Annotated in this window: 105 protein-coding genes, 1 tRNA gene, 3 rRNA genes, 2 pseudogenes and 1 riboswitch (1 of these 112 only partly in view); of the genes and pseudogenes, 18 read left to right on the forward strand and 93 right to left on the reverse strand. The window is 75.0% G+C overall.

Annotated elements, in window-relative coordinates; translation table 11 throughout:
* Together BJ989_RS11430 and BJ989_RS11435 are read left to right on the forward strand one after the other, a co-directional pair.
* Nucleotides 1-770: the 3' portion of a DUF1800 domain-containing protein gene (locus BJ989_RS11430; protein WP_179518319.1), read on the forward strand. It extends 667 nt beyond the left edge of the window; only the last 770 of its 1,437 coding nucleotides appear in the window; its start codon lies beyond the left edge, outside the window; its stop codon occupies nt 768-770.
* A gap of 4 nt (nt 771-774) precedes the next feature.
* Nucleotides 775-2,076, forward strand: coding sequence for a DUF1501 domain-containing protein (locus BJ989_RS11435; RefSeq protein ID WP_179518320.1), 1,302 nt, complete (start codon nt 775-777; stop codon nt 2,074-2,076).
* A 24-nt stretch (nt 2,077-2,100) separates the two neighbouring features.
* Here BJ989_RS11435 and BJ989_RS11440 read toward each other — a convergent pair whose 3' ends face one another.
* The gene (locus BJ989_RS11440) at nt 2,101-2,643 is read right to left on the reverse strand and encodes a hypothetical protein (protein WP_179518321.1); all 543 of its coding nucleotides are present in this window, start codon (nt 2,641-2,643) and stop codon (nt 2,101-2,103) included.
* 228 nt (nt 2,644-2,871) lie between these two features.
* Between BJ989_RS11440 and BJ989_RS17740 the strand changes: the two genes are divergently transcribed.
* Nucleotides 2,872-3,627: a thioredoxin domain-containing protein gene (locus BJ989_RS17740; RefSeq protein WP_179518322.1), complete on the forward strand. Its 756-nt coding sequence runs from the start codon at nt 2,872-2,874 to the stop codon at nt 3,625-3,627.
* Nucleotides 3,624-4,229: a vitamin K epoxide reductase family protein gene (locus BJ989_RS11450; protein WP_218848800.1), complete on the forward strand. Its 606-nt coding sequence runs from the start codon at nt 3,624-3,626 to the stop codon at nt 4,227-4,229. The genes BJ989_RS17740 and BJ989_RS11450 overlap by 4 nt, the downstream gene beginning before the upstream one ends.
* A gap of 25 nt (nt 4,230-4,254) precedes the next feature.
* On the opposite strand, the gene BJ989_RS11455 is transcribed toward BJ989_RS11450, so the two are convergent.
* The 3 genes from BJ989_RS11455 to BJ989_RS11465 form a co-directional block, all read right to left on the reverse strand.
* On the reverse strand, nt 4,255-4,734 hold the full coding sequence (locus BJ989_RS11455) for a DUF4383 domain-containing protein (protein ID WP_179518323.1): 480 nt from the start codon (nt 4,732-4,734) through the stop codon (nt 4,255-4,257).
* A 157-nt stretch (nt 4,735-4,891) separates the two neighbouring features.
* Complete coding sequence (locus BJ989_RS11460; protein WP_343049292.1) at nt 4,892-5,704, reverse strand: spermidine synthase; 813 nt, start codon at nt 5,702-5,704, stop codon at nt 4,892-4,894.
* Nucleotides 5,701-6,600 (reverse strand): alpha/beta fold hydrolase, encoded by a 900-nt coding sequence (locus tag BJ989_RS11465; protein ID WP_343049293.1) that lies wholly within the window; start codon nt 6,598-6,600, stop codon nt 5,701-5,703. Before BJ989_RS11465 ends, BJ989_RS11460 begins: the two co-directional genes overlap by 4 nt.
* Before the next feature lie 49 nt (nt 6,601-6,649).
* Here BJ989_RS11465 and BJ989_RS11470 point away from each other — a divergent pair, with 49 nt between their 5' ends.
* Complete coding sequence (locus tag BJ989_RS11470) at nt 6,650-7,588, forward strand: oxidoreductase (RefSeq protein WP_179518325.1); 939 nt, start codon at nt 6,650-6,652, stop codon at nt 7,586-7,588.
* Between the two features lies 1 nt (nt 7,589).
* On the opposite strand, the gene BJ989_RS11475 is transcribed toward BJ989_RS11470, so the two are convergent.
* Nucleotides 7,590-8,594: an AraC family transcriptional regulator gene (locus tag BJ989_RS11475; RefSeq protein WP_179518326.1), complete on the reverse strand. Its 1,005-nt coding sequence runs from the start codon at nt 8,592-8,594 to the stop codon at nt 7,590-7,592.
* Nucleotides 8,595-8,664: 70 nt separating this feature from the next.
* On the opposite strand from BJ989_RS11475, the gene BJ989_RS11480 reads away from it, so the two are divergent.
* The 5 genes from BJ989_RS11480 (at nt 8,665) to BJ989_RS11500 (ending at nt 11,966) form a co-directional block, all read left to right on the forward strand.
* The gene (locus tag BJ989_RS11480; protein WP_179518327.1) at nt 8,665-10,179 is read left to right on the forward strand and encodes a flavin-containing monooxygenase; all 1,515 of its coding nucleotides are present in this window, start codon (nt 8,665-8,667) and stop codon (nt 10,177-10,179) included.
* Between the two features lie 65 nt (nt 10,180-10,244).
* Nucleotides 10,245-10,478, forward strand: coding sequence for a hypothetical protein (locus tag BJ989_RS11485; RefSeq protein WP_179518328.1), 234 nt, complete (start codon nt 10,245-10,247; stop codon nt 10,476-10,478).
* 292 nt (nt 10,479-10,770) lie between these two features.
* Nucleotides 10,771-10,917: a hypothetical protein gene (locus BJ989_RS11490; RefSeq protein ID WP_179518329.1), complete on the forward strand. Its 147-nt coding sequence runs from the start codon at nt 10,771-10,773 to the stop codon at nt 10,915-10,917.
* Between the two features lie 4 nt (nt 10,918-10,921).
* Entirely contained in the window at nt 10,922-11,209 is a 288-nt protein-coding gene (locus BJ989_RS11495) for a DUF1330 domain-containing protein (protein WP_179518330.1), read from the forward strand.
* A 100-nt stretch (nt 11,210-11,309) separates the two neighbouring features.
* Nucleotides 11,310-11,966, forward strand: a complete 657-nt coding sequence (locus tag BJ989_RS11500; protein WP_179518331.1) for a hypothetical protein — start codon at nt 11,310-11,312, stop codon at nt 11,964-11,966.
* Here BJ989_RS11500 and BJ989_RS11505 read toward each other — a convergent pair.
* A complete protein-coding gene (locus BJ989_RS11505) occupies nt 11,950-12,498 on the reverse strand; it encodes a hypothetical protein (protein WP_179518332.1) in 549 nt (182 codons plus the stop codon). The genes BJ989_RS11500 and BJ989_RS11505 overlap by 17 nt on opposite strands.
* Nucleotides 12,499-12,571: 73 nt before the next feature.
* On the opposite strand from BJ989_RS11505, the gene BJ989_RS11510 reads away from it, so the two are divergent.
* On the forward strand, nt 12,572-13,477 hold the full coding sequence (locus BJ989_RS11510; protein ID WP_179518333.1) for a hypothetical protein: 906 nt from the start codon (nt 12,572-12,574) through the stop codon (nt 13,475-13,477).
* Here BJ989_RS11510 and BJ989_RS11515 read toward each other — a convergent pair.
* On the reverse strand, nt 13,464-15,290 hold the full coding sequence (locus BJ989_RS11515) for a CapA family protein (RefSeq protein WP_179518334.1): 1,827 nt from the start codon (nt 15,288-15,290) through the stop codon (nt 13,464-13,466). The genes BJ989_RS11510 and BJ989_RS11515 overlap by 14 nt on opposite strands.
* A 122-nt stretch (nt 15,291-15,412) precedes the next feature.
* A complete protein-coding gene (locus BJ989_RS11520; RefSeq protein ID WP_343049294.1) occupies nt 15,413-17,455 on the reverse strand; it encodes a fatty acid desaturase in 2,043 nt (680 codons plus the stop codon).
* A gap of 152 nt (nt 17,456-17,607) precedes the next feature.
* Between BJ989_RS11520 and BJ989_RS11525 the strand changes: the two genes are divergently transcribed.
* Nucleotides 17,608-18,726, forward strand: a complete 1,119-nt coding sequence (locus BJ989_RS11525) for an alpha/beta hydrolase (protein ID WP_179518335.1) — start codon at nt 17,608-17,610, stop codon at nt 18,724-18,726.
* 325 nt (nt 18,727-19,051) lie between these two features.
* A complete protein-coding gene (locus BJ989_RS11530; protein ID WP_179518336.1) occupies nt 19,052-19,507 on the forward strand; it encodes a hypothetical protein in 456 nt (151 codons plus the stop codon).
* A gap of 126 nt (nt 19,508-19,633) precedes the next feature.
* On the opposite strand, the gene BJ989_RS11535 is transcribed toward BJ989_RS11530, so the two are convergent.
* The 28 genes and pseudogenes from BJ989_RS11535 to BJ989_RS11670 all read right to left on the reverse strand — a co-directional run bounded on the left by BJ989_RS11535 (nt 19,634) and on the right by BJ989_RS11670 (nt 49,511).
* Nucleotides 19,634-19,707: transfer RNA gene (locus tag BJ989_RS11535), tRNA-Pro, on the reverse strand.
* An 82-nt stretch (nt 19,708-19,789) separates the two neighbouring features.
* On the reverse strand, nt 19,790-23,230 hold the full coding sequence (locus BJ989_RS11540) for an error-prone DNA polymerase (protein ID WP_179518337.1): 3,441 nt from the start codon (nt 23,228-23,230) through the stop codon (nt 19,790-19,792).
* A gap of 42 nt (nt 23,231-23,272) precedes the next feature.
* Nucleotides 23,273-24,961 carry a Y-family DNA polymerase gene (locus BJ989_RS11545; protein WP_179518338.1) on the reverse strand — a complete coding sequence of 563 codons (1,689 nt, stop codon included), beginning with the start codon at nt 24,959-24,961 and terminating at the stop codon, nt 23,273-23,275.
* 8 nt (nt 24,962-24,969) lie between these two features.
* The gene (locus BJ989_RS11550) at nt 24,970-25,686 is read right to left on the reverse strand and encodes a hypothetical protein (RefSeq protein WP_179518339.1); all 717 of its coding nucleotides are present in this window, start codon (nt 25,684-25,686) and stop codon (nt 24,970-24,972) included.
* Nucleotides 25,687-25,753: 67 nt separating this feature from the next.
* A complete protein-coding gene (gene der, locus BJ989_RS11555) occupies nt 25,754-27,151 on the reverse strand; it encodes a ribosome biogenesis GTPase Der (protein ID WP_179518340.1) in 1,398 nt (465 codons plus the stop codon).
* Nucleotides 27,151-27,927: a lysophospholipid acyltransferase family protein gene (locus tag BJ989_RS11560; RefSeq protein WP_343049295.1), complete on the reverse strand. Its 777-nt coding sequence runs from the start codon at nt 27,925-27,927 to the stop codon at nt 27,151-27,153. Before BJ989_RS11560 ends, der begins: the two co-directional genes overlap by 1 nt.
* A complete protein-coding gene (gene cmk, locus BJ989_RS11565) occupies nt 27,924-28,703 on the reverse strand; it encodes a (d)CMP kinase (RefSeq protein ID WP_179518341.1) in 780 nt (259 codons plus the stop codon). Before cmk ends, BJ989_RS11560 begins: the two co-directional genes overlap by 4 nt.
* An 88-nt stretch (nt 28,704-28,791) precedes the next feature.
* A complete protein-coding gene (locus BJ989_RS11570; protein ID WP_179518342.1) occupies nt 28,792-29,892 on the reverse strand; it encodes a prephenate dehydrogenase in 1,101 nt (366 codons plus the stop codon).
* Nucleotides 29,885-30,280 (reverse strand): chorismate mutase, encoded by a 396-nt coding sequence (aroH, locus tag BJ989_RS11575; RefSeq protein WP_179518343.1) that lies wholly within the window; start codon nt 30,278-30,280, stop codon nt 29,885-29,887. The genes BJ989_RS11570 and aroH overlap by 8 nt, the downstream gene beginning before the upstream one ends.
* A gap of 63 nt (nt 30,281-30,343) precedes the next feature.
* Nucleotides 30,344-30,688, reverse strand: a complete 345-nt coding sequence (locus tag BJ989_RS11580; RefSeq protein WP_179518344.1) for a biopolymer transporter Tol — start codon at nt 30,686-30,688, stop codon at nt 30,344-30,346.
* Nucleotides 30,689-30,701: 13 nt separating this feature from the next.
* On the reverse strand, nt 30,702-31,457 hold the full coding sequence (locus tag BJ989_RS11585; RefSeq protein ID WP_179518345.1) for a pseudouridine synthase: 756 nt from the start codon (nt 31,455-31,457) through the stop codon (nt 30,702-30,704).
* A complete protein-coding gene (gene scpB / locus BJ989_RS11590; protein WP_343049296.1) occupies nt 31,454-32,182 on the reverse strand; it encodes an SMC-Scp complex subunit ScpB in 729 nt (242 codons plus the stop codon). Before scpB ends, BJ989_RS11585 begins: the two co-directional genes overlap by 4 nt.
* Nucleotides 32,179-33,057 (reverse strand): segregation and condensation protein A, encoded by an 879-nt coding sequence (locus BJ989_RS11595; RefSeq protein ID WP_179518346.1) that lies wholly within the window; start codon nt 33,055-33,057, stop codon nt 32,179-32,181. The genes scpB and BJ989_RS11595 overlap by 4 nt, the downstream gene beginning before the upstream one ends.
* A gap of 5 nt (nt 33,058-33,062) precedes the next feature.
* Nucleotides 33,063-33,440 carry a hypothetical protein gene (locus BJ989_RS11600; RefSeq protein ID WP_343049297.1) on the reverse strand — a complete coding sequence of 126 codons (378 nt, stop codon included), beginning with the start codon at nt 33,438-33,440 and terminating at the stop codon, nt 33,063-33,065.
* Entirely contained in the window at nt 33,421-34,344 is a 924-nt protein-coding gene (locus BJ989_RS11605; RefSeq protein WP_179518348.1) for a ParA family protein, read from the reverse strand. The genes BJ989_RS11600 and BJ989_RS11605 overlap by 20 nt, the downstream gene beginning before the upstream one ends.
* Nucleotides 34,345-34,565: 221 nt before the next feature.
* Nucleotides 34,566-34,889 carry a GNAT family N-acetyltransferase gene (locus BJ989_RS11610; protein WP_179518349.1) on the reverse strand — a complete coding sequence of 108 codons (324 nt, stop codon included), beginning with the start codon at nt 34,887-34,889 and terminating at the stop codon, nt 34,566-34,568.
* Between the two features lie 19 nt (nt 34,890-34,908).
* Nucleotides 34,909-37,557 carry a DUF3516 domain-containing protein gene (locus BJ989_RS11615; RefSeq protein WP_179518350.1) on the reverse strand — a complete coding sequence of 883 codons (2,649 nt, stop codon included), beginning with the start codon at nt 37,555-37,557 and terminating at the stop codon, nt 34,909-34,911.
* Nucleotides 37,554-38,477 carry a site-specific tyrosine recombinase XerD gene (locus tag BJ989_RS11620; RefSeq protein ID WP_425489992.1) on the reverse strand — a complete coding sequence of 308 codons (924 nt, stop codon included), beginning with the start codon at nt 38,475-38,477 and terminating at the stop codon, nt 37,554-37,556. The genes BJ989_RS11615 and BJ989_RS11620 overlap by 4 nt, the downstream gene beginning before the upstream one ends.
* Before the next feature lie 68 nt (nt 38,478-38,545).
* Nucleotides 38,546-39,661 carry an alanine dehydrogenase gene (gene ald, locus BJ989_RS11625; RefSeq protein ID WP_179518351.1) on the reverse strand — a complete coding sequence of 372 codons (1,116 nt, stop codon included), beginning with the start codon at nt 39,659-39,661 and terminating at the stop codon, nt 38,546-38,548.
* Between the two features lie 65 nt (nt 39,662-39,726).
* Nucleotides 39,727-40,353, reverse strand: coding sequence for an NUDIX domain-containing protein (locus BJ989_RS11630; RefSeq protein WP_343049298.1), 627 nt, complete (start codon nt 40,351-40,353; stop codon nt 39,727-39,729).
* 1 nt (nt 40,354) lies between these two features.
* Complete coding sequence (gene pyrG, locus BJ989_RS11635; RefSeq protein WP_343049299.1) at nt 40,355-42,124, reverse strand: CTP synthase; 1,770 nt, start codon at nt 42,122-42,124, stop codon at nt 40,355-40,357.
* 11 nt (nt 42,125-42,135) lie between these two features.
* Nucleotides 42,136-43,068: a copper transporter gene (locus tag BJ989_RS11640; RefSeq protein WP_179518352.1), complete on the reverse strand. Its 933-nt coding sequence runs from the start codon at nt 43,066-43,068 to the stop codon at nt 42,136-42,138.
* Complete coding sequence (gene steA, locus BJ989_RS11645; RefSeq protein ID WP_179518353.1) at nt 43,065-44,309, reverse strand: putative cytokinetic ring protein SteA; 1,245 nt, start codon at nt 44,307-44,309, stop codon at nt 43,065-43,067. The genes BJ989_RS11640 and steA overlap by 4 nt, the downstream gene beginning before the upstream one ends.
* Nucleotides 44,310-44,375: 66 nt before the next feature.
* On the reverse strand, nt 44,376-46,130 hold the full coding sequence (gene recN, locus BJ989_RS11650) for a DNA repair protein RecN (protein WP_179518354.1): 1,755 nt from the start codon (nt 46,128-46,130) through the stop codon (nt 44,376-44,378).
* 1 nt (nt 46,131) lies between these two features.
* Nucleotides 46,132-47,205 (reverse strand): NAD kinase, encoded by a 1,074-nt coding sequence (locus tag BJ989_RS11655; protein ID WP_179518355.1) that lies wholly within the window; start codon nt 47,203-47,205, stop codon nt 46,132-46,134.
* A 209-nt stretch (nt 47,206-47,414) separates the two neighbouring features.
* Nucleotides 47,415-48,149 (reverse strand): annotated as a pseudogene (locus BJ989_RS11660) (TlyA family RNA methyltransferase); the annotation flags it as partial.
* A gap of 19 nt (nt 48,150-48,168) precedes the next feature.
* Nucleotides 48,169-48,426 carry a hypothetical protein gene (locus BJ989_RS11665; protein ID WP_179518357.1) on the reverse strand — a complete coding sequence of 86 codons (258 nt, stop codon included), beginning with the start codon at nt 48,424-48,426 and terminating at the stop codon, nt 48,169-48,171.
* Nucleotides 48,423-49,511 (reverse strand): HAD-IIA family hydrolase, encoded by a 1,089-nt coding sequence (locus tag BJ989_RS11670; RefSeq protein WP_179518358.1) that lies wholly within the window; start codon nt 49,509-49,511, stop codon nt 48,423-48,425. Before BJ989_RS11670 ends, BJ989_RS11665 begins: the two co-directional genes overlap by 4 nt.
* A gap of 52 nt (nt 49,512-49,563) precedes the next feature.
* On the opposite strand from BJ989_RS11670, the gene BJ989_RS11675 reads away from it, so the two are divergent.
* Nucleotides 49,564-50,688: a DUF1015 family protein gene (locus BJ989_RS11675; RefSeq protein ID WP_179518359.1), complete on the forward strand. Its 1,125-nt coding sequence runs from the start codon at nt 49,564-49,566 to the stop codon at nt 50,686-50,688.
* Here BJ989_RS11675 and BJ989_RS11680 read toward each other — a convergent pair.
* The 14 genes from BJ989_RS11680 to argC all read right to left on the reverse strand — a co-directional run bounded on the left by BJ989_RS11680 (nt 50,663) and on the right by argC (nt 66,869).
* On the reverse strand, nt 50,663-51,025 hold the full coding sequence (locus BJ989_RS11680) for a single-stranded DNA-binding protein (RefSeq protein ID WP_343049300.1): 363 nt from the start codon (nt 51,023-51,025) through the stop codon (nt 50,663-50,665). The two genes, BJ989_RS11675 and BJ989_RS11680, sit on opposite strands and share 26 nt — an antisense overlap.
* Before the next feature lie 188 nt (nt 51,026-51,213).
* Nucleotides 51,214-51,331 (reverse strand): 5S ribosomal RNA (gene rrf / locus BJ989_RS11685).
* Between the two features lie 173 nt (nt 51,332-51,504).
* Nucleotides 51,505-54,621 (reverse strand): 23S ribosomal RNA (locus tag BJ989_RS11690).
* Between the two features lie 400 nt (nt 54,622-55,021).
* Nucleotides 55,022-56,539, reverse strand: a 16S ribosomal RNA gene (locus tag BJ989_RS11695).
* The 16S, 23S and 5S rRNA genes sit together here, the layout of an rRNA operon.
* A gap of 431 nt (nt 56,540-56,970) precedes the next feature.
* Entirely contained in the window at nt 56,971-57,579 is a 609-nt protein-coding gene (locus BJ989_RS11700; protein WP_179518360.1) for a DNA-3-methyladenine glycosylase, read from the reverse strand.
* 10 nt (nt 57,580-57,589) lie between these two features.
* The gene (gene argH / locus BJ989_RS11705; protein ID WP_179518361.1) at nt 57,590-59,035 is read right to left on the reverse strand and encodes an argininosuccinate lyase; all 1,446 of its coding nucleotides are present in this window, start codon (nt 59,033-59,035) and stop codon (nt 57,590-57,592) included.
* Nucleotides 59,035-60,465: an argininosuccinate synthase gene (gene argG / locus BJ989_RS11710; RefSeq protein WP_179518362.1), complete on the reverse strand. Its 1,431-nt coding sequence runs from the start codon at nt 60,463-60,465 to the stop codon at nt 59,035-59,037. Before argG ends, argH begins: the two co-directional genes overlap by 1 nt.
* Nucleotides 60,466-60,503: 38 nt before the next feature.
* Entirely contained in the window at nt 60,504-61,034 is a 531-nt protein-coding gene (locus BJ989_RS11715; RefSeq protein ID WP_179518363.1) for an arginine repressor, read from the reverse strand.
* Nucleotides 61,031-61,999 (reverse strand): ornithine carbamoyltransferase, encoded by a 969-nt coding sequence (argF, locus tag BJ989_RS11720; RefSeq protein ID WP_343049301.1) that lies wholly within the window; start codon nt 61,997-61,999, stop codon nt 61,031-61,033. The genes BJ989_RS11715 and argF overlap by 4 nt, the downstream gene beginning before the upstream one ends.
* Nucleotides 61,996-63,210 (reverse strand): acetylornithine transaminase, encoded by a 1,215-nt coding sequence (locus BJ989_RS11725; protein WP_343049302.1) that lies wholly within the window; start codon nt 63,208-63,210, stop codon nt 61,996-61,998. The genes argF and BJ989_RS11725 overlap by 4 nt, the downstream gene beginning before the upstream one ends.
* A complete protein-coding gene (argB, locus tag BJ989_RS11730; RefSeq protein ID WP_179519579.1) occupies nt 63,207-64,112 on the reverse strand; it encodes an acetylglutamate kinase in 906 nt (301 codons plus the stop codon). Before argB ends, BJ989_RS11725 begins: the two co-directional genes overlap by 4 nt.
* A 101-nt stretch (nt 64,113-64,213) precedes the next feature.
* Entirely contained in the window at nt 64,214-65,365 is a 1,152-nt protein-coding gene (gene argJ / locus BJ989_RS11735) for a bifunctional glutamate N-acetyltransferase/amino-acid acetyltransferase ArgJ (protein WP_179518364.1), read from the reverse strand.
* A complete protein-coding gene (locus BJ989_RS11740) occupies nt 65,362-65,832 on the reverse strand; it encodes an ACT domain-containing protein (RefSeq protein ID WP_179518365.1) in 471 nt (156 codons plus the stop codon). The genes argJ and BJ989_RS11740 overlap by 4 nt, the downstream gene beginning before the upstream one ends.
* Nucleotides 65,829-66,869, reverse strand: a complete 1,041-nt coding sequence (gene argC / locus BJ989_RS11745; RefSeq protein ID WP_179518366.1) for an N-acetyl-gamma-glutamyl-phosphate reductase — start codon at nt 66,867-66,869, stop codon at nt 65,829-65,831. Before argC ends, BJ989_RS11740 begins: the two co-directional genes overlap by 4 nt.
* 215 nt (nt 66,870-67,084) lie before the next feature.
* Between argC and BJ989_RS19020 the strand changes: the two are divergent.
* Nucleotides 67,085-67,516 (forward strand): annotated as a pseudogene (locus BJ989_RS19020) (maleylpyruvate isomerase N-terminal domain-containing protein); the annotation flags it as partial.
* A gap of 140 nt (nt 67,517-67,656) precedes the next feature.
* Nucleotides 67,657-67,821: a hypothetical protein gene (locus BJ989_RS11750; RefSeq protein WP_179516472.1), complete on the forward strand. Its 165-nt coding sequence runs from the start codon at nt 67,657-67,659 to the stop codon at nt 67,819-67,821.
* A gap of 57 nt (nt 67,822-67,878) precedes the next feature.
* On the opposite strand, the gene pheT is transcribed toward BJ989_RS11750, so the two are convergent.
* The 8 genes from pheT to BJ989_RS11790 form a co-directional block, all read right to left on the reverse strand.
* Nucleotides 67,879-70,362 (reverse strand): phenylalanine--tRNA ligase subunit beta, encoded by a 2,484-nt coding sequence (gene pheT, locus BJ989_RS11755; RefSeq protein WP_179518367.1) that lies wholly within the window; start codon nt 70,360-70,362, stop codon nt 67,879-67,881.
* Nucleotides 70,362-71,486, reverse strand: a complete 1,125-nt coding sequence (pheS, locus tag BJ989_RS11760; protein ID WP_179518368.1) for a phenylalanine--tRNA ligase subunit alpha — start codon at nt 71,484-71,486, stop codon at nt 70,362-70,364. The genes pheT and pheS overlap by 1 nt, the downstream gene beginning before the upstream one ends.
* 10 nt (nt 71,487-71,496) lie before the next feature.
* Nucleotides 71,497-72,579 carry a sensor histidine kinase gene (locus BJ989_RS11765; protein WP_343049303.1) on the reverse strand — a complete coding sequence of 361 codons (1,083 nt, stop codon included), beginning with the start codon at nt 72,577-72,579 and terminating at the stop codon, nt 71,497-71,499.
* Nucleotides 72,580-72,589: 10 nt separating this feature from the next.
* Nucleotides 72,590-73,441, reverse strand: a complete 852-nt coding sequence (locus BJ989_RS11770; RefSeq protein ID WP_179519581.1) for a TrmH family RNA methyltransferase — start codon at nt 73,439-73,441, stop codon at nt 72,590-72,592.
* A complete protein-coding gene (gene rplT, locus BJ989_RS11775; protein WP_179518369.1) occupies nt 73,438-73,833 on the reverse strand; it encodes a 50S ribosomal protein L20 in 396 nt (131 codons plus the stop codon). Before rplT ends, BJ989_RS11770 begins: the two co-directional genes overlap by 4 nt.
* A gap of 71 nt (nt 73,834-73,904) precedes the next feature.
* On the reverse strand, nt 73,905-74,099 hold the full coding sequence (gene rpmI / locus BJ989_RS11780) for a 50S ribosomal protein L35 (RefSeq protein ID WP_179518370.1): 195 nt from the start codon (nt 74,097-74,099) through the stop codon (nt 73,905-73,907).
* Nucleotides 74,100-74,238: 139 nt separating this feature from the next.
* Entirely contained in the window at nt 74,239-74,997 is a 759-nt protein-coding gene (gene infC, locus BJ989_RS11785; protein ID WP_343049503.1) for a translation initiation factor IF-3, read from the reverse strand.
* A 185-nt stretch (nt 74,998-75,182) separates the two neighbouring features.
* Nucleotides 75,183-75,728 (reverse strand): SseB family protein, encoded by a 546-nt coding sequence (locus BJ989_RS11790; RefSeq protein WP_343049305.1) that lies wholly within the window; start codon nt 75,726-75,728, stop codon nt 75,183-75,185.
* A gap of 268 nt (nt 75,729-75,996) precedes the next feature.
* Between BJ989_RS11790 and BJ989_RS11795 the strand changes: the two genes are divergently transcribed.
* Nucleotides 75,997-76,572, forward strand: coding sequence for a 4-amino-4-deoxy-L-arabinose transferase (locus tag BJ989_RS11795; RefSeq protein WP_179518371.1), 576 nt, complete (start codon nt 75,997-75,999; stop codon nt 76,570-76,572).
* Here BJ989_RS11795 and BJ989_RS11800 read toward each other — a convergent pair.
* From BJ989_RS11800 to ribD, 7 genes are all read right to left on the reverse strand, one after another.
* The gene (locus tag BJ989_RS11800; RefSeq protein ID WP_343049306.1) at nt 76,569-77,039 is read right to left on the reverse strand and encodes a PH domain-containing protein; all 471 of its coding nucleotides are present in this window, start codon (nt 77,037-77,039) and stop codon (nt 76,569-76,571) included. The two genes, BJ989_RS11795 and BJ989_RS11800, sit on opposite strands and share 4 nt — an antisense overlap.
* 12 nt (nt 77,040-77,051) lie before the next feature.
* A complete protein-coding gene (gene hisG, locus BJ989_RS11805; RefSeq protein WP_179519585.1) occupies nt 77,052-77,897 on the reverse strand; it encodes an ATP phosphoribosyltransferase in 846 nt (281 codons plus the stop codon).
* Nucleotides 77,898-77,970: 73 nt separating this feature from the next.
* Nucleotides 77,971-78,234 (reverse strand): phosphoribosyl-ATP diphosphatase, encoded by a 264-nt coding sequence (locus BJ989_RS11810; protein WP_179518372.1) that lies wholly within the window; start codon nt 78,232-78,234, stop codon nt 77,971-77,973.
* 11 nt (nt 78,235-78,245) lie between these two features.
* Nucleotides 78,246-78,743 carry a 6,7-dimethyl-8-ribityllumazine synthase gene (ribH, locus tag BJ989_RS11815; protein WP_179518373.1) on the reverse strand — a complete coding sequence of 166 codons (498 nt, stop codon included), beginning with the start codon at nt 78,741-78,743 and terminating at the stop codon, nt 78,246-78,248.
* A complete protein-coding gene (locus tag BJ989_RS11820; RefSeq protein WP_343049307.1) occupies nt 78,740-80,059 on the reverse strand; it encodes a bifunctional 3,4-dihydroxy-2-butanone-4-phosphate synthase/GTP cyclohydrolase II in 1,320 nt (439 codons plus the stop codon). Before BJ989_RS11820 ends, ribH begins: the two co-directional genes overlap by 4 nt.
* Entirely contained in the window at nt 80,056-80,664 is a 609-nt protein-coding gene (locus BJ989_RS11825) for a riboflavin synthase (protein WP_179518374.1), read from the reverse strand. Before BJ989_RS11825 ends, BJ989_RS11820 begins: the two co-directional genes overlap by 4 nt.
* A 1-nt stretch (nt 80,665) precedes the next feature.
* Entirely contained in the window at nt 80,666-81,721 is a 1,056-nt protein-coding gene (gene ribD / locus BJ989_RS11830) for a bifunctional diaminohydroxyphosphoribosylaminopyrimidine deaminase/5-amino-6-(5-phosphoribosylamino)uracil reductase RibD (protein WP_179518375.1), read from the reverse strand.
* A gap of 100 nt (nt 81,722-81,821) precedes the next feature.
* Nucleotides 81,822-81,951, reverse strand: a riboswitch (FMN riboswitch).
* Nucleotides 81,952-82,468: 517 nt separating this feature from the next.
* Here ribD and BJ989_RS11835 point away from each other — a divergent pair.
* Nucleotides 82,469-83,167: a hypothetical protein gene (locus BJ989_RS11835; RefSeq protein ID WP_179518376.1), complete on the forward strand. Its 699-nt coding sequence runs from the start codon at nt 82,469-82,471 to the stop codon at nt 83,165-83,167.
* On the opposite strand, the gene rpe is transcribed toward BJ989_RS11835, so the two are convergent.
* The 28 genes from rpe to efp all read right to left on the reverse strand — a co-directional run bounded on the left by rpe (nt 83,164) and on the right by efp (nt 114,931).
* Nucleotides 83,164-83,829, reverse strand: coding sequence for a ribulose-phosphate 3-epimerase (rpe, locus tag BJ989_RS11840; RefSeq protein ID WP_179518377.1), 666 nt, complete (start codon nt 83,827-83,829; stop codon nt 83,164-83,166). The two genes, BJ989_RS11835 and rpe, sit on opposite strands and share 4 nt — an antisense overlap.
* Nucleotides 83,830-83,875: 46 nt before the next feature.
* Nucleotides 83,876-85,483, reverse strand: coding sequence for a RecQ family ATP-dependent DNA helicase (locus BJ989_RS11845; RefSeq protein ID WP_179518378.1), 1,608 nt, complete (start codon nt 85,481-85,483; stop codon nt 83,876-83,878).
* A gap of 29 nt (nt 85,484-85,512) precedes the next feature.
* Nucleotides 85,513-86,511: a non-homologous end-joining DNA ligase gene (ligD, locus tag BJ989_RS11850; protein ID WP_179518379.1), complete on the reverse strand. Its 999-nt coding sequence runs from the start codon at nt 86,509-86,511 to the stop codon at nt 85,513-85,515.
* Between the two features lie 40 nt (nt 86,512-86,551).
* A complete protein-coding gene (locus BJ989_RS11855) occupies nt 86,552-87,964 on the reverse strand; it encodes a transcription antitermination factor NusB (protein WP_179518380.1) in 1,413 nt (470 codons plus the stop codon).
* Nucleotides 87,957-88,886, reverse strand: a complete 930-nt coding sequence (locus BJ989_RS11860) for a formyltransferase family protein (protein WP_179518381.1) — start codon at nt 88,884-88,886, stop codon at nt 87,957-87,959. Before BJ989_RS11860 ends, BJ989_RS11855 begins: the two co-directional genes overlap by 8 nt.
* 3 nt (nt 88,887-88,889) lie before the next feature.
* Nucleotides 88,890-89,435, reverse strand: coding sequence for a peptide deformylase (gene def, locus BJ989_RS11865; protein WP_179518382.1), 546 nt, complete (start codon nt 89,433-89,435; stop codon nt 88,890-88,892).
* Nucleotides 89,436-89,525: 90 nt separating this feature from the next.
* Nucleotides 89,526-91,676, reverse strand: coding sequence for a primosomal protein N' (locus BJ989_RS11870; RefSeq protein WP_343049308.1), 2,151 nt, complete (start codon nt 91,674-91,676; stop codon nt 89,526-89,528).
* 38 nt (nt 91,677-91,714) lie between these two features.
* Entirely contained in the window at nt 91,715-92,911 is a 1,197-nt protein-coding gene (metK, locus tag BJ989_RS11875; protein WP_179518383.1) for a methionine adenosyltransferase, read from the reverse strand.
* Between the two features lie 131 nt (nt 92,912-93,042).
* Nucleotides 93,043-94,365: a bifunctional phosphopantothenoylcysteine decarboxylase/phosphopantothenate--cysteine ligase CoaBC gene (coaBC, locus tag BJ989_RS11880; RefSeq protein ID WP_179518384.1), complete on the reverse strand. Its 1,323-nt coding sequence runs from the start codon at nt 94,363-94,365 to the stop codon at nt 93,043-93,045.
* A gap of 10 nt (nt 94,366-94,375) precedes the next feature.
* A complete protein-coding gene (rpoZ, locus tag BJ989_RS11885; RefSeq protein WP_179518385.1) occupies nt 94,376-94,711 on the reverse strand; it encodes a DNA-directed RNA polymerase subunit omega in 336 nt (111 codons plus the stop codon).
* Between the two features lie 11 nt (nt 94,712-94,722).
* Complete coding sequence (gene gmk, locus BJ989_RS11890) at nt 94,723-95,409, reverse strand: guanylate kinase (RefSeq protein WP_179518386.1); 687 nt, start codon at nt 95,407-95,409, stop codon at nt 94,723-94,725.
* Entirely contained in the window at nt 95,402-95,722 is a 321-nt protein-coding gene (gene mihF, locus BJ989_RS11895) for an integration host factor, actinobacterial type (protein ID WP_179518387.1), read from the reverse strand. Before mihF ends, gmk begins: the two co-directional genes overlap by 8 nt.
* A gap of 170 nt (nt 95,723-95,892) precedes the next feature.
* Nucleotides 95,893-96,357 carry a hypothetical protein gene (locus tag BJ989_RS11900; RefSeq protein WP_179518388.1) on the reverse strand — a complete coding sequence of 155 codons (465 nt, stop codon included), beginning with the start codon at nt 96,355-96,357 and terminating at the stop codon, nt 95,893-95,895.
* Complete coding sequence (pyrF, locus tag BJ989_RS11905; protein ID WP_179518389.1) at nt 96,354-97,199, reverse strand: orotidine-5'-phosphate decarboxylase; 846 nt, start codon at nt 97,197-97,199, stop codon at nt 96,354-96,356. Before pyrF ends, BJ989_RS11900 begins: the two co-directional genes overlap by 4 nt.
* Entirely contained in the window at nt 97,196-98,044 is an 849-nt protein-coding gene (locus BJ989_RS11910; RefSeq protein WP_179518390.1) for a beta/alpha barrel domain-containing protein, read from the reverse strand. Before BJ989_RS11910 ends, pyrF begins: the two co-directional genes overlap by 4 nt.
* Nucleotides 98,041-98,967: an iron-sulfur cluster-binding protein gene (locus BJ989_RS18790; protein ID WP_179518391.1), complete on the reverse strand. Its 927-nt coding sequence runs from the start codon at nt 98,965-98,967 to the stop codon at nt 98,041-98,043. Before BJ989_RS18790 ends, BJ989_RS11910 begins: the two co-directional genes overlap by 4 nt.
* A gap of 4 nt (nt 98,968-98,971) precedes the next feature.
* Nucleotides 98,972-100,045, reverse strand: coding sequence for a quinone-dependent dihydroorotate dehydrogenase (locus BJ989_RS11920; RefSeq protein WP_179518392.1), 1,074 nt, complete (start codon nt 100,043-100,045; stop codon nt 98,972-98,974).
* Nucleotides 100,042-103,383, reverse strand: a complete 3,342-nt coding sequence (gene carB, locus BJ989_RS11925; protein WP_179518393.1) for a carbamoyl-phosphate synthase large subunit — start codon at nt 103,381-103,383, stop codon at nt 100,042-100,044. Before carB ends, BJ989_RS11920 begins: the two co-directional genes overlap by 4 nt.
* Nucleotides 103,383-104,537 carry a glutamine-hydrolyzing carbamoyl-phosphate synthase small subunit gene (gene carA, locus BJ989_RS11930; protein ID WP_179518394.1) on the reverse strand — a complete coding sequence of 385 codons (1,155 nt, stop codon included), beginning with the start codon at nt 104,535-104,537 and terminating at the stop codon, nt 103,383-103,385. The genes carB and carA overlap by 1 nt, the downstream gene beginning before the upstream one ends.
* Entirely contained in the window at nt 104,534-105,886 is a 1,353-nt protein-coding gene (locus BJ989_RS11935; RefSeq protein WP_179518395.1) for a dihydroorotase, read from the reverse strand. The genes carA and BJ989_RS11935 overlap by 4 nt, the downstream gene beginning before the upstream one ends.
* A complete protein-coding gene (locus BJ989_RS11940; protein ID WP_179518396.1) occupies nt 105,883-106,818 on the reverse strand; it encodes an aspartate carbamoyltransferase catalytic subunit in 936 nt (311 codons plus the stop codon). The genes BJ989_RS11935 and BJ989_RS11940 overlap by 4 nt, the downstream gene beginning before the upstream one ends.
* Nucleotides 106,815-107,444, reverse strand: coding sequence for a bifunctional pyr operon transcriptional regulator/uracil phosphoribosyltransferase PyrR (pyrR, locus tag BJ989_RS11945; RefSeq protein WP_179518397.1), 630 nt, complete (start codon nt 107,442-107,444; stop codon nt 106,815-106,817). Before pyrR ends, BJ989_RS11940 begins: the two co-directional genes overlap by 4 nt.
* A gap of 111 nt (nt 107,445-107,555) precedes the next feature.
* Nucleotides 107,556-108,971, reverse strand: coding sequence for an FAD-dependent oxidoreductase (locus BJ989_RS18795; protein WP_179518398.1), 1,416 nt, complete (start codon nt 108,969-108,971; stop codon nt 107,556-107,558).
* A 39-nt stretch (nt 108,972-109,010) separates the two neighbouring features.
* A complete protein-coding gene (locus tag BJ989_RS11955; RefSeq protein ID WP_179518399.1) occupies nt 109,011-109,889 on the reverse strand; it encodes a DUF1206 domain-containing protein in 879 nt (292 codons plus the stop codon).
* A gap of 25 nt (nt 109,890-109,914) precedes the next feature.
* Nucleotides 109,915-111,336, reverse strand: coding sequence for a dihydrolipoyl dehydrogenase family protein (locus BJ989_RS11960; RefSeq protein WP_179518400.1), 1,422 nt, complete (start codon nt 111,334-111,336; stop codon nt 109,915-109,917).
* Between the two features lie 377 nt (nt 111,337-111,713).
* A complete protein-coding gene (locus BJ989_RS18325) occupies nt 111,714-113,345 on the reverse strand; it encodes an HNH endonuclease signature motif containing protein (RefSeq protein WP_179518401.1) in 1,632 nt (543 codons plus the stop codon).
* 612 nt (nt 113,346-113,957) lie between these two features.
* Entirely contained in the window at nt 113,958-114,368 is a 411-nt protein-coding gene (nusB, locus tag BJ989_RS11970; RefSeq protein WP_179518402.1) for a transcription antitermination factor NusB, read from the reverse strand.
* Nucleotides 114,368-114,931, reverse strand: a complete 564-nt coding sequence (gene efp / locus BJ989_RS11975) for an elongation factor P (RefSeq protein ID WP_179518403.1) — start codon at nt 114,929-114,931, stop codon at nt 114,368-114,370. Before efp ends, nusB begins: the two co-directional genes overlap by 1 nt.
* Nucleotides 114,932-114,948: the final 17 nt, after the last annotated feature.

Here is a 114,948-nt window from a genome sequence, read left to right on the forward strand (position 1 = left end):
GGGTCGGCCCCGTGCGCGTGGCCGGCTTCGAGCACCCCAACGCCGACCCCGACGGCCGCGCGGTGACCCGCGCCTACCTGCGCCACCTCGCCCACCACCCGGCCACCGCCCGTCGGATCGCGCGCCGGCTCGCGCTCCGCTTCGTCTCCGACGACCCGTCGGCCGCCCTGGTGGAGCACCTCGCGCAGACCTACCTGCAGCACGGCACCGAGGTGAAGCCGGTGCTCCGAGCGCTGGTGGCCCACCCCGAGTTCCGACGCTCGGCGGGGCGCAAGGTGCGCACCCCCGAGGAGGACGTGGTCGCGACCTACCGCGTGCTCGGTGTCCGCCTGGCGCGTCCCACCGACGACGAGTCGGCCGCCAACGCCCTGCTCTGGCAGACCGGCAACATCGGCCTGCAGCCCTTCGCCTGGCCGCGCCCCGACGGTCGCCCCGACGTCGCGGAGGCGTGGAGCAGCACCGCACGGGTGCTCGCCTCCTTCGACGTGCACGTCGCGCTGGCCGGCGGGTGGTGGCCGCGCGAGCAGGTCTCCCACCGTCCCGCCCGCTCCTGGCTGCCCGCCCGGCGCGTCCGCTTCGCGGGCCTGGTCGACCACCTCTCGCGCTCCCTGCTGGGCCGACCGGCGAGCCCGACGCTCCAGCGCGCCTGCCGCGAGGTCGTCGGCGTCGGCGCCCGCGAGGTCGTCGACGCCTCCCACGGCGTCGTGCGCTGGGACATGTGGCGCCTCCTCACGACCGTGCTCGACTCCCCCGCCCACATGAGCAGGTGACCCGATGACGCTGTGTCCACCCCAGGGCCCCACCCCGACCGCGACGCCCGCGGGCGCCGGCTGCTGCGAGGAGTACGCCGGGCTCACCCGCCGCGGCCTGCTGCGGGCCGGCGGGCTCGCCGCCGCCACCGGTGCGCTCACCGCGACCTTCGGTGCGACGACGACGCAGACGGCGTACGCCGCGACCCGCTCGGCCCCGCGCACGCTCGTGCTGCTCTCGCTGCGGGGGGCGGCCGACGGGCTCTCGCTCGTGGTGCCCCACGCCGACCCCGTCTACTACGCCGCGCGCCCGCGCATCGCGGTGCCGAAGGCCTCCCTGCTGGCCGTCGACGCGCAGTTCGGCCTGCACCCGTCGCTGGCACCCCTGCTGCCGATGTGGCAGCAGGGCAAGGTGGCCGCCGTCCACGCGGTGGGGCTGCCCGCACCGAACCGCTCGCACTTCTCCGCGATGGAGGAGGTCGAGGACGCCGACCCCGGCTCGTCGGCTCGGGTCGGCTGGCTCAACCGGCTGATCGGGCGCGACGGGTGGGAGCACCCGCTGCGCGGGATGCACCTCGGCGACGCCGTGCCGCCCACGACGCTGGTGGGCCCGCGCCCGACCTTCGCCGCCACCTCGGTCGAGCGTGTCGAGGTGGCCGCGGCCGGCGACGACGACGGCGAGCGGGGACAGCGACGCCTGCGGGGCCTGCGCACCACCTGGGGCGGCGCCGGCGGGCCGCTGGGCCAGGGTGCGCGCTCGGCGCTGGGCGCGGTGGCCGACTTCCGGCCCGCCCGCACCAGCCCGGAGGCCCCGCGCGGCGGCGCGGTCTACCCCGACTCCGACCTGGGCCAGGCACTCGCCTCGGCCGCCCGCACGATCCGCGCCGACGTCGGCGCGGAGGTGATCACGGTCGACCACGGCTCCTGGGACATGCACACCGACGTGGGCAACCTGGAGTGGGGCGACATGAAGAACAAGGCCACCGACCTCGCCAAGAGCCTCGCGGCCTTCTTCACCGACCTCGGCGCGCTCGGCGACCAGGTCACGGTCGTGACCGTCAGCGAGTTCGGTCGACGGGTCAAGGAGAACGCCAACTGGGGCCTGGACCACGGCCACGGCACCGTGATGCTCGCGCTCGGCGGCGGGGTCAAGGGCGGCTACGTCGGGCGGTGGCCCGGGCTGCAGAACACCGTCGACGCCGACGTGCTCGTGACCACCGACTACCGCAGCGTGCTGGCGGAGCTCGTCACGACGCGCTTCGGGGCGTCGAGTGCGCAGGTCTTCCCGGGCTTCACCCCGGAGACGGTCGGCGTCTTCCGCGCCTGAGCGTCCCCGGGGCGCGCCCGTGGGTCACTCGCTGGCGCCGTCGGAGGGCTCGGCACCCTCGCTCGCGCCGCTGTCGTCGAGGTCGATCCCGCACTCGCTCTGGGCGTGCTCGGAGATCGCGTCGCCGGCCTCCTCGACCTCGGCCGAGCTGAACGACTGCATCTCGGTGGCGAGCTGCTGCAGCTTGGCCATGTCGACGCCCTCGGGCACCTCGCCGGCGCTGAGCTGCTCGAGGTCGGCCAGCTCCAGGCCGGCGTCGGCCAGGGAGGTCTCGAGGCCGGTGAGGGTCTCGTCGAGCACCCGCCAGTCGGCCGCGACCTCGTCGGGGGCCTGCTCGGCGAGCTCGCCGATGACCTGGAAGGTCTGCTCGAACTGCGCCACGTCGCCCTGCTCGAGGGCGTCGATGTCCTCCTTGGCCTGCTCGAGGGCCGCGCAGTAGTCGTCGGTGGCGCCACCACCCGACCCGCCGGATCCCTCCGCCGAGGAGCCGCCGTCGTCGCCGCCGCAGCCGGCGAGGACGCCGGCCAGGAGCACGGCCGAGGCGGACAGGGCGAGGTTGCGCTTCACGTGGGACCTCCAGGTCGACGTCCCGGAGCTGCCCCGGGCTCGGGTCCACTCTGCCGCCTGCACGGGGGCGCGTCCAACTGCACCCCCTCGTCGCGGGGGTGCGGCGCGGTCTCCGAGCGTGCCCGGCCAGTGGGCTCTCAGCGCACGCTGGGCGAGCGCTCAGGAACCCCGCCTAGCGTCGCCGACGCCCCGACGACGACCGGCCCGCGACGCGGGCGAGGAGGACACGTGAGCACGCGCTCGACCCCCACCGACCCCCGCGGCTCCGCCCGCGAGACCGCGGCGGCACTGCACCGCGAGCAGGAGCGCGGACGTCGCCGGCGGGCCGCGCTCGTGCAGGGCGGTGTGGTGCTCGCGCTGGTCGCCGTCGTGCTGGTCGCCACCGTGGCGGTGCTCGCCGCGCGCGACCGGGCCGCGGAGCCGGCCGCGGTCCCGTCCGGCGTCGGCGCCGACGGCACGGTCACCGTCGGATCCCCCGACGCCCCCGTGACCGTGCGGCTGGTCGAGGACTTCCAGTGCCCGGCGTGCGGCGCCTTCGAGGCGGCCGTCGGCGACCAGCTGGACACGTGGGTCGAGTCGGGCCAGGTGCAGGTGGAGCACCGCCCGATCGCGTTCCTCGACCGGGCGTCCACCACGGAGTACTCCAGCCGCGCGCTGGGGGTCGCCCTCGCCGTGCTCGAGGACGCCGGGCCCGACGCCTACGCCGAGGTCCACGACCTGCTCTTCGCCTCCCAGCCGCCCGAGGGCGGTGCGGGCCTGGACGACGAGCGTCTCGTCGACCTGGCCGTCCGGGCCGGCGCGGACGAGGCGGCCGTCGCCGCGGCCGCGGAGGAGCGGCCCTACGACGCGTGGATCGACGAGGCCACCGAGGCCGCCTTCGAGGACGGCGTGACCGGCACGCCCACCGTGCTGGTCGACGGCGAGGAGGTCGAGGCGAGCCCGCAGGCGCTCGTCGCGGCGGTCGAGGCCGCCCTCGCCTCGTGACGGGCGGGACGGCGACGCCTGACGCATCCCCGGCGCGGCTGCGCGGCACCGGCGCCGTGCTGGTGCTCACCGGCGCGGCCGGCCTGGTGGCGGCCCTGGCGCTGACGGTGGACCGCTTCCGCCTGCTGGCGGACCCGGCGTACGAGCCGGCGTGCGACCTGAGCCCCGTGCTGTCGTGCGGCTCGGTGATGGTGACCGAGCAGGCCGCGGTGCTCGGCTTCCCGAACTCCCTGGTGGGTCTGGTGGCCTTCCCAGTCGTGGTGACGGTGGGCATGCTGCTGGCCGCCGGGGTGACCCTGCCGCGGTGGGTCCTCGGCGGGCTCGCCGCCGGGTCGCTGCTGGGCGCGGCCTTCGTGCACTGGCTCGCGTTCCAGTCGCTCTACCGGATCGGCGCGCTGTGCCCGTGGTGCCTGGTGGTCTGGGTGGCCGTGCTCACCGCGTGCACCTGGTCCGTGCTCGCCGCGGCACGCAGCAGACCGCGCGCCGGCCGCCTGGCCGAGGGCCTGTGGCGGTGGCGCGCGGTCGTGCTCGCGGCGTGGTTGCTCGTGCCGGCGGTCGCCGCGCTCGAGCGCTTCTGGGACTACTGGCGCACGCTGGCGTGAGCGCCGGCGCCTGCCTGGTGGTGGCTCAGGCCGGGTGGCCCGCGCCGACCTTGGAGCGGCGGTCGGTGAGGAAGGCCAGCGCGACCATGCCGACGCCCAGCACGAAGTGCAGCCAGTTGTCAGCCGTGTTGACCGGCACGAAGTTGGCCGACGACTGCAGGTCGATGACCAGCCCGTAGAGCCACAGGGCGAGGTAGACGATGCCGCCGAAGAGCAGGTAGCTGCGGGCGGCGGCCGCCTTCTTGGCCACGGCCAGGCCGACGACGCCGAAGAGCAGGTGCACGATGTTGTGCAGCACCGAGACCTGGAAGATGCCGAGTAGCTTGGCCTCGGAGTGGTGGCCGGCGAAGGTCAGGTCGTCGAAGTTCGTCGTGATGCCGGGGATGAAGCCCAGGATGCCGACGAGCAGGAAGACCGCGCCGACGAGGCCGGCGGCCTTGCCGACGAGCGGGACGTCGCGGTCGTGATCGCCGTGGGCGGCGGTGCCGCCGTGGTGCGTTGCCATGGTTCCTCCACGAGGGGTAGCGGGCGCCGTGGTGGCGCGTGTGGCGTGAGGTACCCGAGGTACGACGACGGACCTCACCCCTCGGGGTGCCTGGGGGTCACCGCGGCGTCGCGTGCGTCACGCCCGGCGACCGGTGACCGGCGACCGGCGGCCCGGCTCACGCGTCGCGGGGGCCCGGGCGCGTGTCGGCGTCGGTGAAGGGCCGGCCGCCACCGACGGCGTCGCTGACCTCGCGCCCGTCGAGCACCCGGTAGGGCAGGGGCGAGCGGGTGGCGGCAGCGCGCAGCGCGTCGACCGGCACCTCCCAGCGAGCGGCGACGAGCAGCAGGTTGCCTGCTCGCCGTCCCTTGAGCGTCGACGGCTCGGCCGCGAGCAGCAGGTGCGGCAGCGCCGAGCGCGCCGCTGCCAGGGTGCGGCGGGTGTGCTCCCAGGGAGCGCGGTCGACGAGGTTCGCCAGGAGCCACCCGCCGGGCGCGAGCACGCGGGCGGTCTCGGCGTACCACTCCTGCGTCACCAGCGAGCCGGGCACGCGCGCGTCGTCGAAGGCGTCGACGACCAGCACGTCGGCCCAGCCGTCACGCACCGCGGCGGTGCCCGCGCGCCCGTCGACCTCGCGCACGGAGATCCCGCTGCGGCTCGGCAGCGGGAGCTCGGCGCGCACCCGGGCGACGAGCGCGCGGTGCGGCTCCAGCACGACCTGGCGCGAGCGCGGGCGGGTGGCGGCGACGTAGCGAGGGAGGGTCAGCCCGCCGCCGCCGACGTGCAGCACCCGCAGCGCGGCCCCGAGGGGCGCCCGGGCGTCGAGCACGTCGCCCATCCGTCGGACGTAGTCGAAGGCGAGCCGGGTCGGGTCGTCCAGGTCGACCTCGGACTGCGGGGCGCCGTCGAGCGTCACGAGCCAGCTGCCCGGGCGCCCGGCGGGCTCGATCCGCACCTCGCCGGTCGGCCGCGGGTCGGCGGCCTCGCTCACGCCGGCGGGGCAGCCACGCCGCGCACGCGCGCGAGGACCTCGCGCGCCACGACGTCGGGCTGCTGGTCGGGGGTCCAGTGCCCGGCGCCGGGCAGCGCGACGAAGCGGTAGTCGGCATCGACGTGGTCGGCGCACCACTGCGCGCTCGCCCGGGCCGTCGCCTGGTCCTCCTCGCCCCAGACGTAGGTCGTCGGCACCCGGACCGCCGGCAGGTCACGGAGGTCGCGGCCCATCGCGCGGTACCAGTGCAGCGCCGGCGCCGCGGCCCCGCCGGCCATGAGCGCGACGTAGGCCTCGACGTCGTCGGCGTCGACCTGCCCGGCGTACATGGCGCGCAGGCGCCGCGCGTCGTCGGCCAGCAGGAGCTCCTCGGCGCCCTCGCGACGGAAGACGCCGATGTAGGAGGACAGCGCCTGCTGCTCGGGGTCCTCGGCGATCGCGCGACCGAAGGCCGCCAGGTGCGGGATCGAGAGGGCCGTCAGGCTGGCCAGGCGCTCGGGGTGGTGGGCCGCGACGGTCCAGGCGACGGCGGCACCCCAGTCGTGGCCGACGAGGTGGACGCGCTCGAGGCCGAGGGCGTCGGCGACGCCGAGCACGTCCGCGGCGAGCGTGGCGGTCCGGTACGCCGCGACCTCGGCCGGGCGCGCACCGGGGCTGTAGCCGCGCTGGTCGGGCGCGACGAGCCGCAGGTCGCGGTCGGCGGCGCGCAGCATGCCGACGACGCGCCGCCAGCTCCGCGCCGACTGCGGGAAGCCGTGCAGGAGCAGCACCGGCGTGCCGTCGACCGGTCCTGCCTCGTGCACGTCGAAGACCAGACCGTCGTGGCGCACTGTGTGCTCGCGGTCCCAGGCGGGGGGCTTGCCCGAGGCGGCCGGGTTGCTGTCGGCGGGGGTCACGTACCCGAGTCTGGCAGGCCGGGAGGACCGGGTCGCTACCGTTCGCGCCATGACCTGGAGCACCGCGGACATCCCCGATCAGCGCGGCCGCACGGCCGTCGTCACCGGCGGCAACGGTGGGCTGGGACTCGCCACCGTCACCGCTCTCGCCGCGAAGGGCGCCCACGTCGTGGTCGCCGCGCGGGACCAGGCCAAGGCGGCGGCCGCCAGGGAGCAGGTGCTGGCCGCGCACCCCGAGGCCTCGCTCGAGGTCGTCGAGCTCGACCTGGGTGCGCTCGACTCGGTGGAGCGTGCGGCCGCGACGGTGCTCGAGCGGCACCCCCGCCTCGACCTGCTCGTCGACAACGCCGGCGTGATGGCGATGCCCGAGGGCACCACGGAGGACGGCTTCGAGACGCAGCTCGGGGTCAACGTGCTCGGGCACTGGGTGCTCACCGCACGCCTGCTGCCGGCGCTGGTGCACGTCGCCGGGTCCCGCGTCGTCACCCTCAGCAGCGTGGCGCAGCACCAGGGCCGGGCGCTGGACCCCGCCGACCCGCACCTGCGCCGCTCCTACGACCCCTGGCGCGCCTACGGCAACACCAAGCTCGCGATGCGGCACCTCGCGGTCGGGCTGCAGCGCGAGCTCTCCCGCCACGGGGCCCGCACCGAGGCGCTGGTCGCCCACCCGGGCTTCACGGACTCCGAGCTGCAGAAGCGCACGGTGGAGTCGGGCGGCGGCGGCGTCCTCGGCCGGGCCTCGCACGTCGCCGTGCGCCGCATCGGCATGAGCGTCGAGCGGGGCGCGCTCAGCCAGCTGAGGGCCGCGACCGACCCCGACGCCCGCGGCGGGCAGCTCTACGGCCCGCTCTTCGCCGTCACCGGTCCCCCGGTGCGCCGCCCGCTCGTGCGCCCCGGCACCGACGAGGCCGTGCGCCGGCTCTGGCAGGTCTGCGAGCGCGAGACCGGCGTCGCCATGTACGTCGCTGGCGCGGTCGCGGGCCGCTGACTCACCGGGCGGCGCGGCGCACGGCGGTCGGGGTGGCCCCGAACCACCGTCGGCAGCACCGGGTGAGCACCGCCTGCTCGGCGAGCCCGACCAGCCCCGCCACCTGCCCGAGCGGCAGGTCGGTGGTCGTGAGGTAGCGCCACGCGGTGTCGCGCCGGACCTCGTCGACCACGGCGGCGAAGGTCGTGCCCTCGCCGGCCAGGCGGCGCTGGAGCGTGCGCGGGTGCACGGCGAGCAGACGCGCGACCGCCGGCAGCTCGACCTCGGCGGTGCCGAGGGCCTGCGCGACCGCCGCGTGCACGCGGGCGGTGAGGTCGACCGGCGCCTCCGGGCTGCGCCCGGCCAGGAAGGCCAGCGCGATGCGCCGGGTGCCCTCGTCGCTGCCGGCCACCGGCCGGTCCGCCAGGCTGGCCGGCACCCGCAGCAGCGCGGCGGGCCGGCCCGGGCGCACCTCGACGCCGAAGAACTCCTCGTAGCGCGCGACCGGCGCCGGCGGGTGGTAGGGCAGCTCGACCGTGCGCAGGCCGTAGGGCCCGCCCACGAGGCGGGCGACCATGCGGTGCAGCACGCCGAGGCCGATGTCGGTGCCCTGCACCGGGTCCGGCAGGCCGGGCGCGGAGCCGTAGCGGATCGCGACCACGCCGCGCACGGCGTAGGGGTCGGGCTCGAGGCTCAGGCTCAGCGACCGCGAGTGCAGGAAGAGGTAGCGCGAGGTGCACTCGAGCGCGTCGCGCATCGTCGGCGAGTTCTGGACGGCGAGCGCCAGCGTGCCGAGCATGCCGAGGTCCTGGCGGGAGGCCACCCGCAGGCCCAGGTCGGGGCAGTCCAGCCGCGCCGCCGCCACCTCGAGCACGGTCGCGACCGCGAGGTCGTCGACGAGCAGGTCGTCGGTGTCGAGCGCCTCGACCGGCAGCCCCACCTCGCGCACGAGCGCGTCGGCGTCGCCGCCGAGCTCGGCGACGGTCGCGCGGAAGCCGCGCAGCCCGGCGGATCGGATGACGGCCATGTCGTCCACGATCAAGGAACTGTCGCGTCGGGTCAAGCGGGGAGCCTCCCATGCGCCGCACACTCGAATCATGAGCGCACACCTCGACGTCGTCGTCGTCGGAGCCGGCCTGTCCGGCGTCGGCGCGGCCTACCGCCTGCAGACCGAGCGCCCCGGCACGACGTACGCCGTGCTGGAGGCCCGCGACGACCTCGGCGGCACCTGGGACCTGTTCCGCTACCCCGGCATCCGGTCGGACTCCGACATGTTCACCCTCGGCTACTCCTTCAAGCCGTGGACCGACGAGAAGTCGATCGCCGACGGGGCGACGATCCTGTCCTACATCCGCGAGACCGCGGCCGAGGCCGGCATCGAGGCGCGCATCCGCTTCCGCACCAAGGTCGTCGCCGCCGACTGGTCGACCGCCGACGAGCGGTGGCACCTCACGCTCGAGGTGCGCGGCGAGGACGGCACGACCACCCGCGAGGAGCTGACGTGCGGCTTCCTCTACTCCTGCGCCGGCTACTACGACTACGACCAGGGCCACGCGCCGGACTTCCCGGGCGCCGACGACTTCGAGGGCACCCTCGTGCACCCGCAGTTCTGGCCCGAGGACCTCGACTACGCCAGCAAGCGCGTGGTCGTGATCGGGTCGGGCGCGACCGCGGTGACGCTCGTGCCGTCGATGGCGCGCGAGGCCGGCCACGTCACGATGCTGCAGCGCACCCCGACCTGGATCAGCGCCGTGCCGAGCCGCGACAAGGTCGCCGACCGGCTGCGCGCGACGCTGCCCGCGCCGCTCGCCCACCGGCTGGTGCGCACCAAGAACATCCTCTTCGGCATCGGTTTCTACCAGTTCTGCCAGCAGCGCCCGGCGCAGGCGCGCAAGCTCCTCACCGGGCTCACGACGAAGATCCTCGGCGACCCCGCGATGGTCGCCGAGCACTTCACGCCCGACTACGACCCGTGGGACCAGCGCCTGTGCGCCGTGCCGAGCGCCGACCTCTTCACCGCGATCAAGCGCGGCGACGCCGACGTCGTGACCGACCGCATCGCCCGCTTCGTGCCCGAGGGCGTCCTGCTCGAGAGCGGGCGCCTGCTCGAGGCCGACGTGGTCGTCACCGCGACCGGACTGCGGCTCAAGGCGTTCGGCGGCATCGCGCCCCGCGTCGACGGCGAGGTCGTGCCGCTGGCCGAGCAGTTCGTCTGGCGCGGCGCGATGGTCACCGGCATCCCGAACTTCGCCGTGTGCGTGGGCTACACCAACGCCTCCTGGACCCTGCGCGCCGACCTCACCCACCGCCTCGTGTGCAAGGTGCTCGACCACCTCGAGCGCCGCGGCCTCGCGGCGGTCGCTCCGGTCGCCGAGGAGGGCGTCGAGGAGCGGCCGCTGCTCGACCTCGCGGCGGGCTACGTGCAGCGATCCATCCACGAGTTCCCGCGCCAGGGCGACCGCGGGCCGTGGCGGGTGCGGCAGAACTACCTGCTCGACTCGCTGCTGACCCTGCGCGGCGACCTGGGCCGGCACCTGCGCCCCTTCGGCCCGGCCGCGGCCCGCGACGGCGAGCCGGCGGCAGCGACGGAGGACCAGCTCGCGGCCGTCTGACCGGTGACGGGCGGGCGCACCGGCGACGGGTGTGGCCGCGGCGGGCGGGTGGGTACCGGTGCGCCATGACCACGACACCCGGCAGCACCCCTGACCCCGACCCCCTGCTCGAGGCGAGCGAGGGCGACGTCGCCGAACAGCAGCAGACGGTCGACGGCGAGACCGGCGCTCCGACGGGCGAGGCCGTGACGGACCGGGACGCGGCGGAGGCCGACGCCCTCGCGCAGGGAGCCCCTGCCGCGATCGACGACGACGCCTACCCCCGGGCCGGCGAGGCCGAGGAGGGCCGTCTCGCCTGACGGCCCACCCTCGCGCTCAGAGCACGAAGATCGCGAGCAGCACGGCGGTCACGGCGAGCGAGAGCAGCAGCGAGCCGGCGCAGCCGAGACGGTTGCTGAAGAAGAAGAACACGGTGGGAGTCCTCACGGTCTGGGTCAGGTCGGGTCAGGTCGGGTCAGGTCGGGTCACGTCGGGGCCGCGTCGGGCAGGAGCCGACTCGTACCCCACCGCACCCGAGGGACGCCCACCCCGGCGGGCGGCCACCCGCCGGGCGGGCCGCCACGAGGTGGTGCTCCGCGCTAGGTTGGCGTCATGGGCATCTTCAAGAAGGCCGGCGCCCTCGGCGTCGCCAAGATGGTGATCGACGAGGCACGCAAGCCGGAGAACCAGGCACGCATCAAGAAGGCGGTCGACACCGCCAAGACCGAGGTGGCGAAGCGCCAGCAGAAGAAGCGCTGAGCGCGTGAGCGCCTACTGGGTGAGCACCTACGTCGAGGTCACCGACGACGCGAAGGTCGCGGCGTACGCCGCCCTCGCCGGCCCGGCGCTCACCGGTGCCGGCGGGCGCTTCCTCGCGCGCGGCACCCCGGTGCAGGTCTACGAGGCCGGCCGCGAGACCCGCACGGTCGTCATCGAGTTCGACTCGGTCGAGGCGGCCGTCGCGGCGCACGAGTCGCCCGGCTACCAGGAGGCGCTCGCCGCGCTCGGTGACGGCGCGGTGCGCGACCTGCGCATCGTGCCCGGGGCGTAGGTCCCGGCCGGTCCGGGGCCGGAGGTCCTGACTGCGCCGGTGTGACCGGCACCGCGGCCGTGTCGGCTCAGGTGGCCCCCGCGCGGCCCGATGCGGGGTCGTGCTCCTCGACCCCCTCCTGCTCACCGCCGCCGGCGCCGCCACCGTCGTCACGAGCACGGTGCTGCACGCGCCGCAGCTCGCGCGCGTGCACCGCCAGCGCGACGCGGCGGGACTCGCACCGGCATCGCTGCTCAGCGGCCTCGTGCAGTACGCCGCGTGGAACGTCTACGCCTGGCAGGGCCAGGCGTGGTCGGTGCTGGTGAGCAACCTCGTGGCCACCGTCCTCTTCGTGGCGCTCGCCGCCGCGGCGTGGTGTGCCGGGCTGCGCCCGGACCGGGCGTGCTGGCTGCCGACCGCGTGGACGCCGGTGGTCGTGGCCGGGGCCCTGCACGGGCCGGGGGCCTTCGCCCTGGCGCTGACCGTGGGGTCCGCGCTCACGCTGGCGCCCTCGGTGCTGACCGCCTGGACCGCCCCGCGCACCACGGGGTTGTCGGTCTCGAGCTGGGTGCTGTGCCTGGTCAACGGCGCCCTCTTCTGGCTGCTGGGCCTCGGTGGCGCACCCGTGGGCGTCCTGGCCTACGGCGTGCTCGCGACCGTCGCCTCGGGTCTGGTGCTCCTCGCGGTCGCGCTGCGGTCGTCCGCCCGCCTCGAGCTGCCCGTCGCCGTCACCGCGTCCCCCGAGACCGCCGCGACCGATTTCACGCCGGCGGCCTGAACCCTGCCGGCGGGCGCGGGTCGAGGCCGGTGCGGGTGAGCAGCACCCCCGTGACGACGAGCACCGTGACCGTCGGCGCCGCCAGGGCGAGCAGGCCCAGCAGCGGCGCGACGAGCAGCGGCGCCACCGAGGTCAGCAGCCCGAGGAGACCACCGGTCGCCAGCGCCGCGCCGTGGGCCACCGACGAGACCAGCCATGGCCGACGCGCTCCCTGCGAGCGGAGGAGGACCGCGCAGGCGACGAGGGCGAGCAGGCCCGCGAGGGCCGCCGACCCCACCAGCAGCAGGCCCAGGGGCGCCAGCACCTCGCCGGCGCCGTCACCCGGGTCGGGGGTCGTCTCCGCGAGCACGTCGAGCAGCACCAGGCCGCCGAGCAGCAGCGCGAGCAACCCCACCACCGAGCCCGCCAGCGCGCCCGTGGCGAAGGAGACGAGCGTCGCCAGGCCGGCGGTGCCCCACGGCGAGGGGCGCCGGGGCGGTGGCGGCGCGTAGCCGGGCCACGGGACCGGGCCTCCTCCCCCGTCATTGCTCACACCACGATCGTACGGCGCGCCGCGGGCCGGTCGTGAGGGCCGTGTGGGCCTGTTATCTGGCACGATGCGGGCCGTGACCCCGCCGACCCCCCGCACGGCCACCGCCGCCCTCGACCGGCTCGTGGCGCGTGCGGGCGAGCTCGACGGGGGTGCCGGGCCCAGCCGCCGCCGACAGCTGCGGTGGGTCGCGGGTGAGCTCGCGGCGCACGCGGAGCGTGTCGGCACGTTGCCCCGCTCGCCCGCGGGGTGGCTGGCGCCTGAGCGGGTGGCCGACTACCTCCGCGTCGCCGACGCGGGCGGGCTGCGGCGCCGCGGCGCGTCCGACCGCCCCTCGCCCGACGCGACCAGGCGCGTGCGGCGGGCCTGCCTGCGCCTGATGGCACGCGCGGCCGGCGTGGCCGAACCGGTCACCGACGCGGTGCCGCTGCCCGCGCCGCACCCGCGGGTGGAGCCGGCGGCGGCGTCGCGCGCACTGGCGCACTGGCGCGGGCGCACCGTGCCGGCGCACGCCGCCCCGGGCGAGGTGCGGGCCGCCGCGATGGCCGCCCTCGTGCACGAGGCGTCGCTGCGCAGCGGGGAGCTCGCCGCGCTCCGGGTCGCAGACCTCGACCTGACCGGCCCCGACGGGCCGGCGCTGACCTACCGCCCGCGGCCGCCCGCCGCGCGTGCGCCGCTGGCGCCGGTCACCGTGGGCCTGAGCCCCTCGACGGCCGGGCTGCTGCAGCGGTGGCTGAGCGTGCGCGCCGACCTCGTGCGCGCGACCCCGCGCACCCGGGCGCTGTGGGTCTCGCTGCGGGCCAACCACGACGGCGACGGCGTGCGCCGTCCGGCCGGCCTCCCGCTGCAGCCGGGTGGGATCCGCCGCGCGCACGCTCGCGCGGTCACCGAGGCCAACACCCGGCTCGCTGGCGCGCCGGACTGGGCGCCGCTCCCCCGCACCCCGGGCCTGCTGCGGCCCGACCCGCTCAGGGCGCGCTGAAGTGCTGGTAGTCCGGCGCCGCCCAGGCTCCGCCCCACTCCCACCCGATGCGGGCGAAGGCACGCGTGACCACGTCGCCTCGGCGGATGACGCCTCGCGGCACCCGCGCGCCCGGTGAGCGGTCGACGTCGACGAAGCGACGACCCGCCGGCGGCAGCACCCCGCCCGGCGTGACGTAGGGGTTCTCGACCGGGTTGAGGTCGACCGCCTTGCCGTAGGCGTGGTCGGACCAGCTCGTCTGCCCGGCGACGCGACGGCAGTTGTAGCCCGAGGTGTTGTCGGCGGCCATCGACCGGTCGTCGCTGCCGGCGTACTCGTCGACGAGCACCATCCGCCGCAGCGGCCACCGCGCGGCGTAGAGGTCGGCGAAGACCGAGACCACGTCGCGCGCCACCTCGCGGTGCACCACCATCTCACCGGTGCGCGCCCGACCCGCGAAGTCGACGTAGGACATCGTCAGCAGCCGCAGGTCGCGCAGCGGCGTCGGGCAGGTGGCCGGGTCGTGGCTGGACCGCATCCGCCGTGCGGTCGCGGCGGTGATCGGCGCGATCCGCGAGGAGTACGCCGGGAGGCCGGCCGGTTGGGGGGCCGACGCGGCGAGCGCGCGGCGGTCGCGTGCGGCGCCGGGACCGGGCTCCAGGTCGGTGCAGCCGCGCAGCGCCCGCCAGGCGGTCCGCTCCTCGGCAGCGCGGCGGCCCGTGACGCGCTCCGGGACGCCGCCGGCCAGCGGGATCACCCCCGGCGTCCAGCGGTCGTCGACGACGCGGCCACGCTCGACGCGGAGGGTGAGCACCCCGGTCTCGCCCTGGCGGCCGTGGTACCACGCGAAGTTTCCCAGGCCGTAGGAGACGTAGGTGCCGTCCGGTCCGCCGAGACCGCCCGCCCCCTGCAGGACGTGGGCGTGGGTGCCGACCACCACGTCGGCGCCGGCCTCGGCCAGCGCGGCGGCCAGGTCGCGCTGCAGGCCGGTGGGGCAGCCGCGGCCCTCCTCGCCCCAGTGCAGGTAGACCACGACGACGTCGTCGACGGCCGCGGCCGCGCGGACCGCCGCGAGCAGCCGGGGCGCGCTGGCGTCGCGCGCGGCGGCCAGGCCGGCCCCGGTGCCAGGAGCGACGGCCCACGTGTCGTCCCTGCTCTCGCGCGGGGAAGAGTCGGCGGCGAGCACGGCGACGTCGGTGCCACGCACCGAGAAGCACTCGGGCGCGAAGGCCTCGGTGTGGTCGCGACCGACACCCACGAGGGCGACCGGGCTGGCGGCGTCGGCCGCGAGCGCGTCGCGCAGCCCGCGCACCCCGTAGTCGGCGCCGTGGTTGTTGGCCAGCGAGGCGACGTCGACGCCGGACCGCTCGAGCACCCGCAGGGCACTCGGCGGGTGGCGGAACCAGTAGCGGTTGCTCGCCACCTCGAGCTCCTTCGAGGCCGGCCGACCGCGGGTCGTGACCGCGCCCTCGAGGTTGACCACCGCGACGTCCGCCGCCCGCAGCTCGCGGGCGAGCGGGCCCAGGGTGGCGCCCCGGCGCCCGGGCAGCGCGCTCAGCACGCCCTCGAAGTGCACGTCGCCGGCGAAGGCCAGGGTCACCGGACCGGCTGGACCGTCGTCGCCCGCGCCCTCGCCGCCGTCGGGGTCGTCGCCGTCGACGAACGGCCACGCCGCGCCGGCCAGGCCCGACACGCCACTGCCCACGGTGCCGACCGCGGCGGTGAGGCCGCCGCCACCCTCCTGCCCGCGGGGAGCCGCCGCGCCGGCCGCGGCCAGGGTCGTCACCACCAGGGCGAGGGCGGTGAGCGCGACGGTGCGCCGCCGACGGTGCATCTCGCCTCCCCGAGCCTGCGCTGGCTGCCGGACCCCTCCGGTTCTACCGGAGCGGACCAAGTCCACCCCCGGGGGTGAGCAGGCGGGACCGACGGGCCTCCGCTCGCGTCGACGAGCGGCGCTCAGCCGGGCCGGTCGAAGGTGACCCGGAGCCGCGCGCTGACCGGTCGCAGCTGGCAGGCCAGCACCTCGCCGGCGCGCCGCTCGGCCTCGGTGAGCACGTGGTCCTGGTCCATCACCGCCTCACCCTCGAGCACCCGCGCCCGGCAGGTGCCGCACGCACCGCCGGCACAGGAGTAGGGGGCGTCGAGGCCCGCCTCGAGCGCGGCCTCGAGGAGCGTGGGGCCGGTGCTGGCGACGCGCAGGGTGGTCTCGCGACCGTCCAGGGTGACGACCACCTTCGCATCGACGTCCGGGACGTCCGCCCGCACGCCTTCTTCCGGACCGGTCGCTCCACCACCCGTGAACCGCTCGCTGCGCACGCGGGCCTCGGGCACGGCGTACGCCGTGAGCTGCTCGCGCACCGCCGCGATGAGTCCCGGCGGGCCGCAGAGGAACCACGCCGCGACGTCCGCCACCCCGACGGCTCCGCCGACCAGCTCGGCCAGCCTCGCGGGGTCGAGGCGGCCGTCGGTGCGGGAGTGGTGGCGCACGACCCGGAGCCGTCCGGGGTGCGCGGCGACCAGCCGGTCGAGGTCGGCGCCGACGAGGCAGCTGTCGGCGTCGCGGTCGAGCTGCACCCACGTCACGCGGGCGGCCGGGTCCTGCTCGAGGCGCGTCGCCACGACGGAGAGCACCGGGGTGGCGCCCGAGCCGGCGGCGACGGCGACCACGTGGGCGCCGGGTGCGTCGCCCGGCACGGGGTCGCCGAAGGACCCCGACGGCGTGAGCACGTCGAGCACGTCGCCGGGGGCGACCCGCGTGGTGGCGTAGGTCGAGAAGGCGCCGCCGGGGTGGCGGCGCACGGCGACCTGCAGCTCCCCGGAGTCCTCGGAGCTGCACACCGAGTAGGTGCGGCGCACGTCGTCGCCGTCGATGCGGGCGCGCAGCGTCACGTGGGCGCCGGCGGTGAACCGGTAGGCCTCGGCGAGGTCGGCCGGCACCGCGAAGGTCAGCCGCACGGCGTCCGCGGTGAGGTGCTCGACGCGGCTGACGCGCAGCGGGTGGAAGACGGGTCGGCCGCTGGTGCTCGCCTCGACGGGGTCGGTGAGGCGGCGCCAGGTGCGGTACTCCTCGGCCGTGAGCGAGCGGCCGAACCAGGTCGAGATGGCGGCGTCGCGGTCGAGGTAGGCGGCCTCGTTGCGGCGCCAGGCGCGGACGTAGCGGTAGAACGGGATGCTCGGGTGCAGGTGGTGCACCAGGTGGTAGTTCTGGTAGACGAACAGCGGCGTCAGCACCTTCTCGCCGCCGACCCGCACCCGCGTCGCGCGGTACCTGTCCTCGCGCTGGGTCACGCCCAGCCCGTGGTGGGGCAGGTAGTCGAACCACCAGGCCAGCACGGTCAGCCCGATCCGCTGGGGCAGCAGCACCAGCACGGTCAGGGCCGCGAGGTGCCCGGTCACCGCGGCGGCCGCGACCAGGGCGGCGAAGCCGGCCAGCGTGAGCGCACCGCCGACGACCTCGCCGGTCGGCCGCCGGCGCCAGCGGCGCAGGTAGAACACGACGTACCAGACGTCGATCGTGGCCCAGCGGAAGGGCAGCTGCCACCACGGCCCCTCCGAGGTCCAGGCGTCGGGGTCGGTGTCCTTGGCCTCGTTGGTGTTGCGGTGGTGCTCGACGTGGATGAACTTCAGCATCGAGAACGACGCGTACGGCGCGACGAGCGGCGTCGACAGCAGGCCGAAGGCGTCGTTCAGTCGGGTGTGGGTGCTCACCGCGTGGTGGATCGACTCGTGCATGACGCTGAACATCGCGAACGTCACGACCGCCCCCATCGGCACGGTGACCCAGGGCGAGGCGCCGGCGAGGAAGAGCGCCACCTCGGCCACGAACAGGACGAGCGCCGCGACGTAGAGCGCGACCGTGGGCCACGCCAGGCCCGGCACCCGCTCGCCGGGGTCGGGCAGGCCGCGCGTGGGGCGCACGGCACCGGCCGGGCCGCTCGTCGGGCCGGTCGACGGGCCGGTCGACGGGCCGGTCGCGGTCCGCGGCGTGAGCGTCGGCACAGGTCCTCCTGCTGGTCGTCCGGGACTGGTGGTCCCGGCTGGGCGTCCGGTGCAGTCTGCCCGACGTTGGACAACGACACCAGATCTGTCAAGCGACCCGCGACGCGCAGCGGGGCCGCGTCACCCCGCACGCGTCCGCTCGTTGGTCCGGCATGCTGCCCGGACCCCGACGACCCGCCCGCGGTCTGGTCCTGACGGCCGCGGCGTTGCTGGCGGCCTTGCTGCCGGGCACCGCGGTCGCCACCGGGACCGCCGCGAGCGACGGCTCGGCGCCCCCGGAGGTCTTCGCGACCTACAGCAGCGGCACCGGCTCGCGGGTCGACGACCTCCGCACGCTCGCGGAGATCATGGCCGTGCCCTCCGGCAGCACCGGCTACGCGCCCCCCGACCGGGCGCCCCTCGACCGGCTGCGCGCCGCCTGCCCGCCGGTGCGCTGCCAGGACCACCGGCTGCGGGTGCCGCCGGGCGTACAGGTGTCGGACAGCTCCGTGCGGGTGCTGCTGCCGGTGGGCTATCGCACGTCCCGCAAGCGCTACCCCGTGGTCGTGCTCTTCAACGGCGCCCTCAGCGCCTACGACGCGTGGTCGCGCAAGACGCAGCTGACCGCCATCACGCGCGAGCACGAGGCGATCTTCGTGATGCCCGAGGGCGGCTACGGCGCGGAGCCCGGCATGTTCGCCGACTGGGTCGACGGCTCCTACGACTGGGAGACCTTCCACACCGAGGTCGTCGTGCCCTGGGTCGACCGACGCTTCCGCACCGTCCCCGGCGCCCGCGCCGCCGTGGGTGCGTCGATGGGCTCGCTGGGTGCGCTCGGCTACGCGGCCCGCCACCCCGGCCTCTTCGATGCCGTGCTGACGCTCTCGGGCGTGGTCGACACCGACAGCCTCGTCGCCAACACGTTGCCGGCCGAGCTCGCCGAGGCGCTCGGCGTGCGGCCGCCGGACCTGCGCCGGGTCTGGGGCGACCCCGTCCTGCGCCGGGCCAACTGGCGACGGCACGACCCGACCGCGCTGGCGAGCCGGCTGCGCGACGTCGAGCTGTTCGTCGCGAGCGGCACGGGCTTCCCGAGCGCACTGGGCAACCAGACCCACAGCGGCGACACCGAGATGCTGCTGTGGCAGGGCCACCGCACCTTCCTGACCGCCCTCACGGCTGCGGGCGTGCCGTTCGAGGCCCGCGTCGCCCAGGGTGGGGTGCACAACTGGCCGTGGTTCGACACGGCGCTGCGCTGGGGCCTGCCCCAGGCGGTCGCGGCGACCCGGCGCTGAGCCCTCCCCGTCCGAGCGGTCGCGACGACCGGGACCAAGGGACCGGTCGAGACCAGGACCCGCCGAGGACCGCGCGGACGGCGCGAACACCCGCCGCTGCGCGCGCGGAGCGGTGACCATGGTGCCCCCGGAGGACACGGATGTTCGAGGAGGCCAGGATGGACCAGCACACCGCAGCCCGCCCGTCCCGCACGACCGCACGGCGTGCGCTCAGGTCGCTGACGGTCGGCACCGCGCTCGGTGCCACCGCGGCCGTCACCGTCGTCGTCGCAGGGGTCGGCTCGTTCGGCGCCCCGCTGCCGGCGCGACCGCGTCCGTCGACGTGGTGGCGGCCGGCCCCCTCGGCACCCACACCGCCGCGGAGGTCGCCGGGCCCACCCGGTGGGACGCGTGCGCGCCCGTCGTGCTCCACGTCGACAGCGACGGCGCGCCGCGCGGGTGGCGCCCCGTCGTCGAGGCCGCGGTCGAGCGGATCAGCGCGAAGTACGACCTCGACATCCGTCTCGGCGCCGAGGTCGCCCACGTCGACGCGGTCGCGACGCCCGCCGACGGTGAGGGCCCCGTCGCGGTGCTGGCCTGGAGCGACCTGGTGGAGGAGCCGGCGCTCCTGACCGAGACCGCCGTCACCACCCTCGTCTCGCGCGGATCCGAGCGCGCTCCGGGTGTGGCGGCCTTCGGCTCGTCGATCGTCTTCGCCGGCACGACCCCGGTGGGTTTCGCCCTCGAGGAGGTCTTCGGCGGCGGGCACGCACCCCTGCCCGGCGCCGGCGACCGCTGCTGAGCGCCGCTGACCCGTTGCCCACCCGCCCGGCGAGGCGTGGGCGGGCACAGCACGAGGGCCGGACACCGTGGTGGTGTCCGGCCCTCGTCGTGCTCCTGACCTGCAGAGACTCCGCTGGTCGTGCGGTCGGGCTGACAGGATTTGAACCTGCGACCCCTTGACCCCCAGTCAAGTGCGCTACCAAGCTGCGCTACAGCCCGCCGCCACCCGCAGGGCGGGCAGCGGGCAGGACACTACCGCAGCCGCCGGGCACTGCCGAATCCGACCCCGGCACGCCGCGCATCACCGGAAGTCGCGCGAGGACTGCCGCAGCTGCAGGGCCGTGCCCGCCCCGGCGATCAGCGAGTCGAGCTTCTCCACCCGGTCGGCGACGAGGTTGGTGACGCCGTCCTCCCGCTCGAGGATCCCCCGCACGACGACGGCGACCGAGCCGCGCGCAGCCGCGCGGTGGACCCGCATCACCCCGACCGAGCAGACGACGTTGAGCATGCCGGTCTCGTCCTCGAGGTTGAGGAAGGTCGTGCCCTGGGCGGTGCCCGGACGCTGACGGTGCGTGATGAGCCCCGCCACGTGCACCCGCCGTCCGCCCTGCAGCTGCTGCAGCCCCGCGACCGAGGCGATGCCGTGGCGGGCCAGCGCCTCGCGCAGGTGGACGAACGGGTGCTCCCCCGGCGAGACCCGGGTGGCCCACAGGTCGGCCATCGTCAGCTCCTCGGGGCTCATGCCCGGCAGCGTCGGCGGCGGCGGGGCCGGTGTGCTGCCCGGCAGGTGCTCCTCGCCCTCGGCGGTGCCCGCGGCCCAGATCGCCTGGCGCCGGTCGAGCCCGAGGCACTCCAGCGCCCCGGCCGTGCCCAGCGCCTCGACCTGGGCGGTGCTCAGCCCCGCCCGCCGCGACAGGTCGCGCACCGAGGTGTACGCCGCGTCCGCGCGCGCCGCGACGATCCGCTGCGCCACCTCGGCCCCGATCCCGCGCACGGAGTCCAGCCCCATCCGCACCGCGAGCGCCCCGTCACGGCGGTGGGTCGTGGTCGGGTCGGGCCCGGCGGGGTCCCACTCCGTGCGCTCGAAGGCCGGCTGCAGGCACGCGTCGAGCCCGGTCGGCCGCACGCGCTCCCCCGGCCCGGCCACCGGCTCTAGCCCCGCCTGCACCCCCGACAGCGCGAGGTCGGGACGGCGCACCTCGACCCCGTGGCGCCGCGCGTCGCCGACCAGCGACTGCGGGGAGTAGAAGCCCATCGGCTGGTTGCGCAGCAGCCCGGCGAGGAAGGCGGCCGGGTAGTGCAGCTTGACCCACGACGAGGCGTAGACGAGCAGCGCGAAGCTCAGCGCGTGCGACTCGGCGAAGCCGAAGTTGGCGAAGGACAGGATCTTCACGTAGATCGCGTCGGCCGCGTCGCCGACCAGACCGCGTCGCGCCATCCCGGCGTACAGCTTCTCCTTGATGCTCTCGATGCGCTCGATGCCGCGCTTGGAGCCCATCGCGCGGCGCAGCAGGTCGGCGTCGTCGCGGGTGCAGTCGCCCAGCGTCACCGCCATCGCCATCAGCTGCTCCTGGAAGAGCGGCACCCCCTTGGTGCGCTCGAGCACCGGCACGAGCTCGGGGTGGTCGTAGTCGACGGGCTCCTTGCCGGTCGCGCGCCGGACGTAGGGGTGCACCGCGCCGCCCTGGATCGGGCCGGGGCGGATCAGCGCGATCTCGATGGCGAGGTCGTAGAACTCGCGCGGCTGCAACCGCGGCAGGGTGCCGATCTGCGCCCGGCTCTCGACCTGGAAGACGCCGATCGAGTCGGCGCGGCAGAGCATGTCGTAGACCGCCGGCTCCTCGCGCGGCATCGTGGCCAGCGTCCACTCCTCGCCGAGGTGCTCGGCGGCCAGGCGCAGCATGTGGTCGAGCGCGCCGAGCATGCCCAGGCCGAGCAGGTCGAACTTCACCAGCCCCATCGACTCGCAGCCGTCCTTGTCCCACTGCAGCACCGTGCGGCCGGGCATCCGCGCCCGCTCGATCGGGCACACCTCGCCCACCGGCCGCTCGGTGAGCACCATCCCGCCGGAGTGGATGCCGAGGTGGCGCGGGGTGCCGAGCATCTGCTCGGCCAGCTCGACGACCGGCGCCGGCACGTCGTGGGCGTCGGTGTCGCCCATGTCGCCGGCCACGACCGACTGCCAGCCGTCGATCTGCTTGGACCAGGCGTCCTGCTGGCCCGGGGAGTAGCCGAGCGCCTTCGCGGCGTCGCGCACCGCCATCCGCGGGCGGTAGCCGACGACGTTGGCGACCTGCGCGGCGTTGCGGCGACCGTAGGTCTCGTAGACCCACTGGATGACCTCCTCGCGCCGGTCGGAGTCGAAGTCGACGTCGATGTCGGGCTCCTCGTCGCGGTGCGCGGAGATGAAGCGCTCGAAGGGCAGGCGGTAGTAGACGGCGTCGATCGCGGTGATGCCCAGGGCGTAGCAGACCGCCGAGCTCGCCGCCGAGCCGCGGCCCTGGCAGAGGATCCCCCGGCTGCGGGCGAAGTCGACGATGTCGTGGACGATCACGAAGTAGCCCGCGAAGTCCTTCTCCTCGATGATCCGCAGCTCGTGCTCGACCCGCTCACGGGCCTCGTCGGCCAGCGGCGTGCCGGCGTAGCGGACCCGGAACCCCTCCTCGGTCAGCACCCGCAACCACGTCGTCGGGGTGTGGCCAGGCGGGATGCGGTGCTTGGGCAGCCGCGGCGAGGCCGCCCGCAGGTCGAAGGCGAGGTCGTCCGCGAGCGCGACCGAGCGGCGTACGGCGTCGGGGTGCGCGCGCAGCGCGGCGGCCACCTCCGCACCGCTGCGCAGGTGGGCGCTGCCCGACAGGTCGAGCCAGCCGTCGGCGTCGGCGATGCTGCGCCGCGCCCGCACCGCCGCGAGCGCGGTCGCGAGCCGCCGCCCCGCCGGGGTGGCGTGGTGGACCCCGCCGGTCGCCACCGTCGGCAGGCCGTGCACCTGCGCCAGCCCGGCCAGCACGGCGTTGCGCTCGGCGGTCTCCGGGCCCGGGCGCGCGTCGAGCTCGACCACGACGGAGTCGAGGCCGAAGCGGGCGGTCAGCCGGTCGAGCTCGACCGCCGCCGCCCCCGGCCCGCCGGCCGCCAGCGCCTGGCGCACCGTGCCCTTGCGGCAGCCGGTGAGCACCACCCAGTGGCCGCGGCCGCGCTCGGCGAGCTCGTCGAGGGCGTAGGCCGGGCGACCCTTCTCGTCGCCGCGCAGGTGGGCCTCGGTCATCGCCCCGGCCAGCCGGTGGTAGCCCTCCACCCCGCGTGCCAGCACCAGCAGGTGGCTGCCCTCGGGGTCGGGCACGCCGTTCTGCGGGCCGCTCAGCCCCAGGGACAGCTCCGCCCCGTAGACCGTGCGCAGCCCGGTGCCGAGCGCCGCCTCGGCGAACATCGGCGCCCCGTGGAAGCCGTCGTGGTCGGTCAGCGCCAGCCCGTGCAGCCCGAGCCGCAGCGCCTCGGCCACCAGCTCCTCGGGCGCGCTCGCACCGTCGAGGAAGCTGTAGTGGCTGTGGCAGTGCAGCTCCGCGTACGCCGAGCCGGCACCCACCCCGCCCGGCTCACCGGCCCCGCCCGGCTCGGTGTCGGGGGCCGGGCGAGGGCGCGGCCGCTTGCGGCGCGAGACCGGCGCGTCGTCGGCACCGGGCAGCGGCTTGCCCGAGAGCCGCCGCTCGAGCTCCTTCCACGGCACCGGGGGGTTCTGCCAGCCCATCAGTCCCGTCCCCTCGTCAGCCGGGCCATCAGTCGGCACCCATCAGTCGTAGCCCGCTTCCAGGCACCAGCCCGCCGCCGACCACCGCAGCAGCCAGGCCCGGCCGTCGACGCCGACCACCTGGAACCGCGCCGCGCGCCCGCCACCCGGCGTGCCGGGCGCCACTCCCACGGTCCCGACGGTCCCGACGGTCCCGCCGGTGCCGCCGGTGCCGCCCGTCCCCACGGGCGTCCTCGCGGTCGTGTCCCCCACCGCCGGTGTCAGCCACCACTCCTCGTCGACCGGCCAGGGCCCGGCCCAGGACTCCACGGGCTGCCAGGGGAGGTCGGGCTGCACCCGACCGGGCGCGGCGAGCCGGAAGCGGCAGGGGTCGCCGGTGACCGCGCCGCGCTCGGTGACCCCGACGCTGCGACCGCCCACGTCGACCACCTCGGCGCCCAGCGGCTCGGCGAAGACCCGCACCGGCGCCGGCCCGGGCACGCGCCCCGGCCACGGCCGGTCGAGGGGTCGCAGCCCGGTGGGACGCTCCCCCCACGCCACGCTGGCCTGCCGCTCCGCGGGCCCGCGCCCGCCCTGCAGCACCGGGCGGCGCACCGCCTCGAAGCCGACCATCGCCTGCACCCGGGCCACGCCGCGCTCGACGAGGTCGTCGGTGCCGCCACCCCACAGCCCCTCGGCGTGCGCCGCGGCCGGCTCGACGGTCTCGGGCACGAAGCGCACCCGCTCGACCGGGGCGACCACCCGGCCGGCGTCGCGGCGCGAGCGCAGCGCCCCGCCGGCACCCTGGAGCTGCCAGTGCACGCGGTCGACGAGGTCGCGGGCGGTGAAGCACCGCGGGTGCAGCCAGGCGCGCCCGGAGACCACGACCCCGTCGCTCTCGGCCTCGACCCGCACCTCGGTCGCCACCAGCTGGCGCGCCGCGAGGTCGGCGACGAACCGCTCGGCGGTGGTGCGCACACTGAAGGCGACCGCCTCGACGTTGTCCAGCGGCGGCTCGAAGGCGACCTCGGCCTCCAGCTCGGGCGGCGGGGTGCGCCCGGCGACCAGGGCGTCGTCTTCCCCGCGGGCGCGGCGCCACAGCTGGGCGCCGAAGCGGCCGAAGCGGTCCTGCACCGAGGCGCCCGGCAGCGCCGCCAGGTCGCCCAGGGTCGCCAGGCCGAGGCGGCCGAGGAGCTCGGCGACCTCGCGGCCCTCGGGCCCGGTGCTCGCCAGCGCCCCGACCGGCAGGGTGCGCAGGAACGCCGGGGAACCGCCCGCCGGCACCACCGTGCACTCCTGCACCGCTGCTCGTCGGGCCGCCTGCTCGGCGGTGAAGAGGTCGTCGGCGACCCCGAGACGGCAGTCCCACACCCCCGACTCGACGACGGCCTGGGCCACGACGGCCGCGGCGTTCTCCTCGCCGCCGAAGAACCGGCCGGGTGCGCGCACCGCGAGCAGCCCGGGGCGCACCGGCGCGACCCCGGGCCGCACCGCCTCGACCGCGGCGATCACCGGCTCGAAGAGCCGCGCGTCGCGGTCGGGCCCGGTCGGCAGCACCAGCAGCTCCGGGCAGCGCGCCTGCGCGTCGCGCCGCCGCTGACCGCGCCGCACCCCCGCCTCGCGGGCCGCGGCGTTGCAGACCTCCACGACGTTGCCCGAGAACACCGCGGCCGGCAGCGAGACCGACCGCTCCGCCTCGGTCAGGGCCGCGACCACCGACCAGTCGGGGCACCAGAGCACCAGGACGCGCACGACCCCGCCTAGCGCGCGGCCCGCAGCGGGGCGGGCCGTCCTGCAGGCACGCCGGGGTGCCCGTCGGGGAGCACGTCGGGGAGCACGTCGGGGAGCACGGGCGCCAGCGCCGCCTGCTCGCCGGGGAAGAGCACGTCCGCGGTGAGCGGCGGCGCCGTGCCACGGCGCACGGCGAGGCGTGCGCGCCGCTCGCGCAGCCGCCCGGCACCGTGGTCGGGGCCGGTCCACCGGGTCTGCTCGAGGCTGAGGCGTGCCTCGCAGCGCGGCCAGGCACCCCACACCACCAGCACGGAGGAGCGGGAGCGCAGCCGGGCGTCGAGCACGCCCGCGGCGCGGGCGTCGACCGCCACCGCGGGCCGGAGCACCACCACGCGCAGCACGTCGACCAGCGCCGCGGTGACCTCGAGCCAGTGCTCGCCGGGCTCGGGCACCAGCACCGTGCGCTCGAGCGCGATGCCGAGGTCGGCCGCGGCCTCGGCGCCGAAGTCGCCCCAGCCCGCGAAGCCGACCCACTCCCCCGCCCGCGAGGCCTCCGCGGCCAGCGCCAGGGCGAGCGAGGCGGAGTCGACGCCGTAGGTGCCGCCTGCCCGCAGCTGCAGCATGCCCGCGAGCGTCTCCTGGGTCGGGACGCTCACCCGCGACGGCCCGCCCTCGAGCGCCGCCACCCGCTCCCGCAGGCGCGCGACCACAGCCAGGCGGTCGTCGTCGAGGGGCTGCGCGGTCACCCCCCCATCATCGAACACGTGTTCGAACGATGCAAGCGGGGCCTAGCCCGGTGCCGGCACGACGACGTCAGCGCTTGCGCTTCTCCCGCGGCCGCTGCTGCAGCACGATCGGCGAGCCGACGAAGCCGAACTCCTCGCGCAGCCGTCGCTCGATGTAGCGCTCGTAGGACGCCTCGAGCTTGCCGGAGGTGAAGAGCACGAAGGTGGGCGGCGCCACCGAGCTCTGGGTGCCGAAGAGGATCTTCGGCTGCTTGCCGCTGCGCACGGGGTGCGGGTGCTCGGCGACGAGGCGGCCGAGGAAGGAGTTGAGCTGTCCCGTGCTCACCCGGGTCTCCCAGCCCTCCAGCGCCCGGTCGAGCGCGGGCACGAGCCGGTCGACGTGCCAGCCGGTGCGCGCGGTGATGTTGATGCGCGGCGCCCAGGGCACCTGCACCAGGTCGCGCTCGATCTCGCGGTCGAGGTAGTAGCGGCGCTCCTCGTCGACGAGGTCCCACTTGTTGAAGGCGATCACCAGCGCCCGCCCCGACTCGCGCACGGTCTGGATGATGCGCTGGTCCTGCTCGGAGATGCTCTGCGAGCCGTCGACGACCAGCACGGCCACCTCGGCGCGCTCGATGGCGGTCGAGGTGCGCAGCGAGGCGTAGTACTCCTGGCCCGAGGCCCCCTTGACCCGCTTGCGGATGCCGGCGGTGTCGATGAAGCGCCAGGTGCGGCCGCCGAGCTCGACGAGCTCGTCGACGGGGTCGACGGTCGTGCCCGAGGCGTCGTCGACGACGACCCGCTCGCTGCCGGCGAGCTTGTTGAGCAGCGAGGACTTGCCGACGTTGGGGCGCCCGACGATCGCGATGCGGCGCGGGCCGCCGACCGGCACGTCGTCCTGCGGCGGCGGGTCGGGCAGCACCGCGAGCACCGCGTCGAGCAGGTCGCCCGAGCCGCGACCGTGGATCGCCGAGACCGGCCACGGCTCGCCGAGGCCGAGGTTCCACAGCGCGTAGGCCTCGGCCTCCGTGCGCTGGTCGTCGACCTTGTTGGCGGCCAGGACCACGGGCTTGTCGGCCTTGCGCAGGATCTTGACCACCGCCTCGTCGGCGTCGGTGGTGCCGACCGTGGCGTCGACGACGAAGAGCACGGCGTCGGCCAGCGACACCGCCACCTCGGCCTGGGCGGCGATGCGCTCGGCCAGCCCGCGGGCGTCGGGGTCCCAGCCGCCGGTGTCCACGACGGTGAAGGCGCGGCCGTTCCAGGTCGCGTCGTAGGAGACGCGGTCCCGGGTCACGCCCGGGCGGTCCTCGACGACGGCCTCGCGGCGGCCGATGATCCGGTTGACCAGCGTGGACTTGCCGACGTTGGGCCGGCCCACGACGGCGAGCACCGGCACCGGGCCGGCGGCGTCCGGGGTGCCGGCGTCCGGCGTGCCGGCGGTGTCGGCGTCCGGGGTGCCGGTGGTGGGCTCGTGCGCGCTCATCATGCTCCTTGCTCGACGACACCGGTGTGGGGGTCGTCCTCGAGTTCTCCGGGGGGCAGCGGGCCGGGCAGGTCGCGGCCGGTCAGCGCCCGCGCCTCCTCCAGGGTGTCGAGCATCCGCCGTCGCAGCAACAACGAGGCCTGCGCGACCTGTTCCTGGGTGCGCGGCCAGGGCGCGGGGGCGTCGACGAGGCGGACGGGCTCGCCGTACACGACGTCGACGCGACCGCCGCGCGGCGGCAGGGCGGAGGCGCCGCCCCCGGGCTCGCGGGTGCCGAGGAAGGTCACCGGCACGACGGGTGCGCCGGTGACCAGCGCGAGGTACGCCGCGCCCCGGTGGAAGCGGCCCAGGTCACCGGCCCCGCGGCGTCCCTCAGGGAAGACGCCGACGACCCCGCCGTCGCGCAGCACCCGCACGCAGGAGCGCACGGCGGCGGCGTCGACGTGGAAGCGGTCGAGGGGCAGCTGGCCGGCCGCGCGCAGGAAGGGGCCGAGCGGCCCGCGGAAGACCTCGCCCTTGGTCAGCACGTGCACCGGACGCGGGCTGAAGATCGCCAGCACCGGGCCGTCGACGACGCCGACGTGGTTGGCGGCCAGCACGACGCCGCCGCGGGCCGGCACCCGCTCGGCACGGTGCAGTGCCACCTCGAAGCGGCGGCGGATCAGCCAGCGCGAGGTCGGCCGGCCACCGTGCAGCAGCCAGGTGCGGGGGTGGGGCGTGGTGGTGGTGGACGGGAGCAGGTCGTGGCCGGCGCCCGCGCGGGCGCGGCGCGTCACGCCTGCGGCCCTGCGTCCTGCGCCCGGTCGCCCGCCTGCTGCGGGTCCTGCTCCTCCTGCTGGGCCCGCTCGACGAGCGCGACGACCTGGTCGACGACCTCCGCCAGCGTGTGCGCCGTGGTGTCGAGGTGCACCGCACCCTCGGCCATCGCGAGGGGCGAGACGGCGCGACCGGAGTCGATGCGGTCGCGGGCCTCGAGGATCTGCTGGGTGACGGCCACGTCGCTGCCGCCCTCCTCGGCCGCGCGGCGCAGGGCGCGGGCCTCGGCGTCGGCGGTGAGGTAGACCTTGACGGCCGCGTCGGGCGCCACGGTGGAGCCGATGTCGCGGCCCTCGACCACGATGCCGCCGGCCGGGCCGGCGCAGGCCTCGGCGATCACCTGGCGCTGCAGGCGCAGCAACCGGGCGCGCACCTCGGGCACCGCGCTCACCGGGCTGACGGCGCGGGTGACGGGCTCGCTGCGCACCTCGGCGCCGACGTCGGTGCCGTCGACCGCGATGGTCGGTGCCGCGGGGTCGGTGCCGGAGGAGATCACCGGCTCGTCGACGCGCGACGCGACCGCGGCCGGGTCGTGCACGTCGACGCCCTGCTGCAGCACCCACCACGTCATCGCGCGGTACATCGCACCGGTGTCGAGGTAGGCGAGGCCGAGCCGGGTCGCGACGCCGCGCGAGGTGCTCGACTTGCCGGACCCCGAGGGGCCGTCGACGGCGACGACGAGGCCGCGGGCCGCGGCGGTGTCCCCGGGGCGCGGGACGTCCGGAGTGGTGCTCACGCGGGGGCCTCCTCGTCGGCGTGGTCACTGGCGCCCACCCGGGGGCGCGCGCACGTGCGCCGGGGGCTCCCCCGGCGCAGGCGGCAGCCTACCGGTGGGTGAGCCAGCCGCGCGCCTCGAGCGAGCCGAGCAGGTGCTCGGCCGAGACCTCCGCCACGGTGAGCTCGACGAGGCCGACGGGGCGACCCGGGTCGTGGTCGATGCGGACGTCCTCGATGTTGACCCCGGCGGCTCCGGCGTCGGCGAAGAGCCGCGCCAGCTCGCCGGGGTGGTCGGGCACGGAGACGAAGACGGAGCGGGTCTGCGCGGGTGGGGCACCGTGCTTGCCGGGGATGGCCCGGGTGCCGGCGACGCCGCGCGCCAGGACCGCCTCCAGGCCGTCGCGGTCACCGCGGGCGACGGCCCCCACCACGGTCTCCAGCTCGCGCTGCACCTCGCCGAGCAGCGCGAGCACCGCCTCGGCGTTGGCGCTGACGATCTGCCCGTACAGCCGCGGGTCGCCCCCGGCGACCCGGGTGACGTCGCGCACGCCCTGGCCGGAGAGGGCAAGGTGGTCGCCGGGAGCCTCGGCGAGCCGCGCCGCGACCAGCGCCGAGAGCAGGTGGGGCACGTGGGAGGTGCGGGCGACGGCCCGGTCGTGCTCGACCGGGTCGAGCCGCACGGGCACGGCGCCGCAGAGCGCGACGAGCGCCTCGACCAGGGTGACCGCGTGCGGGGCGGAGCCGGCGTGCGGTGTGATCGCCCAGGGGCGGCCGTCGAAGAGCGCGGCACTGGCCGCGAGCGGCCCGGAGCGCTCGCTGCCCGCCATGGGGTGGCCGCCGACGTAGCGGTCCGCGCGGGCCGGGTCGCTGCCGTGCACCGCGGCGGCGGGGCCCGACTTGACGCTGCCCACGTCGGTGACGACGGCGTCGGTCGCCGCGAGGGCGGCGGTGATCGCCTCGGCCAGGTGGTCGGGCGGCACGGCCACCACCACGAGCTGGGGCCGGTCCTCCGGCCGGCGCCGACGCCCGGCGCCGAGGCCCGCCGCGGTGCGCAGGTGGTCGGGCGAGACGTCGCTGAGCACGACCTCGAGCCCGGCGCGGCGGCAGGCGAGACCGACGGAGGTGCCGACGAGCCCGGCTCCGACCACCTCGACGGGCCCGACGAGCGGGCCGCTGGCCGCGCCCGGGGTCGCCGTCGGCTCAGCCACCGGGGCGCTCGTCCTGGCGGGCCCGGGTGCGGGTCAGGTCGGTGCGCAGCCGCGCCGCGCCGTGGAGGTAGACGTGGGTGACCTCGGCGCGGGGCAGGTCGGTCTCGACGTGCGCCAGCATCCGCACCACCCGCGGCATCGAGCCCTCGATCTCGAGCTCGCGGGCGCACATGAGCGGCACCTCGCCGAAGCCGAGCTGCCGAGCGGCGTAGGCGGGGAACTCCGAGACCAGGTCGGAGGTCGCGGTGAACACAACGGAGATGAAGTCGTCGACCCCGAGGCCGTTGGCCTCCATCGCGTCGGTGACCATCTCGGCCACCCGCTCCAGCATGTGCTCGCGGGAGTCCTCCTCCAGCTGGGTGGCCCCCCGCACCGCGCGCACCGCCACGTCGTCCCGTCCTCCTGCGTCGCCCGGTCGTCGTGACCGGATCGTGACCTCGGACCCGTCAGGCTAGTCGCGCGTCTCCCCCGCCACGTCGCCGGGCCCGTCGAGGGCGTCGAGCCGGGCGAGCGCCTCGGTCCAGCGCCGCCGGCGCTCGGCGTCGCTCTGCTCCCACCACGGGGTGCCGCGCTCCCCCAGGCCGTGCTTGGCCAGCCCGGTGCGCTGCCGCGCGGCGGCCTCGGCCTCGGCGTCGCCGGCCCGGCGGGCCGCGCCCGTCGCGCTGCGCCCGCGTCCGAGGTGCGAGCGCAGGCGCGCGGCCTCCTCCTCGGGGATCGCCGGGTCCTGCCGCCGCCAGCGGCGGCCGTCGACGACGAGCCAGTGCCCGTCGTCGGTGGGGTGGACCTCCCGCGCCACGACCGGGCCGGGCCTAGAGCTGCGCCCGGTCGAGCAGCGCGCCCAGCTCCTCGCGGGTCAGCTCGCGCAGCGCGCCGCTGCGCAGGCCGCGCAGCACGACCGGGCCGATCGCCGTGCGGGTGAGGGTGCGCACGGGGTGCCCGACCTCGTCGAGGAGCCGGCGCACGATGCGGTTGCGCCCCTCGTGGATCACGAGCTCGACGATGCTGCGTCCCCGGGCACCACCCTCCCCGCGGCTGACGAGGCGCACCGAGCGCACCTCGACGGGGCCGTCCTCGAGCACGACCCCGTCGCGCAGCCGCTGCAGCGTCGCCTTGGAGACCTCGCCGTCGACCTCGGCGACGTAGGTCTTGTCCACCTCGTACGACGGGTGCGCCATGCGCTGGGCGAAGTCGCCGTCGTTGGTGAGCAGGATCAGCCCGGAGGTGTCGGTGTCGAGGCGCCCGACGTGGAAGAGCCGCTCGGGCCGGTCGTCGACCAGGTCCTGCAGGGTGCGGCGGCCCTCGGGGTCCGACATCGTCGACACCACGCCGCGCGGCTTGTGCAGGACGAGGTAGACCTTCTCGGAGACCGGCGGCAGCCGCTTGCCGGCCACCCGGACGACGGCGGTGCGCGGGTCGACCTTGGTGCCGAGCCGGGTGACGACCTCCCCGTCGACCTCGACCTGGCCGTCGAGCATCAGCTCCTCGCACTTGCGGCGCGAGGCGACCCCCGACGTCGCCAGCAGCTTCTGCAGGCGCACGAGCCCCTCGTCGTCGGTCTCGATCACGCGCCGGTCCCCTCGGTCGTCTCGTCGGTCTCGCCGGTCTCGTCGGTCGTGGTCGTCCCGCCGGTGCTGCTCGTCCCGCCGGTGCTGCCCCGGTCGTCGGGCGCCGGCAGGGCCTCGTCGACCGCGGCGGGCCGCGGGCCCTCCACACGGGCCAGCTCGTCGGCGACGTCGTCCATCTCCGGGAGGTAGGGCGCGAGCTCGGGCAGCTCGTCGAGCGACCGGATGCCGATGCGCTCGAGGAAGTAGGTGGTGGTGCGGTAGAGGTGGGCACCGCTCTCAGGGTCCTGCCCCGCCTCCTCGACCAGCCCGCGGGTGACCAGCGTGCGCATCACGCCGTCGACGCTGACCCCGCGGATCGCCGACACCCGCGCGCGGGAGACCGGCTGGCGGTAGGCGACGACGGCGAGCGTCTCGAGCGCGGCCTGGGTCAGGCGGGCCTGCTGGCCGTCGAGCACGAACGCCTCGACGACGGGGGCGAGCTCCTCGCGGGTGCTGTAGCGCCAGCCGCCCGCGACCCGCCGCAGCTCGAAGCCGCGGCGCTGCGCGTCGTACTCCTCGGCGAGCGCGGTGAGCGCCGCCTCGACGTCGGCGACGGGGTGGCCGACCGCGCTGGCCAGGACGACGTGGTCGACCGGTTGGTCGGAGACCATCAGGATCGCCTCGAGCGCGGGGCGCAGCTCCGCGAGCGCCACCTCGAGGGTCTCGGGTGCGGCGGGCGTGGTCACGGCTGTCCTCCCGGGGGTCGGTCGGGCGCGCCCTCGGGCGGGGCGCCGTCGAACTCGTCGGTGATCTCGACCTCGTCCTCGCCGCCGGTCCAGCGCACCGTCAGCTCCCCGAGCGGGGTGACCTGCTCGAAGCCGACCGCACCCTCGCGGAAGAGCTCGAGGAGCGCGAGGAAGCGGGCGACGGTGGTGAGGGTGTCGGGCGAGTCGCGGCACAGGGCGCGGAAGGTGGCGGTGCCGGCCAGGCGGAGCCGCTCGGCGACGAGCACCCCCTGCTCCCGGACGCTGACCGCCGGGGCGTGGATGTGGGCCAGCGACACCTCGAGCACGGGCTTCGGCTCCATCGCCCGGGCCGCCAGCGCGGCGAACTGCTCGAGCCCGACGCCGATCAGCACCTCCGGCAGCAGCGTGGCGAAGCGCTCCTCGAGCCCCACCACCCGCGGGAAGCGCCGCGACTCGGCGGCGAGACGCCGCTCGAGGACCCCCGCGACCTGCTTGAACGCGCGGTACTGCAGGAGCCGGGCGAAGAGCAGGTCCCGGGCCTCCAGCAGCGCGAGGTCCTCCTCGTCCTCGACGTCGCCCTGCGGCAGCAGCCGAGCGGCCTTGAGGTCGAGCAGGGTGGCGGCGACGAGGAGGAACGAGGAGGTCTGCTCGAGGTCCCAGTGCGGACCCCCGGCCTTGACGTGGGCGATGAACTCGTCGGTCACCCGCGACAGCGCGACCTCGGTGATGTCGAGCTGGTGCTTCGCCACGAGGCTGAGCAGCAGGTCGAAGGGCCCCTCGAAGTTGTCGAGGTGCACCGCGAACGCGGGGGCGTCCGACGAGGCACCGGACGCCGCCTCGGACGAGGCGTCCGGGGTCGGGGCGGGGGCCGCCACGGGACTCACCCCTCGGTCAGCCGACGCACCAGCGGGCTGTCCGCGCCCTGGGAGTCGAGGTCGTCGAGCACGAGGGCGACGGCCTCGCGCACGAGCCGGCCGCGGTCGACGGCCAGGCCGTGGTGGCGGCGCAGCGCGAGGCGGGCGTCCTCGACGCGGTGCAGCTCGTCGGCGGTGACGTAGACGGTCATCTTCTCGTCGTGCTTGACCCGGCCGCTGGCGGCGCGGGTCGACCCGGCAGCCTCCCCCGCACCCGTGGCGCGGCCTGTCGGAGCGGCCGGGGCAGCGCCGGGTGCCGTGGCCGGGATGGCGGGCGCCGTGGGCGGCGCCTGCTCCGCAGGCGCGGTGGGCCGGAACAGGTCGTCAGCGTCCGGCAGCCTCACCCGACGAGACACGGGCCAGCACCTCCCTCGCGAGCTGGCGGTAGGACTCCGCGCCGGCCGAGGAGGAGGCGTAGGACAGGATCGGCTCGCCGGCGACGGTCGAGTCGGAGAACTTCACGGTGCGGCGGATGACGGTGTGGAAGACCTTGTCCCCCCACGCCTGCACCAGCCGCTCCATCACCTCGCGGCTGTGCAGGGTGCGGCCGTCGAACATCGTGCCGAGCACGCCGTCGACCTCGAGCGCGGGGTTGAGCCGCTCGCGCACCTTGTCGATGGTGGTCTTGAGGAGCGCGACGCCGCGCAGCGCGAAGTACTCGCACTCGAGCGGGATGATGACGCCGTGCGACGCGGTCAGGGCGTTGACCGTGAGCAGGCCCAGCGAGGGCTGGCAGTCGATGAGCACGACGTCGTAGTCGGCGAGGGCCGGGGCGAGCACCCGCTGCAAGGTCTGCTCGCGGGCGACCTCGTGGACGAGCTGCACCTCGGCGGCCGACAGGTCGATGTTGGAGGGCAGCAGGTCCATGCCCGGCACGCCGGAGGGCACGACGACGTCGGCGATCGCGACGTCGCGCTCCATCAGCAGGTTGTAGACGGTGAGGTCCATCTCGTGGGGGTTGAGCCCCAGCCCGACCGACAGGGAGCCCTGCGGGTCGAAGTCGACCAGCAGCACCTTGCGGCCGTACTCGGCGAGCGCGGCCCCGAGGTTGATGGTGGTGGTGGTCTTGCCGACCCCGCCCTTCTGGTTGCACATCGACACCACCCGGGCGCCGCCGTGGGCGTGCAGCGGCTGCGGCTCGGGCAGCACCGGCAGCGGGCGACCGGTCGGTCCCAGCTCCGCCGTGCCGGTGGAGCCGGCGGCGGGCGCCGCGGCTCGCGGCTGGTCGAACGGCAGGGGGTCGGTCACGCGCTCATCTCCCGCGGTCGTGGTGGGTGGAGGTCCGGGCCGGCGTCGCGGCGTCGTCGCGGCGGCACCGCGGCGGGGAGCCTCGTGTGCCGCCGCACACTGTAGGTGTCGACTTCTCGACCCTGGTCCCGGGGATGCCCGGACGCTAGACCGGTCGGCCGCCGCCCACAAGCGCCCGGCTCTCGCGGCGGGACCACAGGGGCGGGCTCACAGGGGCGGGCTCACAGGGGCGGGCTCAGCAGCTCCGCGTAGTCGGGGTGCTCGTCGACGAAGCGCTTGACGAAGGAGCAGCGCGGGACGACGCGCAGCCCGCCGCGCTCGCGCAGGGTGTCGAGGGCACCTCGCACCAGCGCCGTGCCGACGCCCTGGCCGCCGAAGGCAGGGTCCACCTCGGTGTGGGTGAAGACGATCGCGTGCCCGTCGAGCTCGTAGGCCGCGAAGCCCGCGAGGTCGCCGTCGGCGCCGCCGACGCGGGCCTCGAAGCGGCTGGCGTCCTCGGCGTCGACGACGGTGACGCCCGGACCGGTGCTCGCCTCAGCGCTCATGCGCCGACCCTACGCCCGCTCACAGCCGGCGCAGCGCGGTGGCCAGCACGACCGCCTCGCCGAGCTCGTCGGAGGCGTCGAGGTCGACCTCGCACTCGAGCACCCAGTCGTGGTGGCCGGCGGGGTCGTCGAGCACCTGGCGCACCCGCCACAGCCGCACCGCGGGCGCCTCGCCCGGCTCGCGGTCGGCGTCGTCGGTGCCGGGGCGCGGGCCGGTGCCCGGCTCGACCTGGAACAGCGCCGGGCCGCGGGCGTCGCCGCCGGTGCCGATGCGGTCGTGCTCGGCGTAGTAGTCCTCGAGCGCCTCGTCCCACCGCGAGCGGGTCATCACCACGGTGCGCGGCGGGTCGGTGCGGTCGGCGGCTGCGCGCTCCCCCTTGACCAGTCCGTCGACGTCGTCGCGCGCCGCCATCTCGACGCGGTGCCACACGGCGTTGCGCACCATGACCCGGAAGGCCCGCTCCTGCAGCGAGATCGGCCGCGGTGAGCTCGGCGGCAAGGGCTCGCTGCGCTGCGCGGCGGCCTCGGCCGCGCGGCGCACCGCGTCGGGGTCGGTGAGCGCCTCCCACTCGTCGAGCAGCGAGGAGTCGGTCTGCCGCACGGTCTCCCCCAGCCACTCGACGAGCTCCTCGAGCTCCTCGGTGCGGTGGCGCTCGGGCACCGTCTGGCGCAGCGTGCGGTAGGCGTCGGTGAGGTAGCGCAGCACCAGGCCCTCGGAGCGGGCGAGCTGGTAGCGCGAGACGAACTCGGTGAAGCCCATCCCCTGCTCGTACATCTCGCGCACGACCGACTTGGGCCCGAGCGCGTCCTCGGGCAGCCACGGGTGGGCGCCGCGGTAGGTCTCGTAGACCGCCTCGAGCAGCTCGGCGAGCGGCTGCGGCCAGGTGATCTCCTCCAGCAGCGCCATGCGCTCGTCGTACTCGACGCCGTCGGCCTTCATCTCGGCCACGGCCTCCCCGCGGGCGTGGAACTGCTGGGCCATGAGCACCTGCCGCGGCGCCTCGAGGACCGCCTCGACGACCGAGACCACGTCGAGGGTGTACGTCGGGGCGTCGGGGTCGAGCACGTCGAGCGCCTCGAGGGCGAAGTGCGCCAGGGGCTGGTTGAGCGCGAAGTCGGCGGGCAGGTCGACGGTGAGGACGTAGCGCCGGCCGTGCGCGTCGGGCTCCTCGAGGCGGGTCAGCACCCCGGAGGCGACCAGGCTGCGGGCGAGTCGCAGCGCGCGGCGCGCGAGCCGCAGCTGCTGGCGACGGTCCTCGTGGTTGTCGGTGAGCAGCCGCCGCAGGACCGCGAAGGCGTCCTCCTCGCGGGCCACGACGTTGAGGAGCACGGAGTTGTCGACCCGCATCCGCGACTGCAGCCGCTCGGGTGCGCCGGCGACGAGCTTGTCGTAGGTCTCCTCGCTCCACACGACGGCACCCTCGGGAGGCTTCTTGCGCTGCACCTTGCGCCGCTTCTTCGGGTCGTCGCCGGCCTTGGCGAGCGCCTTCTCGTTCTCGATGACGTGCTCGGGCGCCTGCACCACCACGTAGCCCGCGGTGTCGTAGCCGGCGCGCCCGGCGCGTCCGGCGATCTGCTGGAACTCCCGGGCGCGCAGCACGCGCTGCCGGGTGCCGTCGAACTTCGCGAGCCCGGTGAACAGCACGGTGCGGATCGGCACGTTGATGCCCACGCCGAGCGTGTCGGTGCCGCAGACGACCCGCAGCAGCCCGGCCTGGGCGAGCTGCTCGACCAGCCGGCGGTAGCGCGGCAGCATGCCGGCGTGGTGCACGCCGATGCCGTGGCGCAGCAGCTTGCCCAGGGTCTTGCCGAAGCCGGCGGCGAAGCGGAAGCCCGCGACCCGCTCGGCGATGGCATCGCGGTCCTCGCGACCCGCCACCGGGGTGCCGAGCAGCGAGGTGGCGTGCTCGACGGCCGCGGCCTGGGTGAAGTGCACGACGTAGACGGGCGCCTGCCCCGTCGTCACCAGCTCCTCCAGCGTCTCCTGCAGGGGGGTCATGGCGTAGCTGAAGCTCAGCGGCACCGGCCGCTCGGCGTCGTCCACCACGACCGTCTCGCGACCGTTGCGGCGGGTGAGGTCCTCGGCGATGGCCGTGACGTCGCCGAGGGTGGCCGACATCAGCAGGAACTGCGCCTGCGGCAGCTCGAGCAGCGGCACCTGCCAGGCCCAGCCGCGCTGCGGGTCGCCGTAGTAGTGGAACTCGTCCATCACCACGAGCCCGACGTCGGCCCGGGCGCCCTCGCGCAGCGCGATGTTGGCGAGCACCTCGGCGGTGCAGCAGATGACCGGGGCGTCGGCGTTGACCGCCGCGTCGCCGGTGAGCATGCCGACGTTGTCGGCGCCGAAGACCTCGCACAGCGCGAAGAACTTCTCGCTCACCAGCGCCTTGATCGGGGCGGTGTAGAAGCTGACGCGGTCCTGGGCCAGGGCGGCGAACTGCGCCGCCGTCGCGACCAGCGACTTGCCCGACCCGGTGGGCGTCGCCAGCACCACGTTGTGCCCGCTCAGCAGCTCGATGACGGCCTCGTCCTGGTGGGCGTACGGCGAGAGCCCGCGCTCGGTGGCCCACCCGCTGAAGACGTCGTAGAGGGTGTCGGCGTCGGCCTGGCCCGCCGGCGGGGCGAGGTCGGCGAGCGTGGCGCCGGTGGCCGGCCCGGGGGTGCTCACGCGCGTGCCCGGGGGTGGGCGGTGGCGAAGACCTCGCGGAGGTTCTCGACGGTGACCAGCGTGTAGACCTGCGTGGTGGTCACCGAGGCGTGGCCGAGCAGCTCCTGCACCACGCGCACGTCGGCGCCGCCGTCGAGCAGGTGCGTGGCGAAGGAGTGGCGCAGGGTGTGCGGGGAGACCTCGACGCCGACCCCCGCGCGCTCGGCCGCACGGCCCAGCACCGCCCACGCGCTCTGGCGCGAGAGCCGGCCACCGCGGGCGTTGAGGAAGAGGGCGGGCGTGCCGCGGCCCGCGCGCACCAGCTCGCCGCGGGCGCGCACGAGGTAGGCCTCCACCGCCTCGAGCGCGTAGCGGCCGACCGGCACGAGGCGCTGCTTGCCGCCCTTGCCGCGCAGCAGCACGGTGCCCTCCCGCGGTGTGCCGGCGTCGCCGTGGCCGGTGTCGGGAGTCGGTGCGGGCCCCAGGTCGAGGTCGTCGACGTCGAGCCCGACGGCCTCGGAGATCCGCGCCCCGGTGCCGTAGAGCACCTCGAGCAGGGCGCGGTCGCGCAGGGCCAGGGTGGTGCCCGGGGCGCCGGCTGCCTCGAGGATGGCCTCGACGTCGCGCAGCGGCAGCGCCTTGGGCAGCCGCTTGGCGGGGCTCGGCGGCTTCACCGCCGCCGCCGGGTCGGCGGCCGCGAGCCCGTCGGCGACGGCGAACCGGTGGAACCCGCGCACGGCCACCAGGGTCCGCGCCGCCGAGGTGGCCGAGAGCGGCGGGTGGTCGGCGTCGCCCTCGCGCAGGTGCACCAGGAACGCCGCCACCTCCGCCTCGCCGACCTCGTCGAGGTGCTCCACCCCGCGGCCGGCGAGGTGCGCCGTGTAGCGGCGCAGGTCGCGGCGGTAGGAGCTCAGGGTGTTGGCGGCCAGCCCGCGCTCCACCCCGAGGTGGTCGAGGTAGGTGCGGACGGCGCGCTCCAGCGGGGTCAGGGTCTGCTCGCGGGTGGGGCTCAGGCCAGCACGGACGCGAGCGGCGTGGCGTCGAGTCCGTGGGCCTCGGCGACGGGGGCGTTGGTGAGGGCGCCGGCGTGGGTGTTGAGACCCAGCGCGAGGCCGGCGTCGTCGCGCAGCGCCTGCTCCCAGCCCTTGTCGGCCAGCGCGACGGTGTAGGGCAGCGTCGCGTTGGTCAGGGCGTAGGTCGAGGTGGTCGGCACCGCACCCGGCATGTTCGCGACGCAGTAGAACGTCGAGTCGTGGACGGCGAAGGTCGGGTCGTCGTGGGTGGTGGGACGGGTGTCCTCGAAGCAGCCGCCCTGGTCGACGGCGATGTCGACGAGCACGGAGCCGGGCTTCATCTGGGCGACCAGGTCGTTGGTGACGAGCTTCGGTGCCGCCGCGCCGGGGATCAGCACGGCACCGATGACGAGGTCGGCCTCGGTGACCTGCTGCTCGATCGCCAGGCGCGACGAGGCGAGCCCGTGGACCCGGTTGTTGTAGCGCCAGAACGACATGCGGAGCTTGTCGAGGTCGGTGTCGAGGAGGGTGACGTCGGCCCCCATGCCGAGCGCGATGTTGGCGGCGTTCTGGCCCGCCACGCCGGCGCCGATGACGACCACCTTGGCGTTGGCCACACCGCCGACGCCGCCGAGGAGCACGCCGCGGCCGCCGCGGGCCTTGAGCAGCTCGTGGGCGCCGACCTGGGGCGCGAGGCACCCGGCGACCTCCGACATCGGGTAGAGCAGGGGCAGCCCGCCCGAGGGCAGCTGCACGGTCTCGTAGGCGATGGCGGTCACCCGGCGCGCCACGAGCTCGTCGGTGAGCGCGCGGTCGGCGGCCAGGTGGAGATAGGTGAAGAGCACCTGCCCCTCGCGCATGCGGTGGTACTCCTCCGCGACGGGCTCCTTGACCTTGAGCACCATCTCGGCCTCGCCCCACACCGCGTCGGCGTCGGGGGCCAACCGGGCGCCCGCTGCGACGTACTCCTCGTCGGGGATCGACGAGCCGAACCCGGCGCCGGTCTGCACGACGACCTCGTGGCCGCGCGCCGTGAGCTCGCGCACGACGATCGGCGTGGCGGCCACGCGGTACTCGTGGTTCTTGACTTCCTTCGGGACCCCGACCTTCACGCTGCTCTCCTCCTCGTGGCGCCACGACGCTGTGGCGCGGGCGCCAACCTATCCCGTGACCGGGGTCACGCCGGGCGGGGGGCGACCAGCCCGCGCGTGTGCGCGAGCAGCACGGCGACGGCCAGGGGCGCGTCGGTCACCCGGCCCTCCACGACGGCCCGCAGCAGCTCGGAGAAGTGGACCCACGCGACCTCCATGTCGGCCTCCTCGTGGGCGGGGGCGAAGTCACCGCGGTCGACGTGGCGCAGACCGCGGGCGACGAAGGTGTGGACCCGCTCGTCGCTCACGCCCGGCGAGGACCACGTGGTGGCCAGGTGGGTCCACGACTCGGCCTCGAGCTCGGCCTCCTCGACCAGCTCGCGGCGCGCGACCTCCTCGGGCGACTCGCCACCGGCGTCGAGGAGCCCCGCGGGCAGCTCGACGAAGCGGTGGCGCGCGGCGTGGCGGTACTGCCACAGGCACAGCACCCGGTCGTCCTCGTCGACCGCGAGCACGACCACCGCGCCGGGGTGCTCGAGCACCAGGCGGCGGAAGGCGCCCTCCGACGCGGGCGCACCGGGGCGGCGCAAGCGGTCCTCGCGCAGGGCGACCACCCAGTCGTCGCGGTGCAGGTCGCGCGAGGACTCGACCGGCCACTCCGCGGGCGCGTCGCGCAGCGCGCGAGCCCAGACGGGACGGTCCTCGCCGGCCACCTCAGGCTCCGTCGGCGGTGGCGGTGGCGCTGGCGGTGGCGGTGGGCGCGGCGCCGGCCGGGACGGCCGCGGGACCGCCGTCGTCGCGGCGGCGCAGCCCGGTCTCGTCGATCGGGAAGCGCAGCTCGCGCTGGCGGGCGATGGCCGCACCGACGAGGCCGCGGAAGAGAGGGTGCGGGCGCGTGGGGCGCGACTTCAGCTCGGGGTGCGCCTGCGTCGCGACGTAGTAGGGGTGGACGTCGGCGGGCAGCTCGACGAACTCGACGAGCCGGTCGTCGGGCGAGGTGCCCGAGAAGACCAGGCCCGCCTCCTCCAGCCGCGGCCGGTAGGCGTTGTTGACCTCGTAGCGGTGCCGGTGGCGCTCGCTCACCGTCTCCGCGCCGTACGCCGCGCGCACGACGCTGCCGGCCTTCAGCCGGGCGGGGTAGCGGCCCAGGCGCATCGTGCCGCCCAGGTCGCCGGCGCCCTCGACGAAGTTCTTCTGCTCCTCCATCGTGGCGATGACCGGCTCGGGGGTGGCGGCGTCGAACTCGGTCGACCCGGCGCCGGCGATGTCGGCCACCGTGCGGGCGTACTCGATGACCATGCACTGCAGCCCCAGGCACAGCCCGAGCGTGGGGATGCCGTGCGTGCGGGCGTAGGTCAGGGCGCCGAGCTTGCCCTCGATGCCGCGGATGCCGAAGCCGCCCGGCACGCAGACGGCGTCGACGTCGTGCAGGTGCCTGGCGGCACCGGCAGGGTCCTGGCACTCGTCGGAGGGGATCCAGCGCAGGTGCACCTTCGCCTCGTGGGCGAAGCCGCCGGCCCGCAGCGCCTCGGCGACGGAGAGGTAGGCGTCCGGCAGGTCGACGTACTTGCCGACCAGGCCGACCGTGACCTCCTCGCGCGGGTGGTGGACGCGGCGCAGCAGGTCGTCCCACTGCGTCCAGTCGACGTCGCGGAAGGGCAGGTCGAGTCGGCGCACGACGTAGGCGTCGAGACCCTCACGGTGCAGCACCTTGGGGATGTCGTAGATCGACGGGGCGTCGGCGGCGGTGACCACCGCCTCCTCGTCGACGTCGCACATCAGCGAGATCTTGCGCTTGATCGAGGCGGGCAGCTCGCGGTCGGCGCGGCAGACCACCGCGTCGGGCTGGATGCCGATGGAGCGCAGCGCGGCGACCGAGTGCTGCGTCGGCTTGGTCTTGAGCTCGCCGGAGGGGCCGATGAACGGCACGAGCGAGACGTGGATGAAGAAGCAGTGGTCGCGGCCCACGTCGTGGCGGGTCTGGCGTGCGGCCTCGAGGAAGGGCAGCGACTCGATGTCGCCGACGGTGCCGCCGATCTCGGTGATGACGACGTCGACCGGCTCCCCGTCGGGGCCGGTGCCGCCCATCGCGAGGATGCGGTCCTTGATCTCGTTGGTGATGTGCGGGATCACCTGGACCGTGTCGCCGAGGTAGTCACCGCGCCGCTCCTTGGCGATCACCGAGGAGTAGACCTGCCCGGTGGTGACGTTGGCGATCTGGTTGAGGTCGGTGTCGAGGAACCGCTCGTAGTGGCCGATGTCGAGGTCGGTCTCGGCGCCGTCCTCGGTGACGAACACCTCGCCGTGCTGGAACGGGTTCATCGTGCCGGGGTCGACGTTGAGGTAGGGGTCGAGCTTCTGCATGGTGACCCGCAGTCCCCGGGCCTTCAGCAGCGCTCCGAGGCTGGAGGCGGTGAGCCCCTTGCCGAGCGAGGAGGCGACGCCCCCGGTGACGAACACGTGCTTGGTCACGGAAGGCTTCACGGGATTCCATCCTACCCGAGCGGGACCGCCCCGTCGGCGCCCGACGCACCGAAGTCACCCGCCGTGCCGTCGAGCGCCCGTGCCAGCGCGAGCACCGTGGTGACCTGCCCCACGACCGTCTCGGCGCCGTCCACGGTGGTGACGTCGACGAGGGCGTCGTCCTGGCGCACCCGGCCCAGGCGGCCCTCCGCCCCGGCCTCCGTGGTGCCGACCAGCGCCACACCGGCCGCGCCCTGCCGCAGCCCGGCGAGGAGGCCGGTGAGGATCGCGTCGCCGGCCGCGGCGGCCTCGGCGGTGTCGGTGGAGTCGGTGGTGTCGGTGTCGGTGGCCTCGGCGGGCTCGGGGTCCGCGCCGCCGACGACGAGCACCAGCGGTGCGCGGCGCTCGGCCGCGACGTCGGCCTGCACCAGGCCGCCGCCGGCGAGGCCGTCGAGCAGCGACCGCGAGCGCGGGCCCGCGGCGTCACCGGCCGGGTCGGTCGTCGCGACCGCCACCCCGAGCAGCCGGCCCAGCCGCTCGTAGGTGGGGGCGTCGGCAGCGACCTCCTCCGCAGCGTACTGCGTCATGAGCTGGCTGCCGAGCGTGTCGACGAGGGCCTTCTCGTCGGCGGCCAGCAGGCCCGGCAGGACGGAGTACGCCCCGGTGAGCGCGCCGCCCGCCTCCTCGACGCGGGCGCGGAGCGCGTCGACCACCTCCTGGTCGGCGCCCGGGAGCGTGACCACGACGACCGAGCGGTCGGCGAGCCGGTCGCGCAGCAGCGCCGGCGCGGCGGCCGCGGCGAAGGCGTCGCCGAAGGAGGCCTCGAGCCCGGCCTCGGCGGTGGTGGCGGCGGTCGGGCTGGTGCGACCGACGTCGGAGAGCGGACCGCCGCCGAGCACCACGCCGACGGCAAGGGCGAGGAAGACGGCGACGAGGGAGACGAGGTGCTGGCGGAAGGTGATCACGGGAGGAGTCCTCGGGCGGTGTCGCCGACGGTGTCGACGGTGGCGGTGAGCGCGCCGGCCACGGAGTCGTAGGCACGGCCGGCCAGGTCGGTGAGCACGGTGCTCGCGTGGTCGGTCCACTCCTGGCCGACCGGCGTCGTGGCGACGGCGGCGGCGAGGGCGAGCAGCCCCGCGACGAGCACGAGCAGCAGGTGGCGCGGCCGCACGCGGCCGGAGTAGAGGTGCGGGACGGCCGCGGCGTCGACGAGCCGGTGGCCCACCGCGAGCCGGGTGAGGAACGTGCCGGCGGTGCCGGCCCGCTGCCGGTCCAGCAGGTCCTCGAGGCGGCCGTCGAGCCCGACGCCGACCACGAGCGAGGCGCCCTGACGGTCGGCGAGCAGGAGCGCGACGTCGACGGAGCCGGCGGCGGTCTGGACCCGACGGGGTCGGGTGCGCAGCCCCTCGAACCGCTCGGCGGCCGTCGTCCCCGTGCCCGGCTCGGCGCGGACGACCAGGTCGCGGGCGGCACGGACGGCCGCGGCCGCGGGCAGGTCGGACTCGTCGGGGCCGACGACCAGCACGTCGGGCCGCAGCCCCGCCGCGACCAGCGCGTCGGCGCCGGTGTCGACGCCGACGAGCACGACGTCCTGCTCGCGCAGGAACGGGCGCAGGCCCGCGAGGTCCTGGGCGTGGTCGCGACCGGGCGCGACCACGACGACGGTGCGGCCCTCGAGCGAGGTGTGCAGCCGCGGGAGGCCGGTGCCGTGCAGCAGGAGGTCCTGCTCGCGCCGGACGAACTCCGCGCTGGTGTGCGTCAGCACCTCGAGCTGGTGGGCCAGGCCGCGGCGCGCCTCGCCGGTCTCGTGGGCCAGGACCTCGGCGTCGACGGTGCGACCGCGGGCGACCGGCTCCTCGCCGAGCCACACCGCGCCGTCGTGCACCCGCACCGCGGCGCCGTCGGGCACGGCGGCGGTCGCGTCCGCGCCGAGGCCGTCGACCAGGACCACGCCGGCGTCGGCCAGGACCTGGGGGCCCTGGGCGGGGTAGCGCCCCGAGAGCAGCGGCCCGGTGTGCACCACCGCGGAGACACCCGCGGCCGCGAGCGCCTCGGCGGCACTGCGGTCGAGGTCGTGCTGGGCGAGCACGACGACGTCGCCCGGGCGGAGCCGGGGCAGGAGGTCGGCGACGCGACGGCCGACGCGGGCGGTGCCGCGCAGACCGGGGAGGACGGGGGCGGGGGCGGTGCGGGTGGGGAAGCGCATGGCGTGCTCGATTGTCCCTGCAGCCCCACCCGTCACAGCGCACCTGCGCCGCCCGGGCGCGTCGCCCTAGCCGGCGGCGGCGCGCGCGGCGTCGAGCAGCTCGCGGGCGTGGGCCAGCGCGGTGTCGGAGTCCTCCATGCCGGCCAGCATGCGCGAGAGCTCGCGCTCGCGCTCGCCGTCGTCGAGCACGGTGAGGCCCGAGGTGGTCACCGACCCGTCGCTCGCCTTGGCCACGACGACGTGGCGGTCGGCGAAGGCCGCGACCTGGGGCAGGTGGGTGACCACCAGGACCTGCGCGTCGCGGGCCAGCCGTGCCAGCCTCCGGCCCACCTCCACCGCTGCCTTGCCGCCCACCCCGGCGTCGACCTCGTCGAAGACGAAGGTGGGCACCGGGCTGGTGCCGGCGAGGGCGACCTCCAGCGCCAGCATCACGCGGGAGAGCTCGCCGCCCGAGGCGCCCTTGCCGAGCGGCCGGGGCTCGCTGCCGGTGTTGGCGGCGAGCAGCAGCTCGACCTCGTCGGTGCCGCTGCGCCCGAAGCGCAGCCACCGCTCCCCCACCTTCAGCGCACCGTGGTCGCCGGCCGTCGGGGTCGTCACCTCGTGCTGGCGGACCGCGACGCCCAGCTCGGCGTGGGGCATCGCCAGCAGGGTCAGCTCCTCGCTCACCTCGCGCGCGAGCCGCTCGGCGGCCTCGGCGCGCGCGGCGGTGAGCGCGGCCGCGGTGTCGGCGAGCTGCTCGCGCAGAGCGGCGCTGCGCCGGCGCAGCTCCTCGATCGCGTCGTCGGTGCCGTCGAGCTCGAGCAGCCGGGCGGCGGAGCGCTCGGCCCAGGCGAGCACCTCCTCGACCGACTCGCCGTACTTGCGGGTGAGCGCGGTCAGCGCCGCGCGGCGCTCGGAGACGGCGGCGAGGCGGGCCGGGTCGGTGTCGACGCGAGCGGCGTAGGACGCGACGTCGGCGGCGACGTCGGAGAGCAGGTAGGTGACCTCGGCGAGACGGTCGGCCAGCTCGCCGGCCTCGGGGTCCTGGCCGCGCACGGCCTCGAGCTGGGTGCGGGCCGCCGCGGTGGTGGCGAGCGCGTCGGGCGCGCCGGTCTCGCTCGAGAGCGCCTCGCGTGCCAGCTCGGCGGCGGCGCGCAGGGTGTCGGCAGAGCCGAGCCTGGTCTCCTCGCGCGCGAGCGAGGCGTCCTCGCCGGGCTCCGGCGCGACCGCCTCCACCTCCTGCAGCCCGAAGCGCAGCAGGTCGGCCTCCCGGGCCCGCTCGCGGGCCGTGGCCACGACCTCGTCGAGCTCGCGCTCGCAGGACACGAGCGCGTCGTGCTGCTCGCGCCAGCGCGCGAGCAGGCGCGCGACCGGCGCACCGGCGAAGCGGTCCAGCGCGCGTCGCTGGGCGCGGGGCTGCAGCAGCCGGTGCTGGTCGGACTGGCCGTGCACCGCCACCAGCGGCTCGGCGACGTCGGCGAGCGTGGCCACCGGCACGGCCGCGCCACCCACGAAGGCGCGGCTGCGGCCCTCGGCGGCGAGCGTGCGAGCGAGCACCACCCGGTCGTCCTCGACCACACCGCCGGCCTCGTCGACCGCCGCGGCGAACCGCTCGCCCACGTCGTGGCCCTCGACGACGACGATGCCCTCGACCCGGGCCCGGCGAGCGCCCCGGCGGACGGCACCGCTGTCCGCGCGGCCACCCAGGAGCAGGCCGAGGGCGGTGACGACCATCGTCTTGCCGGCGCCGGTCTCGCCCGTGATCACGGTCAGGCCGGGCCCGAGCTCGAGGGTCGAGGAGTCGATGACCCCGAGCGAGTCGATGCGGATCTCCTCGAGCACCTCAGACCCCCTCCTCGCGGCGACGGCGCTCCGCCGCGCCGCGCCAGCCCTCGACCGGCAGCCCGAACTTCGCGACCAGACGGTCGGTGAACGGCGCCTCGTGCAGCCGCACCAGCCGCACGGGCCGCTCCCCGCGGCGCACCTCGATGCGCGCGCCCGGGGGCAGGTCGACAGCGCGGCGACCGTCGCACCACAGCACCCCCGCACCGGCGGCGGTGCTGATGAGCTCGACGGCGAGCACCGAGGTCGGCGCCACCACCAGCGGTCGCGCGAAGAGCGCGTGCGCGCTGATGGGGACGAGCAGCAGCGCCTCCACGCCCGGCCAGACGACGGGCCCGCCGGCGGAGAAGTTGTAGGCGGTGGAGCCGGTCGGCGTCGCGCAGACCACCCCGTCGCACCCCCACCGCGACAGCGGGCGGCCGTCGACCTCGACGACGACCTCGAGCATCCGCTCGCGCGACGCCTTCTCGACGCTGGCCTCGTTGAGGGCGAAGGTGCGCGAGACCACGGCACCGCCGTGGTGCACCCGCACGTCGAGGGTGAGGCGGTCCTCGGCGGTGTAGCGCCGGTGGGCCACCGCCTCGACCGTCGAGTCGACGTCGTCGGGCTCGGCCTCGGCCAGGAAGCCGACGTGGCCGAGGTTGACGCCGAGCACGGGCGTGCCGGTGGCACGCGTGATCTCCGCCGCGCGCAGGATGGTGCCGTCGCCGCCGATGACGAGGGCCAGCTCGCAGCCCACCCCCAGCCCGTCGCCGGGGCCGTCGTGGCCGTCGGGGGTCATCGGGTCGGCGCCGACCGGGTCGTCGACGACCTCGACGGCGTGGGGGTCGAGCCCGTCGGGGCCGCCGAGACCCGCGACGGTCTCGAGGGCGAGGTCGGCCGCCTCGCTGCGCAGCAACCGCACCGCGAGCCCGTGCGCGACCAGCGCTCGGCAGAAGGCGCGGGCGACCTCACGGGCCTCCTCCCGCCCCGTGTGGGCCAGCAGCAGGATGCGGCGTCGCGCCGGGTCGCCAGGCCCGGTCTCGTCGGCCGCGGGTCGCGGTGACGGCGGGCTCGCGGTCGAGGGGTCGCTCACGACTCCACCCTCTCACCCGGCTCCGACGCTCCCCGGCGAGCGGGCGCGGAACCGGGAGCGGAACGGGGTGCGGAACCGGGCGCGGACCCACCTCCGGACCCGGCCGGCGGCTCCGGCGGGGTGAGCGGCGCGGGCGCCGGGGGCGCGAGGGTGGCGGGGTCGCGCGCCACCTCGGCGGCGACCTCGTCCGCGCCGACCCCCGCCGGTCCGCGGCGCAGCCACACGAAGAACTCGACGTTGCCCGACGGGCCCGGCAGCGGGCTCGTCGTGACGGCCCGGGCGCCCCAGCCCCGGGCCTCCGCAGCCCCCACCACGGCGAGCACCGCCTCGGCCCGCAGTGCGGGGTCGCGCACGACGCCGCCCTTGCCGACGCGCTCCTTGCCCACCTCGAACTGCGGCTTGACCATGAGCGCCAGGTCGCCGTCCGGGGCGGTCACCGAGAGGAGCGCATCGAGCACGAGCAGCAGCGAGATGAAGGACAGGTCGCCGACGACGAGGTCCACCGGCGGGTCGACGAGCGCAGGGCCGAGCTCGCGGACGTTGGTGCGGTCGTGCACCAGCACCCGCGGGTCCTGCCGCAGCCGCCAGGCGAGCTGGCCGTAGCCGACGTCGACGGCGAGCACCTCGCGGGCGCCGTGGCGCAGCAGGACGTCGGTGAAGCCCCCGGTCGAGGCGCCGGCGTCGAGCGCGCGGCGGCCGGCGACGGCGAGGCCGAGCGGTGCGAACGCCGCGAGCGCACCGGCGAGCTTGTGACCGCCGCGGCTGACGTAGTCGGGCCGGTCGGGGTCGTCGCGGACCACCAGCGCGACGTCGGTGGTCACGGCAGTCGCGGGCTTGGTGGCCCGGGCGCCCTGGACCGTGACGCGCCCGGCCGCCACCAGCTCGCTGGCGTGCTCGCGCGAGCGCGCGAGCCCGCGTCGGACCAGCTCGGCGTCGAGGCGCAGCCTGCGGGGCGCCACGGGGCTACGCGGTCCCGCCGGGCGCGCCGTCCGCCTCGGGCGTGCCGTCCGCCTCGGGCGTGCCGTCCGCGTCCGGTGCGCCGTCCTCGTCGCCCCCGTCGTCGTCACCGGGATCGAGGGCGCTGCGCAACGAGGCGTGCGCCTGCTCGAACACCGCGACCCGGTCGGCGACCGGGCGGTCCTCGACCGCGTCGAGCGCGGCCAGGGCACGGTCGACGGCGCCGACCCCCGTCGTCGGTGCCGCCGGGACCTCGCTCGTCATGCGGGCAGGCTACCGGCCGGCGGGCGCAGGCCGTCGTGGGCTGCGACGTCGCCGGTGTCGTCGAGGTGCTGCCAGGCAGCGCAGGCCGCGGCCCGCCACCAGTCGTCGGGATCCGGTGGGCCGGGTGCCCGCACCCGTGCGCCGCGCGGACCCTCGGTCACCTCGAGCCGGCCGTCGCGCACCACCGCGCGCCACGTCCCCGCGACCCACCCGGACCCGTCGCGGCGCGGGGCGGCGTGGGGGCGGCCGAGGCCGCCCAGGTCGTGTGCGAGGAAGGTCGTCCGGGTGTGCGCCGGCGCGCCGAGGACCTCGCCCAGGCCGGACACGCCGGTCAGCACGAGCAAGGAGGCCATGCCGGCGTTGCGGGCGCCCTCGACGTCGGTGTCGAGGCGGTCGCCGACCATCAGCGGCCGGCTGCCACCGAGTCGACGCACCGTCTCGTCGAGCAGCGGACGGGCGGGCTTGCCCGCGACCTTCGGCGAGCGGCCGGCGAAGTCGGCGAGCATCCGCACCAGCACACCGTGCCCGGGTGCTCGGCCGTCCGGTGTCGGCAGGCTGTGGTCGGTGTTGCTGGCCACCCAGGGCAGTCCGCCGGCTACCTGCACCGCGGCCTGCATCAGCTCCGACCACCGCACGTCGGGGCCGTACCCGGTCACCAGGGCCACCGGCAGCGGCTCCTCGCGCCGCCCCTCCCCGCCACCGGCTCGTCCGCCGCTCCCGGGCGCGGGCACGGGCAGGAGTCCGACCTCCGTGACCGCCTCCCGGAGCCCGGCCGCGCCCAGGACCCACACGGGCGCGCCCGGCCCGTGGTCTGCGAGCAGCAGGCTGGCGGCTGCCTGCGCCGACGTCACGACGTCACCGGGCTCGGCGGGCACGCCGAGCGAGGTGAGGTGCTCGGCCACCCGGGCAGGCGGACGCGCCGCGTTGTTGGTCACGAAGGCCACCTGCGCCCCGGCGTCGCGGGCCGAGCGGATGCCCGCGGCCGCACCCGGCAAGGCGTCCGGACCGACGTAGACGACGCCGTCGAGGTCGAGCACGACCAGGTCGTGGGCGGTGTGCAGGGGCTGCGCGCTCTCACCCAGCACGGGTCTCCTCCCGACGTCGGCCGACTGGTCCGCACACCCTACGATCACCCGGGTGGACTCCTCCGACGACGTCGCGCCGCCCGCCGTGGCCGCGCCGTTGCGGTTGGAGCCGTTCCGCGCGATGACGCTCACCGGTGGTCGTGTCGGCGACCCGGCCTCGGCCCGCGCCTTCGCGCGGCCCTACCGTGACGTCGCGCGGCGTCTCGCCCGCTGGGAGCGTGCCGGCCGGCTGACGCGCGACCGGGAGCCGGCGGTCTACCTCCACGAGTACACGGTCGGGGGCATCACCGTGCGCGGTCTGGTCGGCGCCCTCGACCTGTCTCGACGGGCGCGCGCCGACCAGCTGCCCGCCGTCCTGCCCCACGAGGCGATCCACCTGCGCCAGTCGCAGGACCTCGCCGACCGGATGCGCGAGATGGAGCTCAACCCCGCACCGATCCTGCTGGTCCACCGCGGACCCGCGGAGGTGCGCGACCTCGTGCGCGCCGTCGCGCGCCGCGAGCCCGACCACCACCTGCAGGACCGGGCCGGTCACAGCCAGCGCGTGTGGGCAGTCCGCGCCCTCGACGAGCTCGCGCTGCTCGAGCGCGGCCTGTCCGGCACCCACGCCCTGCTGGCCGACGGCCACCACCGCTACGCCGCCTACCTCACGCTGCAGGCGGCCGCGCCGGGCACCGCCTGGGACCGCGGCCTCGCGATGCTGGTCGACCAGGACGACACCCCCCTCTTCCTGGGCGCCATCCACCGCGTCCTGGAGCGCACCACGCTGGCCGACGTCGCCGACGCCGTGGGCCGGCTGCCCGGGCTGACGTGCACACCAGCGGCGGAGATGACAGCGATCGCTGCCCTCGCTGCCGACACGATGGTCCTGACCGACGGCACGGCGTGGGCGGTGCTGCGGATGACCGCCCGCGACCGCCCGGCCGTAGAGGTCCTGCACGAGGACCTGGTGCCCCGCCTGCCACGCACCGGAGGCGGGGTCACCCACCACCACTCCGTGCACGACCTGCTCACGCGGATGGACCGCGACCGCGACGTCGCCGTGCTGATGCCGGCGCCCGACTTCGACCTCGTGCTGTCGACCGTCGCAGCGGGCCGTCTGCTGCCCGAGAAGGCGACCTCCTTCCAGCCGAAGCCGCCGCTGGGGGTCGTCATGCGCTCGCTGCGCGACGGATGACCCGCGCGCGCTCGACCTCGACCTCGACCACCGAGGCCGCGCCCGCCCCCGTGCGGTAGAACCGTCGGCGCACCGCGCCGTCCACCTCCACGAGGTCGCCGGCGCGCCAGCTGCGCACCGCGCGCCGCGTGCGGCCCGACCACGCCGAGCACTCCAGCGCGTCGACGCTCGTGCGGCCGCGGCGCTTCGCCTCCGGCCGAGCGACCACGAGCCGGAAGGTCCACACCTCGTCACCGCTCGGCAGCTCGCGCCGCTCCGGGTCCTGGCTGACCCGTCCCGCGAGCCGCACCTCGTTCACCGCCACCACCGCGCCTGCGGCCTCGTCCGTCCTGGTCACGTGACCACCTCCAGACAGCACCGTGCCCCCGCACGCATCCCTCGAGAAGGCCGAGGGGACCAGCTGTGGACGGCGTCGCCCGGTCGGAGGCCTGTGCACGAGCGGTGGCCACCGCCGCACCACGGCCTGCCGGACCCCGGAACGCAGGACAGCCCGCGACCGAGGTCGCGGGCTGTCCTGAAGGGGTTGTCCGGCGGCGTCCTACTCTCCCACAACCTCGCGGTTGCAGTACCATCGGCGCTGAAAGGCTTAACTTCCGGGTTCGGAATGGGACCGGGTGTTTCCCGTTTCGCTATGGCCGCCGTAACACGTGTCGAACCTCCATCCAGTCACCCCTCCTGTGGTGCGTTGGGGTGTGGTGGTGGTCCACCCTTTGTGGAGTTGTTTCTCCCGTGGGTGGGTTGTGGTTCGGGAACCGCACAGTGGACGCGTGACATCACATAGCTCTCGCAGGTGTCGAGAGGGTGGTCGATGGTGTGTGGGACAAGCCCTCGGCCTATTAGTACCGGTCGGCTGGGCATCACTGCTGTACACCTCCGGCCTATCAACCCAGTGATCTTCTGGGGGCCTTACCCCGTCAAGCGGGTGGGAAACCTCATCTTGAAACGTGCTTCCCGCTTAGATGCATTCAGCGGTTATCACTTCCGAACGTAGCCAACCAGCCGTGCTCCTGGCGGAACAACTGGCACACCAGAGGTTCGTCCATCCCGGTCCTCTCGTACTAGGGACAGCCTTTCTCAAGTTTCCTACGCGCGCGGCGGATAGGGACCGAACTGTCTCACGACGTTCTAAACCCAGCTCGCGTGCCGCTTTAATGGGCGAACAGCCCAACCCTTGGGACCTGCTCCAGCCCCAGGATGCGACGAGCCGACATCGAGGTGCCAAACCATCCCGTCGATATGGACTCTTGGGGAAGATCAGCCTGTTATCCCCGGGGTACCTTTTATCCGTTGAGCGACGCCGCTTCCACATGCCAGCGCCGGATCACTAGTTCCGACTTTCGTCCCTGCTCGACATGTCTGTCTCACAGTCAAGCTCCCTTGTGCACTTACACTCGCCACCTGATTGCCAACCAGGCTGAGGGAACCTTTGAGCGCCTCCGTTACATTTTAGGAGGCAACCGCCCCAGTTAAACTACCCATCAGGCACTGTCCCTGATCCGGATCACGGACCTAGGTTAGACATCTAGTACGACCAGAGTGGTATTTCAACGATGACTCCACCCCAACTGGCGTCGAGGTTTCACAGTCTCCCACCTATCCTACACAAGCCGAACCAAACACCAATACCAAACTATAGTAAAGGTCCCGGGGTCTTTCCGTCCTGCCGCGCGTAACGAGCATCTTTACTCGTAGTGCAATTTCGCCGAGTCCATGGTTGAGACAGCGCCCAAGTCGTTACTCCATTCGTGCAGGTCGGAACTTACCCGACAAGGAATTTCGCTACCTTAGGATGGTTATAGTTACCACCGCCGTTTACTGGGGCTTAAGTTCTGAGCTTCGCACACACAAGGTGTGCTGACTCGTCCCCTTAACCTTCCAGCACCGGGCAGGAGTCAGTCCGTATACATCGTCTTACAACTTCGCACGGACCTGTGTTTTTAGTAAACAGTCGCTTGGGCCTGGTCTCTGCGGCCATCACCGCTTCCACACGCAAGGTGTGTCACGGATCCGGCCCCCCTTCTCCCGAAGTTACGGGGGCATTTTGCCGAGTTCCTTAACCATGGTTCACTCGATCGCCTTGGTATTCTCTACCTGATCACCTGAGTCGGTTTGGGGTACGGGCGGCGCATAGCTCGCTAGAGGTTTTTCTCGACAGCATAGGATCATCGACTTCCCCATACGGGTCCCCATCAGGTCTCAGACATGCACCACGCGGATTTGCCTACGTGGAGTCCTACACCCTTGGCCGTGGACAACCATCGCCACGGTCCGACTACCTTCCTGCGTCACCCCATCGCTTGACTACTACCAGATCGGGTCGTGCGCTACGCCCACCAGTCTCGCCCCGAAGGGTCCGATCCGATGGGTTTCGGGCACTTAGCATCACCGGGTTCGTCATGGGCGCTACTTTGCCGGTACGGGAATATCAACCCGTTGTCCATCGACTACGCCTGTCGGCCTCGCCTTAGGTCCCGACTTACCCAGGGCAGATTAGCTTGACCCTGGAACCCTTGATCATTCGGCGCACGTGTTTCTCACACGTGATTCGCTACTCATGCCTGCATTCTCACTCGTGTCGGATCCACCACTCGATCACTCGGCAGCTTCACTCCCGACACGACGCTCCCCTACCCATCCACACACCTGAACCACGAAGGCTTAGCTATATGTGTGAATGCCATAGCTTCGGCGGATGACTTGAGCCCCGCTACATTGTCGGCGCGGAATCACTTGACCAGTGAGCTATTACGCACTCTTTCAAGGGTGGCTGCTTCCAAGCCAACCTCCTGGTTGTCACTGCGACTCCACATCCTTTTCCACTTAGTCACCGCTTAGGGGCCTTAGCTGATGGTCTGGGCTGTTTCCCTCTCGACTACGGAGCTTATCCCCCGCAGTCTCACTGCTGCGCTCTCACTTACCGGCATTCGGAGTTTGGCTAACGTCAGTAACCTGGTAGGGCCCATCGGCTATCCAGTGCTCTACCTCCGGCAAGAAACACACAACGCTGCACCTAAATGCATTTCGGGGAGAACCAGCTATCACGGAGTTTGATTGGCCTTTCACCCCTATCCACAGGTCATCCCCTCAGTTTTCAACCTAAGTGGGTTCGGTCCTCCACGCGGTCTTACCCGCGCTTCAACCTGCCCATGGATAGATCACTCCGCTTCGGGTCTTGATCGCGCTACTCAAACGCCCTGTTCGGACTCGCTTTCGCTACGGCTTCCCCACACGGGTTAACCTCGCAACACAACGCAAACTCGCAGGCTCATTCTTCAAAAGGCACGCCGTCACACCCCACAAGGAGATGCTCCGACGGATTGTAGGCACATGGTTTCAGGTACTATTTCACTCCCCGCCAGGGGTACTTTTCACCTTTCCCTCACGGTACTTGTCCGCTATCGGTCACCAAGGAGTATTTAGGCTTAACGGGTGGTCCCGCCAGATTCACACGGAATTTCAGGGGTTCCGTGCTACTTGGGAACACACTCACAGAGCCAGCCACTTACGCGTACGGGGCTCTCACCCTCTCCGGCGCCACTTTCCAGTGGGCTTCAACTTCACGGCTGGTTTCTCACTCTGCGCCAGTACGGCAGCACTGACAAAAATGCGTCCCACGACCCCCCACACGCAACGCCTGCCGGCTATCACACGCATGAGGTTTAGCCTCATCCGATTTCGCTCGCCACTACTCTCGGAATCACTGTTGTTTTCTCTTCCTACCGGTACTGAGATGTTTCACTTCCCGGTGTTCCCTCCACACGCCCTATGTGTTCAGGCGCGGGTAACTGGACATGACTCCAGCTGGGTTTCCCCATTCGGACACCCCCGGATCAACGCTCGGTTGCCAACTCCCCAGGGCTTATCGCAGGCTCCTACGTCCTTCATCGGCTCTTGGTGCCAAGGCATCCACCATGTGCCCTTCACAGCTTGTCTCGCATCGAACAAACTCGACACAACAATTGCTACAAAGATGCTCGCGTCCACTGTGCAGTTCTCAAACAACAACCCGGCCCACCCACACACACCACCGACCAACGTCAGCGGGGCGCGAGCCCGGGAACCAGAGCAACCCCACCCACCCCCACACCTACAGGGGCGACGCGTGATCCCTCAGGACCCAACAGTGTGCCACCAGCGACCACCCCACCCACACGACCACCACCCAGGTTCCACACCCACCCCCACCCCCCCACAGGGAGAGACGAGCAGCAGGTAGTACTGAGGACAGCAGCCACACAGACAGGCCAGCCATTCACCGACGATTCCACTAGCGAACACCACTCAACGCTCCCCCACCCAGACGGCAGGAGAGTCAACGGTGCGTGCTCCTTAGAAAGGAGGTGATCCAGCCGCACCTTCCGGTACGGCTACCTTGTTACGACTTCGTCCCAATCGCCAGCCCCACCTTCGACGGCTCCCCCCCTTGCGGGTTGGGCCACCGGCTTCGGGTGTTGCCGACTTTCGTGACGTGACGGGCGGTGTGTACAAGGCCCGGGAACGTATTCACCGCAGCGTTGCTGATCTGCGATTACTAGCGACTCCGACTTCATGGGGTCGAGTTGCAGACCCCAATCCGAACTGAGACCGGCTTTTTGGGATTCGCTCCCCCTCACGGGATCGCAGCCCTTTGTACCGGCCATTGTAGCATGCGTGAAGCCCTGGACATAAGGGGCATGATGACTTGACGTCATCCCCACCTTCCTCCGAGTTGACCCCGGCAGTCTCCTATGAGTCCCCACCACGACGTGCTGGCAACATAGGACGAGGGTTGCGCTCGTTGCGGGACTTAACCCAACATCTCACGACACGAGCTGACGACAGCCATGCACCACCTGTACACCGACAAAAAGGGCACCTATCTCTAGGTGTTTCCGGCGTATGTCAAACCCAGGTAAGGTTCTTCGCGTTGCATCGAATTAATCCGCATGCTCCGCCGCTTGTGCGGGCCCCCGTCAATTCCTTTGAGTTTTAGCCTTGCGGCCGTACTCCCCAGGCGGGGCGCTTAATGCGTTAGCTGCGGCACGGAACCCGTGGAATGGATCCCACACCTAGCGCCCAACGTTTACGGTGTGGACTACCAGGGTATCTAATCCTGTTCGCTCCCCACACTTTCGCTCCTCAGCGTCAGGTCATGCCCAGAGAACCGCCTTCGCCACCGGTGTTCCTCCTGATATCTGCGCATTTCACCGCTACACCAGGAATTCCGTTCTCCCCTGCATACCTCTAGTCTGCCCGTATCGGAAGCAGGCCAGGTGTTGAGCACCTGGTTTTCACTCCCGACGCGACAAACCGCCTACGAGCCCTTTACGCCCAATAATTCCGGACAACGCTCGCACCCTACGTATTACCGCGGCTGCTGGCACGTAGTTGGCCGGTGCTTCTTTACCTGCTAAAGTCACTTGCGCTTCGTCACAGGCGAAAGAGGTTTACAACCCGAAGGCCGTCATCCCTCACGCGGCGTTGCTGGATCAGGCTTCCGCCCATTGTCCAATATTCCCCACTGCTGCCTCCCGTAGGAGTCTGGGCCGTGTCTCAGTCCCAGTGTGGCCGGTCACCCTCTCAGGCCGGCTACCCGTCGAAGCCTTGGTAGGCCATCACCCCACCAACAAGCTGATAGGCCGCGAGCTCATCCTCCACCGCCGGAACTTTCCACCCAAGACCATGCAGCCTCGAGTCATATCCGGTATTAGACCCCGTTTCCGAGGCTTATCCCGAAGTGAAGGGCAGATTACTCACGTGTTACTCACCCGTTCGCCGCTCGTGTACCACCGAAGTGGCCTTACCGCTCGACTTGCATGTGTTAAGCACGCCGCCAGCGTTCGTCCTGAGCCAGGATCAAACTCTCCGTTGAAAAACAAAAGAGCAAACCCAAGCAGAACAAACCCCGACAATATTCATTGCCAGAATCATCATCCACAAAGGAATCCGTACAACCCCCACCAACCAACCACCCGATCACGAGCAGCCAGCCACACGATGAGAGCCGGACGGGCAAAATAATTCGTCGACTATCAATGACACACTGTTGAGTTCTCAAGAATCACACGCGCTCGGGCGGAAAACGGAGACTTGCTCCCCGCCCCGTCCCGGGGCAACCCGCAGAAACTTACCGGATCCTCTGCGCCCGGTCAAACTGGGCGGTGCGGGACCCGCGAGCCTCGCGGGAGGTGGTCAGCCGTGGTGCAGCAGCCCGGTGGACCCGGCTCTGAGGCCGGTCCGGCCTGCCGCTCGCGGCGACAGGTAGAACAGTACGCACACCGGCGCCGGATGCAAAATCGGGGGTCAGCGGCGGCTCCGCAGCGGCGCCGCCGGGCGGTAGTCGGACACCGTCGGGTCCCCCGCGACCCAGAAGCGCCAGGGCCGGTCGGCGGCCGCGCGGAGGCCCACCCGGGGCCCGGTCGCGACCCGCGTGGGCGGCACCGGCGCGCCCTGCTCGAGGTGCGGACCGGGTCCTCCGGTCAGGAGGTCGGCGCCGTACTCCCCCGGCCCGATGCCGAGCGCGACGCACAGCCGCGCCGGCCCGCGGGCCAGGTCGCGGTCGGGCACCGCGCCGCGGCGCTCGCGCGCGAGCTCGAGGCCCTCGACGACCTCCCCGGCGCGCAGCAGGAGCGCGGACGCCTCGCCGTCGGGACCGGTCACGACGTTGGCGCAGTGGTGCATGCCGTAGACGAGGTAGACGTAGAGCCGACCCGCCCGCCCGAACATCACCTGGTTGCGCGGGGTCGGGCCGCGGAACGCGTGCGAGCCAGGATCGGCCGGACCGGCGTACGCCTCGACCTCGGTCAGGCGGACCGCCACCTCGCCGTGGCGCAGGACGCAGCCGAGCAGGCGCGGGGCAGCGTCGAGCACCGGTCCTGCCAGCACCTCGTCGAGCCGGTCGCCCGCACCCACGCCCGCGGCCTCAGCGCAGCCGCTCGCGCAGCGCGCCGCTGCGCTCGCCCAGCTCGTCGAGCTGCTCACGGACCCGGGCCGGCGCCGTGCCGCCGCGCCCGTCGCGCGAGGCGACCGAGCCCTCGACGGTCAAGACGTCGCGCACCGCGGGGGTGAGCGCCGGCGAGATCGCGGCCAGCTGCTCGTCGGTGAGCTCGTGCAGCTCGACGCCGAGCTCCTCGCACCGGCGCACGCACGCACCCGCCACCTCGTGGGCCACGCGGAAGGGCACGTCCTCGCGCACCAGCCACTCGGCGACGTCGGTCGCGAGCGAGAAGCCCTGCGGCGCCAGCGACGCGAGGCGCTCGCGGTCGAACTCGAGGGTGGCGACCATCCCGGTGAAGGCCGGCAGCAGCACCTCGAGCGTGTCGACCGAGTCGAAGACCGGCTCTTTGTCCTCCTGCAGGTCGCGGTTGTAGGCGAGCGGCAGTGCCTTGAGGGTGGTCAGCAGGCCGGCGAGGTTGCCGACGAGGCGGCCCGCCTTGCCGCGCGCGAGCTCGGCGACGTCGGGGTTCTTCTTCTGCGGCATGATGCTCGAGCCCGTCGACCAGGCGTCGTGCAGCACGACGAAGCCGAACTCCTTCGTGGCCCAGAGGACCACCTCCTCCGCCAGCCGGCTCACGTCCACCCCGACCTGGGCCGCGACGTAGGCGAACTCCGCCACGAAGTCGCGCGCCGCGGTGCCGTCGATCGAGTTCGCGCTCGAGCCCGTGAAGCCGAGCTCGTCCGCCACCGCCGTCGGGTCGAGGCCGAGGGACTGGCCCGCGAGCGCCCCCGAGCCGTACGGCGAGTCCCCGGCGACGCGGGCGTCCCAGTCGAGCAGCCGGTCGACGTCGCGCAGCAGCGGCCAGGCGTGCGCCGCGAGGTGGTGGGCGAGCAGCACGGGCTGCGCGTGCTGCAGGTGTGTGCGCCCCGGCATCACGGTCGGCCGGTCGCCGAGGTGCTCGCGCGCCTGGACCGCCAAGGTGTCGACGAGGTCGAGCACCAGCGCGGCCACCGCGCGGGCGTGGTCGCGCAGGTAGACCTTGAGCAGCGTCGCGATCTGGTCGTTGCGGGAGCGACCGGCGCGCAGCCGGCCACCCACCTCGGGGCCGACCTCCTCGAGCAGCAGGCGCTCGAGCGCGCCGTGGACGTCCTCGTCGTCCGGGTCGGGCTGCAGCTCCCCGGCCGCGTAGCGCTGGGCGAGCACGTCGAGGCCGCGCAGCAGCTCGGCGTGGTCGTCGTCGGCGAGCAGCCCGGCGCGGTGCAGGGCCCCGGCGTGGGCCCGCGAGCCGGCCAGGTCGTAGGGCGTGAGCCGCCAGTCGAAGTGCGTCGAGCGCGAGAGCGCCTCCAGCGCGGGCGCCGGGCCGCCGGCGAAGCGGCCGCCCCACAGCTTGCCGGCCCCGGTCGTGCCCGCCTCGTGCCCCTGCCCCGCCATCAGTCGGTGCCGATCTCGAGCGCGACGTGGTCGAGCGCCTCGTCGCCGGCGTCGTGGGCGGCCGGGTTGTCGGTGATGCGGTCGGCGCCACCGGCCGGCAGCGCCCCGAAGAGGGTGCCGTGCTCCACGAGCACCTGCCCCTGCTCGATCGGCTGCGCGGCGTAGTGCTCCAGCTTGTCGCGGGAGTCGGCGATGTCGAGGTTGCGCATCGTCAGCTGCCCGATGCGGTCGGTGGGGCCGAAGGCGGCGTTGTCGGTGCGCTCCATCGACAGCTTGTCGGGGTGGTAGGAGAACGACGGGCCCGCGGTGCGCAGCACGGTGTAGTCCTCGCCCCGGCGCAGCCGCAGCGTCACCTCACCGGTCACCAGCGAGGCGACCCAGCGCTGGATCGACTCGCGGATCATCAGGGCCTGGGGGTCGAGCCACCGGCCCTCGTAGAGCATGCGGCCCAGGCGTCGCCCCTGGTCGTAGTAGTTGTCGAGCGTGTCCTCGTTGTGCACCGCGTTGAGCAGCCGCTCGTAGGCGATCCACAGCAGCGCCATGCCGGGCGCCTCGTAGATCCCGCGCGACTTGGCCTCGATGATGCGGTTCTCGATCTGGTCGCTCATGCCGAGGCCGTGGCGACCGCCCACCGCGTTGGCCTCGTGCACGAGCGCCACCGGGTCGTCGAAGCGCCGACCGTCGATCGCCACCGGGCGGCCCTGCTCGAAGGCCACCGTGACGTCCTCGGTGGGGATCTCGACGGTGGGGTCCCAGAACTTCACGCCCATGATCGGCTCGACGGTCTCCAGCGAGACGTCGAGGTGCTCCAGCGTCTTGGCTTCGTGCGTGGCGCCCCAGATGTTGGCGTCGGTGGAGTAGGCCTTCTCCTGGCTGTCGCGGTAGGGCAGGCCGCGCTCGGTGAGCCACGCGCTCATCTCGGTGCGCCCGCCCAGCTCGTGCACGAACTCGGCGTCGAGCCACGGCTTGTAGATGCGCAGGTCGGGGTTGGCCAGCAGGCCGTAGCGGTAGAAGCGCTCGATGTCGTTGCCCTTGAACGTCGAGCCGTCGCCCCAGATGTCGACGCCGTCCTCGTGCATCGCGCGCACCAGCAGCGTGCCGGTGACGGCACGACCCAGCGGCGTGGTGTTGAAGTAGGCCCGGCCGCCCGAGCGGATGTGGAAGGCGCCGCAGGCGAGCGCGGCCAGCCCCTCCTCCACCAGCGGCAGCTTGCAGTCGACGTGCCGCGCGATCTCCGCGCCGTACTCCACCGCGCGGCCGGGGACGCCGGCGATGTCGGGCTCGTCGTACTGCCCGATGTCGGCGGTGTAGGTGCACGGCACCGCGCCCTTCTCGCGCATCCAGGCCACGGCCACGGAGGTGTCGAGGCCGCCGGAGAAGGCGATGCCGACGCGCTGGCCGGCGGGCAGGGAGGTGAGGACCTTGCTCACGGGGGAACCACTCCTGGAGTACGTCGGGGGGACCGGGCTCAGCTGAGGCCGGCCGGGTGCTTCGGGTCGTTGGCGAGGGCGAGGATGCGGCGCGCGAGCGCCTCGCCGTCGGGGTCGCGGCCGATCACCAGCACGGTGTCGTCGCCGCCGATGGTGCCGAGGATGCCGCCGAGCTCGGCGCGGTCGAAGGCGCTCGCGAGGAACTGCGCGGCGCCCGGCGGCGTGCGCAGCACCACGAGGTTGCCGGTGGCCTCCGCGCTCACGAGGAGCTCGGCGCACAGCCGTGCGAGGCGGCCGCTCGCGGCGGCCCCCTCCTTGACCGCCGCGGGCCGGCGGTCGCCGCCCTCGGCGGGCACGGCGTAGACCAGCGCCCCGGAGCGCGCCCGCACCTTGACCGCGTCGAGCTCGACGAGGTCGCGGCTGAGCGTCGCCTGGGTGACGTGCACCCCGCGCGCGGCCAGCAGCTCGGCGAGCTCGGACTGCGAGCGCACGTCGTGGTGCTCGAGCAGCTCGATGATCCGGCGCTGCCGGGCGTTCTTGGTCAGAGGGCTGAGGGCGGACTCGCTCACGCGGCACCCTCCTCGGCGGCCAGGCCGGAGCGGCGCAGCACGAAGTCGAGCACCGCCTTCTGCACGTGGCGGCGGTTCTCGGCCTCGTCCCACACGACGCTGCGCGGCCCGTCGAGCACCTCGGCGCTGATCTCCTTGCCGCGGTAGGCCGGCAGGCAGTGCATCGCGACCGCGTCCGGCGCGGCGCGCTCGAGGAGCGCGGCGGTGAGGGAGTACGGCGCGAGGTCGGCGAGGCGCGCCTCGGCCTGCTCCTCGCGTCCCATCGAGACCCAGGTGTCGGTGACGACGACCTGGGCGCCGTCGACGGCCTTCTCCGGGTCGGGCTCGAGGGTGACCGTGCCGCCGGTGGCGCTGCCGATCTCGCGCGCCCGTGCGACGACCGCCGCGTCGGGCTGGTAGCCCGCGGGCGCCGAGGCCCGCACGTGCATGCCGGCCACCGCGCCGGCCAGGGCCCACGAGTTGCCCATGTTGCAGGCCGCGTCGCCGAGGAAGGTGACGGTCGTGCCGGCCAGCGGGCCCACGTGCTCCTGCACGGTGAGGAGGTCGGCGAGCAGCTGGCAGGGGTGGAAGTCGTCGGTGAGGGCGTTGAGCACCGGCACGCCGGCGTGGGCCGCCATCTCCTCGAGGTCGGCCTGGTGACCGGTGCGCCACACGATCGCGGACGCCTGGCGCCCGAGCACCCGGGCGGTGTCGGCGACCGACTCGCGCTGGCCGATCCCGGCGAGCACGCCGTCGACGGTGAGCGGGAACCCCCCGAGCTCGGCCACCCCCGCGGCGAAGGACGACTGGGTGCGCAGTGTCGCGCGGTCGAAGACCAGGGCCACCGTGCGAGGGCCAGCCAGCGGGCGGCGCGACCAGGGTGCGGCCTTGAGCGCGGCCGCGAGCGCCAGCACCTCCGCCTGCTCGGCAGGGGTCAGGTCGTCGTCGCGCAGCAGGTGGCGCACGCCCTCCGCCCCGCTGCTCACGTCGTCACCCAGGCGGCGTCGAGGATGCCCGGCCAGGCCGCGAGGAAAGCCTCGGCGTCGTCGGTCGACAGCACCAGCGGCGGGGCCAGGCGGATGCGGTCGGGGCCGGTGGCGTTGACGATCCAGCCCGCGTCCTGGGCCGCGGCGACGACCTCGGCCGCACGGGGCACGGCGAGGTCGAGCCCGATGAGCACGCCGACGCCGCGGACCTCGGTGACGCGGGGGTCCGCTGCCAGGCCCGACCGCAGCCGCTCGCCGAGCGCGACCGCGTGGGCCATCAGGCCGTCGCGCTCGACGGTGTCGATCACGGCGAGCGCGGCGGCGCAGGCGACGGGGTTGCCCCCGAAGGTGGTGCCGTGGTTGCCCGGCTCGAGCAGGTGGGCGGCCTCGCCGAGCGCGACGCAGGCCCCGATCGGGATCCCGCCGGCCAGGCCCTTGGCGAGGGTGACCACGTCGGGCACCACCCCCGACGCGGTGTGGGCGAACCACGCGCCCGTGCGCCCCACGCCGGTCTGCACCTCGTCGACCCACAGCAGGGCACCGTGGCGCCGGGTGACCTCGCGGCAGGCGCGCAGGAAGGCGTGGCCCGGGTCGACGACGCCGGCCTCGCCCTGCAGCGGCTCGAGGAGCACGGCCGCGGTCGCGTCGGTCACGGCCGCGGCGAGCGCCTCGGCGTCGCCGTAGGGCACGAAGGTCACGCCGCCCGGCAAGGGCTCGAAGGGGGCGCGGTAGGCCTCCTTCGAGGTCAGCGCGAGGCTCCCCATCGTGCGGCCGTGGAAGGCGCCCTCCATCGCCACGACGTGGGTGCGCCCGGTGCGCCGCGTCAGCTTGAAGGCGGCCTCGTTGGCCTCCGCGCCGGAGTTGGCGAAGAACACCCGGCCGTCCGCGGGGCCGCCGTCGCCGCCCAGCAGGGCGAGCAGCCGCTCGGCGAGCTCGACCTGAGGACGGGTGGCGAAGAAGTTCGAGGTGTGCCCGAGCGTGCGCAGCTGGTGGGTCACGGCCTCGACGAGGGCGGGGTGAGCGTGACCGAGGGTGTTGACGGCGATGCCGCCGAGCAGGTCGACGTACTCCTTGCCGTCGGCGTCCCACACGTGCGCGCCCTCGCCGCGCTCGAGGACGAGCTTGGGCGGGCCGAAGGTGTTCATCACCGCGCCGGTGTAGCGCTGCGTCCACTCCCCCGTGGCCCCCGTCGGGCTGCCGGGCGCGCTCACGCCTCCGCCCCCGGCTGTGCCTTGCGGGCCGCGCGCTCGGCCGCCTCCTCCTCGGCGGCGGCGTAGGAGCGCCGCAGCTTGGTCTCCACGCCCGGCAGCACCTGGGTGCCCACGCCGGCGTCGGTGAAGATCTCGAGCAGCACGGCGTGCGGCTCGCGGCCGTCGACGACGGTCGCCTTCGGCACGCCGCCGCGCACGGCCTCGAGGCAGGCACCCATCTTGGGCACCATGCCGCTGGCCAGCGTCGGCAGCAGCTCGGCGAGCGACTCGGGGCTGATCTCCTGGATGACGTCGTCGCTCTCGGGCCAGTCGCGGAAGAGGCCCTCCACGTCGGTGAGCACCAGCAGCTTGGCCGCGCCGAGTGCGACCGCCAGGGCGGCCGCGGCGGTGTCGGCGTTGACGTTGTGCACCTGCCCGACGACGTCGGGGGCGACGCTGGAGATGACCGGGATCCGACCGGCCTCGATGAGGTCGAGGACCGCCTCGGGCCGCACCCGCGCGACCTCGCCGACCAGGCCGAGGTCGACCTCCTCGCCGTCGACGACGGTGCTGGCGGGCTCGGCGGTGAACAGCCCGGCGTCCTCGCCCGAGAGCCCCACGGCGATGTGGCCGTGGGCGTTGATGAGGCCCACCAGCTCGCGCTGGACCTGTCCGACGAGCACCATCCGCACGACGTCCATCGCCTCGGGGGTGGTGACGCGCAGGCCGCCGCGGAACTCCGACTCGATGCCGAGCCGGTCGAGCATCGCGGAGATCTGCGGGCCGCCGCCGTGCACGACGACGGGCTTGAAGCCGGCGTAGCGCAGGAAGGCGATGTCCTCGGCGAAGGCCTGCTTGAGGCCCTCGTCGGTCATGGCGTTGCCGCCGTACTTCACGACGATCGTCTGGCCGTGGTACTCCATCAGCCACGGCAGCGCCTCGGCCAGGGTGGCGGCCTTGGCGGGGTCGGGGCGGTTCTTCGGGGTCACGCGGATCACGTCCTGGGCGGGGTCGGTCGGGTCGGTCACGAGGAGTACGCGCTGTTCTCGTGCACGTAGGCGTGGGTCAGGTCGTTGGTCCACACCGTCGCGCGCGCGTCGCCGGACTTCAGGTCGACGGTCACCTCGACCTCGCGACCCGTCAGGTCGACCGTCGCGGGGTCGGCGTGGGGCGTCGAGGCCCGGCAGACCCACACCCCGTTCATCGCGACGTCGAGGTCGGCGGGGTCGAACTGCGCGGTGGTGGTGCCGACGCTCGCGAGCACGCGGCCCCAGTTGGGGTCGTTGCCGAAGACGGCGGCCTTGAAGAGGTTGCTGCGCGCGATGCTGCGCCCCACCTCGACGGCGTCGTCCTCGCTGGCCGCGCCGAGGACGGTGATCGCGATCTCGTGGTCGGCGCCCTCCGCGTCCTTCAGCAGCTGCATGGCGAGGTCGGTGCAGGCCTGGGTCAGCGCCTGCGTGAAGTCGTCGAGGGTGGGGGTGATCCCGCTGGCGCCGCTGGCCAGGAGCGTGACGGTGTCGTTGGTCGACATGCACCCGTCGGAGTCGAGCCGGTCGAAGCTCACCCGGGTGGCGGCGCGCAGCGCCGCGTCGAGGTCCGCGGCGGGCACGACCGCGTCGGTGGTGAGCACCACCAGCATGGTGGCCAGCTGCGGAGCCAGCATGCCGGCGCCCTTCGCCATGCCGCCGATGCGCCACCCGGCGCCCTCGACGACGACCTGCTTGCTCACGGAGTCGGTGGTCATGATCGCCTCGGCAGCGGCCGCACCACCGTCGGCGGAGAGCGCAGCGTGGGCCGCGTCGACGCCGTCGAGCAGGTGCTCGCGGGGGTTGGCGAGGCCGATGAGGCCGGTGCTGCAGACCACGACGTCGCCCGCCCCGATGCCGAGGCGCTCGGCGACGCGCTCGGCGACCGCGTGGGTGGTCTGGAAGCCCTCGGGCCCGGTGTAGCAGTTGGCGCCGCCGGAGTTGAGGACGACGGCGCGCACGACACCGTCCTTCACCACCTCCTGGCTCCAGAGCACCGGGTTGGCCTTGCACCGGTTGGCGGTGAAGACCGTGGCGCTGTCGTGGGTGGGGCCCTCGTTGACGACGAGGGCGAGGTCCTTCGCGCCGGTGGACTTGAGGCCGGCGGGGACGCCGGCGGCGACGAAGCCGGCGGGGGCGGTGACGCTCATCGGGGGGACTTCCTCTGCGGGGTGGCGGCCTGCTGCTGGGCGGACCGGGTGGCGGGGACGGCGGGGGCGACGGTGTGCCCCTGTCGTCGCCAGGCCTCCTCGGCCCGGTCGGCCTCCTCTGTCGGGACGAGCACCCAGTCGGTGTCGTAGGTCGGGACGGTCCGCACGCCCAGCCCCTCCTCCACCAGCGGCGCGAGCAGGGTCAGCAGGCGGGCCGCGCCGTCGTGACCGGCCTCCGCGGCGTGCGTGCCCTCGGCCACCACCAGCGAGAAGGCGGTGAACGGGCGCACGTGGCGCGTCTTGGTCGGCACGCTGCGCGCGGCGCACACCAGCGCCGTCTCGGCCGCCGTGGCGGTGACGGAGAAGATCGACGACGACTCCACCCAGGAGGGCACCTCGGAGCCGGCGGCGAGGCGCACGAGCGCCAGGGTCTCGGGGAAGCGCGCGAGCGTCAGCGGCGCGCTCACGGGGCCAGCCCCACGGTCGTGAGACCGGCGGTCTCGTCGAGCCCGAGCGCGAGGTTGAGGCACTGCACGGCCGCGCCGCCGGTGCCCTTGGCGAGGTTGTCGACGACACCGACGGCGACCAGCCGGCCGGCGTCCTCGTCGACGGTGACCTGCACGTGCACGGCGTTCGACCCGAGCACCGCCTGCGTCTGGGGCCACTGGCCCTCCGGCAGCACGTGGACGAACGGCTCGTCGGCGTACGCCGTCAGGTAGGCCTCGCGCGCCTGCGCGGCGTCGACGCCGGGGCGCAGCGGCGCCGAGCAGGTGGCGAGGATGCCCCGTGACATCGGCACCAGCAGCGGCGTGAAGCTCACCCGCGGGGTGTCGCCGCCGAGGCCGGCGAGGTTCTGGGTGATCTCGGGCGTGTGGCGGTGCACGCCACCGACGCCGTAGGCGCTCGCGTTGCCCATGACCTCGGAGCCGAGGAGGTGGGGCTTGGCGGCCTTGCCGGCACCGCTGGTGCCGCTGGCGGCGACGACCACCAGGTCGGGCTCCACCAGGCCGGCGGCCACGGCCGGGGCGAGCGTCAGGGTGCTGACCGTCGGGTAGCACCCCGGCACCGCGACGCGCCGGGCGCCGCGCAGCCGCTCGCGCTGCCCCGGCAGCTCGGGCAGGCCGTAGGGCCACGACCCGGCGTGGTCGCCGCCGTAGAAGCGCTCCCAGGCCGCGGCGTCGGTGAGGCGGAAGTCGGCCCCGCAGTCGATCACCACCGTCTCGTCGCCGAGCTGCTCGGCGAGCGCCGCCGACTGCCCGTGCGGCAGGCCCAGCACGACCACGTCGTGGCCCGCGAGGACCTCGGCGTCGGTGGGCTCCAGGACGCGGTCGGCCAGGGGCACGAGGTGGGGCTGCAGCGCGCCGAGCGGCTGGCCGGCGTTGCTGCCGCCGGTCAGCGCGCCGACCTCGACGTCGGGGTGGCCGAGGAGGAGGCGCAGGACCTCGCCCCCGGCGTACCCGCTCGCACCGGCGACCGCCACGCGGATCTGGGGAGACATGTGCATGACCATACACAACTCTGCATGCATGCGGCACTCGACCAGACGGGTGGTCCGGCTCCGCGGCGTGTGTCGCCGGTCACGCCTAGCCTCCTGCCGTGACCGACGACCTGGCTCCGCCCTGCTCCCCCGCCGACGCCGCGCGCCCGACACCCGGGCCGGCACCTGCGCCGGCCGACCACCTCCGGGCGGTCGAGGTCGAGTCCGCGCGGTTCCGCGCCGTGCTCGCGGGCGCCGCGCCCGGCGCCCGTGTCCCGTCGTGCCCCGACTGGGACGTCGACGACCTGCTCCACCACCTCACCGGGGTGCAGTGGTTCTGGGCCGAGGTGCTCGCGCGCCGGCCGGCGGGCCCCGACGACGCGGGCTTCCCCGAGACGCCTGCGCGACCGGAGGGCCGGGCCGCCCTGCTGGCCGCCGCGGCCGACGCCACGGCGAGGCTGGTCGAGGAGCTGCGCGCCGCCGACCCCGCCGAGGAGGCCTGGTCGTGGTCGGACGACCACACGGTCGGGTTCACCCTGCGGCGCCAGGCGCACGAGGCCCTGGTGCACCGGCTGGACGCCGAGCTCGCCGCGGGCGACGTCACCGACCTCCCCCCCGGCGCTGGCGGCCGACGGCGTGCTCGAGGTGCTCGACGTCGTGTTCGGGGCGGCCCCGCCGTTCGGCACCTGGTCGCCGCGCGACGCCTGGGTCCGCGTGGACCTCACCGACACGGGCCACTGCACCTGGGTGCAGGTGGGCTGGTTCGAGCACCGCCCCCGACAGCGGGGAGGTCCTCGACGGCCACGACGTGCGGGTGCGCCCCGACCCCGGCCACGAGCCGCACGCCGTCGTCAGCGGGCGGGCCGCCGACGTCGACGCCTGGCTGTGGTCGCGCACCGGTGACGACGCCGTCACGCAGACCGGCGACGCCGACGTGCTCGCCCGTTTCCGCGAGGCCACCTCGCACCCCGTCGAGTGACGCGCCGCGACCCCGGAACCCACCCCGGAGCCGACCCCGGAGCCGACTGACCCCGCTTCAGCTGCGCTGGCGGGCGCCTGTGCGCTCGGCGGCCAGCGCGACGGCGGCGTCGCGGGCCGCGGCGGCCTCCCCCTCCGCCAGCGTGCGGTCGGGTGCGCGGAAGCGCAGCGCGAAGGCCAGCGAGGTGCGCCCCTCGCCCACCTGGTCGCCGGTGTAGACGTCGAAGAGCCGCACCGACTCCAGCAGCGGCCCGGCCCCCTCGCGCAGCGCCGCCTCCACCGCGGCCGCCGGGACCGAGGCGTCGACGACGAGCGCGACGTCCTCCTTCGCGACGGGGTAGGAGGAGAACTGCGGGGCCGGCACCACGGCGGTGGCGTGCCCCAGCAGGGCGTCGAGGTCGAGCTCGGCGGCGGCGCTTCGCTCGGGCAGGCCGAAGGCGCGGCAGACCCGCGGGTGGAGCTCGCCGGCGTGGCCGAGGACGGTGCCGCTCACGCGCAGCTCCGCGCACCGGCCCGGGTGCCACGGCGCCGCGGTCGCGGCCCGCACCTCCAGCTCGACCCCGAGCTCGGCGGCGAGGTCGCGCACCGCGCCGACGACGTCGGCCCAGCCGGCGACGCGGCCCGGGCCCCACCAGCCGGGGCGCTCGGCGCGACCGGTGACCGCGAGCGCGAGGTGCAGCGGCTGGGCGGGCACCGCGCGGCTGATGGCGGCCCACTCGTCCGCGCTCGGTCGCCGGTCCACCCCGAGGACGGGCGCCCGCTCGTCGCCGTCGGGCGTGAAGACCAGGCTGTGCTCGAAGAGCGCGACGTCCCCGGCGCCCCTGCCGACGTTGCGGGCCAGGGCGTGCAGGATGCCCGGCAGCAGCGTGGTGGTGAGCTCCGGCTCCTCCGCGCTGAGCGGGTTGGCGATGCGCAGGGTCCTGCGGCGGGGGTCGTCCTCGGGGAGGCCGAGGCGCTCCCAGTCGGCCGGACCGACGAAGGGGTAGGTGATGAGCTCGGTCCAGCCCGCGCCCGCGAGGGTGCGTCCGACCCGGCGGCGCATCCGCTGCTCCGCGGTGAGCCCGCGACCGGCCGGTGCCGGCGGCAGCACCGACGGGACCTGGTCGTAACCGACGACCCGGGCCACCTCCTCGACCAGGTCGTAGGGGTCGGTGAGGTCGGGGCGCCAGGTCGGCACGACCACCTCGAGCCGCTCGCCGTCGCCGCGCACGGTGCACCCGACGGCCTCGAGGTGCGCGCGGGTCGTGGCCTCGTCGACCGGCAGGCCCGTGACGCGGGCGGGCAGGTCGGCGCGGAGCTCGACGGTGGCGGGGGCGGGCACCGCGCCGACGACGGTGACACCCGGGTCGGCGGTGGCACCGCCGAGCTCGCAGAGCAGCTCGACGACGCGGTCGGCGGCGGCCTCGCAGATGGCCGGGTCGACGCCGCGCTCGTTGCGCTTCCCCGCCTCGGAGGTGATCTTGTGGCGGCGGCCGGTGCGGAACATCGCGACGGCGTCCCAGTGGGCCGACTCGACCAGCACGCGGGTGGTGGTGTCGCTGATCTCCGTGGCCTGCCCGCCCATGACGCCGCCCAGCCCGATCACCCCGGAGTCGTCGGTGACGACGAGGTCCTCGGTCGACAGCGCCCGGTCGGCGCCGTCGAGCGTCGTCAGCCGCTCGCCGGCGCGGGCCCGGCGCACGCCGAGGATGCCCTGGACCTTCTCCGCGTCGTAGCCGTGGATGGGGCGTCCGAGCTCGAGCATGACGTAGTTGGTGACGTCGACGCCCAGGCTGACCGGGCGCATCCCGGCGGCCGTCAGCCGCTGCGCCATCCAGTCCGGGGTCGGGGCGGTGGCGTCGAAGCCCGAGACGGTGCGGGCGACGAAGACGGGGCAGCCGTCGGGGTCGTCGACCACCACCGGGTGACCCGCGCCGTCGGCCGGGGGGACCTCGCGACCGGCCGGGTCGGCGTACGCCGTGCCGAAGGCCAGCGCCGCCTCGCGCGCGATCCCGCGGATGCTCAGCGCGTAGGCGCGGTCGGGGTTGACCTCCAGCTCGAGCACCGCGTCGTCGAGCCCGAGCACCTCGCGGGCGTCCTGGCCGGGCTCACCGGCGCCGGCGGGGAGCACGATGATCCCGTCGTGCTCGTCGCCGAGGCCGAGCTCGGCGGCCGAGCAGATCATGCCGGCCGAGACGTGGCCGTAGGTCTTGCGCGCCGCGATCGCGAAGTCGCCGGGCAGCACCGCACCGGGCAGCACGCACACGACGAGGTCGCCCTCGACGAAGTTGTGGGCGCCGCAGACGATGCCCTGGGGCTCCCCGGTGCCGTTGGCCTCGCCGACGTCGACCTGGCACCAGTTGATGGTCTTGCCGTTCTTCTGCGGCTCCTTCACCAGCGACAGCACGCGACCGACGACGAGCGGCCCGGTGATGGCCTCACCCGGCGAGACCAGCGACTCGAGCTTGAGCCCGAGCGCCGTCAGCCGCGCCGTCAGCTCGGCCGGGGTGGCCTCCGGCGGCAGCTCGACGTGCTCGCGGATCCACGAGAGGGGGGCCTTCATCAGATCTCCGTTCCGAAGGGCTGGGCGAAGCGCACGTCGCCCTCGAAGACGTCGCGCAGGTCCTCGACGCCGTGGCGGAACATCAGCATCCGGTCGATGCCGAAGCCGAACGCGAAGCCGGTGTAGCGCTCGGGGTCGATGCCGCAGGCGGTCAGCACCCGCGGGTTGACCACGCCGCAGCCGCCCAGCTCGATCCAGCCCTCGCCCCGGCAGGTGCGGCAGCGCTCCCCCTCCGTGCCGCCTCCCCCGCTGAGTGCCCCGGTGCCCCGGCACACGAAGCAGACCATGTCCATCTCGGCCGACGGCTCGGTGAAGGGGAAGTACGACGGGCGGAAGCGCGTCGAGATGCCCTCGCCGAAGAGCGCGGCGGTCATGTGGTCGAGGGTGCCCTTGAGGTGGGCCATCGTGATGCCCTCGTCGACGACGAGGCCCTCGATCTGGTGGAAGACCGGGCTGTGCGTCGCGTCGACCTCGTCGGTGCGGTAGACCCGGCCCGGGCACACGACGTAGATCGGGGGCTCCCGGGTCAGCATGGTGCGCGCCTGCACCGGGGAGGTGTGGGTGCGCAGCACCAGCGCCGCGTCGGCCGGCTCGAGCCAGAAGGTGTCCTGCATGGTGCGCGCGGGGTGGTCGGCGCCCATGTTGAGCGCGTCGAAGTTGAGCCACTCGGCCTCGACCCAGGGGCCTTCGGCGACCTCCCAGCCCATCGCGACGAAGACGTCGGCGAGCTTCTCCGACATCGTCGTGATCGGGTGGCGCGCACCGCGCAGCGCCCGGTCGGTCGGCAGCGTGACGTCGACGGTCTCCTCGACGAGCATCCGCTCCTCGTGCTCGGCCTCGAGCACCTCGAGCCGGGCGGCGAGGGCCTGGGCGACGGCGTCGCGGGCCTTCCCGACCCGCTGGCCGGCCTCCTTGCGCGCCTGCGGCGGCAGCGCGCCGATCTCACGGTTGGCCAGCGCGAGGGGCGAGCGGTCGCCGGCGTGGTCGAGCCGCACCTGCTTGAGCTGCTCGAGGTCGCTGGCCGCGGCGATCGCGGCGAGCGCGGCGTCGCGCGCCGCCTCGACCTCGGCCGTCTGCAGGGGGGTGACCTCGACAGGGTCGTACTCGGTGTTGGGCCCGGACATGCCGGTCAGTCTAGGAAGGCGCGGACCCCGCGCGCGCACCGGTGGCCCGCGCGGGCCAGTCGACGACGACGCGGGCGCCGCCGCCCGGCGCGTCGCCGATCGTCACCGTGCCGCCGTGGGCGCGGACCAGGCCGTGCACGACGTACATCCCCAGGCCCGAGCCGCCGCCCGTGCCCTGGGTCCAGAACTTCGTGAAGACCCGGCGGCGCACCTCCTCGGGGATGCCCGTGCCCTCGTCGTCGACGACCGCGCGGACGCCGTCGGGCGAGACCCCGGGCGGCGTGGGTGCCAGGCGCAGCGTGACCAACCCCGCGCCGTGGCGCAGGCCATTCTCGAGGAGGTTGGTCAGCACCTGCGTGAGCTTGTCGGGGTCGGCGTGCACCGTCGCGGGGCCGCCGCCGACGGCGTCCAGGTCGAGCGCGACGGCGCGGCTGGTGCCGGCGCGCACGGAGGCGACCACCCGCTCCGCGACGACGACGGCGTCGACCGGGCGCGGGTGCAGCGAGAGCCGCCCGGTGTCGATGCGGGCCACGTCGAGCAGCTCGGTGACCAACCGGGCGAGCCGGTCGGCGTCGACGCTGGCCGTGGTCAGCATGAGCCGGCGCTGGTCGTCGCTGAGCCGGTCCCAGCGGTGCAGCAGCGTCTGCACGAACCCCTTGACCCCGGTGAGCGGCGAGCGCAGCTCGTGGGCGACCGTGGCGACCAGGTCGGAGCGGTCGCGGTCGAGCCGGGCGCGGGCACGCCCCGAGCGCAGCCCCACCGCCACGGCGGTGACCGGGCCGCGGGGCCCGTCGCGGTGCAGGCGCGCCGTGACGAGCACCTCCGCCCCGTCCGCGGCGGTCCACGACTGCTCCGGGACCGCGCGGCGCGTGCTCAGCCCGTCGTACGGCGTGTTGCACGCCGCCCACGCGCGGCCCTCCCGGTCGCGCAGCGAGACCACCTCCTCGAGCGGTCGCCCGAGGGCCTGTGCCTGCGTGGTGCCGAGGAGGGCGGCCGCGACGGTGTTGACGGCCTGCACGCGGCGGTCGGGCCCGGCGAGCACGACGCCGTCGGCGAGCCGGTCGAGCACCTGCGCCAGGTCGGGGGTCCCCACCCCCGCGACCCTAGCGGTGCCCGGGCGCCCGGCCCCGGCGCTGGGCGCGGGCGGAGGCGTAGAGGCAGAGCGCGGCGGCGGTGGCGAGGTTGAGGCTCTCGGCGCGGCCGTGGATCGGGATGCGCACGCGGCGGTCGGCGAGGGCGGCGAGCTCGGCCGGCAGGCCCCACGCCTCGTTGCCCAGCAGCCAGGCGGTCGGCGCGGCGAGCACGCCGGCGTCGGCGAGGTCGTCGACGTCGTCCTCGCCCGCGCCGTCGGCGGCGAGGACCTGCAGGCCCGCCGCCTGCGCGGCGGCGACGGCGGCGGCCGGCTCGGCCGCGAGCGCCAGCGGCAGGTGGAAGAGGCTGCCCACGCTGGCGCGCACGGTCTTGGGGTTGTGCGGGTCGACCGCGTGCCCGGCGAGCACGACGGCGTCGGCGCCCGCGGCGTCGGCGGTGCGCACCACCGTGCCCGCGTTGCCGGGGTCGCGCACGTCGGCGAGCAGCGCCACCAGGCGGTGGCCCCTCGTCACGACGTGCTCGAGGGGCCGGTCGACGCTGCGGCAGACCGCGACCACGCCGGCGGGGTTGACGGCGTCGGAGAGCCCGGCGGCGGCGCGGTCCTCGACGAGGGTCCACGGCACGCCCGCGGCGGCGGCGGCCGGCGGCAGCGCGGCGTACCGCGCGGTGGCGGCGGTCGTGGCGAAGACCTCGACCGCGCAGCCCGGGACCCCGAGGGCCCCCTCGACGGCCTGCGGGCCGTCGGCGAGGAACAGCCGCCGCTCGGTGCGCACCGAGCGGCGGCTGAGCCTGCGTGCGTCCTTGACCCGGGTGTTGCCCGCGGCGAGCGGGGCACCCGGGCCGGGGAGCGCGGAGCCGGTCAGGCCGAGGCCGTCTCGGTCTTCGGCGCGTTGACGTCCTCGGGCAGCGCGGCCTTGGCGACCTCGACGAGGGCGTTGAACGCGGCCACGTCGTTGACGGCGAGCTCGGCGAGGATCTTGCGGTCGACCTCGACGCCGGCCAGGCCGAGGCCCTGGATGAAGCGGTTGTAGGTCAGGCCCTGCGCGCGCGCCGCGGCGTTGATCCGCTGGATCCAGAGGCGGCGGAAGTTGCCCTTGTTCTTGCGGCGGTCGTTGTAGCTGTAGACCAGGGAGTGGGTGACCTGCTCCTTGGCCTTGCGGTAGAGCCGCGAGCGCTGGCCGCGGTAGCCGCTGGCGCGCTCGAGGGTCGTCCGGCGCTTCTTCTGGGCGTTCACTGCCCGCTTGACGCGTGCCACTGTCGTTCTCCTTGCTGCGTGGTGGTCACCGGGTCACCGGCGCACACCGAGGTTCGGGTGGGGGAAGGGGCTCAGAGCCCGAGGAGCTTCTTGGCCGTCTTGACGTCGGCCTTGGCCACCTCGGTGGTGCCCGTCATGCGGCGGGTGACCTTGGAGGCCTTCTTCTCCAGGTTGTGCCGCTTGCCGGCCTTCTCGCGCAGGATCTTGCCCGAGCCCGTCACGCGGAAGCGCTTGCTGGCGCCCGAGTGCGTCTTGTTCTTCGGCATCTGTAGCTCTCTCTCCTGGTGGTGCACCCGCGGCGGGGTGTCCGTGCGGTCCCGGGGTGCCGGGACCGGTCGTCGGGTGGTCTGCGCCACCGGCGGGGCCGGGGCGGGTCCGACCGGGGTCGGACCGGGATCAGGCGGGTCAGGCCTCGATGTCGGGGTCGAGGTTCTCCGAGCGGCCGCGCTCCTTGCGGACGGTGCCACCGGGTCGCGCGGCGTTGCGCTCCTCGCGCTCGGCCCGGTCGGCCTCGGCCTCGGCGGCGCGCTCGGCCATGCGCGACTCCTTCTCGGCCTCCATCTCGACCTTGGCGTCGGCCTTCTTCTTGTGCGGGCCGAGGACCATCGTCATGTTGCGGCCGTCCTGCTTCGGCGTCGTCTCCACGAAGCCCAGGTCGGTGACGTCCTCGGCGAGGCGCTGGAGCAGGCGGAAGCCGAGCTCGGGGCGGTGCTGCTCGCGGCCGCGGAACATGATGGTGATCTTCACCTTGTCGCCGGCACGGAGGAAGCGGACCACGTGGCCCTTCTTCGTCTCGTAGTCGTGCTGGTCGATCTTGGGTCGGAGCTTCATCTCCTTGATGACCACGTTGGTCTGGTTCCGCCGGGCCTCGCGGGCCTTCTGCGCGTTCTCGTACTTGAACTTGCCGTAGTCCATGAGCTTGCAGACGGGCGGCTTGCCCTGCGGGGCGATCTCGACCAGGTCGAGGTCGGCCTCCTGCGCGAGACGCAGCGCGTCGGCCGTCGGCACGATGCCGACGGTCTCGCCGTTGGGGCCCACGAGGCGGACCTCGGAGACCCGGATCCGGTCGTTGATGCGCAGCTCGGTGCTGATGTGTCCTCCTGGGGAATGGGAAAAGGCTTCCGCTGATCGCAGCGGAAGCCAGTCACGACCCGCCTCCCCCAGGGTGGAGGACGGGTCACGCCCGCCGTCAGCGGTGCCGAGGCACCACGCGCGACGAGGCGCGGACCGGACCCGACGACCTGGTGCGGTCGGTGCGGGTGGAAGGCGGGACGTGCCCGGCCTCCGCTTGTGATCGGGCCCGCCCTCGCCGCGAGGCTCAGGCAGGTCTGATCGGTCAGCAGACGAGACTAGCCGACCTCGTCCCCCGGACGCGAATCGTCGGGGGCGACCCACACCGCGCGGTCGCCGGCGAAGGCGAGCAGGAGACCGGCGGCGAGGGCCTCGAGGTCGGCGCCCTGCACGACGTACGTCGCGGGGCCGGCGACGTCGAGCACCACCGCGGCCGCGTCGTCCTGCAGCGCGGCCCGCGCGGCGTCGCGCAGGCTCACCGGGACCGGGCGGGCGGCGGGGTCCCAGGCCTGCAGCGCGGCGGTGCCGGTGAAGGCGAGCAGCGCGAGACGGCCGTCGCGCCCGCGCATCAGCACCGCCGCCATGTCGGAGGACTTGTCGTGGGCGAGGCCGTGCTCGTCGACCTCGACCTCGTCGGCCACCGCCACCACCGGCACCAGCACGCGTGCGTGCTGGAGGACCGCGAGGGTCGCGGCCGCGCCGGCCTCCCCGGCGGCGTGGCGCGCGAGCGCGTCGCGCACCTCGGGGGCGACCTCGCCGCGGTCGCCGGCGAACCCCGGGTCGGGGATCGCCCGGCCCGCGAACCGGTCCTGAGGTGCGCTCACCCGCCCATCCTCGCAGCCGGCTCCGACGTGCCAGGCTGGGTGGGTGCGGTCGGGTCGGGAGCAGGCGGGACAGGGGCAGGCGGGACAGGGGCAGGCGGGACAGGGGCAGGCGGGTCAGGGTCAGGCGGGTCAGGGTCAGGCGGGTCAGGGTCAGGCGGGACAGGGGCAGGCGGGACAGGGGCAGGCGGGTCAGGGTCAGGCGGGTCAGGGTCAGGCGGGTCAGGGTCAGGGTCAGGCGGGTCAGGAGCTGCCGCGGACCGCGCGACTCGTGCTCGCGGTCGCGACCGCGCAGCCGCCGCGGCTCGGCGCGACGCGCCTGGTGTGCGTCGACGGGCCCGCGGGTTCGGGCAAGACGACGCTCGCGGCGGCCCTGGACACCGCGGCGCGCGCCGTGGGGCTCACGACGGGGGTGGTGCACGGCGACGACCTGCTGGCCGGGTGGTCGGGGCTGCCCGGGCTCGCGGGCTCCTTGGCCACGGCGCTCGCGCCGCTCGCCGAGGGCCGGCCGGGGGCCTACCGCCGCCGCGACTGGGTGGCCGACCGCTGGGCGGAGGAGGTGGCGGTGCCCGTGGTCGACCTGCTCGTGGTCGAGGGGGTGGGCAGCGGCACTCCCCTGCTCGACGGGTGGCGGTCGGTCCTGGTGTGGGTAGAGGCACCCCGCGACCTGCGGCTCGCGCGCGGCCTGGCCCGCGACGGCGAGGCCTTCGCACCGCACTGGGAGGCGTGGGCGCGCGACGAGGAGGCCGTGCAGTCGGCCGACCGCACCCGCGAGCGCGCCGACGTGCTGGTGGACGGCACGGGCGCGACGTCGGCCCGGGCGCGCCGGCGGGGCCCGACGCGCTAGCGCGGCTCGGCCGGTCCCTGCGCCTCGAGCACGGCGCGCAGCTCGCGCACCGCCGTGCGCGCGCGGGTGCCGTCGGAGCCCTGGATGCCCAGCGCGGAGACGGTCGTGCCGTCGGCGAGGTCGAGGACCGCCCACGGCGCGCCGGGGGGCAGGTTGACCGCGAGCACCTGGGGCCAGGAGAAGTCCCGGGTGCGGAAGCCGTTGACGACCCGCAGCCCCTCGGCGGTGGCCACGACGCGCGAGCGCACCAGGGAGAGGTAGAGGCTGAGGAAGCCCAGGCCGAGCACGACGAGCGTGCCGCGCTGGAACCAGTCGAAGCGGCCGCGGATCTCGGGCGACCAGGAGAACCACACGACCGCGCAGAGCACCACCAGCATGAGGCTGAAGGCGACCCCGGCGATCCGGACGCCGAGGGGGCGCCAGGTGCGGGGCAACGCGGGGGCCGGGTGGCTGGGCTCGGGGCTCACGGGGTCACCTGCTCACAGCCGGCAGGCGTGGATGTCGGTGAGCAGGATGCCGCGGGCGCCGAGGTCCCACAGCTCGTCCATCAGCCGCTGGGCACCGGCACGCGGGACCATCGCGCGGATGGCCACCCAGCCGGCGCGCTGCAGCGGCGAGACCGTCGGGCTCTCGATGCCGGGGGTGAGCGCCACGGCGTCGTCGACCCGGTCCTCGGCGATGTCGTAGTCCATCATCACGTAGCTGCGCGCCACCAGCACGCCCTCGACGCGGCGCCGGAAGACCTCCAGGCCGGGAGGCATCCCCCCGCCGCGGCGGGCGACGAGCACTGCCTCGGAGCGCAGCAGCGTCTCGCCGAAGATCTCGAGCCCGGCGCGGCGCAGCGTCGAGCCGGTCTCCACCACGTCGGCGACGACGTCGGCCACCCCCAGCTGGATCGAGGTCTCGACCGCCCCGTCGAGCCGGGTCACGGTGGCCTCGATCCCCCGCTCGGCGAGGAAGGCCTCGACCACCCCGACGTACGACGTGGCGATGCGCGTGCCGGCGAGCTGCTCGAGGGAGTCGAAGCGACCGGCCGGGCCGGCGAAGTGGAAGCGGCTGCGGCCGAAGCCCAGCGGCAGCACCTCCTCGGCCTGCGCACCGGAGTCGAGGAGCAGGTCGCGCCCGGTGATGCCGACGTCGAGCGTGCCCTCGCCGACGTAGAGCGCGATGTCGCGGGGTCGCAGGTAGAAGAACTCGACACCGTTCTCGGCGTCGACCAGCGTCAGCTGCTTGCTGTCGTCGCGCTGGCGGTAGCCGGACTCGCGCAGGATGTCGGACGCGGCCTGCGAGAGCGCGCCCTTGTTGGGCACGGCGATCCGCAGCAGGCCGGTCGCGGTGGGGGTGCTCACGGGGTGCTCCTCAGGAGGCGGCTCGAGGGCGCGGCCGCCGGGCGGCCGCTCACAGGTGGGCGTAGACGTCGTCGAGGCTCAGGCCGGAGGCCAGCATCAGGACCTGGGCGTGGTAGAGCAGCTGGCTGATCTCCTCCGCCGCGCGCTCCGGGCCCTCGTGCTCGGCGGCCATCCAGGACTCGGCGGCCTCCTCGACCAGCTTCTTGCCGATGGCGTGCACGCCGGCATCGAGCTGGGCGACGGTGCCGGAGCCCGAGGGCCGGGTGGCGGCCTTCTCGCTGAGCTCGGCCCACAGGTCCTCGAAGGTCTTCACGGGTGGCAAGACTACGGCGTGGCCGCGGCCGCGCCGGCGGCGAGTCCGCGGAGCACCCGGGCCGTGGCCAGCGCCGCGGCGACCGCCTCGTGGCCCTTGTCCTCCGAGGAGCCCTCGAGGCCGGCGCGGTCGAGCGCCTGCTGCTCGTCGTCGCAGGTCAGCAGGCCGAAGCCGACCGGCACGCCGTGGTCGAGCGCGACGCGGGTGAGGCCCTCGGTCGCCGCGGAGCAGACGTAGTCGAAGTGGGGCGTGCCGCCCCGCACGACCACGCCGAGCGCGACCACCGCGTCGTACCCCTGCGCCGCGAGCGCCCCGGCGACGACCGGCAGCTCGAAGGCGCCGGGCACGCGCACGACGGTGCGCTCGGTGACGCGGTGCTCGTCGAGGGCGCGCTCGGCGCCGGCGAGCAGGCCGTCCATCACGACGGTGTGCCAGCTCGACGCCACGACGGCGACCCGCAGGTCGCCCGCGTCGAAGGTGTCGGCCTGGGGTGCTCCGGCGCCGCTCATCGGGTGGCCTCCTGGTGGTCGGTGTCGTCCGCGGTGTCGTCCGCGGTGACGTCCGCGGTGTCGTCCGCGAGCCCCGGGAGGGGGGCGTCGAGGTGGGGCAGGTCGTGGCCCATCCGGTCGCGCTTGGTCAGCAGGTAGGCCAGGTTGTGGTCGTTGGGGTGCAGCGTGAGCGGCACCCGCTCGGTCACGGTGATGCCGAAGTCCTCGAGGCTGCGGACCTTCTCGGGGTTGTTCGTGAGCAGCCGCACCGACGTCACGCCGAGGTCGCGCAGCACCTGGGTGGCGGTGCCGTAGTGGCGGGCGTCGGCGGGCAGGCCGAGGTCGAGGTTGGCGTCGACCGTGTCGCGACCGCCGTCCTGCAGCTGGTAGGCCTGGAGCTTCGCGACCAGGCCGATGCCGCGACCCTCGTGGCCCCGGAGGTAGACGACGACGCCGCGGCCCTCGGCCACGATGCGGTCCATCGCCTCCTGCAGCTGCGGGCCGCAGTCGCACCGGTGGCTGCCGAAGACGTCGCCGGTGAGGCACTCGGAGTGCACGCGGGTCAGCACCGGCGCGTCGCCGGAGACGTCGCCGTGCACGAGCGCGACGTGCTCGGAGCCGTCCACGGTGATGCGGTAGCCCACGGCCGTGAAGTCGCCCGACCGCGTCGGCAGCCGGGTCTCGGCCACGCGCTCGACGTGGCGCTCGTGGCGGCGGCGGTAGCGCACGAGGTCCTCGATCGAGATCATCGCGAGGTCGTGCTCGTCGGCGAAGGCGCGCAGCTCGGGGCCCCGCTTCATGGTGCCGTCGTCGTTGACCACCTCGACGAGGACGCCGACCGGGGTCAGGCCGGCCAGCCGCGCGAGGTCGACCGCGGCCTCGGTGTGGCCGCGGCGCACCAGCACCCCGCCCTCGCGGTAGCGCAGCGGGAAGCAGTGGCCCGGCCGGGTCAGCTCCCACGGCTCGGTCGCGGAGTCGGCGAGCGTGCGCACGGTGTGCGCGCGGTCGGCCGCGGAGATGCCGGTCGTGACGCCGTCGCGGGCGTCGACGGAGATGGTGTACGCGGTGCGCAGCTTGTCCTTGTTGTGCGGCGTCATCAGCGGGATCTCGAGCCGGTCGAGCACCTCGCCGGGCATCGGCACGCAGATGACGCCGCTGGAGTGGCGGATGGTGAACGCCATCAGCTCCGGCGTCGCCTTGCTGGCGGCGAAGATGATGTCGCCCTCGTTCTCGCGGTCCTCGTCGTCGACGACGACGACCGCCTTGCCGGCCGCGATGTCGGCGATGGCGCGCTCGACGCTGTCGAGCCGCACTCCTCCGTGCTGGGGGGTGGTCACTGGTGCTCCTGTCCGGTGTAGGCCCGCACGAGCTTCTCCACGTGCTTGGCGATGACGTCGACCTCGAGGTTGACCCGCTCCCCCGGCGCCCGGTGGCCCAGCGTGGTGCGGGCCAGCGTCTCGGGGATGAGGCTGACGGTGAAGCGGTCGGCGCCGGCCCCGACGACGGTGAGGCTCACGCCGTCGACGGTCACCGACCCCTTGTCGACCAGGTAGCGCGCGAGGTCGGGCGGCAGCGAGACCTCCACGACCTCCCAGTGCTCGCTCGGGGTCCGGCTGAGCACCTGGCCCACGCCGTCGACGTGGCCCTGGACGATGTGGCCGCCGAGCCGCGTCGCGGCCGTCACGGCGCGCTCGAGGTTGACGCGGTCGCCGGGCTGCACGCCGCGCAGGCTGGTCTTGTCGAGCGTCTCCTGCATGACGTCGGCGGTCCAGGTGTCCGCGGTGCGCTCGGCCACCGTGAGGCAGCAGCCGTTGACGGCGATGGAGTCGCCGAGCGCGGCGTCCTCCAGCACCGTGGCCGCGCGCACGGTCAGGCGGATCGCGTCGCCCTGGTCCTCGACGGCCGCGACCGTGCCGAGCTCCTCCACGATGCCGGTGAACATCTCAGGCCTCCCTCTCCTGCGCCGCCCCGGTGGGCTCCAGCGCTGCGGTGGTGCGCACGTCGCCGCCCTCCAGGACGGTGACGTCGGTGACGCGCGGCCGCAGGGCCGCGCCGATGGTGGTGATGCCGAGGTCCGCGACGGCCGGGGTCCCGGCGCCGAGCAGGACCGGGGCGGTGTAGACGACGAGCTCGTCGACGAGGCCCGCGCGCACGAAGGCGGCGGCGAGGTGCGCCCCGCCCTCGAGGAAGACGTGCTGGCGGTCGCGGGCACGCAGCGCGGCGAGCACCTCGTGGGGGTCGCGGGTGCGCAGGTGGACGGTCTCGGCCGCGTCGTCGAGCACCCGCGCCGTGGCCGGCAGGTCGCGCAGCCCGACCACGACGCGCAGCGGCTGCACGGCCGTCGGCCGGTCGTCGGCGTCGCGGACGGTGAGCTGCGGGTCGTCGGCGAGCACGGTGCCCGTGCCGACGACGACGGCGTCGGCGAGGCCGCGCATCCGGTGGACGTCGCGCCGGCTGGCGGCGCCGCTGATCCAGCGGCTGGTGCCGTCGGCGGCGGCGCTGCGACCGTCGAGGGTGGTGGCGACCTTCCAGGTCACCAGGGGCCGTCCGCGCTCGACGGCGAAGGTCCACGCGGCGTTGAGCGCCCGGGCCTGCGCGGCGAGCTCGCCGTCGAGCAGCTCGACCTCGACACCCGCGGCGCGCAGTGTGTCGGCGCCGCCGGCGGCGACGGGGTTCGGGTCGCGCTGGGCGACGACCACCCGGCGTACGCCGGCGGCCAGGAGGGCCTGCGTGCACGGCCCCGTGCGCCCGGTGTGGTCGCACGGCTCCAGGGTGACGACCGCGGTGGCCCCGCGCGCCGCCTCGCCCGCTCGGCGCAGCGCGTCGACCTCCGCGTGGGCGGTGCCCGCGCCGCGGTGGAACCCCTCGCCGACGGTGCGGCCCGCGGCGTCGAGCAGCACGCAGCCCACGCGGGGGTTCGGACCGAGCGGCACGCCGTCGCTGGCCGCGAGCGCGAGGGCGCGCTGCACGGCGGCTCGCTCGGCTGCGCTGGTGGCCATCTCGCCTCTCCCGGCCGGTCGCGGCCCGGGGGCGGCGTGCGGGAGGCGGTCGGCGGGCTCGGCACGCACCCGCCGGTGGGCGGGCGCGGGTCCGGGCCGGCTGCGTGCGCTTCCCATCCGGACTGTCACCGTCGGTCCAGGAGTTGCACCTGGTCAACCGGCCACTGGCTGTGGCCGGGTCGCGGACTGTCACCGCCGGCTCGGAATTGCACCGACCCCAGAGCACGCGAGTCGTGGACTCGTCGGGCTCGAGTCTGCCACAGCGCGCGCCGGGGACCGGCGTGACGTCGCGCACGGTGGCGGGGCTGCGGTGCGCTGGCGGTGGCGGGGCTGGTCTCGGCGGCGCGCCTCCCCGCCTTCCCGGCAGCCCGACTTCGCCGGCCTCCCCGGCCTCCCCCCGGCCGTCCCCGGCCTGCCCGGCCTGCCCGGCCTCCCCGGCCTCCCCGGCCCTCCCGGCCTCCCCGGGGAAGAGTCTGGGACGTGCTCGAACGTTCGTGCACACCGTGCTCGGACGTTCGAGCAGGCCCGCCGGGAGTCGAACGTCCGACCACGTCTTGCACGAACGTTCGAGCATGCGCCGGAGTCTTCACCCGATGACCGGGTGCTCGCGCTCCGCGGTGCGACCCGGCGGGCCGGTGGCGGTCGGGGCGGGCCGGTGGCGGGCGCGGCGCCTGTGGAGGAAGCCGGACCGGGCCGCAGCTGTGGAGCACGCCCGCGCCGACCTCGCCGAGGTGGTGCGCTGGCCCGGTGCCCCACCTCCTCGACGCCGACTACCGTGCCCGCCTCGTCACCGAGGTCTTCGTGGGCCTCGTCTCGCAGCACGGTGTGCGCGGCCCGTCCGTGCGTGCCCTCGCGGCGGGGGTCCAGGTCGCGCCCAGCACGCTGCTGCACCACCTCGGCACCCAGAGGCGGCTGCGGCACGTCGTGGCAGCCGTCCTGGCCGACCGCCTCGAGATGGAGGCGGAGCGGGTCGTGGCCGTCGGCGACCACGTCGGGCTGCTCCCCCACGACGCCCTGCCCGGCTCGCGAGAGCGCCGGCAGGCGTGGCTCGGCGTGCAGGCGGTGGCCCTGGGCGACGACGACGTCGCCGCGGTGGTCCGGCGCCACGACCTGGTGACGCTCGCCCACGCCCACCGGCTCAGCCCGGTGCGGGTCGCTCCGACGCCGTGGGACCGTCTCGACGGCTGGGCGCGCGACGAGCCGCTGGCCGACCACGACGTGCTGCGACTCGCCCTCGTCGAGGGACTGCGCCTGCTGTGCACGCGTCGGGTGCGGCCGGTGCCGGTCGCGCAGGCGGTCCGGGTGCTCGTCGCGCTGCTCCCCCAGCGGCCCCTGCCGAGGACCGCGGAAAGGGCCGGCGCGACCGCCGACCCGACCGCTGGCCCGGGCGCCGACCCGGGCGCCGACCCGGGCGCCGACCCGGACGCCGACCCGGACGTCGCCTAGCGCCCGGAGGCCGCCTCGGCCGCCGCCCGCAGCTGGGCCACCACGGCGTCGGGGTCGTCGGCACCGAAGACGGCGGAGCCGGCGACGAAGACGTCCGCCCCCGCCTCCGCGCACCGCTCGACCGTCTCGAGCGAGACACCGCCGTCGACCTGCAGCCAGGTCTCGACGCCGTGCTTGTCCAGCAGCGCACGCGCGCGACGGATCTTCGGCAGGCACAGGTCGAGGAAGGCCTGGCCCCCGAAGCCCGGCTCGACCGTCATCACCAGCAGCATGTCGAGCTCGGGCAGCAGGTCCTCGTAGGGCTCGACGGGCGTCGCCGGACGCAGCGCCATGCTCGCCCGCGCCCCCGCCGCACGGATCTCGCGCGCCAGGCGCACCGGGGCCGCTGCCGCCTCGACGTGGAAGGTGACCGACCCGGCGCCCGCCTCGGCGTACGCCGGTGCGTGGCGGTCGGGGTCGGCGATCATCAGGTGCGCGTCGAGCGGGGTCGTGGTGCCGCGCGCGAGGGCCTCGACCATGGTGGGGCCGAAGGTGAGGTTCGGGACGAAGTGGTTGTCCATCACGTCGACGTGCACCCAGTCGGCGCCGGGGATGCGCCCGACCTCCGCGCCCAGGGCGGCGAAGTCGGCGTTGAGGATGCTCGGCGTGATCTGGATGCCCACGGGCGACGATCGTAGGCGGCGCCCCGCCCGACCGTCGCGGCCGGTCCTAGGCCGGCTCGAGCAGGCCGTGCTCCTGCACGACGGCCACGGCCAGGGTGCGGTAGCCGACGTCCTCGAAGAGGACGGTCACGGTGTCCTCCTCGGCGTCGGTGACGGTGCCCTCGCCGAACTCCTCGTGGCGCACGCGCTGCTGCGGCACGAAGGCGAGCCGCCGCTCGTCGACGCGGTCCGCCGCGGTGCCGGCCACGCAGGTGTCGCACTGCCCGCAGGGCGCGTCGAGGCGCTCGCCGAAGTAGGACAGCAGGAAGTCGGCGCGGCACCGGTCGGTCTCGGCGTAGGCCCGGACCATCTCGACGCGTGAGCGGTCGAGGCGCTGGTGGGCCTCGGCGACCTCGACCGCGCCCGCGACGAGCGCGTCGACCCCGCCCTCGGCCGCGCCGTCGACCCGGGCGAGGTCGAGCAGGTTGAGGATGCGGCCGGCCTTGCGCCGCCCGAACGGCACCTGCTCGACCACCGCGGACGGCTCGGAGCCGACCTCGCGCACCGCGTCGACCACCCGGCGGACGTCGGCCTTGCTGGGCACGCCCGCGGAGAAGAAGCGGCCCAGGGAGAGGTCCTCGGGCCGGTAGAGCAGCGTGGCCGTGGCGGGCTCGCCGTCACGGCCGGCCCGGCCCGCCTCCTGGTAGTAGGTGTCGGGCGACTCCGGCGCCTGCGCGTGCAGCACCCAGCGGACGTCGGGCTTGTCGATGCCCATGCCGAAGGCCGAGGTCGCCACCACCACGTCGAGGTCGCCGGCCATGAAGGCCTGCTGCACCTCCTCACGGCGCCGCCGCCCCAGCCCGCCGTGGTAGGCCGCGACCCGCCGCCCGCTCTCGGCGAGCTGCTCGCCGAGCTCGTCGGCGAGCTCCTCGGCGGCCGGGCGGGTGCGGCAGTAGACGATGCCGGTGCCGCGCTCGGCGGACTGCGCCGCCAGCTCGACGGTGCGGCGGTGCTGGCCCGCGGCGTCGTGGCACCGCTCGACCTGCAAGGTGAGCTCGGGTCGGGCGAAGCCGGTGACCACGGTGAGCGGCTCGTGCAGCCGCAGCTGGGTGACGAGGTCCTCGCGCACGGGCGCTGCGGCGGTCGCCGTCATGGCGACGACCCGGGGCCGGCCGAGGTCGGCGACGTGGGGTCCCAGGCGGAAGTAGTCGGGGCGGAAGTCGTGACCCCACGCCGAGACGCAGTGGGCCTCGTCGACGGCGACCAGCGCGGGCTCGAGGCGCGCCAGCTCGGCACGCAGGTCGGGGTCGGCCAGCATCTCCGGGGAGCAGAAGAGGTAGCCGACCTCCCCTGCTGCCGCCCGCTCCAGCGCGTCTCGGCGCTGGGTCGCCGACTCGGCCGAGCTCAACCGGGCCGCACCGGCCGCCGTGGGCGCCGCCTCGATGGCCTCCACCTGGTCCTGCTGCAGCGCGAGCAGCGGCGAGACGACGACGGTCAGGCCGTCGAGGAGCCGGCCGGCGAGCTGGTAGACCAGCGACTTGCCCGCCCCGGTGGGTGCCACCAGGAGCACGTCGTGGCCCTCCAGGAGGCCGGTGACCGCCTCGAGCTGGCCCTCGAGCAGCGCGTCGTGGCCGAAGTGGGTGCGGGCCGCGGCGCGCACGTCGAGGGTGGTCATGGCGCGCAGGTTCCCCTGCCGCCTCCGCCTCACGCGCCGGGCCCGGGGGGACCTTCCTCACCCGCGGGCGCGTCGGGGTCGCCCGGGTCGCGGGGGTCGTCCCGCTCGTCCCGCTCGGCCCACGCGAGCAGCGGCGCGAGGTCGAAGGGGTGGTCGTCGATGTCGGCGTGGAGGTCGCCGAGCTCGGCGTAGCGCGCCGGGACCGTGGCGATCGTGAAGTCGCGCGGATCGGCGTCGTCGACCTCGTCCCACCGGATCGGCGTCGACACGCGCGCGTCGGGCAGGCCGCGCACGGAGTACGCCGCGGCGATGGTGTGGTCGCGCGCGTTCTGGTTGTAGTCGACGAACACCGCGCTGGGGTCGCGGTCCTTGCGCCACCAGGTGAGGTCGACGTCGTCGGGGGCGCGGCGCTCCACCTCGCGGGCGAAGGCCAGGGCGGCGCGGCGGACGTCCTTGAACCCGTGGCGGGCAGGCACCCGCACGTAGACGTGGATCCCCTTGCTGCCGCTGGTCTTCGGGAAGCCGACCGCGCCCAGCTCGTCGAGCACTTCGCGCACCACGTGGGCCACCCGCCGGACCCGCGCGTAGTCGCAGTCGGGGCCGGGGTCGAGGTCGATGCGCCACTCGTCGGGCTTCTCGGTGTCCGCTCGCCGGCTGTTCCAGGGGTGGAACTCGACGGTCGACATCTGCACGGCCCAGACCACCTGGGCGACCTCGGTGACGCACAGCTCGTCGGCGGTGCGCGACCAGCGGGGGAAGAACAGCTCGACGGTCTCGACCCAGGGCGGTGCACCGGCGGGCAGCCGCTTCTGGTGGACCTTGTCGCCGGCGAGGCCCTTCGGGAAGCGGTGCAGCATGCACGGCCGCTCCCGCAGCGCGTTGACGATGCCGTCGCCCACGGCGAGGTAGTACTCGACGAGATCGAGCTTCGTCGCCCCGGTCTCGGGGAAGTAGACCCGGTCGGGGTTGCTGACCCGCACGACCCGGTCGTCCACCTCGACCTCGACCGACGGGCTCTTGGACGCCATGGCCCGACCCTACGGTCACCACGGCGGCCCGGGGTGGGCGTCAGCCCCGGCGCAGCAGGGCGAGGAACATCGCGTCGGTGCCGTGGCGGTGGGGCCACAGCTGCAGCGTGCCGGCGAGCGGTCCGGCGGCGTCCGCCAGCTGCGGCAGGAGCGGCGCGGCGTCCTCCAGGCGTACGTCGTCGCGCGCGGCCAGCACGTCCGAGACCACCCCGGCCGTCTCCGCGAGCACCGGCGAGCAGGTGGCGTAGAGCACCACCCCGCCGGGGCGGGTGGCGTCGAGCGCGGAGCCGAGGAGCGTCCGCTGGAGCGGGACCAGCGCGTCGAGGTCGTCGGCCGTGCGCCGCCACCGGGACTCGGGTCGGCGCCGCAGCGCGCCGAGGCCCGAGCAGGGGGCGTCGACCAGCACCCGGTCGAAGGCGCCGGGCCGCCACGCCGGCGCGGTGCCGTCGGCAGCAACCACGCCGACCAGGCCGTCGCGCACCGCGCGGGTGCCGTGGGCGACCAGCGCGGCGCGGTGCGGCTGCCGCTCCGAGGCCAGCAGCCGGGCACCGGCCGCGGGCGCCAGGGCCGCCAGCAGTGCGGCCTTGCCGCCCGGGCCCGCACAGAGGTCGAGCCAGCGCTCGTCGCCGCCGGCGGTGTCCGCGGCGGCGAGGGCGAGGGCCACCAACTGGCTGCCCTCGTCCTGCACCCCGGCGCGGCCCTCGGCGACGGCCGACACGGCCGACGGCTCGCCCCCGGCGAGCTCGACGGCGTGCGGCGACCAGCGGCCCCGCTCTCCCCCGGCGGCGAGGAGCTCGTCGACGCCCGCGTGGCCCGGCCGGGCGACCAGGACGACGCGCGGCGGGGCGTTGTCGGCGTCGAGGAGCGCCTCGAGCTCGTCACCGCGCCCACCGGCCGCCAGCGCCTCCCGCAGCGCGGCCACGACCCACCGCGGGTGCGCGTGGGCCACCGCCGAGAAGCCGTCGGGGTCGGTGCCGGGGTCGGGCGCGAGCCGACGCACCCACCCGGCGTGGTCGGTCTCGGCCACGCGGCGCAGGACGGCGTTGACCAGCCCGGCCGGCCCCACGCCGACGCGGGCACGGGTGAGGTCGACGCTCGTGCTGATCGCGGCGTGCGTCGGCACCCGCATGGCGAACAGCTGGTGCACGCCGAGCCGGAGCACGTCGCGCACCTTGGCCTCGAGCCGCGGCTTGGCGAGGCAGGCGTCGACGACGAGGTCGTAGGTGCCCTGCCGCCGCACCGCACCCGACACCAGCTCGGTGGTGAAGGCGGCGTCGCGCCCGGTCAGCCCGTGCTGGCGCAGCACCCGGGGCAGCACGAGGTTGGCGTAGGCGTCCTCGACGCGGACGGCGCGGAGCACGTCGTACGCCGCGAGCCGGGCGGGGTCGACCGTCGCCCGCCGCGGCGGCCGGCCACCGGGGCGGCCCCCGCCACGGGCGCGGGGGTCAGCCACCGAGCGCCGCCTGGGCCGGCAGCGCGACGCCGCGCGCCCAGTCGGCGGCCGCGAGCTCCTTCTTGCCGAACGCCTTGACCCGGCCGAGGCGCACGGGGACCGTGCCGGTGCCGACGTGCACCGTCGACTTGGTCACCGCGAGGCGGCCCGGCGGCAGCCGCTCGTGGTCGGGGTCGGGCTCGACCGGGCCGAGCTTGAAGCGCTCCCCCTGCCAGGTGGTCCACGCGCCGGGGGCCGGCGTGCAGGACCGGACCAGCCGGTCGACGGCCACCGCCGGGGACCGCCAGTCGACGCGGGCGTCCTCGACGGTGACCTTCGGCGCCAGGCTCGTGCCGTCGCTGGGCTGCTCGCGGGCCTCCAGCGTGCCGTCCTCGATCCCGTCGAGGGTCTGCACCAGCAGGCCGGCCCCGCCCTCCGCGAGGCGGCCGAGCAGGTCGCCCGCGGTGTCGCGGGGCCGCACCCGCTCGGTCATCACGCCGAAGACCGGGCCCGCGTCGAGCTCGCGCACGATCCGGAAGGTGGTCGCACCCGTGACCTCGTCGCCCGCCCGCAGCGCGTGCTGGACCGGCGCGGCGCCGCGCCACGCCGGCAGGACCGAGAAGTGCAGGTTGACCCACCCGTGCGGCGGGATCTCGAGGGCCGAGGTGGGCAGCAGCGCCCCGTAGGCGACCGTCGGGCAGCAGTCGGGCGCGAGGTCGCGCAGCCGCGCCTGGAAGTCGGGGTCGCGCGGGTGGTCGGGCTTGAGGACGGGCAGGCCGAGCTCCTCCGCACGCGCGGCGACGGGGCTCGCGACGAGCCGCCGGCCGCGGCCGGCGGGCGCGTCGGGGCGCGTGACGACCCCGACCAGCTCGTGACGCGAGGCGACGAGGGCCTCGAGCGACGGCAGCGCCACCTCGGGCGTGCCGGCCAGGACGAGCCGCACGCCTCAGAGCCCCAGGCCGCGAGTGGCGTGGGGGGAGACCTTGACCACCGGCTTCTCGAGCCCGAACCACTCGGACTCGCGGATCTCGCGCATGGCCGCGCGTCGCGCCTCGGTGTCGAGCCGGTCGATGAAGAGCACCCCGTCGAGGTGGTCGGTCTCGTGCTGGATCGCGCGCGCGAGCAGGTCGGAGCCCTCGATGCGCACGGGCTCGCCGTGCACGTCGAAGCCGTGGGCGACGACCGACAGTGCGCGCCGGCAGTCGTAGGTGAGGTCGGGCAGCGACAGGCAGCCCTCGGGCCCGTCCTGGACCTCGGTCGAGAGCTCGAGGCGCGGGTTGACGAGGTGGCCTAGCTCGCCGCCGACGTGCCAGGTGAAGACCCGCAGCCCGACCCCGATCTGGGGGGCCGCCAACCCGGCGCCGGGCGCCTCCAGCATGGTGTCGGTGAGGTCGGCGACGAGGGTGCGCAGCTCCTTGTCGAAGTCGGTCACCTCGACCGCCGGGCGGCGCAGGACAGGGTCGCCGAAGAGGCGGATCGGCTGGATGGCCATGGGGCGAGTCTAGGAGCGCGGGGGCGCTCGCCCGTCACGCTCCCCCTCCGCTCCCCCTCCGCTCCCCCTCCGCGCCCGATCGCCGCCGGGTCACAGCGACGGCGGGTCGACCTGCACCCGGACGGCCTCGAGCTTGCGCGCCGAGCGCAGCCGCTGCACCTCGCCGAGGGCGTCGGACAGCGCCGCGCCCTGCGCGCGCGGCACGCGCAGCACCAGCCGCACCTCGCGGTCGCCGACCGACACGGCGGGCGTGCCCGCCGGCGGCGTGCCCGGCCCGGGCCCCGCGAGGTCGACCGGCACCGGCCCGAGGGCCTCGGCGCCCGCCGGCAGGCGCAGCAGCGCGGCCACCTCCTCGACCGCCGCCGCCCGCCCCGTGACCGTGGCGATCCGGCTGGCCGGGGGCAGGTGGGCCTCGCGGCGCTCGGCGGTCTCGCGCTCGGCGAAGCCGCCCGCGTCCCACCGCACCAGCGCCTGCACGACGGGCAGCGCGGGGTCGGCGACCAGCAGCGCCTCCCCGCCGGGGCGCACGAGCCCCACGGCCGCCGTCCACCGGCGCAGCGCCTCCTCGGCCGTGCGCAGGTCGGGGCGGGCCAGCGCCAGCCAGCCGTCGAGGAGCAGGACTGCGGCGTAACCGCCGTCGGCGACCGGCTCGGCGCCCGGCGTGGCCACGACCACCGCCGGGGTCTCGGGCACCCGGGCGAGCACGTGGTCGCCTCCGGAGGAGCGCACGGGCACGGGCGCGAAGGTGCGGCCCAGCTCCTCGGCGGTGCGCGCCTCCCCGACGACCGGCGCGCGCAGACCTCGGTGGCCGCAGGTGCCGCAGCGCCAGGCCGGGTGCGCCCGGCCGCACCAGCGGCAGGCAGGCGGGCGCGTCGAGCCGGTGAGCCGCAGCGGGCCGGTGCAGGCCTCGCAGCGAGCGGGGGTGCGGCACCGCTCGCAGGCGAGGCTGCCGGCGTAGCCGGCCCGAGGCGTCTGCACCAGCACCGGGCCGTGCGCGAGGCCCCGGCGCACGAGGTCGTGGGCCTGGCGCGGCACCCGGGCCGTGCGCGCGAAGGGGTCGCGCACGAGGTCGTGCTCGCTCGCGCCGGCGACGGTGACGGTGACCCGGCGGCGCACCTCCTCGCGGGGGGCGGTGACCTCGCGGGCCCAGCCGGTGCGCAGGAGGTACTGCGCCTCGACGGTGCGCGCGAAGCCGCCGACCACCACGGCCGTGCCCTGCTGCGCGGCCCGCAGCAGGAGCGTCTCGCGGGTGTGGGGGTAGGGCGCGCGCGGCTCGGCGTGGAGGTCGTCGCCGTCGTCCCACACCACCACCAGGCCGAGGTCGTGCACGGGCGCGAACGCGGCGGCGCGCGTGCCCACCACGACGCGGCGGGCGCCGCGGCGCACGGCGAGGTAGTCGCGGTAGCGCCGGGCCGGACCCGCGTCGGCGCGCAGCGCGACGTGGTGCCCCTCGCCCAGCGCGGCGCCCAGCGCCGCGTCGAGCCGGTCGACGTCCTTGCCGTCGGGCACGCACAGCACGCTCCCGCGGCCGGCGGAGAGTGCCGCCGCGGCGGCGGCGGCCAGCAGCGCCGGCCAGTCCTCCCCCGGCGCCGCGGTCCACACCGCCCGCGGGGAGGCGCCGGCGGCCAGCGCCGTCAGCAGGCCGGCGCCCTGCGCGTAGGCCGCCCAGCCGGCCGCGCCGGGCGCGTCACCGGCGGGTCGGGGCGCGGCGGGCGCTGCGGTGGAGGGCTCGCGCTCGGCGGTGGCGTGGCGCGGCGGGACCGCGAGCCGCAGCACGTCGGCGCGGGTGCCGGCGCAGCGACGGGCCACGGTGGCGGTGAGCTCGGCGACCTCGGGGGCCAGCACCGGCTCGGGGCTGACGACGCGCCGCAGCGGGGCGAGCCGGCCGGCGTGCTGGCTGGCGGCCGCCCGCTCCAGCACGTAGCCCGCGACCTCCTGCCCGGCGAAGCGCACCTTGACCCGGGCCCCCGGCACGGCCGCGTCGGCCATCGCGGCGGGCACGGCGTAGTCGAAGGGCCGGTCGAGGTGGGCGAGCGGGACGTCGACGAGCACCCGGGCCACCGGGTCGACCTCCGCCGGCTGCGCCTCGACGGCCCGGGCCCGCGAGCGGCCCGCTGCGGCGGCCCGGCCGGCCCGCGCGCGAGCGCGCACGAGCCCGGGGAGCGGCAGCTGCTGCTCCCCGGGCTCGGGCTCCGGGGCCGGCGCGCGGGCCGGGCCGGGGCGCTGGACGGGATCGGTCACGGCGCGCAGTCTGGCAGCGGGCGCCGACGGTGCCGGGGTCAGCGGGCGACGGCCGCCTTCAGCGCCTCCGCCCGGTCGGTGCGCTCCCAGGTGAAGTCGGGCAGCTCGCGTCCGAAGTGGCCGTAGGCCGCCGTCTGGGCGTAGATCGGGCGCAGCAGGTCGAGGTCCTCGATGATGGCGGCGGGGCGCAGGTCGAAGACCTCGAGCACGGCGCGCTGGATCTCGGCGTCGGGCACGGTGCCGGTGCCGAAGGTCTCGACGAAGACGCCGACGGGCTGCGCCTTGCCGATCGCGTAGGCGACCTGCGCCTCGCAGCGGCGCGCGAGACCGGCGGCCACGACGTTCTTGGCCACCCAGCGCATCGCGTAGGCCGCGGAGCGGTCGACCTTCGAGGGGTCCTTGCCGGAGAACGCGCCGCCGCCGTGGCGGGCCATGCCGCCGTAGGTGTCGACGATGATCTTGCGCCCGGTCAGCCCCGCGTCGCCCATCGGGCCACCGACCACGAAGCGGCCGGTGGGGTTGACCAGGAGGCGGTGGTCGTCGGAGGGGATGTCGAAGGCGGCGAGCACGGGCTCGACGACGTGCTCGCGGATGTCGGGCACCAGGGTGTCGGCGAGGTCGACGTCGTCGGCGTGCTGCGTCGACAGCACGACGGTGTCGATGCGCACCGGGCGGTTGTCGTCGTCGTACTCGATGGTGACCTGGGTCTTGCCGTCGGGGCGGAGGTAGGCCAGCGTGCCGTCCTTGCGGACGGCCGAGAGCCGCTCCGAGAGCGTCTGCGCGATCTTGATCGGCAGCGGCATCAACTCGGGGGTGTCGTCGCAGGCGTAGCCGAACATCAGGCCCTGGTCGCCCGCGCCCTGCTTGTCCATCGCGTCGACGGAGGACTCCAGGCGCGACTCGTAGCCGGTGTCGACGCCCTGGGCGATGTCGCCGGACTGGCCGCCGATCGCCACCATGACGCCGCAGCTCTCGCCGTCGAAGCCCTTCTCGCTGTGGTCGTAGCCGATCGACAGGATCCGGTCGCGCACGACCTGCTTGATGTCGACGTAGCCGGTGGTGGTCACCTCGCCGGCCACGACGACCAGCCCGGTGGTCAGCAGGGTCTCGACCGCGACGCGGCTGTGGGGGTCCTGGGCGAGCATCGCGTCGAGCACCGAGTCGCTGATCTGGTCGGCGATCTTGTCGGGGTGACCCTCGGTCACCGACTCGGAGGTGAACAGACGTCCGGTCACGCGGGGTCTCCTTCGGGGTCCTGCGACGGGGTGCCCGACCGCCCCGGCCGAGCACGTGCTTGGTGCCGCGACCCTAGCGGCGCCGCCCGCGCGACCCCGCATCGCGGTGGCCGCGGGCCCGGCCGCGACGCTCAGGCGCCGGTGGGCGCGGCGGCGTCCCAGTGCGCGCGGACGCGGTCCCACACGGCGTGGGCGAGCAGCGCCTTGCTGCCGCGCGCCACCGCGGTGGTGGAGCCGTCGGCCCCGAGCAGCACGGCCTCGTTGTCGGGCTCGCCGAAGACGGCGCCGCCCGAGACGTCGTTGACCACGAGGAGGTCGCAGCCCTTGCGGGCGAGCTTGGCGCGCGCGTGGTCGAGCACGGAGCCCGCCGCATCACCGGTCTCCGCGGCGAAGCCGACGACGACCGTGCCGGGGGCCGGACGGTCGGCGGCCACCTCGGCCAGGACGTCGGGGTTCTGCACGAGCGCGAGGCTGGGGGCGCTGCCGTCGTCGGCCTTCTTGATCTTGGTCGCCACCTGCGAGGCGGGCCGGAAGTCGGCGGGGGCCGCGGCCATGACGACCGCGTCGGCGCCCCCGCCCCCACGGGCGGCGTCGAGGACCGCTGCGCGCAGCTCGCCGGTCGTGGCGACCCGCACGACGCGCACCCCGGCGGGGTCGGCCAGCTCGGTGTTGGCGGCGACCAGCACCACCTCGGCGCCGCGCACCGCGGCGGCGCGGGCCAGGGCGTAGCCCTGCAGTCCGGAGGACCGGTTGCCGAGGAAGCGCACGGGGTCCAGCGGCTCGCGGGTGCCGCCGGCACTGACGACGACCCGGCGTCCTCGCAGGTCGCGCACGTCCTCGCCGCGGCGCGCACCCGTGCCGGCCCCGGCGCGCGCGAGCAGGCCGGTCGCGACCTCGAACACGTCGGCGGGCTCGGGCAGGCGGCCCTTGCCGGTGTCGGAGCCCGTCAGCCGGCCCTCGGCGGGCTCGAGCACGACGGTGCCGCGCGAGCGCAGCAGCTCGACGTTGGCGGCGGTGGCGGGGTGCTCCCACATCTCGGTGTGCATCGCGGGCACGAGCAGCACCGGGCAGCGCGCGGTGAGCAGGGTGTTGGTCAGCAGGTCGTCCGCGAGGCCGTGGGCGGCCTTGGCGAGCAGGTCGGCCGTGGCCGGGGCGACGAGCACCAGGTCGGCCTGCTGCCCGATGCGCACGTGGGGCACCTCGTGCACGGAGGTCCACACGTCGCTGGCGACGGGCTTGCCCGAGAGCGCCGCCCACGTCGGTGCGCCGACGAACTCGAGCGCGCTCGCGGTGGGCACGACCGTCACGTCGTGGCCCGACTCGGTGAAGCGGCGCAGCAGCTCGCAGGACTTGTAGGCCGCGATGCCGCCGCCCACCCCGAGCACGACGCGAGCAGGCCGCGCCGCCCCGGTCGGGGCAGGCGCGGCCTGGTCGGCGTGCGGGTCGTGCGTCACGCGGGGTGCGTCACTCGCTCGGGAAGTCCGAGCCGGTGTCGGACGCGGCGGCCTGGGCCGCGGCCTCCTCGGCGGCCAGCTCGGCCGGGTCGACGTCCTCGCAGGTCAACAGGTCCTCGTTGATCTCGCGCAGCGCGATCGAGAGGGGCTTCTCCTGCACGTGCGTGTCGACCAGCGGGCCGACGTACTCCAGCAGGCCCTCGCCGAGCTGGGAGTAGTAGGCGTTGATCTGCCGGGCGCGCTTGGCGCTGTAGAGGACCAGCTTGTACTTGCTGTCGGTCTTGGTGAGCAGGTCGTCGATCGGCGGGTTGGTCACGCCCTCAGCGGCGGTGTTCGGGGCAGACACGCGGGAGCCTCTCAGTCGGTGGGTGGTGCGTCGGGCCGGTGCTCGGGACGACCACGGAGCGGGTCACGGAGCGGAGGCGGCCCGGAAGGCGTCATCAAGGCTACCAACTCCTCGACCGCGGCGTGAACTTCGCGGTTGACCACCGTGACGTCGAACTCCTCCTCGGCCGCCAGCTCGGTGCGGGCGGTGGCCAGCCGCCGCTCCCGCTCGGCCTCGGACTCGGTGCCGCGCCCGACGAGGCGACGCACGAGCTCCTCCCACGACGGGGGCTTGAGGAAGACGAACAGCGCCTCGGGCATCGAGGCCTTGACCTGCCGCGCGCCCTGCAGGTCGATCTCGAGCAGCGCGGGGCGGCCGGCGGCCAGCGCGTCCTGGACGGGCCCGCGGGGGGTGCCGTAGCGCGCGGCGCCGTGGACCACCGCCCACTCGAGCAGCTCGCGCTCGCGCACCATCCGGTCGAACTCGGCGTCGTCGACGAACCAGTAGTGCACCCCGTCGACCTCGCCGGGGCGGGGCGCCCGCGTGGTGGCGGAGACCGAGATCCACACCTCGGGGTGCTCGGCGCGCACCTGCGCGGCGACCGTGCCCTTGCCGACCGCGGTCGGACCTGCCAGCACGACGAGCCGCGACGGAGCAGCACCGGTGGGGCCGGCGGCCGCGCCGGTGGCCGGACCGCCGGTCGGGCCGGCGTCAGTCACGCCCGCCGAACTCCTGCTCGAGCGCGGCGACCTGCTTGGCGCCCAGGCCGCGGACCCGGCGGCTCTCGGCGATGCCGAGGCGCTCCATGGTCTGGCGGGCGCGGACCTTGCCCAGCCCGGGGAGGGCCTGCAGCAGGTCGACGACCTTCATCTTGCCGACGACCTCGTTGGTCTGCCCCTCGCGCAGCACGTCGACGATCGAGGCGCCGGAGTTCTTGAGCCGGTTCTTCACCTCGGCGCGCTCCCGGCGCGAGGCCGCTGCCTTCTGCAGCGCAGCCGCGCGTTGTTCGGGCGTGAGCGGGGGCAGGGCCACGGCGTTTCCTCTGGCTTCGGTCGGGCGGCGGTGCGGGCTCCCCGGTCGACCGGTCGGACCGGGGAGGACGGGGGCGCTCGCCGGGCGGGGGCGCGGACGGGACGGCCCCGCTCACCCCGACGGGCGTGGTCAATCTAGTCAGCCGGTCACGCCCCCCGCAATCGCGGGGGCTAGAGGCCGAGCGGGGCACCGCACACGTCGAGCACCTGCTGCTCGACGCGCTGCACCGCGCGCAGCGTCGTGGGCTCCACCAGGTCGACGGCGGCCGCGGTCACCGCCTCCCGCTCGTCGGCGCCGAGCCCCTCGGGCGGCTCCTCGGGGTCGTACGTCGCGGGGTCGACGCCCGCGTCGGCGAGCGCGTCGCGCAGCGCACCCACCCGGAGCACGACCTCGTCCCAGTCGGCGGCGACGTCGCCGGGGGCGGCGTCGGCCATCCGCTCGAGGGAGTCGTAGGCGGCCAGCAGCGTGCCGGTGCCGCCGCCCTCGGCGTCCTCGGCCGCCTCGACCAACGCCGACTGCTCCTCGGCGACCACCTCGCAGTAGGCCTCGACCCGGTCCTCGGAGCACCCGGCCAGGGCGCCCGCGAGCACCACCGCGAGCGACGAGGCGACCAGCCCGGCCCGGGGACCGCTCACCGCAGCACGGCCAGGGCGTCGTTGGCGCGCCGGCACGCCTCGCGCAGCGCGGCGGGGTCCGGGCCGTGGCCCAGCACCTCGCGGGAGGAGGTGGGCAGCACGTGGCGGACGGCCGGCCCGAAGACCCGGCGCAGGTCGTCGACGGTGCCGCCCTGGGCGCCGAAGCCCGGGGCGAGCAGCGGGCCGTGCACGTCGAGGTCCTCCTGCGTGGCGTCGATCGTGGCGCCCACGACGGCACCGTGCGACCCGAGGGGCCGGGCACCGGCGTTGAGCGCCCGGAGGTGGGCGAGCACCGCGCCCGCCACCGTGCCGCCCGCGTGGGCCCCGGCGGTGGTGCGGGCGTGCTGGACCTCGGGCCCCTCGGGGTTGGAGGTGAGCGCGAGCACGAAGACGCCCGCGCCGTGGCGGGCCGCGGTCGCGACGAAGGGCTCGAGCGAGCCGAGCCCGAGGTAGGGGCTCACGGTGAGCGCGTCGCAGGCCAGCGGCGAGGCCGGGTCGAGGTAGGCGTCGGCGTAGGCCTGCGAGGTCGAGCCGATGTCGCCGCGCTTGACGTCGAGCAGGACCAGCGCGCCCGCCTCGCGGCAGGTGGACACGACCCGCTCGAGCACGGCGACGCCGCGGCTGCCGAACCGCTCGAAGAAGGCCGACTGCGGCTTGACCACGGCGCACTCCGGGGCCAGCGCCTCGGCCGCACCCAGTGCGAACCGCTCCAGGCCGGCCACGTCGTCGGCCAGGCCCCAGGCCTCCAGCAGGCCCGCGTGCGGGTCGATGCCGGCGCAGAAGGGCCCGCGGGTGCCGACGGCGGCGGCGAGGCGGGCGCCGAAGGGCTCGGGTGCGGTCATGCGGGGGTCTCCTCCAGGTCGTCGACGAGCCGGGCGGCCGCCGTGGGGTCGTGCAGCAGAGCGGTGCCGACCTGCACGGCGTCGGCGCCCGCGGCCAGCAGCCCGCGGACGTCCGCCGCGGTCGTCGCGCCCGCACCCGCCAGGACGGCGACCCCACCGAGGTCGACGCGCTCGCGCAGCTCGGCCAGGCAGCGCCGGGTCACCGGCAGGGCGGCCGGCCCGCCCAGGCCCGCGGGACGGCCGTCGGGCAGGGCGGCAGGCAGCGCGCCGCCGACCACCACCGCGGCCGCGCCGGCGTCGACGACCGCGCGGGCCGCCTCGGCCACCCGGGGCACGTCGGCCCGCAGCTTGGCCACGACGGGCAGGTCGACCGGCAGGTCGCGGCGCACCGCGCCGACCACGCTCGCGGCGTGGAAGGGCTCGCGGGCGCTCAGCAGGCCCGGGGGCTCCTCCGGGGAGGTGGCGGCCACCTCGACGGCCGCCACGCCGGGCGCGTGGGCGAGGCGGCGCCCCAGCTCGGCGTACTCCCCCAGGTCGGCCCCGCTAACCGACACCACGACGCGGGCACCGGCGGCGACCAGCCACGGCAGCTCGACGGCGAGGAAGTGCTGCAGCCCGGGGTTGGCGAGGCCGGTGGCGTGCAGGAGCCCGGAGGGCGCCTCGACCAGGCGGGGGCCGGGCGGGCCGGGGCGGGGGTCGCGGGTGACGGAGCGGGTGGTGAAGGCGCCCAGGCGGGACAGGTCGACGAAGCCGGCGAGCTCGCGCCCGGTGCCGCCGCAGCCGGCCGCCACCACGACCGGGCCGGGCAGCCGCAGCGCCCCCAGGCGCACCTCGCCGGCGCTCACGGCCGCTCCCCCGCCGGGCCGGCTGCCCGGACTGGCGCCGGGTCGGCCGCCGGGCCGGCCCACGGGTCGCCGGTCAGGTCGGCCCAGCGCACCCGGTCGCCGCGGACCACCGGGCCCTCGGTGCAGGCGCGCACCTCGCGCGGGGCGCCGTCCTCGCCCACGACCGGGAGCGGACAGCCGTGGCACAGCCCGGTGGCGCACGGCGAGGGCACCTCGACGGCCGTCTGCGACCACGCGCCGTGGGCCTCGGCCGCCGCGGCGACCGCGTGCAGGGTCGGCAGCGGCCCCGCGGCGTAGAGCACGTCGGGGTCGAGCCGGGCGACGCGTTCCGGCAGGGCACCGCCGACGTCGCCGCGGCGTCCCACCGAGCCGTCGGCGGTGACGACGGTGACCGAGCGCGCCGTGCGACGCGCCTCGAGCGCGCTCAGCAGGTGCGCCTCGTCGCGGGCGCCCAGGAGCAGGTGGACGCCGCAACCGCGCTCGCGCAGCCGCTCCGCGAGCGGGAACAGCACGGCCGCGGACGCCTCGACCCCGACCAGCAGGCAGTCGACCGGCTCGCGCGGCAGCGCGAAGGGCCGCCCCAGCGGGCCCGTCAGCGGCAGCCGGGTGCCGACCGGCTGCGCCGCCAGCCACGCCGACCCGCTGCCCGGGGCACCCGGCGCGAGCACGACGTCGACGCTCGCGCCGTGGCCGCCGACGGGGCGCACCCGGTGCACCCAGAAGGAGCGGCGGGCCAGCCGCTCCGGTCCCAGGGACAGGGCGACGACCGCGCCGGGGCGGAACCGCTCGGCCACGCCGGCCGCCGCGAAGGTGAGCAGGCGGTAGGCGCCGAGGCGGCGCGTCGCGAGCAGCTCGGCCTCGACGTGCACCGGGGCCACCGACGGCCCCGGCGCCCGGCTGCCGGGCACGGCTGCGGACGTCACGGACTCAGCCCCCCGGGCGCAGCCCGGCCGCGACCCGGGCGGGCCACAGCGGCCCCTCGTAGACGAAGGCGGTCCAGCCCTGCACCAGCGCGGCGCCCGCGTCGAGGCGCTCCTGGGCGTCCGCCACGGTGGTGATGCCGCCGACCGACACCAGGGCGAGGTCGTCGCCGACCTGCGCGCGCAGCAGGCGGAGGACCTCGAGCGCCCGTGCGCGCAGCGGCGCCCCGGAGAGCCCACCCGCACCCGCGGCCTCGACGCGGGCAGCGGGGCTCGTCAGCCCGTCGCGGGTGGTCGTGGTGTTCGTGGCGACCACCCCGTCGAGCCCGAGCGCCACCGCGAGGTCGCCGACGGCGCGCACGTCGTCGTCGGAGAGGTCCGGCGCGATCTTGACCAGCAGCGGCACCCGCGCCGCCCGGTGGGCGGTGACCTCGTCGGCGCGGCGCCGCACGGCGCTCAGCAGGGGCTCGAGCCGCTCCACGGCCTGCAGGTCGCGAAGGCCGGGGGTGTTGGGCGAGCTCACGTTGACGACGAGGTAGTCGGCCCACGGTGCCAGCAGCCCCGTCGACTTCTGGTAGTCGGCGACCGCCTCGTCGTCGGGCACGACCTTGGTCTTGCCGACGTTGACCCCCAGGACCGGGCGTCGACCGTCGGTCGGCGGCGGAGGCCGGTGGCCCGCGCGCGCGGCGAGGCGCCGCGCCACCACCTCGGCGCCCTCGTTGTTGAAGCCCATCCGGTTGACGACGGCCCGGTCGTCGGGGAGGCGGAAGAGCCGCGGGCGCGGGTTGCCCGGCTGCGGCTCGCCGGTGACGGTGCCCACCTCGACGTGTCCGAAGCCGAGCGCGGCCAGCGCGTCGACCCCGACGGCGTCCTTGTCGAAGCCCGCCGCGAGGCCCAGCGCGCTGGGGAAGCGCAGCCCCATCGCCTCCACCGGCACCGGGTCGCCGGCCCGCGCCAGGTGCGTTACGGCGCGTGCGGCCACCGGGCGGCCCGCCCGGATCGCCCGGAAGGCCGCGTGGTGGGCCTGCTCGGGGTCGGTGCGGACGAGGACGGTGTCGAAGAGGCGGTGGTAGAGGCTCACGGGCGCACGACCGCTGCCCAGTCCTGCAGGCTGCGGATGCCGATGGTGCCGCGCCGCATCGCCTCGATCCCCTGGACCGCCGCGCCGAGGCCCTGCACGGTGGTGATGCAGGGGACGTTGGCGCGCACCGCCGCGGTGCGGATCTCGTAGCCGTCGAGGCGGACCTGCCCGCGCTCGCCGCTGCCCGCGGCGTCGGACCCGCCGTACGGCGTGTTGACGATCAGCTGCACCTCGCCGTCGAGGATCAGCTGCACCGTGGTGCGGTCGTCGCCGGTGCCGGTGCCCTCGTGGTGCTTGCGCACGACGGTGCAGGCCACGCCGTTGCGCCGCAGCACCTCGGCGGTGCCCTGGGTGGCGAGGATCTCGAAGCCGTGGTCGGCGAGCACCTTGACCGGGAAGACCACCGAGCGCTTGTCGCGGTTGGAGACGCTGACGAAGACCTTGCCCTCGGTCGGCAGCGGGCCGAACGCGGCCGCCTGGGCCTTGGCGAAGGCGGAGCCGAAGTCGGCGTCGAAGCCCATCACCTCGCCGGTCGACTTCATCTCCGGGCCCAGCACGGTGTCGACCTGCTGGCCGTCGGGCGCGCGGAAGCGGTTGAACGGCATGACCGCCTCCTTGACCGCGATCGGGGCGTCGGAGGGCAGGGTGCCGCCGTCCCCGGTCTCGGGCAGGAGCCCCAGCCGGCGCAGGTCGGCGATGCTCTCGCCGAGCATCAGCCGCGCGGCCGCCTTGGCCAGCGGCACCGCGGTGGCCTTCGAGACGAAGGGGACCGTGCGGCTGGCCCGCGGGTTGGCCTCGAGCACGTAGAGGATGTCGGCGCTGATCGCGAACTGGATGTTGAGCAGGCCGCGCACCCCGACGCCGCGGGCGATGGCCTCGGTGGCCTCGCGGATGCGGCCGACCTCCCGCGCTCCGAGCGTGATCGGCGGCAGCGCGCAGGAGGAGTCGCCGGAGTGGATGCCGGCCTCCTCGATGTGCTCCATGACGCCGCCGAGGAAGAGCTCCTCGCCGTCGAAGAGCGCGTCGACGTCGATCTCGACCGCGTCGTCGAGGAACCGGTCGACCAGCACGGGGGCCGCCGGGCTGATGAGGCCGGCGGCGACGTACTTCTCGAGGTAGGCCTCGAGCGCGGCGTCGTCGTAGACGATCTCCATGCCCCGCCCGCCGAGCACGTAGGAGGGCCGCACGAGCACGGGGTAGCCGATGGCGTGGGCGATCTGCTCGGCCTCGGCCCACGAGGTGGCCGTGCCGTGCTGCGGGGCGTTGAGGCCGGCCGCGGCGAGGACGCGGCCGAAGGCGCCGCGCTCCTCGGCCAGGTCGATCGCGGCGGGCGAGGTGCCGACGATCGGCACGCCGGCGGCCTCGAGGCCGCGCGCGAGGCCGAGCGGCGTCTGGCCGCCGAGCTGGCAGACCACGCCGGCGACCGGCCCGGCCTGCTGCTCGGCGTGGACCACCTCGAGCACGTCCTCGAGCGTGAGCGGCTCGAAGTAGAGCCGGGAGGAGGTGTCGTAGTCGGTCGAGACCGTCTCGGGGTTGCAGTTGACCATGACCGTCTCGTAGCCGGCCTCGGCCAGCGCCAGGGAGGCGTGGACGCAGGAGTAGTCGAACTCGATGCCCTGGCCGATGCGGTTGGGCCCCGACCCGAGGATGATCACCGCCGCCCGCTCGCGCGGCGCCACCTCGCTCTCCTCGTCGTAGGAGGAGTAGTGGTAGGGCGTGCGGGCGGCGAACTCCGCCGCGCAGGTGTCGACGGTCTTGTAGACCGGGCGGATGCCGAGCGCGTGGCGCACCCCGCGCACCGTCTCGGCGCTCATCCCGCGGATGCGGCCGACCTGGTGGTCGGAGAAGCCGTGCCGCTTGGCGCGGCGCAGCAGCTCGGGCGTCAGCTCGGGGGCGGCGGTCACCTCGGCGGCGACCTCGTTGAGCAGGCAGAGCTGGTCGACGAACCACGGGTCGATGCCGGTGGCGTCGTGGACCTCCTGGGCGCTCGCGCCCGCGCGCAGGGCGTCCATGACCTTCTTGAGCCGACCGTCGTGGGGCGTGCGCACCTGGGCGAGCAGCGCGTCCTTGTCGAGCTCCACCCACTCGCGCGCCCAGTCGAAGACGGCGTGCGGCGCCTCGAGCGAGCGCAGCGCCTTCTGCAGCGCCTCGGGGAAGCTGCGGCCGATCGCCATCGCCTCGCCCACCGACTTCATGTGGGTGGTCAGCGTCGGGTCGGCGCCCGGGAACTTCTCGAAGGCGAAGCGCGGCACCTTCACCACGACGTAGTCCAAGGTGGGCTCGAAGGCGGCGGTGGTGCCCGAGCCGTCCTCGCGCACCGTGATGTCGTTGGGGATCTCGTCGAGCGTGTAGCCGATGGCCACCTTCGCCGCGATCTTCGCGATCGGGTAGCCGGTCGCCTTCGAGGCCAGGGCGCTCGAGCGCGAGACGCGCGGGTTCATCTCGATGACGATGAGGCGCCCGTCGGCCGGGTTCACGGCGTACTGGATGTTGCAGCCGCCGGTGTCGACGCCCACCTCGCGGATGATGCCGATCGCGAGGTCGCGCATCTTCTGGTACTCGCGGTCGGTGAGCGTCATCGCCGGGGCGACCGTGATCGAGTCGCCGGTGTGCACGCCCATCGGGTCGAGGTTCTCGATCGAGCAGATGATCACCACGTTGTCCGCGGTGTCGCGCATGACCTCGAGCTCGTACTCCTTCCAGCCGATGATCGACTCCTCGAGGAGCACCTCGGTGGTGGGGCTGGCGGCGAGCCCGGCGCCGGCGATGCGGTGCAGGTCGTCCTCGTCGTAGGCCAGGCCCGAGCCCGCACCGCCCATCGTGAAGGAGGGGCGCACGACGAGCGGGTAGCCGAGCTCGGCGGCGCCGGCCAGGCAGTCGGCCATCGAGTGGCAGATGACGCTCCGGGCGGACTCGCCGCCGAGGTCGTCGACGATCTTCTTGAACTGCTGGCGGTTCTCGCCGCGGTCGATGGCCGCGATCGAGGCACCGATCAGCTCGACGCCGTACCGCTCCAGCGTGCCGGCGGCGTCGAGCGCCACCGCGCAGTTGAGGGCCGTCTGGCCGCCGAGCGTCGCCAGCAGCGCGTCGGGGCGCTCGTGGGCGATGACCTTCTCGACGAACTCCGGCGTGATCGGCTCGACGTACGTCGCGTCGGCCACCTCCGGGTCGGTCATGATCGTCGCGGGGTTGGAGTTGACCAGGATGACGCGCAGGCCCTCGGCCTTGAGCACGCGGCAGGCCTGGGTGCCGGAGTAGTCGAACTCGGCGGCCTGGCCGATGACGATCGGCCCGGAGCCGATCACCAGGACGCTGCGGATGTCGTCGCGCTTGGGCATCAGGCGCTCCCTTCCTGGCTCCGAGCCGCCATCAGCTCGCAGAAGCGGTCGAAGAGGTACGCCGCGTCATGCGGGCCGGCGGCGGCCTCCGGGTGGTACTGCACGGAGAAGCTGCGCAGGGCGCCCCCGGACTCCTCGGGGTCGCGCAGCTCGAGGCCCTCGACCACGTCGTCGTTGAGGCAGACGTGGCTGACGTGGGCCTGGCCGTAGGGCGTGGTCGTCGGGCCGTCGAGGGGCGCGTCGACCGCGAAGCCGTGGTTGTGGGCGGTGACCTCGACCTTGCCGGTCGTGCGGTCGATCACCGGCTGGTTGATGCCGCGGTGGCCGTACTTCAGCTTGTAGGTGCCGAAGCCGAGCGCGCGACCGAAGAGCTGGTTGCCGAAGCAGATGCCGAAGTAGGGCACCTGGCGCTCGAGCGCCTGCTGCAGCAGCGCGACCTGGTGGGTGGTGGCGGCCGGGTCGCCGGGGCCGTTGGAGAAGAACAGCCCGTCGGGGCCGTCGTCGCCCACCGCCAGGACGTCCTCGACGGTGGCGGTCGCGGGCAGCACGTGCACCTCGATGCCGCGCTCGGCCATCATCCGCGGCGTGTTCGCCTTGATGCCGAGGTCGACCGCGGCGACGGTGAACCGCCGCTCGCCGACCGCGGGCACGACGTACGCCTCGGTGGTCGTGACCTCGTCGGCCAGCTCGGTGCCGGCCATCTCGCCGGCCTGCCGCACGCGGGCGAGCAGCGCGGTGGCCTCGGTCTCGGTGGTGGAGATGCCGACGCGCATCGCGCCGCGCTCGCGCAGGTGGCGGGTCAGCGCGCGGGTGTCCACGCCGCTGATGCCGACGACGCCCTGCTCGCGCAGCTCGTCGTCGAGGCTGCGCGCGGAGCGCCAGTTGCTCGGGATGCGGGCGGGGTCGCGCACGACGTAGCCGGCGACCCAGATGCGGCGCGACTCGGGGTCCTCGTCGTTGACGCCGGTGTTGCCGACGTGCGGCGCCGTCATCACCACGACCTGGCGGTGGTAGGACGGGTCGGTCAGGGTCTCCTGGTAGCCGGTCATGCCGGTGGAGAACACCGCCTCGCCGAAGGTCTCGCCGGTCGCGCCGAAGGACTCGCCGCGGAAGACCCGGCCGTCCTCGAGCACCAGCAGTGCGGGCGTCCTCATGCGAGCTCTCCCTCCAGGACCGTCGGGACGCCACGCAGGAAGGTGGCGTGCACGGCGCCGGTCAGCTCACGGCCGTGCCAGGGGTTGTTGCGCGACAGCGACACCGAGGCGTCGCGGTCGACGGTGGTCGTGGCGTCGGGGTCGACGAGCACCAGGTTGGCCGGCTCGCCCGCGGCGAGGTCGCGGCCCTGCCCCTCGAGCCCGGCGATGCGGGCGGGGGCGCTCGACATGACCCGCGCGACGTCGCGCCAGGTCATGGCGCCGCTGCGCACCATCACGGTCGACACGACCGGCAGCGCGGTCTCGAGCCCGAGCATGCCGAAGGCGGCGTCGACGAAGGCGTGCTGCTTGTCGTGGCGCGCGTGGGGTGCGTGGTCGGTGGCGACCGCGTCGACGGTGCCGTCGGCCAGTGCCTCGCGCAGCGCGGCGACGTCCTCGTCGGGTCGCAGCGGCGGGTTGACCTTGTAGGTCGGGTCGTAACCGCCGCCCTCAGTGGCGAGCAGGTCGGTGGTGAGCAGCAGGTGGTGCGGGGTGACCTCCGCGGTGACCGACCAGCCGCCGTCGCGGGCGGCCTGCGCCTTGGCCCAGCGCAGCACCTCGACCGAGCCGGCCGTGGAGACGTGGGCGACGTGGACGCGGCTGCGGGTGTGGCGGGCCAGCACCACGTCGCGCGCGACGATGACCTCCTCGGCCACGCCGGGCCAGCCGGGCAAGCCGAGGCGGCCCGACACCTCGCCCTCGTGGCAGCAGGCGGTCGGCCCGGCGAGGTCGGGGTCCTGGCTGTGCTGGCTGACCACGCCGCCGAACGCCTTGACGTACTCCAGCGCGCGCCGCATCACCCGGGCGTCGGACACGCAGCGGCCGTCGTCGGAGAAGACGCGGACGCGGGCGCGGCTGCGGGCCATCAGGCCGAGCTCGGCGAGCTCCTCGCCGGCCAGGCCCTTGGTGACCGCGCCGACCGGGTGCACGTCGACCAGGCCGGCGGCGCGGCCGAGGTCGTGGACGCGCTCGGCGGCCTCGGCGGTGTCGGTGACGGGGCTGGTGTTGGCCATCGCGAGCACCGCGGTGTAGCCGCCGACGGCGGCGGCGCGGGACCCGGTGAGCACGGTCTCGGCGTCCTCGCGACCGGGCTCGCGCAGGTGGGTGTGCAGGTCGACCAGGCCGGGCAGGGCGACGAGGCCGTCGGCCTCGACCACCCGCGCGCCGGCGCCGGCGGACGCCGTGCCGGCGGGGGCGACCTCGGCGACGCGGCCGTCGGCCAGCAGGAGGTCGACGGGGTCCTCGCCGAGCAGGCGGGCGCCGCGCACGAGGGTCGCGGTGGGGGTGCGGGTCTCCTGGGTCGCGCTCACGCGGCGCCCCCCTCTCCGGCGAGCAGGTGGTAGAGCACGGACATCCGCAGCGCGACGCCGGCCGAGACCTGGTCGAGCACCACGGACTGGGCGGCGTCGGCGGCGTCGGCGGCGATCTCCAGGCCGCGGTTCATCGGGCCGGGGTGGCAGATGGGCGCGCCGGGCCTGAGCAGCCCGAGGCGCTCACGCGTCAGGCCGTAGCCCACGGTGTACTCCCGCGCGCTGGGGAAGAAGCCGCCGCTCATCCGCTCGCGCTGGACGCGCAGCATCATGACGGCGTCGGCCTTCGGCAGCACCTCGTCGAGGTCGTAGGACGTGGCGAAGCCGGCGTCGCGCGACCAGGCCTCGACGCCGCTGGGCATCAGCGTGGGCGGCGCGACGACGGTGACCTCGGCGCCGAGCAGGGCGAGGCACTTGACGTTGCTGCGGAAGACCCGGCTGTGGGTGAGGTCGCCGACGATGACGACGTGGCGGCCTGCCAGCGAGCCGAGGCGGCGCTGGAGCGTGTAGGCGTCGAGCAGGGCCTGGGTGGGGTGCTCGTGGGTGCCGTCACCGGCGTTGACGACGACCGCGTCGACCCAGCCGCTGACCTGGTGCGCGGCGCCGCTGGCGCCGTGGCGGACCACCAGGCCGTCGACGCCCATGGCGCAGACGGTGAGCACGGTGTCGCGCAGGCTCTCGCCCTTGCTGGCCGAGGACCCCTTGGCCGAGACGTTGACGACGTCCGCCGAGAGCCACTTGCCGGCGATCTCGAAGCTGGAGCGCGTGCGGGTGGAGTCCTCGAAGAACAGGTTGACCACGGTGCGACCGCGAAGGGCGGGCAGCTTCTTGACCTCGCGGGACTGCACGTCGTGCATCTCCGCAGCGGTCTCGAAGAGCACGGCGACGTCGTCGGCGGTGAGGTCGTCGACCGAGAGCAGGTGACGGTTCACGCGGGGCCACCTCCGCTGATGCGGACCTCGTCGACCCCGTCGGTCTCCGCGAGTCGCACCCCGACCCGCTCCGAGCGCGCGCTCGGGAGGTTCTTGCCGACGTGGTCGGCGCGGATCGGCAGCTCGCGGTGTCCGCGGTCGACGAGCACGGCGAGCCGGACCGCGGCCGGCCGGCCCAGGTCGGAGACCGCGTCGAGGGCGGCGCGCACCGTGCGGCCGGAGAAGAGGACGTCGTCGACCAGCACGACCACCTTGCCGTCGATGCCGGACGCCGGGATCGCGGTGCGCTGCGGACCGCGGGTCGGGTGGGAGCGCAGGTCGTCGCGGTACATCGTGACGTCGAGCGACCCGGTCGCGACGGGGTGGCCCTCGACCGCCGCGATCTTCTCGGCGATGCGCTGCGCCAGCGGCACGCCGCGGGTCTGCAGGCCCAGCAGCACCAGGTCCGCGGCGCCCTTGTTGCGCTCGAGGATCTCGTGGGAGATGCGGGTCAGTGCCCGGGAGACGTCACGGGCGTCGAGGACCGTGCGGCCGTCGGCCGACTCGGGGGCCGACGCGGCGTCGATGGCGGCGTCGATGGCGGCGTCGAGCGGGTCGCTCGCGGCACCGGGTGGGGTGGCAGGCATGCGCGTGCCGGACCTCCTTCTCCGCCTCACAGGACGGCTCGTTAAAGGATGTCGATCGCGGGAGACCCTAGCAGTCCCGGACCGCCCCCCGCGCCCGCAGCGCGCGGCGTCTCACAGGTCGGGGGCGAGGTCCAGGTCGTGGAGCACCGTCTCGACCGCGCGGTGCCAGGTGGGGTAGGCGAAGACGGTGCGCAGGAGGTCGCGCACGGGCAGCTCGTGCTGCACGGCGACCACGAGCATCGAGAGCACCTCGCCGGCGCCGGGGCCGACGACCGTGCCGCCCACGAGCACGCCGCGGGCGCGGTCGGCGACCAGCTTCACCAGGCCGTCGGTGCGCTCGAGCCAGCCCCGGGCCCCGAGGTCGCCCGTGGCGACCGCGACGTCGAGGCCGCGCTCGCGGGCCTGCTCCTCGGTCAGCCCGACCCCGGCGACCTCCGGGTCGGTGTAGGTCACCCGGGGGACGGCGCGGTAGTCGGCGGCCGGCCCGTCGCGGCCCAGCAGCGCCCGCGCCGCGACGCGGGCCTGGGCGGTCGCGAGGTGGGTGTAGGCGCCCTCGCCGGTGAGGTCGCCGACGGCCCAGTGCCCCGGTGACCCCACCACCCGCAGGTGCTCGTCCGTGGTCAGCAGGCCACTGTCGGGCACCTCGATCCCGGCGTGCTCGAGCCCGAGGTCGGCGCGGGCACGTCGACCGGAGGCGACCAGCAGGCGCTCGGCGCGCAGCTGCTCCTCGCCGACGGTGACCGTGAAGCCGTCGTCGTCGTGCCGCACGGCGTCGACGTGCTGCCCGAGGAGCACCGTCACCCCGTCGGCCTCGAGCGCGGCCTCCAGCACCGGGCCGGCCTCGGGCTCCTCCCCGGAGAGCAGCCGCTCCGCTCCCTCGACCAGGGTCACCCGGGTGCCGAACCGGGCGAAGGCCTGGGCGAGCTCGACCCCGATCGGCCCGCCGCCGACGACCACCATCGAGGCGGGCGCCTCGGTGGCCTGGAAGACCTCGTGGTTGGTCCAGTACGGCGTGGTGGCCAGCCCGTCCACGGGCGGTACGGCCGGCTCGGTGCCGGTGGCCAGCACGACGCCGTCGCGTGCCCGCAGGGTGCGGGTGCCGCCGGCGGTGAGCGTCACCTCGACGGTGCGCTCGCCCACGAGCCGGCCGCGCCCCCGCAGCAGCCGGGCGCCGGTGCCGGTGAGCCGCTCGACGTACTCGCCGTCGTCCCAGCCGTGCGTCGCCTCCTCGCGGATGCGCTGCGCGACGCGCGCGAAGTCGGGCACCACGTCGGCCTCGCCGCAGCGCCCGGTGACCCGGCCCGCCTCCGCGAGCCGTCGGGCCTCGGCCAGCAGCATCTTGGAGGGGACGCAGCCGTAGAACGGGCACTCCCCGCCCACGAGGCGCTCCTCGACGCCGACGACGTCCTTCCCGGCCTTGCCGAGCAGGCCCGCGACCGTCTCACCGCCGGGTCCGAGGCCCACCACGACGACGTCGACCTCCTCGACCTCGGGAGTGCCGACCTCGTCCTCAGGGGTGGTGCTCACCGCCCCAGCGTGGCAGGCGCCCGGTAGGGCGCCGGCCGCTCAGCGGGAGAGGTGGCGCGCCCGGGCCAGGCTGAACAGGCCGTAGCACCCGATGCCCAGCGCGACGGCGGCGAGCAGCCAGGGGCCGAAGGGCTGCTGCAGCACCTGCCGCAGCGCTTCGTCGAGACCACCGGTGCGCTGGGCGCTGTGGGTGGCGGCGGCGTAGACGAAGAGGGCGCCGACGATCCCCACGGCTACCCCCTTGGCGCAGTAGCCGACCTTGCCGAGCAGGAGGTACGCCGTGCCGGCCTGCCCGCTGCGTCCCTCGCCGGCGAGCTTCTCGGCGTGGTCGCCGGAGAGCCCGAGCCGGATCTGCGCCAGGCCGTAGCCGATGATCGCGAGCCCGACCGCGCCCACCAGGAGCTGACCGCCCGGGAGCTGCATCAGCTGGGCGGTGAGGGTCTCCTGGGTGCTGCGACCGCCCTCGCCTCCCCCGCTCCCTCCGCCGCCGCCGCTGCCGCCGGCGGAGGACGGCGCGTCCAGCGCCACCCGCACGGCGCTGGCGGCGACGGCGCCGTAGATCGCCGCCTTGACCAGGTCGGCGGCGCGGTGCCGCCACAGCTCGGCGCCGTCCTCCCCGCGGTGACCGAGCACCGCGTCGAGCAGGCGCCAGAGCACCAGTGCGGCCATGCCGACGGCGATCGACCAGATCAGCACCGCACCGGCGGGCTTCGCCGCGACCTCGCGCAGCGCACCGGTCGCACCGGCCTCGGTGCTGCGGTCGCCGAGGGCCAGGCGCAGCGCGAGCCAGGCGACGACCAGGTTGACCACGCCGTAGACGGCCATGCCGAACCGGACCACCCGGTCCAGGCCCTCGCTGCGCCGGACCTCCTGGCCCGCCTGCTCGGCCTGCTGCGCTGCTCCCTCGACCGGACCCATGCAGCGGACCCTATGCCCGCCGACGTCAGGCGAGGTCGCCCACGGCGGTGCCGATCGCGCGGTGGAAGGTGGGGAAGGCCAGCACCATCGACCGGAGCGTCGCGAGCGGGACCTCGGCGTGCACGGCGAGGGCCAGCAGCCCGAGCACCTCGCCGCCGGCCGGCCCGACCACCGTCGCGCCGACGAGGACGCCGCGGTCGGCGTCGGCGACGACCTTGACGAACCCGCGCGCACCGGCGCCGTGGGTGAAGCCGCGCGAGCCGAGGCCGGAGCGGCCGACCTGGACCGGCAGGCCGGCCTCGCGCGCCGCGTGCTCCGTCATCCCGACGCCGGCGACCTCCGGGTCGGTGAAGGTGACGTGCGGGACGGCGTGGTAGCGCGCGGGCGGCCCGTCGCGACCCAGGAGGTCGGCCAGGGCGACGTCCTGCTGGTACATCGAGACGTGGGTCCACGCGCCGTGGCCCACGACGTCGCCGACGGCCCACAGGCCCTCGACGCCCTCCACCCGCATGCGGTCGTCGACGGGGACCGTCCGGGCGCCGGGGTCGAGACCCACCGTGTCGAGCCCGAGGTCGTCGAGGTTCGGCGTACGTCCGGCGGCCACGAGCAGCGCCTCGCTCACCACCTCGCGCGTGTCACCGTCGACCTCGACGGTGCTGGTGAAGATCGAGCCGTCGTGGCGCGTGGCAATCAGCGACGCCCCGTGGAGCACCGTGATGCCCTCGTCGGCGAAGACCTCGCCCAGCAGCTCACCGGCCTCCGGCTCGTCCGGGCCGAGCAGCCGCGGACCGTGGTCCACGACGGTGACCTCGCTGCCGAAGCGCGCGAAGACCTGCGCCAGCTCGCACCCGATCGGCCCGCCGCCGAGCACCACCAGGCGGCGCGGCACCTCGGTGGCGCGCACCGCCTCCCGGTTCGTCCAGTACGGCGTGCCCGCCAGCCCGTCGACCGGCGGCACGCTCGGGCGGGTGCCGGGGTTGAGCACAGTGCCGCGCCGCGGCCGGTACGTCGTCGTGGTGCCGTCGGCGCCCTCCACCTCGACGCGTCCGGGCCCCGCGAGCCGCGCCGTCCCGTGCAGCACCGTGGCGCCCGCGTCGCGCAGGCGGTCGGCGGCCGCTCGGTCGTCCCAGTCCGACGTGGCCTCGTCGCGGATGCGGCGGGCCACGACCGACCAGTCCGGCGTCCCGCTCGCCTCGCCGGCCACCTCGGGTGCACGTCGGACCTCGGCCAGCGCGTCGGAGCCGCGCACCATCATCTTGGTGGGGATGCAGCCGTAGTAGGGGCACTCGCCTCCGACCAGGTGCTTGTCGACGGCGACGACGCTCAGACCCGCCTCGGCCGCCCCCTGCGCGAGGGCCTCGCCGCCCGGGCCGAGCCCCACCACCACGAGGTCGACCTCCTCCGTCAGCTCGCCGGTGCCGCCCGCCTGTCGCTCCTGGTCGCTCATGGCCCCAGCATGGCGCGCCGGTGCGCAGACCGGCGAGGCCGGGAGGTGCGGTCGGCGCGGCCTTCGCACCCGGGGGTTCGAGCTCGGCCGCCAGGCCGCGGTGGTCGAGCCCGGTGGTCGAGCAGGGCCGGTGTCGAGACCCGGCGGGACGAGCAGGGCCGCCGCCACCCCGGTGGTCGAGATGGGCCGCCGGCCCGTGCCAGACCCCCGCACCCGGGCGTTCGCGGTGGTCGGGGCAGCACGACGAGCCCGTCACCCCGGTGTCGGGGTGCGGGCTGTCGTCGAGCGGCTGATCGGACTGGGCTGAGCGCACCGACTCGCTGGTCGAGCAGGGCCGCCGGGCCCGTGTCGAGACCCGGTGACGTACGCGCGTGTCGTCAGTCCGCGGGTGCGGGCGCCCCGGTGTCGTCGTGGTGCGGCTGTTCATCGTTGCGCGGCGGCCCGGTGTCGCACACCCGCGCCGGGCCAGCGCCGGGCGGTGACCCGGTGTCGGGTGGTGCGGTGTCGGGCGGGCCGGTGTCGGGCGGGCCGGTGTCGGGCGGGCCGGTGTCGGGCGGGCCGGTGTCGTGGGCGAGGGGCCCGTCGAGTGGTCGGGTGCCGGTGTGGTCGCGCAGGTAGTGCGCCCCGTGGGGTGACTTCCACAGCCAGGCGCCGGCGCCTGCGGGGGTGAGGGTCCAGCGGGTGGCGGCGTGGCCGTGGGTCTTCAACCGGTGGTGTGGCCGGCACAGCGGTGCGATGTTGCACGAGCAGGTCGGCCCACCCGTATCCGGGTCGGTGGGGTCGTAGGGGATGACGTGGTCGTGGTCGCACCTGCGTGCGGCGCGTCCGCACCACGGGAACACGCACGCCAGGTGGGTCAGAGCGGTCTGGCGGGCGAGGCGGCGTGGGACTTCGTAGGCCTCGGTGTGCACCGCTTCCGCGAGGTCGATCACGGGCAGCACGGTGACGTGGGGTGCGACCCCGTCGATCCCGGCGGTGGTGAGCCAGTCGCGGATCGCGGTCGCCGACACCGGCGCTCGGGTCTCCTCGACCCGCCCGACCGCGCCGTCCCCAGCCCGTAGCCGTCCGGGGAACATCGAGGTGCGCAGCACCGCGTCGGACAGGTGCAGGTGCAGCAGATACCTCCGCCGCTGCCGCGGCGACGACCGACCCGCAGGAGTCTCAGGGGTCTCGACACGCTCGCCGGGGCCCGCTGCTCGACCCCCGTCCACGGTCACCAGGTCGAGGGTGCCCTGCGCCGACGCGCCGTCAGAGCCCCGCACCACGAGGTTCAGCAGGGCCTGTGCCGACAACGGCCCCGGCTCGGCGGTGGCGCCCAGGGCACGCAGCCGCTGCTTCTCCTCAGCGACGGCGTCGTGGATGGTGAGCCCGTCGGGCAGGTCGAAACACCCACTCGCGTCCACCGTCCCCGTCAAGTCATCGCCGGGACGGCCGTCGAGGTGGATCTCGAACCGCCGCTGCTCCCGCGCTTCGGCTTGGGCGAGCTCGGCCTCGTCCGGCATGAACCGCGCGAGCGCTTCGGCGACCAGACGCTCCAGGGTGGCGGCGCCGATGCTCTGCGCCACCGGTGTCACGTGGCGGTCCACCCACCCCGCTGCCTCCGGGGTGAGGCCCTTGCCGAGGACCATGCGGGCGACGAGGCGGGCACGCCACCCGTCCACCCGATGCGCCTGCACCGCATCCCACAACCGCGGCAGCAGGTGCCGGCACACCAGGGCCTGACCCAGGTAGGCAGCACCCGCGGTGGTGGAACGCCCCAACCGGGACGCGAACTCCGCCACCGCGAACTCCGTCACCCCCGGCCCATACGACCCAGCGACCTTGAGTGCGGTGTCGCCGTAGGTACCGGCCACCGTCGCCGCATCGAGGGCGTCGGCGGGGTGCAGATCCGCCCACGCACACGCAGCCCGCATCAGCTCCGCATCCCAGCGACGCTGCGCCAAGACCGCCTCGCCGGCGCGGTCGAGCACCGCGATCGCGGTGTCGAGCTCGGGTGCCGGGGTGGTCATGAGAGGAGTCAAACAGCCACCACCGACACTCACCGGCGGCTCGGATCCGGCTGTGGACAACGGATCCAGGCCCGCCGACCTGTGCACGACCAGCGGCCCGCAGCCCGCCTGAGCTCCGGTCTCGAGACGGCACTGTGTGCCTCCCCGACCACCCGAGTGCCCCAGCGCACGACCCCTCGGCGCGAGAACAGCGCGTGACCCCTCGACGAGAGCCCAGCGCGCGACCCCTCGACGAGAGCCCAGCGCGCGACCCCTCGACACGAGTGCAGCGCGCGACCCCTCGACGGGACAGCATCGCGTGACCCCTCGACGCGAGCGCAGCGCGCGACCCCTCGACCGCAGAGCAACGCGCGACCCCTCGACACGAGCGCAACGCGCGACCCCTCGACCGCAGAGCAACGCGCGACCCCTCGACGGTAGCGCAGCGCGCGACCCCTCGACGTGAGCGCAGCGCACGACCCCTCGACCGCAGAGCAACGCCCGACCCCTCGACACGAACGCAGCGCGCGACCCCTCGGCCCGCCCCCGCACCGGGCCTCGACACGCTCGCTGGGGCTCGCTGCTCGACCGGCGCCCTGGCGGGCCCGCTCGACCGGCGGACGCAGGCTCGCGTCAGGCGAGCAGGGCGTCCTTGTCGCGCACGATGCCGCCGAGGACGCCGTTGACGAAGGAGGGCGACTCGTCGGTGGAGAGCTCGCGGACCAGGCCGACCGCCTCGGTGATCGCGACGGGGTCGGGGACGTCCTCGGACCACAGGACCTCCCACACGCCCATGCGCAGGACGTTGCGGTCGACCGCCGGCATCCGCTCGAGCGTCCAGCCCTGGGCGTAGTCGCCCAGCAGCTCGTCGATGCGGGTGCGGTGCTCGACCACGCCGCGCACGAGGACGGCGGTGTACTCGTTGTGCGGTGCCTCGCCGTCGGCGATCGCCCGGTCGAGCGCCGCGACGGCGTCCTCACCGCGCATGTCGGAGGAGTAGAGCAGGTCCAGCGCCCGCTTGCGGGCCTTGGTGCGGGCCGCCATCAGGACTTGACGCGCCCCATGTAGGACGAGTCGCGGGTGTCTACCTTGACCCGCTCGCCCTGGTTGATGAACAGCGGCACCTGGATCTCGTGACCGGTCTCGACCGTCGCCGGCTTGGTGCGGCCGGTCGCCGAGTCGCCCGCCACGCCGGGCTCGGTGAAGGTGATCTCGAGCTCGACCGAGGCGGGGAGCTCGATGAAGAGCACGCGGCCCTCGTTGGTGGCGACGATCGCCTCGTGGTTCTCGAGCAAGAAGTTGGCGGCGCTGCCGACGATCTCCGGCGCGATCTCGATCTGCTCGTAGCTCGTGGTGTCCATGAAGACGTAGGACGTGCCGTCGTTGTAGAGGTACTGCATCGTGCGGCGGTCGACCGTGGCGGTCTCGACCTTGGTGCCGGCGTTGAAGGTCTTGTCGACCGTCTTGCCCGACTCGACGTTCTTGAGCTTGGTGCGCACGAAGGCCGGGCCCTTGCCGGGCTTCACGTGCTGGAACTCCACCACGGACCAGAGCTGGCCGTCGATGTTGAGGACCATGCCGTTCTTCAGGTCGTTCGTCGTTGCCATCGCGCGCTCGTGTGCCT

It is taken from the genome of Nocardioides perillae, assembly GCF_013409425.1.
GTDB lineage: Bacteria > Actinomycetota > Actinomycetes > Propionibacteriales > Nocardioidaceae > Nocardioides > Nocardioides perillae.

What these genes read in the sequence shown, in the direction of transcription:
- BJ989_RS11435 (WP_179518320.1), top strand. Translation starts at nt 775, where the DNA reads ATGACGCTGTGTCCACCCCAGGGCCCCACCCCGACCGCGACGCCCGCG.
- BJ989_RS11455 (WP_179518323.1), bottom strand. Translation starts at nt 4,734, where the DNA reads ATGGCAACGCACCACGGCGGCACCGCCGCCCACGGCGATCACGACCGC.
- BJ989_RS11470 (WP_179518325.1), top strand. Translation starts at nt 6,650, where the DNA reads ATGACCTGGAGCACCGCGGACATCCCCGATCAGCGCGGCCGCACGGCC.
- BJ989_RS11475 (WP_179518326.1), bottom strand. Translation starts at nt 8,594, where the DNA reads ATGGCCGTCATCCGATCCGCCGGGCTGCGCGGCTTCCGCGCGACCGTC.
- BJ989_RS11480 (WP_179518327.1), top strand. Translation starts at nt 8,665, where the DNA reads ATGAGCGCACACCTCGACGTCGTCGTCGTCGGAGCCGGCCTGTCCGGC.
- BJ989_RS11485 (WP_179518328.1), top strand. Translation starts at nt 10,245, where the DNA reads ATGACCACGACACCCGGCAGCACCCCTGACCCCGACCCCCTGCTCGAG.
- BJ989_RS11490 (WP_179518329.1), top strand. Translation starts at nt 10,771, where the DNA reads ATGGGCATCTTCAAGAAGGCCGGCGCCCTCGGCGTCGCCAAGATGGTG.
- BJ989_RS11515 (WP_179518334.1), bottom strand. Translation starts at nt 15,290, where the DNA reads ATGCACCGTCGGCGGCGCACCGTCGCGCTCACCGCCCTCGCCCTGGTG.
- BJ989_RS11525 (WP_179518335.1), top strand. Translation starts at nt 17,608, where the DNA reads ATGCTGCCCGGACCCCGACGACCCGCCCGCGGTCTGGTCCTGACGGCC.
- BJ989_RS11540 (WP_179518337.1), bottom strand. Translation starts at nt 23,230, where the DNA reads ATGGGCTGGCAGAACCCCCCGGTGCCGTGGAAGGAGCTCGAGCGGCGG.
- der (WP_179518340.1), bottom strand. Translation starts at nt 27,151, where the DNA reads ATGAGCGCGCACGAGCCCACCACCGGCACCCCGGACGCCGACACCGCC.
- BJ989_RS11610 (WP_179518349.1), bottom strand. Translation starts at nt 34,889, where the DNA reads ATGAGCGCTGAGGCGAGCACCGGTCCGGGCGTCACCGTCGTCGACGCC.
- steA (WP_179518353.1), bottom strand. Translation starts at nt 44,309, where the DNA reads ATGCGCTTCCCCACCCGCACCGCCCCCGCCCCCGTCCTCCCCGGTCTG.
- BJ989_RS11665 (WP_179518357.1), bottom strand. Translation starts at nt 48,426, where the DNA reads ATGACGAGCGAGGTCCCGGCGGCACCGACGACGGGGGTCGGCGCCGTC.
- argH (WP_179518361.1), bottom strand. Translation starts at nt 59,035, where the DNA reads ATGGCGGGGCAGGGGCACGAGGCGGGCACGACCGGGGCCGGCAAGCTG.
- argB (WP_179519579.1), bottom strand. Translation starts at nt 64,112, where the DNA reads ATGGAGTACCACGGCCAGACGATCGTCGTGAAGTACGGCGGCAACGCC.
- argJ (WP_179518364.1), bottom strand. Translation starts at nt 65,365, where the DNA reads ATGAGCGTCACCGCCCCCGCCGGCTTCGTCGCCGCCGGCGTCCCCGCC.
- argC (WP_179518366.1), bottom strand. Translation starts at nt 66,869, where the DNA reads ATGCACATGTCTCCCCAGATCCGCGTGGCGGTCGCCGGTGCGAGCGGG.
- pheT (WP_179518367.1), bottom strand. Translation starts at nt 70,362, where the DNA reads ATGAAGGCCCCCCTCTCGTGGATCCGCGAGCACGTCGAGCTGCCGCCG.
- pheS (WP_179518368.1), bottom strand. Translation starts at nt 71,486, where the DNA reads ATGTCCGGGCCCAACACCGAGTACGACCCTGTCGAGGTCACCCCCCTG.
- rpmI (WP_179518370.1), bottom strand. Translation starts at nt 74,099, where the DNA reads ATGCCGAAGAACAAGACGCACTCGGGCGCCAGCAAGCGCTTCCGCGTG.
- ribH (WP_179518373.1), bottom strand. Translation starts at nt 78,743, where the DNA reads ATGAGCGGCGCCGGAGCACCCCAGGCCGACACCTTCGACGCGGGCGAC.
- BJ989_RS11825 (WP_179518374.1), bottom strand. Translation starts at nt 80,664, where the DNA reads ATGTTCACCGGCATCGTGGAGGAGCTCGGCACGGTCGCGGCCGTCGAG.
- ribD (WP_179518375.1), bottom strand. Translation starts at nt 81,721, where the DNA reads ATGGCCACCAGCGCAGCCGAGCGAGCCGCCGTGCAGCGCGCCCTCGCG.
- BJ989_RS11845 (WP_179518378.1), bottom strand. Translation starts at nt 85,483, where the DNA reads ATGACCACCCTCGACGTGCGCGCCGCGGCCCGCACCCACTTCGGCCAC.
- ligD (WP_179518379.1), bottom strand. Translation starts at nt 86,511, where the DNA reads ATGGCGTCCAAGAGCCCGTCGGTCGAGGTCGAGGTGGACGACCGGGTC.
- def (WP_179518382.1), bottom strand. Translation starts at nt 89,435, where the DNA reads ATGGCCATCCAGCCGATCCGCCTCTTCGGCGACCCTGTCCTGCGCCGC.
- pyrF (WP_179518389.1), bottom strand. Translation starts at nt 97,199, where the DNA reads ATGACCGCACCCGAGCCCTTCGGCGCCCGCCTCGCCGCCGCCGTCGGC.
- carB (WP_179518393.1), bottom strand. Translation starts at nt 103,383, where the DNA reads ATGCCCAAGCGCGACGACATCCGCAGCGTCCTGGTGATCGGCTCCGGG.
- carA (WP_179518394.1), bottom strand. Translation starts at nt 104,537, where the DNA reads ATGAGGACGCCCGCACTGCTGGTGCTCGAGGACGGCCGGGTCTTCCGC.
- pyrR (WP_179518397.1), bottom strand. Translation starts at nt 107,444, where the DNA reads ATGCCTGCCACCCCACCCGGTGCCGCGAGCGACCCGCTCGACGCCGCC.
- BJ989_RS11955 (WP_179518399.1), bottom strand. Translation starts at nt 109,889, where the DNA reads ATGGGTCCGGTCGAGGGAGCAGCGCAGCAGGCCGAGCAGGCGGGCCAG.
- BJ989_RS11960 (WP_179518400.1), bottom strand. Translation starts at nt 111,336, where the DNA reads ATGAGCGACCAGGAGCGACAGGCGGGCGGCACCGGCGAGCTGACGGAG.
- BJ989_RS18325 (WP_179518401.1), bottom strand. Translation starts at nt 113,345, where the DNA reads ATGACCACCCCGGCACCCGAGCTCGACACCGCGATCGCGGTGCTCGAC.
- nusB (WP_179518402.1), bottom strand. Translation starts at nt 114,368, where the DNA reads ATGGCGGCCCGCACCAAGGCCCGCAAGCGGGCGCTGGACCTGCTCTAC.
- efp (WP_179518403.1), bottom strand. Translation starts at nt 114,931, where the DNA reads ATGGCAACGACGAACGACCTGAAGAACGGCATGGTCCTCAACATCGAC.